Source organism: Ideonella benzenivorans (genome assembly GCF_020387415.1).
Lineage (GTDB): Bacteria > Pseudomonadota > Gammaproteobacteria > Burkholderiales > Burkholderiaceae_C > Ideonella > Ideonella benzenivorans.
In genome coordinates this window covers 554,786-661,747 of sequence record NZ_JAGWCB010000010.1, presented here as the reverse complement: position 1 = coordinate 661,747, position 106,962 = coordinate 554,786, and the positions used below count along the sequence as shown (strand labels likewise).

Sequence of the window (106,962 nt, the reverse complement as noted above, 5' to 3'; positions counted from 1 at the left end):
CATCTCGTAGGTGCGCTGGGCGGCGATCATGTCCACCATCTCTTCCACCACCTGCACGTTGGAGCCTTCCAGCGCGCCCTGCTTGAGCTTGCCCAGCGCGTCGCTGCCGGGGTTGCCGGTGGTGGGCGTGCCGCTGGCCACGGTCTCCTCGAACAGGTTCTCGCCGCGGGCCAGCAGGCCGGCCGGGTTGATGAAGCCGGCCAGCTGGATCTGGCCCAGCTCGCTGGGTGCGGTGCTGCCGGCCACGGTGGCAGTCACCAGGCCGCTCTCGGAGATGCTGATGGCCGTGGCATTGGCCGGGATGGTGATCTCGGGCTGGATGGCCAGGCCCTGGGCGTTGACCAGCTTGCCGTCGGAGTTGACCTGCAGCTGGCCGGCGCGGGTGTAGGCGGTATCGCCATTGGGCAGGGCCACCTGCAGGAAGCCGTTGCCGACGATGGCCACGTCCAGGCTCTGGCCGGTGGTCTGCAGGTTGCCGGTGGTGAAGACCTTCTGCGTGCCGACCACGCGGGTGCCGGTGCCCAGCTGCACGCCGGTGGGGGCCTGCGTGCCATCGGCCTGCTGCGCGCCCGGCGCCGATTCGACCTGGTAGAACAGGTCCTCGAACATCACGCGGTCGCGCTTGAAGCCGACGGTGTTGACGTTGGCCAGGTTGTTGGCGATGGTCTGCAGCTTGGCGTCCTGGGCCTGGACACCGGTCTTGCTGATCCAGAGGGCGGGATTCATGGGGACTCCGTTCGGAAAAGGGGTGGAGAGGGCTTACTCGCCGCGGATCAGGCGGTTGCCGGTCTGGGTCATCGAGTCGGCGGCCTGGTAGAGCTTCATCTGCATCTCGAAGTCGCGGTTGATCGTCATCGTGGCGACCATCTCCTCGACCGCGCCGACGTTGCTGCCTTCCAGGAAGCCGCTGCGCACGCGCACGCTGTCATCGGCGTCCAGCGGCTGGCCGTCGCGGGCGACGATCAGGCCGGCCGCGTTCTTGGTCAGGTCCTTGCCGTCGGCCTTGACCAGCTTGAGCTGGTCGACCGTCTGCATCTCGGTCTCGCCCGCGGGCTGCACCGAGATGCTGCCGTCGGTGCCGATCTCGACGCGGGTGTAGGGCGGCAGCACGATGGGGCCGCCCTGGCCCAGCACTGGCCGGCCATTGAGTGTGAGCGCGCCATCGGCATCGACCTGCAGCGTGCCGGCGCGGGTGTAGGCCTCGCCGGTGCCGTGCTCCACCGCCAGGTAGCCGGGCCCCTGCAGGGCCACGTCCAGGTCCCGGCCGGTGGATTTCACCGTGCCCTCGCGGGTGGAGACCGCATTGGCCTTGAGCTCGCTGAGGTGGCGCGTGTCGTAGCCATAGCCGTCCACGGCCTGGCTGGACGCCAGCTCCAGATCGGCCCGGAAGCCCGGCGTGTCCAGGTTGGCCAGGTTGTTGGCGTGCACCTGCTGCGCATGCAGCGCGCGTTCCGCGCCGCTCATCACGGTGTAGATCAGGGCGTCCATCGCGTCGGCCTCAGACCGCTTGGAACAGGGCCTGCATCATCTCGTTCTCCGACGAGATGACCTTGGTGTTGGCCTGGTAGTTGCGCTGGGCCGACATCAGGTTGACCAGCTCGCCGGTCATGTCCACGTTGGACTGTTCCAGCGCACCCACCGTCAGCGTGCCCGACACGCCGACGCCCGGGGCGTCGTACAGCGCGCTGCCCGACGCCTGCGAGGCCACCCAGCTGGTGTCGCTGGTGGGAGTCAGACCGTCCTCGCTCGGGAAGGTGGCCAGGGCCAGCTGGGCGATGGTCTGCTTCTGGCCGTTGCTGTACTGGGCGATCACCGAGCCGTCCTCGGCGATGGTGGTGCCGGTCAGCGTGCCCGAGGCATAGCCATCGGCGCTGTTGACGCTGTTGGTGGCCTCGCCTGCGTACAGCGTGGTGCCGGTGTAGTTCACCGCCACCGTCAGCGCGTTGGCGCCGGTGGGGGTGCCCAGGGCCAGGTTGACCGGCGCGGTCGGCGAGGTCAGCACACCTTGGGTGCTGAACTGCAGCGGGGTGGTGGTGCCCAGGTCGGTGCCGTCCATCGTGTAGTGCACGTCCACCTGGTTGGCGCCCGACTTCACGAAGTACTGGGTCAGCGTGTGCTGCTGGCCCAGCGAGTCGTGGACCACCGAGACCATCGAGCTGTTGAAGCTCTGGGCATTGGTCTTGTCGAAAGGCGTGACCGAGGGCGTGGTCCAGTCGGACGACATGTTGGCCACGTAGTTCAGCTGGGTCGAGGCCTTGGCCGCGATCTGGCCGCTGGGCACGGTGATGTCACCCAGCGCGCCGCGGGTGGGGTTGCCCGGGGTGATGGCATAGCCCTGCACCTTGCGGCCGGCGCTGTCCACCAGCATGCCGGTCTTGTCCACCACGAAGTTGCCCACGCGGCTGTAGCTCATGCCGCCGGCGTTGTCCTTCAGGGCGAAGAAGCCGCGGCCCTGGATGGCCGCATCCAGCGAACGGCCGGTGTTGAGCGTGCTGCCGCCCACCCCGATGAACTGGGTCAGCGAGCCCACCTCGGCGCCATTGGGGCCGCCGGCCACCATGGAACTGAAATTGGCGCGGCTGGACTTGAAGCCGTAGGTGCCGGTGTTGGCGATGTTGTTGCTGATGGTGTCGAGCTGGGTGTTGACGGCGTTGATGCCGGACAGGGCGATTTCGAAGCTCATGGATGGGACTCCTTCAGGACTTGCCGTTGAACTGGGTGATGTCGGCGGGCGAGACTTCGCCCAGGTGGCTGACGTTGAGCGTCATGCCGCTGGTGGACAGGCGGATGTTCTGGATCTGGCCGGTGACCGCGAAGGTCGGGGTGGCGCCGCTGGCGGTCTCCAGCTTGACGCTGTAGCTGCCCGCGGGCAGGCCCAGCGCGCTCGGGTCCAGGCTCAGCGGGTGCTCGCCCTTGGGCTGGCTGCCCAGCGTGATGCGGTGGTCCTTCTGGTCGCTGCCGGTCAGCACCAGCGTGACCGAGGTCTCGGCGCTGTCCAGGCTGTAGGACGCCGGCACCGTCGTGCCATCGAGCTGCACTTGCTTGGTGGCCACCGTCACGCTGTTGCCCACCTGGTTGCCCAGGGCCAGCGTCTGCAGGCTGTCGAGCAGCGTGTTGGTGGAGGCGGATTGGCTGGACAGCGTCTGCAGCGACTCCATCTGCGAGAGCTGGGTCAGCTGGTTGACGAAGTCGCTGGGGTCGTTGGGTTCCAGCGGGTTCTGGTTCTGGATCTGCGCGACCAGCAGCGTGGTGAACAGGTCGGTGCCGCTGCCGTTGGCGCTGACCAGCGCGTTCGACAGTGCGCTGGTGCCGGTGGTGGAGCCGGCACTGCTGCCGTTGAGGGTGGCGGTGCTCATGGTCAGGCGTCTCCCAGACGAAGCAGCGATTGCTGCATGGAACGGACCCGCCCCAGCACCTCGACATTGGTCTCGAAGGCGCGCGAGGCGGACATCATGTCGGTCATTTCGGCCACCGGGTTGACGTTCGGGTAGAACACCTTGCCGTCGGCGTTGGCCAGCGGGTTCTCGGGCTCGTAGGCCTCGCGCAGCGGCTCGGTGCTGGTGACCACGTCCAGCACCTGCACGCGGGCGCCGGCACCGTTGTCCTGGCCCATCACGGCGGCGAAGACCGGCTTGCGGGCGTGGTAGGCGCCGGCCTCGGTGCCGGCGGCCGACTGCGCGTTGGCCAGGTTGCTGGCGATGGTGTTGAGCCGGGTGGTCTGGGCCGTCATGGCCGAGCCGGCGATGGTCGCGATGTCGCGGAATGGCATGGCTTACTGTCCTGCAATGGCCTTGGCCAGGCCCTTGAGCTTCATGTTCAGGAAGGTCAGGCTGGTCTGGAAGTCGACCGCGTTCTGGGAGAATGCGGCCTGTTCGACCCCCAGCTCGACGGTGTTGCCGTCGGCCGAGGGTTGGTTGGGCACGCGGTAGTGCGCGTCGCCGTCGCTGTCGAGCACCAGGCCGGAGCCATCCTCCGCCGTGGCGCTGGCCAGCGCGGCGGCAAAGTCGATGTCGCGGGCCTGGTAGCCCGGCGTGTTCTCGTTGGCGATGTTGGCCGCCAGCAGCTGGGTGCGCTGGGCGCGCAGTTCCAGCGCCTGGGGATGGATCCCGAGCGCTTGGTGGAAGTCAATGCTCATGCGGTTCCTTTCGGTCCTTTCGTTCGGGGTGATGGGGTGGCTGCTCGGCAGCGGTGCGATGGCCGCGCCGACGCTGACCGCCCGGCTGGAGGCGGCCGGCCGGCAGGCCGTGACCGAAGAGGCCGCGCGCAGCGGCCTGCAGGGGGTGCAGGTCGAGGCCACGGTGGTGGCCTTGCCACGCACGCCGATGGCCTGTGCCGAGCCGCAGATCGAGACGGTCGACGCGCGCAACCCGGCGCGTCTGCGGTTGGCGCTGGTGTGTTCGGGCGCCAGCGGCGCGGCCGCCCGCCAGCTGGTGCAGCTGCGCGCCACGCTGTCGGCCGAGGTGGTGGTGATGGCCACCGATGCGCCGGCCAACCAGCCGCTGGGCGAGCAGGCCCTGGTGCTGGAGCGGCGCGACATCAGCACGGTGCCCGATGCCAGTTCCGACCTGTCGCAGCTGGCGGCGCTCAGCCCGCGCCGGCCGATGCGGGCCGGCCAGATCGTGCGCACGCGCATGCTGGCGGCCACGCAGCTGGTGCGGCGCGGCGACGGTGTGGCCATCGTCGTGCGCAGCGGGCCGGTGGAGGTGCGCAACGCCGGCGAGGCCTTGGAGGCCGGTCGCGACGGCGAGGTCGTGCGGGTGCGCAACAGCGCCACCGGGCGGGTGATCCGGGCACGGGTCATCGGCGAGGGCACGGTGGAGCCGGTGCAGGTGGACACGCCGTCGGTTCCTTAGTTGCCGCCGCGCGACTGGAGCTGGCGCGCCAGTCCGGTCAGCTTGGCCGCGTAGGCCGGGTCGGTGGCATAGCCGCCACGGCTCAGGGCCTGGGCATAGGCCTGGGCGTCGCTGCCGGTGTTGAGGGCGCCCTGGTAGCGCGGGCTGTTGCGCAGCAGCCGGGTCAGGTCCTGGAACGAGCCCGAGGCATCGGCGTAGGCGCGAAAGCGTGCGGTGGTGGCCACCGCCTGGCCGTTCTCGACCTCGGTCGTTGCGGCCTCGGCCACGGCGCCCTTCCAGTCGGTGCTGGCTTTGATGCCGAAGAGGTTGTGGCTGTTCTCGCCGGCCGCGTTGCGCAGCGGGCGCTGGCCCCAGCCGGACTCCAGCGCCGCCTGGGCGCTGAGGATGGCCGGGTCCACGCCCAGTTGGGCGCCGGCCTGGGCGGCCAACGGGGCGATCTGCTCCAGGAAGGCCTGGCGGGCGGGCGCGTCCACACCGCCGCTGCCGGTGGCGTCTTCGGTCGGGCCCCCCGCGGACAGGGCCCAGCGGGCCCGGGCCTCGGCGCTCAGCGCGGTGGCATTGCCGCCATCCGGGCTGCTGTCGCCGTGGGCGATGTAGTCCTGCACTTCCTGCGACAGGCTGCGGTAGAGGTTACCAAAGCCCGCACCCTCGCTGCGCGCGCTCAGGCCGGCCGTCGGGGCCGTGGCGGCGGTGGGTGTCAGGGCCGGGAACAGCGTGCTGTCAGGCAGGCGCATACAGCTCCCCTTGCGGTTGCAGCAGGCTTTGCATCAGCGCCTGCTGTTCGGCCAGCAGCGCGCAGTTGCGCTGGTTGGCGGCCTTGCAGTCGCGCACCAGCGTCTCCAGGCGCAGCCACCAGGTCTGGCCGGTGCGGCCCCAGCCCTGGCCCAGGCGCGGGAACACCGCGTCCATGCGGGCGTCCGGGCCGGCCAGCTGCTGGGCCAGGCTGACGCGGCGGCTGCGGCGCGCCTCCATCACATCGACGCAGGCGACGATCTGCTCCCCCAGCGTCTGCAGCGCCGCGGCGTCGTGGCGCAGCGCGGCCTGGTACTGTGCTTCCAGCAAGGTGCGCAACTCGCCGGCCTGGGCCAGGTCGGCGCGCAGGTCGCGCAGCAGTTGCTCGGCGGCTTCGCGTGGGGTCATCCCCGGCCTCCGTGGAAGCGCTCGATCAGGCCGGCCAGGCGCTTGGCGTCGAACTGGATCTCGCCGCGCGCCAGCGCATCGCGCACGGCGGCCACGCGGGCGTTGTCGATTTCGGGCATCGCCTCCAGCGCGGCCTGGGCCGGGCCCAGTGTGGCCGCTTGCAGGGGGGCGTTCTCGGCGGCGCCGGTGGCGACCGGCTCGGCGCTGTCGACGCTGGCCGTGCCAGCGCTGCCGCCGACCGGCGAAATGCTCACGGAACGGCTGGTGATCTTCATGCGGGATCCTCGGGTGGGACGGGTCTGCATCTCAAGGCTCCTGGGCCGGCGCCACGCTCTGGTTCACCTGGGTGCGCGCCCGCGCCAGCGTGGCGCTGTCGGAGCTGCTGCCGGTGGGGGCGGGCATGCCGAAGGCCGAGGCGAGACGGCGGGCCTGGGCGGTGGTGAGCACGACCAGTTCGATGCGGCGGTTGGGCGCGGCGCGCGGGTGTTCGGCGTCCAGCGGGGCCTTGTCGGCCATGCCGATGACCTGCAGCACGCTGTCGGCGTGCATGCCCCCGTTGAGCAGGGTCAGGCGGGCGGCCATGGCGCGCTGGTTGGACAGGTTCCAGTTCGAGAAGCCGCCCACGTCGACGTTGAAGTAGGGCGTGGCATCGGTGTGGCCCAGGATCAGCAGCTGGTTGCGGATGCGCGCGAAGATCGGGCCCATCTGGTTGAGCAGCACCGAGAAGCGCTTGTTGAGCACCGCGCTGCCGCGGGCGAACATGCCCTCGCCGTCGGTGTCGTGCAGCATCACGCGCAGGCCTTCGGCGGTCACCGTGGTTTCCAGGTGGCCGGCCAGGCCGGCGTCCTCGGCCATCTCGGAGAGCTTCTGGGCCAGGGCCTGCAGCTGTTCCGGGCTGTCGAGCTGCTGGCGCGCGACCTCCTGTCCCTGGCTGGTGGCCGGGCCGCCCTGACCGGGCACCGGCTCGCGCGAGATCAGGCTGCCGTTGGGCGAGCCGTTGAGGTCCGGGATGCGGCCCTGGCTGCCCTCGTCCATCGGGTTGCCCATCACGGCCTGCATGGCCTTCTCGATCTCTTCCTTCTCGCGGGCGTTGAGCAACCACAGCACCAGGAACAGGCACAGCAGGGCCAGGCAGAAATCGGCGAAGGCGACCTTCCAGGCGCCGCCGTGACCATCGTCGTGCCCCTTGCCGGAGACACGCTTGATGATGGTGGGTTCGTGGGCGTCTGCCTTAGCCACGCTCGGCTCCCGCCGGCGCGGCGTCCGGGTTCTGCAGCTTGTCGATCCAGCCTTCCAGGCGGGCGAAGCTGGGCTTGAGGTTGAGTTGCACCAGACGGCGGCCGGCATCGATGGCCAGCAGCGGCGGCTTGCCGGCCACGTGGGTCACCAGCACCACCTTGACGGTTTCCAGGGCCTGCATCTCTTCGCTGACCAGCTGCTTCATCATGTTGCTGATCGGGTCGAGCAGGCCGTAGCACATGAAGATGCCGATGAAAGTGCCGACCATCGCGGCCCCCACGCGCTCGGCGATCTCGCCGGTGCCCGCACCCTCGGCCACCACGCTCATCGTCATCACGATGCCCAGCACCGCGGCCAGGATGCCGAAACCCGGCATGGCCTCACCGATCTTGCCCAGGGACTTGGCTGGCTGATTCATCTCTTCGTGAATGGATTCGATTTCCTGGTCCAACACGCCTTCGAGCTCGTGGGCGTTGATCTTGCCCATGGCCATCAAGCGGAAGTTGTCAACGATGAAGTTGAGCAGCTTCTTCTCGGCCAGGATCAGTGGATAACGCTTGAACAATTCGCTTTCTTGTGGCGCTTCGACGTGGGCGTCCAGCGCCTTCAGGCCGCCGGCGGCGGTCTGCAGCAGCTCGTACATCAGCAGCAGCAGCTGGCGCTGGAACTGCTCGTCGGGCTTCTTGCGCAGCATCACCTTGCGCACCTGGTGCCACATCTCCGAGAGCACGTGCTTGGGGTTGCCCAGCACGATGGCGCCGACGCCGGCTCCGACGATGATCAGCAGCTCGGTGGGCTGCCAGATCACGTCCATCTTGCCGCCGTGGATCATGTAGCCACCGAACACGCAGCCGATGATGAGGAGGATGCCGAGGATGGATTGCATGGGGAACTCTCGTGGCGGGTGTCAGGCGGCGAGTCGCTGCTTCATCTTCTGCAGCGCTCCCTTGTTGATCTGGCAGATGCGGGCTTCGGTCAGCGCCAGCACCGCGGCGATTTCCTTCAGGCTCAGCTCGTATTCGTAGTACAGCTGGATCACCAGCTGTTCGCGTTCGTTGAGGCAGCTCAGGGCCTGCTCCAGGCTGCGACGCAGGATCAGGCGGTCTTCCGGGGAGCATTGCTCGGACGGACGTTGCGAGAGCTCGCTGACCATCTCGTCGAAGCTGTCCATCTGTTCGGCGTTCTCGGCCACCAGCAGTTCCTGGTAGGTCTGCGGCGTGAGCTTCAGGGTCTGGACCACCTCGGCCTCGGTCGGCACGCGGCCGAGCCGGCGGGTCAGTTCGCGCACGCCGTCGCGCAGACGGTGGCTGTCCTGGCGCACACCGCGCGGCCGCCAGTCCTGGCGGCGCAGTTCGTCAAGGATCGCACCGCGGATGCGCAGCGTCGCGAAGGCGGGAAAACGTTCGTCGGGCGTGCCGTAGCGGCGCAGCGCCTCCAGCAGGCCCATCAGGCCGATCTGCTCCATGTCTTCGCGGTCCAGCACGGCGCTGGCCTGGGCATGGAGCTGGCGCACCACGCGCTTGACCAGCGGGGCGTGTTCGAGCAGCCGCTGCTGCTCGCTGCGGCGGTCGATCTCGGCCGGAGCGGCCTCGGCCACCGCCACATAGGCCGCCATCTCGCCATAGCCCGCGTGCAGGTCCATGGTCATTCCACGATGAGCTTGCCGATCATCACCTCGGTGAACGGCTTGTCATGGTGTTCGTCCTGGTAGGCCTGGGTGTAGGCCTTGTTCAGGCGCTCGGACAGCTGGTCCACCGTCATCGCGGTGGCCTGGGCCCGGGTCTGGCTGGACAGGGAGCGCACGGCCACGCTACGCAGCAGCGGCAGGTGCTCCTTCGTCAGCTTCTCGCTCTTGGGCGGCGTCTTGAAGACCAGGTCCACGGCCAGGTAGTGGCTCCCGGTCTCTCCCTCTCCGTTGCGCAGCATGACGATGACCTTGTCCAAGGTGATGTACTTGTACTCAATGGGATCGGTGGGGGCCTCGGCTTTCTCCTCGGGAGCGCCATGTGCGGCCGGTCCCTTGAACTTCCACCAGGCTGCGGCACCAGCACCGCCCACCACCAGCAGCGCGAGTACGCCGCCAATCAAGAGTTTCTGAATCTTGGTCATGGAATGTGCGGAGAAAAGAAGGTGAAACGGGGGTCACGCAAACGTGAAGGGCGATTCGGCGTCCTGATCGGCCTCGGCCAGCGCGCGGCCCGGGCGCTGTTCCTCGGGGGAACGGCCTTGCTGCTGCCGGCCACCGCCTTCGCCCAGGCCGGCGTTGTCACGGCGCTCGGCCACCTGGACGCTGACCTCGCCGCCATGGCGCAGGCCCAGGTCCTGGCGCAGGCCGTCGCTGACCTGCTGCAGCTGGCGGGCCACCTCGCTGTGGCTGGCGGCCAGCTGGACCTGCAGGCCGCCGGCCTCGTGGCGGATCTGGATCTCGATGTGGCCCAGCCGCTCCGGGCTCAGGCGGATCGTGGCCTGCTCGCTGCGCTGGTCCACCTGCCAGGACAGGCGCTCGCCCAGGGTCTCGCGCAGGGCTTGCGGCGTGTGGGCCCGCACCGGGCTGGAGGCGTCGGTCGCGGGGCTGCCCGTCCCCGCCGAGGCGGCATCGAGATGCCCCCACGCGAGGGGGGTGCTGTTCGGGCTGGGCGACACGGCGCCCGATGCCGGGCTGTCGCTGTCGCCATCGGCGGTGGGCGAGGGGACGGCGACCGCGAGGCTGGCCCGCGCCTCGGCCGGGGCGGGGGCGGGGGCAGAGTTGGTCGCCGCAGCCGAGGTGGCCGGGGCGGCGTCGCTGTCCGGGGTGGGCTGGGACGGGCGCGGTGGCTGCGCCGTCGACCCGGGCAGCAGGGCGGGGTGCGGGGCCGCTGCGATGGCAGGGGCGGCGGCCGAGGTGTCGGCGCGGCCCGTGGTGCGGGGCGCGTTCTGTCCGACCAGGCTGGCTGTCATGGCCACGGGCAGGTTGGTCCAGTCCATCCGCAAGGCGGGGCTGTCCTGGGCCAAGGCCTGCGCCGTGCCGTCGTTGCCGTCCTGGGGGGCGTCGGCCGGTGCGGGATCGGTGGCCGTCGCGGTGGTGGTCGCGGCCGCAGACTGCCCACTCAGCCAGCGGGCCAGATCCAACGCCTCGAGGGTGGCGTCGGCCTCGGTCGATGGACTGGCGTCGTCCTGGGCCCCGGCCTGTTGCAGCGCTTGCTGGAAGCCGGCCGTGGGGGGCCTGTCCGAGGCGGCGGTGTCCTGTGTCGGTTGGGTGGTGTCCGGCGTGACGTTGTCGGCCGGCGCCCCCGCGGGGGCGGCCGCGGTGTCGTTGGGGGTGGCTCGGGGGCTGGAGGAGGTCGGGTTCAGGGCAAGGGTCATGGCTGTGCTTCTTCCAGCGGGTCCTGAAGGCTGGTCAGGGCATAGGCCAGCCAGCCTTCGCGTTGTTCACCCAGGGTCTGCAGGCGTTCCTGCAGGTCGACCATGGCTTCTTCACAGGCCGTGCGGGCCTCGGCATGGACCTCGCACAAGCGGGCCCAGTGCGGCCGCTCGGCCTGCGTCCAGTGGCCCGCGCGGGCCAGCACCGGCAGTTCGCGCGCCAGGGCGGCCTCGGCCTGCACCAGCGCCTGCCAACCCTGGCCTTCGCGTGCCAGGGCCAGCCCACGGACCAGGGACGCCCGCAGCTGCTGCAGGCGGGCCTGTCTAGCCATGCCGGACCTGCACTTCCTGCCAGCCCTGGCGCAGGGTGCCCAGCACCTGGACCACGTCGTCCACCATGGCAGGATCCAGCGCGATGCCGGCCCGGCACAGGCGGTCGGCGCAGAAGTCGTACAGCCGGCCCAGGTTGTCCACGACCTCTCCACCCTGGTCGGTGTCCAGCGCGCTGGACAGACCGTTGAGGATGGCGATGCACTTGTCCAGGCTCCTGGCCTTGAGCTCGTAGCGCTGGGCCTCGATGTGGGCCCGTGCGCGGGCCAGCTCTTCCAGCAGGCCGTCCATCAGGATCAGCACCAGCTGCACGGGCGAGGCCTGGGCGGTCTGGGCGCCCAGGTTGACCGTCTGATAGCTCTGGTAGGCGTCTTGGTACAAGGTCGTCTCTCGGGGTGAGGGGTCGCGGAAACGCTCAGCTCAGGCTGCTGAGCAGGCTGGTGTTGTCACTCATGCTCGACTGCAGGGTCTGCAGCTGGGTGAACTGGGCCAGGTAGCGCTGGTACAGCGTGTTGTATTGGTCCTCCAGCTTGGTCTGGCGCGTGCTGATGTTGGTCTGCTGGCGCTGGACGGCGTCCTGCCGGTTCTTGATCAGGCCGTTGGTGCTGTTGGTCCACTGCTTGAGCAGGGTCGAGAAGCTGCCCATCACGCCGCTGGGCGAGGTGGTGCTGGCGCTGCCCAGGATGGTGTCCAGGCCGCTGGGGTTGGCGCTCAGGGCCTTGGTCAGCTTGGTCTGGTCCAGCGACAGCTGACCGTCGCGGTTGGCGGTGATGCCGTAGTCCATCAGCCGCTGGGTGCCCACCTGCTGGCGCAGGATGGTGGTCAGGCGGTTGCGCAGGCTGCGCACGCTGGAATCGTTGGCGAAGGCGCCCGCCTTGGTGGTCGTGGAGCTGCCGCTGGTGCTGCTGCTGATCGCCGTCAGGCTGTCCAGGGCCGTGTCGAGCGTGTTGTAGGCGTCGATGAACTTCTGGATGTTGCTGACCGTGCCGCTCTGGTCGCTGGCCACGGACAGCATCATCGGCGAGCTGCCGGCAGCCTGGGCCTGCGTCAGCGTCAGGCTCACACCGGGAATGGCGGTGAAGGTGTTGGAGGCCTGCTGCACCTTCACGCCGGTGCCCTGGGCGCCCAGCCACAGGACGGCGTCCTGCGCGGCGGCGAGCTGCTTGCCGCCGGTGCTCAGCGCATCCTTGAGCGTGCTGGCCGGCAGGCCGCTGGCGTCCAGCGTGATGGCGCTGCCCGCGCCGGTTTCGCCGGCGCTCAGCACCAGGTTGGTCTGGGTGCCCGAGGTGACCACCATCGCGCTGACCATGCCGTTGTTGCCCGAGGCCTGGTTGATCGCGCGGGCGATCTCGGTCTGCGACAGGGTGCCGTCGCTGTTCGCGTCGGCGCTCGCCAGGTTGACGTTGAAGCTGCTGCCGTTGGCCAGCTGCACCACCAGCGGGCCGCCCAGCACCACCGGCACGGCTGGCAGGTCCTCAAAGGCGACCTGGTTGGCGCTGGCGACCTGCTCGACGAACACGCTGGTGTTGCCCGGCGTGGCGGTGGCCGAGGCGGTGGCCGTGGCATAGCCGGTGCTGCTCAGGCTGGCCGTGTAGCTGAGCACCGATTTCTGGGTGGTCAGGCTGCTCAGCGCGCTGCTGAAGGCACTCAGGGCCGACTGCAGTTTGCTCAGGGCCGTCGAGGTGGTCTGGGCCTGGCTCGACTGGGTGCTGAGCAGGGTCTGCGTGCCCGAGGTGTAAGCCGTGGCCAGCTGCTGGGCCATGCTGGCGGGATCGATGGTGCTGGTTCCCATGGTGTGAACTCCTGGTTCGGTTGACGGGGGTTGCTCCGTCAATAGGCGACCGTCGGGCCGCAGAACTGAAGCGTCATTGCGTGGCCCCTCATCCGGCCGCCGTCTGGCCGCGCCACCAGACCTGCATCGCCAGGTCGTCCTGCTGCTTCTGGGCCTTTTGCGCCTGGCCCTGGCTGACGCGCTGCTGCTGGCGGTCGCGCACCTGGTCCAGCGCGCGGTGGCGCAGCGTGGCGCCCACCAGGGCCTGCTGGGTCTGGGCCAGCTGGGCCGTGTGCTCGGCCAGGTCGGCGCGGTGGCGCTCGGCCAGGGCCAGCACGGTCTGCCGGTACTGGCCGGCGTTGAGCGACAGCGCGGGCGACACGGCGGTGGCGGCACCGGTGCCGGCGCTGCGGGCGAGCTGCTGCAGCCGGTCCAGGTTGCGTTGGTAACGTTGTTCGACGGCCCGCTGGTCGGCCAGCGTGGCCTCCAGCCGGGCGCATTCGCGCTCGCGCAGGTCCACCAGGGTGCCCAGTTGCTTCAGCTGTCGTTCGTCACGGGTCATGCCATCAACTCCAGCAGTTGGCGTTCGACGTCGGCCATCGGGGCGGCCTCGGCCGTGCCTTGTTTCAGGAAGGCTTCCATGCGCGGGGCCAGCTGCACCGCGCGGTCGGTGGCCGGGTCGGCGCCGGCCACATAGGCGCCCAGCGGCAGCAGCTCACGCACCTGGGCGTGGCGGGCGGCCAGCTCCTTGAAGGCGCGTGCGGCTTCCAGCTGCGGCTTGGGGCTGACCAGGCCGGCGCAGCGGCTGATCGATTGGGCGATGTCGATGGCCGGGTAGTGGCCGCGTTCGGCCAGCTCGCGCGAGAGCACGATGTGGCCGTCCAGGATGGCGCGGGCGGTGTCCACCACCGGATCCTGCTGGTCATCGCCCTCGGCCAGCACGGTGTAGATCGCGCTCATGCTGCCCTCGGGGTGCTCGCCGTTGCCGGCACTCTCCACCAGCTGCGGCAGCAGGCTGAAGACCGAAGGCGGGTAGCCGCGCGTGGCCGGCGGCTCGCCCAGGGCCAGCGCCACCTCGCGTCGGGCCATGGCGTAGCGGGTCAGTGAATCAACCAGCAGCAGCACATGCAGGCCCTGGTCGCGGTAGTGGGCGGCGATGGCGTGGCACAGCTCGGTGGCGCGCAGCCGCATCAGCGGGGATTCGTCGGCTGGCGCGCAGACCACGACCGAGCGGGCCAGGCCGGCGGCGCCCAGCGACAGGTCGATGAACTCGCGCACCTCGCGGCCGCGCTCGCCGATCAGGCCGACCACGACCACGTCGGCCACGGTCTGGCGGGTGATCAGGCCCAGCAGCACGCTCTTGCCCACGCCGGAGCCGGCCATCAGGCCCACGCGCTGGCCGCGGCCCAGCGTCAGCAGGCCGTTGATGGCGCGCACGCCCACGTCCAGGCGCTCGTGCACCGGGGTCTTCTTCAACGGGTTGACCTTGGGCGGGCGGGTCTCCAGCACCTGCTCGCCGTCGAGCCGGCCCAGGCCGTCGATCGGCTCGCCCAGGCCGTTGACGATGCGGCCCAGCCAGGCCGGGCCGATGCGCAGCGTGCCGCTGTCGCTGGCGGGCAGCACCCGCGCGCCGGTGGCCAGACCATCGGTCTGCTTGAGCGGCATCAGGTAGGAGACCTCGTTGCGAAAGCCCACCGCCTGCGCGTCGATCCAGCCGCCATCGGCCGCCTCGATGCGGCAGCGCTGCCCGGTGTGGAAGGGGCAGCCGGTGCTCTCCAGCAGCAGACCCGATGCGCCCACCAGGCGGCCGGTCAGCGTGGCGACGGGCACGGCATCGAGATCGACCCGGCGCAGGGCGGCTCCGATCATGCGGCGGCCTCCAGCGGCGGTGGCTCGTCGTCCTGGGCCAACTGGGCCTGGACCTGGTCCATGCAGGCGCTCAGGCGCTGGCGGCAGCCGGCGTCGGCTTCGCGGCCTGCGGCCTGCACCCGGCATTCGCCGGGTTCCAGCGCCGGGTCAGGGCGCAGCTGCCAGCGTCCGGCACGGGCCGGATCCAGTTCGCGGATGCGTTCAAGCTCTTCGGGGTTCAGGAAGACCTCGACCTCGTCGTCGCGGGTGGGGGGCAGGGCGGTCAGGGTCTCCTCGACCAGGCTGAGCAGCTGGGTCGGCTTGAGGGCCAGCTCGCAGCGGATGACCTGGCGGGCCACCTTGGCCACCAGCTCCACCACATCCTGGCGCAGGGCCGCCTGTTCCTCGGCGCGCTGCTGGCGCAGCGCCTGCATCAGCGCGTCGATCGGTGCGGCCAGCGCGTCCCAGCGGGCACGGGCCTCGGCGCGGGCCTGGTCCAGCGCCTGCTGGCGGCCCTTGGCCAGGCCTTCCTGCAGGCCCTGCGCCAGCCCGTCGGCGCGGCCGCCCGCCAGGCCTTCCTGGTAGCCCTTGTCCAGGCCTTCCTGGAAGCCCTGGGACAGGGTGGCCTGCACATCCCCCAGCAGCGGGTGCTCGCCCGACGGGGTTTGCGCGCGGACCTGGGCCAGCGGCGGGAAGCGGTAGGGACGGGCGTGCTTGAGCATCACTCGACCACCGCCTCCGCGAAGAGTTGCACATCGACCTCGCCGGCCTCGGCCAAGGCCTTGACCTGGGCCATGATCTCCTCGCGGGCCTGCTTGACGCGGCTCATCGGCACCGGGCCGCTGCGGCGCATCATGTCCTCGAAGCTCTGGGCCTGGCGTTTCGGCATGGTCTGCAGCACCGCGTCGCGGATGGCGGGCTCGGCGCCCTTGAGCGCGATGGCCCACTGCTCCAGCGGCACGGCCTCGATCAGGCGTTGCAGCGTGGCCTCGGTCTGGCGGCTGAGGATGAAGAAGTCGTACATGCTGACTTCGATCTCGGCCACCACCTTGGGGTCGTGGGCGCGCAGCAGCTCGACCATGCGGGCCCGGTCGCCGGGCAGGCGGTTGAGGATCTCGGCGGCTTGGCGGATGCCTTCGACGGTGGCGCTCTGGCTGCCCATGGCCTCCAGGCAGCGGTCCACCAGCTCCTCCAGCTCGTGCAGCAGCTCGTGGTCGATTTCGCTGAGGCGGGCCACGTTGATCAGCACCAGGTCGCGGCTCTCGTCGGGCAGGGCCTCGATCACCTGGCCGGCCAGCGCCGAGGGCAGGAAGCTCAGGAACACCGCCTGCATGCGCACATGCTCGCGGGCGATGCGCTCGGCCAGCCACTTGGGCGTGGACCACTGCAGCCGCGCCATCTTGGGCCGGATCGCATCGCCATAGATGCTGTTGAGCACGCTGTTGGCGATCTCCGAGCCCAGCGCCAGGTCCAGCGAGCGCTTCAGGTAGGAGCGCGAGGCGCCGTGCAGGCCGCTTTGCTGACGGTAGTCGTCGAAGAAGCGCTGCAGCGCGGTCTTGACCGTGTCCACCTTGATGCCGCTCATGCGCGACATCACCTGGGTCAATTCCAGCAGCTCCTCGCGGCTGAGGCAGCGCAGCACGGCGGCGGCGGGCTCCTCACCGATGCTGAGCATCACGATGGCGGCCTGCTCGACCGGCGTCATGGTGCCGCCCATCGTCAGGGGCGTGCCGCTGTCCTGGGATTCATTCGGGCTGGGCATGGTGTTGCATCCATTGCTTGACGACTTCGGCCACGCGTTCCGGCTCCTTGCCGGCCAGCGTCTTCAGGTGATCGACCAGCACATCCACCGGGGAGCCGGCGGGCGGCAGGTCGTAGTTCTCGAGCAGCGGCACCACCGGCATCTCGGCGGCAGAGGCCGTGCCGGGCAGCGCCGGGGCGCCTTCGGTCCCCTTGCCGGGCAGGGCGGCGGCTGGGGCCGTGGCGGGGCTGGCACTGCGTTCCAGTTCGGTCAGCGGGGTCACGTCCGGCGCCCGGGCCGGCAGCAGGCGCTGCTGGGCGGCGCGGGTCAGTGGGCGCAGCACCAGGAAGAACAGCAGCAGGCTGCCCAGTGCCCAGGTGGCCCAGTTCACACCGTCCAGGATGGTGTCGCGCTCCTGCCACCAGGGCACGGGGGCCGCGACGACCGGGAAGGCGAAGGCCGAGACCGTGAGCTTGTCGCCGCGCTGCGCGTCGATGCCCAGGCCGCTGCGCAGGGTCTTGTCGATGTTGGCCAGCTCGGCCGGGGTCCAGCCGGTCTTGAGGCCCCCGGGGGCGGCGCGGGTGTTCAGCACCACGGCCACGTTCATGCGGGCCAGGCGGCCGCGGCTGCGCTGGATCTGCGTGATGCTGCGGTCGTAGGCGTACTGGCGGCTGGTGGCTTCCTTGCGGGCGGTGGCGGCGTCCGACGCGGGGGCCGAGGCAGCCACGGCCACCGGCCGGTTGCTCAGCGAGCCGGGCACGCCCACGGCCAGGCTGTCGCGGTCGGTTTCCTGGCGCATCGCCTCGGTGGTGACCTTGGGGGCCTCGCCGTATTTCTCGTGGGTCTCGTTGACCTTGTCGTTGTCGACCTCGGCGGTGACACTCAGGCGGTAGTTGCCCGCGCCCAGCACCGGGGCCAGCAGATCCTGCACATTGCGGCGCACCTCGTCCTGGTAGCGGTTGGCGGCCTCGCTGCCCTGGCCGCTCTCGAAGCCCTCGCTCAGGTCCACCCGGGCCGACAGCAGGTCACCGTTCTGGTCGACCACGCTGACGCGCTGCGGGTCCAGGCTGGTCAGGCTGCCCGACACCAGGCTGATGATGGCGGCGATCTGTTCGTGGCCCAGCTGGCGGCCGGGCTTGAGGCTGAGCACCACCGAGGCCGAGCTCTTCTCGCCGTCGTTGACGACGAAGGACGAGGATTTGGCGATCGACAGGTGCACCCGGGCCGAGGCCACCGGGTCCAGCGTCATGATGCTTTGCGCCAGCTCGCCCTCCAGGCCGCGGCGAAAGCGCATGTCCTGCACGAACTGGCTGACACCCAGCGGGTCGTCCTTGTCCATCAGTTCCATGCCGGCGGGCAGCTTGGCGGTCACGCCCTTGGCGGCCAGCATCATGCGCACCTGGCCCAGCTTGTCCTGCGGCACCAGCACCTGGCCGGTCTCGGGGTGCAGTCGGTAGGGCACATGCTCGGCATCCAGCACCGCCACCATGTCGCCCACGGCGACGCGCTCGCGCTCGCCGAACACCGGCTTGTAATTGGATTCGTCGCGCCACAGCAGCATCAACACCACCGCGGTCACGCCGGCGGCCAGCAGCATCAGCGGCACGAAGTGGCGCAGCAGCGGGGCCAGGGCCGGCGTGCGGGTGGCCAGGCGGGTGCGCCACTGGCCCAGCATCGGGGTGAGGCTTTGCAGGGTGCTCATTGCGCGCTCGGCCTCACAGCGGGAGCTTCATCAGCTCGTCCAGGCCGCCCATCACCTTGTTGCGCACCTGCATGAGCATGGAGAACGACAGGCTGGCCTCCTGGCTGGAGAGCATCGCGCCCACCAGGTCGTCGGAGCGGCCGCTCTCCACCGCCTCGACCTTCTGGGCGGCGGTCTGTTCCTGGCCGTCGACCGAACGGACCACGTCCTGCATGGCGGCCAGGAAACCGGGGTTTCCGGTGCCCGCAGCGTCGGCCTGGGACGAGGGCGTGGCGATATCCATCGGATTATTCCGAATGGATGTCAGGTTTGACTGAATATCGGCCAACTCGCGTTGCAGTGCAACAGACATATCCATGGCGGTCAGAATTTCCTGAATGTTCGCTAAGGGATTTCGGATGGAAAACCGGAGCTGCCGACCATTTCTCCGCGAGACATTCCCGGCGAAGGGCAAAGGAATCCCTGACCCTTGCCCTGAGGCTCGGGTGTCCATGCATGGTGGGGATTCCCAGCGAACGGGCGGCGTTGCCCTGTGTTTTCGTTGAAACCTATCTTCGCTGTGGTAACGGCAAGTTCAAAGAAAAGTAAAGGCCGTCCTTGACCTGTTTCTCCGGGCTATCCCGCAGGTCTGCGACAGGAAGTGCCTGGGGGGTGGCAGGCCTGCCGTTGCCGTGGCGAAGGTGCCGTGGATGGCATGCGGTGCAGGGGGCTCTGGAGAGCATGCGGGCGTCCTTTCTGAAGCGGGTGGCGGCAGCGGCGCTCCCGAGGAGAGAAAGGGCGCAACGTCACCACGGCCGTGGTGACGGCGACGAACCGGCCCTGCCAGGGGTGCTGGACGGGCATCCAGGTCGGCAGCGCGGCGCAAGGCCGGCTGCCACCGGTTCGGCGGCCCCGCTATCGTGGTCCTGGACAGGACGACAGACCGGAAGCTTTGCGACCCCGACTTTCGTGCGGGTGTGCCAAGAATGGTGCCCATTCTGCTGGCTCTGTGAAGAAATGCAAGTTGGGTTTGATGCAATGCAACATCCGGCCCCGTGATCTGCTGCACGGAATCCGGTGAACCTTTTGTGAAGGGCGCCCCGGGATTCAAAGGGCCCGGCGCGGGATATCCGGTGTGGCGGTGCGCCCCCCCACGCCGCCGGCCTCACCCTGCGGACATGCTGCATTGCAATGTGAAATACGGCAGAAAAACAGGCGCTGTGCGAGGGATCGCCCGGCGCGTCGCTTCACTAGCATGTGCTGGGGTCGAAATTCATCGGCTTCATCCTGTACAGACAGCACATCCATGGCCAATACATCTTCGACGCCGCGCGTCGGTGCGCCGCAGGTGGTGGACCCCCGCTACCTCGGGCGTCCAGTCCACCGACTGGCCGAGGTGGCGCAACGCCTGCACGACGACCTGGAACGCAGTTGGGTCCAGCCCTTCAACCGCCATCACCGTGCGGCCTTGTCGCTGGACGGCCTGCGCTTCGGCGCGGTCCAGCCCCGGCCCGGGCGCTGGACGGCCTACGCCGCCGAGGACGGGCGCCTGCAGTTCATGCTCGACCGCAGCGCCGCCCTGTGCGTGCTGGGCTACCGCTACGGGCTGAGCCGCGAACAGCTGCCGCCGGCCTGCGATCCGACCCAGGTGGGTGAGACCAGCACCGAAGAACGGCTGGTGCGCCAGCTGGGCCGGCAGTGGCTGGCCGTGCTGCTGGCCCGCTGCCGGGACGGGCTGGAAGGCGCCGTGCCGGCCAGCGCGGCGCAGCCCGAGGGCCTGGGCGGCTGCCCGGCACCGGCGCAGGGCTGGCAACTGGACTTCGAGCTGCAGGACGCCGACTCCGGTGTGCGGGGCCGGGGGGCCTTCGTGCTCGACGCCTTCTGGATGGAGCGCCTGTTCAAGTGGCTGGAGCCGATGCGGCGCAGCCGGGGCCGCGAACAGCGGGACGCGGCCCGGCCCTTCCCGCACCGCCTGGGCCTGACCCTGACCGCCCGCCTGCTGCAGCAGGACATGCCGCTGGGCAGGCTGCTGGACCTGCGGCCCGGTGAGGTGCTGCCGGTGCGCCTGGGGGCCACCGATGTGCTGATCGACGATGCCCGGCTGTTCACCGCCACGGTGGCCGAACGCCAGGGCAAGCTGTGCCTGACTTCCTTCCAAGACGCGGAGTGACCGAACCCATGAACGCCAACGACAAGCTGGAGATGGACCCCCTGCTGGGCGACGGCCCTGACCTGATCGACCTGGACACGCCCGAGGTGGCTCCGACGGCCGCGCCGGCCAAGCCGCGCCGCGACCTGTCGCAGATGATGCGCCGCATCCCCATCACGCTGACGTTGGAAGTCGGCAGCGCCCGCGTCAGCCTGCAGGACCTGGCCGACCTGAACGAAGAGTCGGTGGTCGAGCTCGACGCGCTGGCCGGCGAGCCGCTGGTCATCAAGGCCAACGGCACGCCGGTGGGCCGGGCCGAGGTGGTGGTCTCCGGCGACAACTACGGCCTGAAGGTCGTCGAGCTCAGCGGCCTGGACCTGGACAGCCTGCAAGGATGAGTTCCATGCCGCGATGGCCGGTGCTGCGGGCCTGGGCCCGTCCGCTGCTGATGCTGGCCCTGCTGGCTGGCGCGGCCGCGGCGCAGGCCGACGAACTGAAGCTGCCCGACCTGGGGGCGGCCGGCCCCGCCGGCGGCCTGACCGTCAAGTCGCAGATCCTGGTCCTGATGACCCTGCTCGGGCTGCTGCCCGCGCTGGTGCTCATGATGACCAGCTTCACCCGCTTCGTGATCGTGCTGTCGCTGCTGCGCCAGGCCCTGGGCCTGCAGCAGGGCCTGCCCAACCGCATCGTCACCGGCGTGGCGCTGATCCTCACGCTGCTGGTGATGCGCCCGGTGGGCGACCAGATCTGGAGCCAGGCCTTCAAGCCCTACGACCAGAACCAGATCAGCATGGAGGTGGCGCTGGAGCGCGCTGCGCAGCCGCTGTCGCGCTTCATGCTGGCCCAGACCAGCAAGGCCGCGCTGCAGCAGGTGGCGGGCCTGGCCGGCGACACCAAGGTGGCCAAGCCCGAGGACCATGCCTTCACCGTCAAGCTGGCGGCCTTCGTGCTCAGCGAGCTCAAGACCGCCTTCCAGATCGGCTGCCTGCTGTTCATCCCCTTCCTGGTCATCGACCTGGTGGTGTCCTCGGTGCTGATGGCCATGGGGATGATGATGCTCTCGCCGCTGGTCATCTCGCTGCCGCTCAAGCTGCTGCTGTTCGTGCTGGTGGACGGCTGGACGCTGACCGTCCAGACCCTGGTCAGCAGCGTGCATCCCGTCTGAACCCGCGCGAGGAACGCCGCCCATGCTGACCCCCGAGATCGCCGCCGACCTGGTGGCCGAATGCCTGAAGCTGGTGATGCTGCTGGTCACGGTGCTGGTGTTGCCGGGCCTGGTGGTGGGCCTGGTGGTCAGCCTGTTCCAGGCCGCCACCCAGATCAACGAGCAGACCCTGAGCTTTCTGCCGCGCCTGCTGGTCACGCTGCTGGTGGTGGGCCTGGCCGGGCGCTGGATGGTGGTCATGCTGATGGACTACTGCGTCAGCATCTTCCACCGGGCCGCGGCCCTGGTCGGCTGAGGGCGGCCCGCCGATGGACGCCCTGCTGCTGAAACTGCCGGCGCTGCTCGCGGCCCTGTGGTGGCCGTTCTGCCGCAGCCTGGCCGTGCTCAGCATGGCGCCCGTGCTGGGCGAGGCCCTGGTGCCGGTGACGGTGCGCATCCTGCTGGCGCTGGTGCTGGGCGTGATCCTGATGCCGGTGGCCGCCCAGGGCGCGGTGCCGATCGACCCGCTGTCCCTGCAGGGCGTGGTCGCCACGCTGGAGCAGGCGGTGATCGGCCTGGCCATCGGGCTGGCCTTGCAACTGGCCATCGCGGTGTTCCAGGTGCTGGGCTACCTGGCCTCCTCGCAGATGGGGCTGGCGATGGCGGTGATGAACGACCCGCTCAACGGCAGCGCGTCGGACGCGGTGTCCAACCTGCTGTTCATCCTCTGCACCCTGGTGTTCTTCGCGGTGGACGGCCACCTGGTGATCACCGGCGTGCTGGGCGCCAGCTTCAAGGCCTGGCCGGTCGGCGCCGGCTGGGGGCAGCTGTCGCTGGACACGCTGGTGCTGCAGGTGGGCTGGGTCTTCTCGGCCGCGATGCTGCTGGCGCTGCCGCTGGTGTTCTCCACCCTGGTGGTGCAGATCGGCTTCGGTTTTCTGAACCGGGTGGCGCCGACGATGAACCTGTTCTCGCTCGGCTTCTCGGTGGTCACGCTGTTTGGCGTGCTGATGCTGTGGGCGCTGGCCCCGTCGCTGCCGGCGCATTACCTGCAGGCGACCCAGCACACGCTGGACCTGCTGCAGCAGGGGCTGATGCAGGCCAAGGAGGCCGCGCATGGCCGATGAAGCCAGCGACAAGACCGAACAGGCCTCGCAGCAGAAGCTGCGCAAGGTGCGCGAGCAGGGCCAGGTCGTCCGCTCGCGCGACGTCGCCACGGCCATCGGCCTGCTGCTGGGCATCAAGCTGGTGATGCTGCTGATGCCGTCCTGGCTGGCCGATTTCCGGGCCCTGTTCCAGCTGATCCTCTCGCCGCTGGACGGACCCGAGAGCCTGCTGAACCTGGGCTCGCTGGTCTTTCCGGCGGTCATGCTGCTGCTGGTCAAGATGGTGGCCCCGCTGGCGGTGATTCCGCTGGCCATCATCGCGGGCTCGCTGTGGCCGGGCGGCTGGATCTTCAGCACCAGCAACCTGCAGCCCAAGCTGGAACGCTTCAACCCGCTGAGCAACCTGGGCCGGCTCGTCTCGGGCAAACACTTCAGCGAGTTCGGCCTGTCGCTGTTCAAGGTGGGCGTGCTGCTGGCGGTGCTGTGGCATGTGGTGCGCTCGGCGCTGCCCGCGGAGCTGCACCTGCAGTCGCTCAGCCTGAGCCAGGCCATCGAGGTCGGGGCCGGGCTGATGATGGACGGCATCCTGTCGATGGCGATGGTCTTCGTGCTGTTCGCGCTGGCCGACCTGCCGCTGCAGCGCTTCCTGTTCATGCGCCAGCAGCGCATGAGCAAGCAGGAAGTCAAGGAAGAGCACAAGAACAACGAGGGCCGGCCCGAGGTGCGCCAGCGCATCCGCCAGCTGCAGCTGGCGCTGGCCCGCCGCGGTGCGCGCAAGACGGTGCCCACCGCGGACGTGGTGATCGTCAACCCCGAGCACTACGCCGTTGCGCTGAAGTACGACGAGAAGCGCGCCCAGGCCCCCTACGTGGTGGCCAAGGGCGTGGACGAGATGGCCCTCTACATCCGCCAGCTGGCGCGGGAACACCGGGTGGAGGTGCTGGAGATCCCGCCGCTGGCGCGCGCCATCTACCGCACCAGCCAGGTCCAGCAGCAGATCCCCGCCGCGCTCTACAAGGCCGTGGCACTGGTGCTGCACCACGTGCTGGCACTCCAGGCCTTCCAGCAGGGGCGCCGCCCCGCCGCGCCCGTGCTGCCCACCGACATCCCGGTGCCAGCCCACCTTTCCGAGATCACGCCATGAACGCGCTGAGCCGATTCCTTGCCGAAGTCCGTCGCCAGAAGGTGGCCACGCCGCTGTTCCTGATGGCCGTGCTGGCCATGATCATCCTGCCGCTGCCGCCGGCGCTGCTGGACGTGCTGTTCACGTTCAACATCGTGCTGGCGATGGTGGTGGTGCTGGTCAGCGTGAGCGCCAAGCGGCCGCTGGATTTCTCGGTCTTCCCGACCATCATCCTGGCCACCACGCTGATGCGGCTGACGCTCAACGTGGCCTCCACCCGGGTGGTGCTGTTGCACGGCCACGAGGGCACGCAGGCGGCCGGCCATGTGATCGAGGCCTTCGGCAACGTGGTGATCGGCGGCAACTTCGTCGTCGGCCTGGTGGTCTTCGTCATCCTGATGATCATCAACTTCGTGGTGGTCACCAAGGGCGCGGAGCGCATCTCGGAGGTCTCGGCCCGCTTCACGCTGGATGCGCTGCCCGGCAAGCAGATGGCGATCGACGCCGACCTGAACGCCGGCCTGATCAACCAGGAGAAGGCCCAGGCCCGCCGCCGCGAGGTGGGCATGGAGGCCGACTTCTACGGCGCGATGGACGGCGCCTCCAAGTTCGTGCGCGGCGACGCCGTCGCCGGCATCCTGATCCTGCTGATCAACATGCTGGGCGGCGTGGCCATCGGCGCGCTGATGCACGACCTCAGCTTCTCCGATGCCTTCCGCCAGTACGCGCTGCTGACCATCGGCGATGGCCTGGTGGCCCAGATTCCGGCGCTGCTGCTGTCCTCGGCCGCCGCCATCATCGTCACCCGCATCAGCGATTCGGGCGACTTCGAGACCCAGGTCGGCGAGCAGCTGCTGGCCAACCCGGCGGTGCTGTTCAGCGCCGCCGGCATGATGGCGCTGCTGGCCAGCATCCCCGGCATGCCGCGGATGACCTTCCTGGCCTTTGCCGCGCTGCTGGCCTTTGCCGGCTGGCGCATGCACCAGCGCGAGCCCAAGCCGGTGGCCGAGCCCGAACAGGCTCTGCAGGCGGCGTTGGTGGTGGAGCGCCCGCCCGAGCTGGACTGGCGCAGCCTGCCGGTGGTCGAGCCGCTGACCCTGACCGTGGGCTACCGCCTGGTGGGCCTGATCGACCAGGCGCACGGCGCGCCGCTGACGCAGCGGGTCAAGGGCTTGCGCCAGACGCTCAGCGAGCAGATGGGCCTGCTGCTGCCGGCCATCGGCGTGCGCGACGACCTGGGCCTCAAGCCCACCCAGTACAGCGTGCTGCTCAACGGCACGCCGCTGGCCGGTGGCGAGGTGCACCCCGACCGGCTGATGGCCATTCCTTCGCCGCAGACCTACGGCGAGCTGGACGGCCTGCCGGCGGTGGACCCGGCCTACCGCATGCCGGTGGTCTGGATCGCCCCGGAAGACAAGGCCCATGCGCTGGGCCTGGGCTACCAGGTGGTGGATGTGCCCAGCGTGATCGCCACCCACTTGTCGAAGCTGGTGCGCGAGCAGCTGCCCGAGCTGCTGCGCCACGACGACGTGGCCGCGCTGCTGGAGCGCCTGACCACGCTGGCGCCCAAGCTGGCGGCCGCGCTGGAGAAGGCGCTCAACCACAGCCAGTTGCTCAAGGTCTTCCGCGCGCTGCTGGCCGAAGGGGTGTCGCTCAAGGACATCGTGCCGGTGGCCACCACGCTGCTGGAGAACGCCGAGGCCACCAAGGACCCGCTGATGCTGGCCGCCGAGGTGCGCTGCACGCTGCGCCGCCAGATCGTCAACGGCCTGTGCGGGCCGGCGGCCGAACTCAAGGCCTTCAACCTCAGCGGCGAGCTGGAAAGCCTGCTGCTGGGGGCGCTGAACCAGGCCCGCCAGGGCAACCAGAAGGTGGCGCTGGACAACTTCCCGGTCGATCCGCAGCTGCTGTCGCAGCTGCAGCTGAACATGCCCACCGTGCGCGAGCAGATGAAGCAGCAGGCCACCGCGCCGGTGCTGCTGGTGATGCCGCAGATCCGGCCGCTGCTGGCCCGCTACGCGCGGCTGTTCGCGCCGGGCCTGAGTGTGCTGTCCTACAACGAGGTGCCCGAGCAGCGCGAGGTCAGCATCGTCGGCTCACTGGGCTGAGGCAGCCCGCCGCGACCGCGGGGCGGGGGGCACCAGCTCGTCCGCCCACAGTGCCAGGCAGAGCTCGGCCGCCACGCGAAACAGCAGTGGCGGCAGGCGGGCTGGCCGCACGCTGCCGGCCGGCGGCGTCCACAGGTCCATGCCCGGGCCCAGCCGGTCGAGCCGGCTGGCCTGCAGCGTCAGCCCCAGGCGGCTGATCAGGCCGGTCAGCTGCGGCAGCCGCGCCTGCAGCCGCGCCAAGGTGGCGGCCTCGGCCGCGGCCAGCCGCAGGCGCAGCCCGGGGCGCCCCAGTTCGATCTGCAGCACCACCGGCCCCCAGCCGGGCGGGTTCAGCATCACGCGCAGGGCCAGGGGGCGGACCTGTGGGGGCGCGTCGCGATCCAGGTCGGGGTCGGGCTCGACCAGCAGCAAGCCCAGGCGCAAAGGGCCCAGACCCAGTTCAAAGCGTGGTGACCGGGGCGGCGGCGCCGTGTCTTCGTCCGGCGCCTCCTCCTGCGACAGCCAGCTGGCCAGCAGCCCCCAGGGCAGGGCGCCATCCGCGGCGCGCTGGCGCCAGCGCTCGCGCGCATCGCTGCCGCGGCCGGTGCCGGTCAGCACCTGGCGGCGCCACTGGAAGGCCAGCCGCGTGGCCTCGGCGCTCAGGGGGTGGATCAACCGCAGGATCTCGGCATCGGGGCGCAGGTCGTTCAGCGCCGGGCCGGCGGCCGGGGTGGCGGTCGGGGGGGCCTCGGCGGTGGCCTGAGGGGGCGCCGTGCTGGGCGGGCCATCGTCGCCGGGCGTCGCGGTCGTGCTTTGCAGCTGCAAGGCCAGCTGGGGCCGGGTGCTGACCACGGTCCAACTGAGCGGCGTGCCCGGGGGCAGGTTGGCCAGGCGTGGGTCCGAGCCCGGCAGGCGCCAGACCCGGCCCTCGGCCCCTTGCAGCAAGGCCATGCCGTCCTGAAAACCCACCAGGCGCAGCAGCACCAGGTCGCCGGCTCGCCAGGCGGGGGGGGCCCAGCTGCCGGTGCCCAGCACCGGGCGCGGCATGCTGACGGGGGCGACGCGGTCCAGTGCCATCGGGGTGGCCTCTCAGAAAAGGGTGGGGGGCAGGACGGGGACCCCAGCCGGTCCCTTACCCATAAGGGGCGACGGGCGGCGGCAGGGCCTTAAGGCGGGAAAACACCATAAAAAAAGCCGGACTGTCGCCAGCCCGGCCGTGGTCCAGGAGCCGGCGGGGGGCCGGCCCGCGGTCCATCACTGCATCAGCGACAGGACCATTTGCGACATCGAGTTCGATTGCTTGAGCATCGAGGTACCGGCTTGCAGCAGCATTTGCTTGGAGGTCATGTTCGAGGTCTCGGTGGCGTAGTCCACGTCCATGATCCGACCCTTGGCCGCCGAGGTGTTGGTGCTCATGTTGGCCAGGTTGTTGTAGACGTGGTCCAGGCGGTTGGAGGCCGCGCCCAGCGTGGAGCGGAACGAGCCGACGGCGTCCAGGGCCGTGCTCAGCGTGGTGATGATGGCGTTTGAGCCGCCGGTCAGTTCGGTGCCGGCGGTGCCCGGGGTGGCGTAGTTCGAGCTGGCGCTGTCCAGGGCGGTGGCCACGGCGGTCAGCGAGGTCTGGGTGTCGACCTTCATCGTTTCGCCGGCCGAGGCGCCGATCTGGAAGGTCAGCGTGGCGGTGCTCAGCAGGCCGCCGGAACCGTCGGTCGTCGTGCCGTTACTGAACAGCTGCTTGCCGCCGAACGAGGTGTTCTTGACGATGTTGCCCAGTTCGGTGCCCAGGGCGTCGAACTCGGACTGCATGGCGGTCTGGTCGGTGGACGTGGTCGAGGCGGTGTAGGCCTCGGTCGCCAGATCCTTCATGCGCTGCAGGATGTCGGTCACTTCGCTGAAGGCGCCTTCAGCGGTTTGCATCATCGAGATGCCGTTCTGGGTGTTCTTCTGGGCCACGGCCATGCCGCGGGTCTGGGCGTTCAGGCGGGTGGCGATTTGCAGGCCGGCGGCGTCGTCCATCGCGGAATTGACGCGGTAGCCCGTGCCCAGGCGGGCCATGGACGTCGACAGGGCCTTTTGGCTGGCGGACAGCGAGTTTTGGGTGGACAGCGCGGCGAGGTTGGTGTTCAGGCTCAGCATGGGGATCACTCCTGGTTGGGTTTCAGGACCTCTGATTGACGTCCTCCCCCTCACTAGGCGGCGCGGGGGGCGGCGGCCTTAAATGCCGGACTCAAAAAAATTCGAAAAGGGCGCGCGGCGCCGGGTCGGGGGGGCTGTCCCGCCGTCTGATAATCCCCCCCATGCGTTTGCACTTCACCAAGATGCACGGTGCCGGCAACGACTTCGTCGTGCTGGACGCCACCCGTGCGCCGCTGGCGCTGCGCCGGGAACAGCTGCAGTTCCTGGGCGACCGCCGCTTTGGCGTGGGCGCCGACCAGATCCTGGTCGTCGAGGCCGCGCAGGCGCCGGGGGTCGACTTCCGCTACCGCATCTTCAACGGCGCCACCGGCGACGAGGTGGAGCAGTGCGGCAATGGCTCGCGCTGCTTCGTGCGCTATGTGCACGACCACGGGCTGAGCGACAAGACCACCATCCGCGTGGAAACCGTCAACAACCTGCTGACCCTGACCCTGCAGCCCGACGGTCGGGTCACGGTGGACATGAACCAGCCCCGCTTCGCGCCGGCCGACCTGCCTTTCGACCCCACCGGGCTGACGCCGCGCGAGGTGAACGGCATGCCGCTGTGGCCGCTGGACCTGGGCGGTGGCGTGCAGGCCGAGGTGGCGCTGGTGTCGATGGGCAACCCGCACGCCGTGCTGCGGGTGGACGACGTGGCCACCGCGCCGGTGGCCGACTGGGGTCCGAAGATCGAAGCCCACCCGCGCTTTCCGCGCAAGGTCAACGCCGGCTTTCTGCAGGTGCGCTCGCGCACCGAGGTGGCGTTGCGTGTCTATGAGCGTGATGCGGGCGAGACCCTGGCCTGTGGCACCGGCGCCTGCGCGGCGGTGGTGGCCGGCATTCGCCTGGGCTGGCTGGATGCCACGGTGGACGTGCACACCCGCGGCGGCGTGCTGACCATCACCTGGGCCGGCGAGGGCCACTCGGTGATGATGACCGGTCCGGCGGTGACCGTCTTTGAAGGAGAGATCGAGCTGTGACGAGCAACGAGAACGGGGTGCAGGGCATCACCGAACAGGACATCGCCAACTACCTGGCCAACAACCCGGGCTTCTTCGAGCGCCAGGCCGAGCTGCTGGCCAGCATCCAGCTCACCAGCCCGCATGGCCAGCGCGCCGTCTCGCTGCAGGAGCGGCAGATGGAGATGCTGCGCGAGCGCATCAAGGGCCTGGAGCGCAAGATCATGGAGATGATCCGCGCCGGGCAGGAGAACGTGCTGATCGCCGAGCGCATGCACCGCTGGACCTGCGCCGTGATGCTGGCGCGCGGCGCCACCATGCTGGGCGAGGTGCTGGTGGCCGAGCTCAAGCACGAGTTCCTGATCCCGCAGGCGGCGGTGCGCGTCTGGGGCGTGGCCCCGGCCTTTGCCCACCTGCCCTGGGCCCAGGGCGTCAGCGAGGACATCAAGACCTTCGCCGCCAGCCTGTCGCAACCCTACTGCGGCCTGAACGCCCAGTTCGAGGCCGCGCAATGGCTGGGCGACGCGACGCCGGCCCAGTCGCTGGCGCTGGTGCCGCTGCGCCTGGGGCCGTCGGCCGCCGAGTGCTTCGGCCTGCTGGTGCTGGGCTCGCCCGACGCGCTGCGCTACCAGAGCGACATGGGCACCGAGTTCCTGGAACAGGTGGGCGACATCGCCAGCGCGGCCCTGGGCCGGCTGATGGTGACGGGCGAGTGAGGCCATGAGCGACGGCGGCCCGGACGCGGGGCAGGCCCTGCCCGAGCCGCTGCCGCGCTACCTGGACCATCTGCGGGTGGAGCGCCGCGTCGCCGCGCGCACGCTGGCCCTCTACACCGACGCGCTGACCCGGCTGGCGCGGGGCGCGGCCGGCTTGAACGTGCCGCTGGAGCGCCTGCAGCCGCACCATGTGCGCCTGCTGCTGGCCCAGTTGCATGGCGCCGGCCAGGGGCCGGGCCTGTCACCGCGCAGCCTGGCGCTGCAGCTGTCGGCCTGGCGCGGGCTGTACCGCTGGTGGGGTCGGCGCGGTGGCGTGGCCCTGAACCCGGTGGACGGCATCCGCCCGCCCAGGGCTGGCAAGCCGCTGCCCAAGGCCTTGCCGGTGGACCAGGCGGTGGCGCTGGCCAGCCACAGCGCTCAGAACACCGACCCCGCGCTGGCGGCGCGCGACCACGCCATCGTCGAGCTGCTCTACGGCAGCGGTCTGCGGGTGGGGGAACTGGTCTCGCTGGATGCCCTGCCCAGTGCCGACGCCGCCGGCTGGGTGGATGCGGACGACGCCACCGTCCATGTGCTGGGCAAGGGCCACAAGCGGCGCAGTGTGCCGGTGGGCTCGCATGCGCTGCAGGCGCTGGCGGCCTGGGACCTGCAGCGCGTCAGCCTGGCCGCGCCGGGCGAGGCGGCGCTGTTCGTCAGCAGCCGCGGCACCCGGCTGTCGGACAGCCAGGTGCGCAGCCGGCTCAAGCGGCTGGCGCTGGAGGCGGGCCTGCCCACCTCGGTGCATCCCCACATGCTGCGCCACAGCTTCGCCACCCACCTGCTGCAGTCCAGTGGCGACCTGCGGGCGGTGCAGGAGCTGCTGGGCCATGCCAGCATCAGCACCACGCAGATCTACACCCAGCTGGATTTCCAGCACCTGGCCAAGGTGTACGACGCCGCGCACCCGCGCGCGCGGCGCAAGACCGGCGGGGGCTGAGCCCCGCTCAGATCAGGTGCATCGCCTTGGCCTGGGCCCGCAGCTCGTCGCGAAAGGCCGGATGGGCGATCCCGATCAGGGCCTCGACCCGCTCGTTCGAGGTGCGCCCGCGCAACTGGGCCACGCCGTACTCGGTGACGACGTAGTTCACATCGTTCTTGCTGGCGCTGACATGGGTGCCCGGCGTCAGCGTGGGCACGATGCGCGAGATGGTGTCGCCCTTGGCGGTGGAGGGCACGACGATGATCGAGCGCCCACCCTTGGAGCGGTTGGCCGCGCGGATGAAGTCGGTCTGGCCGCCGGTGGCCGAGTAGGGCTTGGGCCCCAGGCTTTCCGAGCCGCACTGGCCCAGCAGGTCGATCTGCAGCGTCGCGTTGAGCGACACCAGGTTGTCGTTCTGGCTGGCGATGTAGGGGTCGTTCGTGAAGTCCGACGGGTGCAGCTCGAAATCCGGGCAGGTGTCCAGGAAGCGGTAGAGCTTCTCCGAACCCAGCGCGAAGGTGGCCACCATCTTGCCGGGCATGAAGGTCTTGCGCCGGTTGGTGACGGCACCGCTCTCGATGAGGCTCAGCAGGCCGTCGCCGATCATCTCGCTGTGCACGCCCAGGTCGTGCTTGCCCTTGAGCAGCGCCACCACCGCGTCCGGGATGCCGCCGATGCCGATCTGCAGCGTGTCGCCGTCGTGGATCAGCGGTTCGACGAACTTCGCGATCGCCTGCTGCACCGGGCCGGTCTCGGACGGTGGCAGCGTGGTCAGCGGCCGATCATCCTCGATCCAGGCACTGACCTTGGAGATGTGCACCTTGGCCGGGCCGCCGGTGCGGGGCACGTGAGGATTCACTTCCAGCACCACGGTGCGGGCGCGCTCGATGGCGGCCAGCGTGTAGTCGGCCGAGACGCCGAGGTGGAAATAGCCGTCCGCATCCATCGGCGAGGCCAGCGCGAACACGATGTCCGAACGCACCTCGCCGCGGGCGAACATCACCGGAAAGTCCGAGAAATGGCCGTGGATCAGCGGCAGCCAGCCCGCCTGGGCGCCCGCGCGCGAGGGGCCCCCCAGGAACATCGACACCGGCCGGATGTGGTCCACCGTCTCTGGGTCGAAATAGCCGAAGGGGCGCAGCGGCAGCATCTGCACCACGGTGACACCGTGCAGCGAGCGGCGGCGCTCCGACAGCGCGGTCAGCAGGGCGGGGGGCTCACCGGCACCGACCGGCACGACCAGCCAATCGCCGTCGCGCACCAGGCCGACGGCATCGTCCACAGAGGCCCGGACGCGGGCCAGGTTTTCATTCCAAGTCATGCCCACATGGTACGGGAAACTACTTAAGTACTCTCTCAGTCAGCCCTTGGTGGGGGCCTTGCGCCCATGGGTCAGGCTGATGGAGCTGCCGCTGTCGGCGGCCTTGACCTCGACGATCACCGTGCTCTCGCTCTTCGGGTCGTTGATGGTCAGCGACATGCCCTGGTCTTCGCTCTGGTCCATCACCATCTTGCCCTCGGTGTGGGCCTTGAGCTGGCTGCGGTACCAGTCGGCCACCTTCTGGGGCGCATCGCTGCTGGTCAGCTCCACCTGCAGCATCTCCTGGTCGCCGTTGGCGAAGCGGTTGCTGTGGTTGGGCACCGGCTTGGCGCCGGGGTAGAAGGGAATGCCCAGGTCCTTTTCGCCGATCTGGGCCGCGCCCATCTCCATCTTGAAGGACTGGCCCTTCTCGTCGGTGCCTTCCACCTTCACACCGCCCTGGTGGATGTCGACCTTGGCATCGCCGCCGTTCTGGTTGATGGCCGCTTCGGCCATCTTCTCGGTGGCCTTCTCACTGGTGGCTTCCTGCACCTTGCCGCAACCGGCCAGCGTCAGCAGGGCCAGCAGCAGGGCGGGGGCGAGGCGGGGGGGCACGGGGTGGTTCATGGTTCCTCCTGAAAGTGTGTGGCCGCGATGCTGCCAGCCCGGCGGCGGTGCGGCCATCCCGCAGCCAGGTGACAGGTGGGGCTGTCGTTCGTCGGCCCGGGCGGTCGTTCGTCGCATCGGCCGGGTGGGTGGGCCGGCAAGCGCCTAGAGTGTGTTACCTCACCAACACACGGGAGCGCCCATGCACTGGGATGACCGTCAACCGATCTACCGCCAACTGGCCGAGCAACTGGCCGGCCGGCTGCTGGACGGCGAGCCGCGCGAGGGCGAGGCCATGCCTTCGGTGCGCGTGCTGGCCGGCCAGTACCTGCTCAATCCCCTGACCGTGGGACGGGCCTTGCAGGCCCTCAGCGAAGATGGGTTGCTGGAGAACCGCCGCGGTCTGGGCCTGTTCGTGCGCGAGGGGGCTCGTGAGCGTCTGCGCGCACTGGCCCGCCAGCGCTTTCTCGAACAGGAATGGCCGGCACTGCGGCGGCGCCTGCGGCGACTGGGGCTGGGCCCCGATGAACTTGACTGGGAAGGACACCTCGCATGACGGGCGAACCCCTGATCCAGGCCCGCGGCCTGGGCCTGCACTACGGCAAGAAGCGCGTGCTCGACGGGCTGGATTTCGAGATCCCGGCCGGCCGCATCGTCGGCCTGCTGGGCCACAACGGCGCCGGCAAGACCAGCCTGATGCGCACCCTGGTCGGGCTGAGCAGCCACGAGGGCGCGCTGCGCGTGCTGGGGCTGGACCCGCAGCGCCAGCGCACCACGCTGCTGCAGTCGCTCTGCTACATCCCGGACGTGGCCATCCTGCCGCGCTGGGCCCGGGCTTCGGAGCTGATCACGCTGATGGCCGGCCTGCACCCGCGCTTCTCGGCGGAGCGGGCGCGGCAGCTGCTGCAGCGCACCAGCGTCGGCCTGAACGACAAGGTCAAGACCCTCTCGCGTGGCATGGTGGTGCAGCTGCACCTGGCGCTGGTGGCCGCCATTGACGCGCGGCTGATGATCCTGGACGAACCCACGCTGGGGCTGGACGTGCTCTCGCGCAAGGCCTTCTACGAGATGCTGCTGGACGAGTGGTGCGACGGCGAGCGCAGCGTGCTCATCTCCACCCACCAGGTGGAAGAGGTGGAGTCGCTGCTGTCGGACGTGCTGATGCTCAGCGAAGGCCGGCTGGTGCTCAACATCCCGCTGACCGAGGTGGATGAGCGCTTCGTGGCCTTCAGCCACGACCCGGCCGTGGCCGACGCCGTGGCGGCCGCGCACCCGCTGCTGCGCTACCGCAGTCAGGGCCAGCCGGCGGCGCTGTTCCAGGGCGAGCCGCCGCCCGAGGTGGCGGCGCTGGGCCAGCGGCTGCGGCCCAGCCTGGTGGACCTGTTCGTCGCGCTGACCCGCGCGCCCGAACTCAACCGCGCGACCCCGCGCTGAACCGGAGACCTGCGCATGAAGACCTTTCAAACCCTGTTGCTGCGCGAGTGGCTGCAGCACGGCCGCCGTTGGTGGCTGATCGCGCTGGTGCCCCTGGCGTTCGGCCTGCTGGGCCTGTCGCTGGGCCACGTGCAGGTGGGCGGCGACGCCAGCCCGGTGGCCACGCTGCTGATCACTGCCACCGTCTACACGGCCCTGCTGTCGGGCGTGGGCTGGCTGGTGGCCTACATCCAGAGCGGCGGCCTGGCCCGGCGCGACTGGCAGGACCGCAGCATCGAATTCTGGCGCTCGCTGCCCGTGTCCGACACGGCGGCCGTGGGCGCCACCGTGCTGATGAACCTGGTGCTGCTGCCACTGCTGCTGATGGTGCTGGCCATTCCCAGCGGCTTGCTGGCGGCGGCCGTGCTGGTGGGCCGCGGACTGGGCTGGTCCGTTCTGGCCGGCCTGCCCTGGACGGACGCGGTGGGCCCGCTGCTGGCGGGGGCGCTGCGCATGGTGCTGGGTTCCCTGCTGGCCAGCTTCTGGATCGCCCCGGTGGCCCTGCTGAGCATGGCCGCGGCCGCCTGGCTCAAGCGCTGGGGCGTGCCCATGCTCTGGGTGGTCTGGGGCGTGGGCGGCACCATCCTGGCCAAGGGCTATGGCCTGCCCCAGCTGCTGCAGACGGCGCAGACCTTTGGCTTGCGCCTGGGCAGTGCGCTGCTGCCCTTGCGTGACCAGCCGGCGGCGCTGGCGGCGGCCCTGGACGGCCCGCAGCCGGATGTGACCTCGCTGCCCGGCCTGCTGGCACAGGACGCGCTGCTGCGCCTGCAGGAGCTGGCCAGTGGCTGGGCCCTGCTGGCGCTGGCGCTCTCTGTCCTGGGCTTTGCGCTGCTGGTCTGGCGCCGTCAACGGGGCTGAACCGCCGCGTTCGGCCCGGTCCCAGGCGAAAATGGCGGCCATGAAAGTGATCCGCCTGCGCGAAGGAAAAGAACGTTCGCTGCTGCGCCGCCATCCCTGGGTGTTTGCCGGCAGCGTGGAAAAGGGCAAGGCCGACCTGGGCGAGACAGTGCGGGTGGAAAGCCACGACGGTGGCTTCCTGGCCTGGGCGTCCTTCAGCCCCAGCTCGCAGATCCGGGTGCGGGCCTGGAGCTTCGACGAGGCCGAACGCATCGACGCGGGCTTCTTCCAGCACCGCATCGCCGCCGCGGTGGCCATGCGCCAGCGCCTGGCCATCCAGAGCAACGGCGTACGCCTGATCCACGGCGAGGCCGACGGCCTGCCCGGCCTGATCGTGGACCGCTACGAAGACATCCTCTCGGTGCAATTTCTCTCGGCCGGCACCGAGCGCTGGAAAGCGCAAATCGCCGACGCCCTGCTGGCCGAGACCGCCGCGCTGGGCTGCACCCGGCTGTACGAACGCAGCGATTCCGGCGTGCGGCAGATGGAAGGGCTGGCGCCCGCCAAGGGCTGGCTGCGCGGCGGCGGCGACACCACCATCACGCTGCGCGAGCACAGCATCCAGCTGACCGTGGATGTGGAAGAGGGCCACAAGACCGGCTACTACCTGGACCAGCGCGAGAACCGCGCGCTGTTCGCCAAGCTGGTGGCCCAGTTCGGCTGCCAAAGCGTGCTGAACTGCTACAGCTACACCGGCGGCTTCAGCGTCTCGGCCCTGGCCGGCGGCGCCACCGAGGTGGTGAGCGTCGATTCCTCCGGCCCGGCGCTGGCCCGCGCCACTGCGCACGTTGCTCTCAACGGCTTCGACCCGGCGCACCACACCGCGCTGGACGCCGACGTGAACGGCACCCTGCGCCAGATGCTCAAGGACGGCCGCCAGTTCGACGCCATCGTGCTGGACCCGCCCAAGTTCGCCCCCAGCGCGGCCCATGCCGACCGCGCCAGCCGCGCCTACAAGGACATCAACCGCCTGGGCCTGAAGCTGCTCAAGCCCGGTGGTCTGCTGCTGACCTTCAGCTGCTCCGGCGGCATCGGTGCCGAGCTGTTCCACAAGATCGTGGCCGGCGCCGGCTTGGATGCCCAGGTGGATGGTTACCTGCTGCAGCGCCTGGAAGCAGCGCCCGACCACCCGACCACGCTGTGCTTCCCGGAGGGCGAATACCTCAAGGGCCTGGCCATCCTCAAGCAGGGCTGAACGGCTGACATCGGTTCAGAAAACACTGACAGATCCCCCCAATTCATAGCCATGTTCTATGGAGGGGAGGGGCACTTTGCATTTGCACACAGGCCGGGATCGGTGCACATTGACCCGTGCTGTGATGCGGCAGCCATCCCGCATCGGTACCCCGATTGGACAGGGTTCGTGCATGAGCGAGGTTTTCACCGAGGCGGCGTCCGGTGGGCGCCAGAAGGGGCAGTCGTCGGCCCGCGAGGCCCTGGGCCAGTGGTTGGGCCTGGCCGATGTGCGGCTGGACGGGGACCGTCCCTGGGACATCCGTGTGCTGCGCCCCGAGATGCCCGAGCGGGTGCTGGCCGGCGGTTCGCTGGCGCTGGGCGAGTCCTACATGGACGGCGACTGGCACTGCGAGCGCCTGGATGAGCTGTTCACCCGCCTGATCCGGGCCCGCCTGGGCGAGCAGGTGCACAGCCTGTCGCTGGCCTGGCATGTGCTGCGGGCCAAGCTGTTCAACCTGCAGAACCCGCGCCGGGCCTGGCAGGTGGGGCGCGAGCACTACGACCTGGGCAACGATTTCTACGCCGCCATGCTGGATGCGCGCCTGACGTACACCTGCGCCTACTGGCAGGGCCGTGGTGACCAGGCTGGTGCCTGCACGCTGGATGAGGCCCAGGAGGCCAAGCTGGACCTGGTCTGCCGCAAGCTGGGCCTGCGGCCGGGCATGCGGGTGCTGGACATCGGCTGCGGCTGGGGCAGCTTCATGGGCTTTGCCGCCGAGCGTTATGGCGTGCAGTGCGTGGGCGTCACCATCTCCGAGCAGCAGGCCGGCTATGGCCGCCAGCGCTACGCCCATCTGCCGGTGGAGTTCCGCCTGCAGGACTACCGCGAGCTCGACGAGCGTTTCGACCGCGTCGTCAGCCTGGGCATGTTCGAGCATGTGGGCCACAAGAACTACGGCGACTACATGGCCGTGGCCCGGCGCTGTCTGGCCGACGACGGCCTGTTCCTGCTGCACACCATCGGCCGCAACGACACGGCCGACGGCACCGACCCCTGGATCGACCGCTATGTCTTCCCCAATGGCGAGCTGCCCAGCATCGCCCGCCTGGGCAAGGCGATGGAGCCGCACTTCGTGGTGGAAGACCTGCACAACTTCGGCGCCGATTACGACCACACGCTGATGGCCTGGCACCGCAACTTCGAGGCCGCCTGGCCGCGCTTCGCGGCCGAGCTGGGCGACCGCTTCTACCGCCGCTGGCGTTATTACCTGCTGTGCTGTGCCGGCGCCTTCCGCGCCCGCGACATCCAGCTCTGGCAGTGGGTGCTCTCGCCGCGTGGGGTGGCGGGCGGCTACCGCCGCGTGTCCTGATCGGCGCGGTCGGCCAGCGTTTCCACCGGCACCCGCGGGTCGAACTTGGCCCGCTTGAGGGCGAAGAAGCTCTTCACGTTGCGTACGTTCGCATCCTGCGTGAACAGGCGCTGGGTCAGGGCCTGGAAGGTGGGCATGTCCGGCGCCCAGACCACCAGCACGAAATCCGGCCCCGGCGACACCCGCCAGCACTGCTGCACCAGCGGCTCGTCCACCGCGCGGGCCTCGAAGTCGTCCAGCAGCTCGGCGCCTTGCCGGTCCAGCGTGACCTCGCACAGCGCCTGCAGCCCCTGACCGGCCAGCGGCGCCCCCAGCAGGGCGGTGAAGCGTTCGATCACGCCTTCCTCGCGCAGGCGGCGCACCCGGCGCAGCGCGGTGGCGGGCGACACATGGGCCGCCTGGGCCAGCGCGTGGTTGGTCAGGCTGGCGTCGGCCTGCAGCAGGTCCAGCAGCCGCCAGTCGGTGGCGTCCAGCGTAATGGAAAATTCCATTGAATACTTTCAAATGAAAGAAAGTTCTTTGATAGTGATTTGAAGAAATTTTCCGTCAAAACAGCTTTCAACATGAAAGCATCTTTGTGTGTGGCCGCTCTACGATGCCGTCCATCGACCTGCGGGTCAACTCTCAAAGCGAGCGATTCATGTGTGGCATCGTCGGCGCCGTCAGCACGGCCAATGTGGTTCCCGTCCTGGTCCAGGGCCTGCAGCGGCTGGAATACCGCGGCTATGACTCCTGCGGCGTGGCCGTCATCCAGGACGGCGCGCTGCGCCGCAGCCGCTCCACCGCCCGCGTGGCCGAGCTGCGCGAGCACATCGACCAGGACGGCGTGCAGGGCCTGATCGGCATCGCCCACACCCGCTGGGCCACCCACGGTGCCCCGGCCGTGGCCAATGCCCACCCGCACTTCTCGGGCGACAAGATCGCGCTGGTGCACAACGGCATCATCGAGAACTACGAAGAGCTGCGCGCCGAGCTGCAGGCCAAGGGCTATGTCTTCGAGAGCCAGACCGACACCGAGGTCATCGCCCACCTGGTGCACCACCTGTATGACGGTGACATCTTCGAAGCTGTGCAGCAGACCGTCAAGCGCCTGAAGGGCGCTTACGCGATTGCCGTCTTCTGCCGTGACGAGCCGCAGCGGGTGGTGGGCGCGCGCGAAGGCTCGCCGCTGATCCTGGGCGTGGGCGGCGCGGCCGCCGGTGGCGCCAACTACCTGGCCTCGGACGCGATGGCGCTGGCTGGCGTCACCGACCAGATCGTCTACCTGGAAGACGGCGACGTGGTGGACATGCAGCTGGGCAAGCACTGGATCGTCGCGCGTGACGCCGAAGGCCAGTTCCGCCCGGTGGAGCGCCCGGTGCGCACCGTGCACGCCCACAGTGGCGCGGCCGAGCTGGGCCCGTACCGCCACTACATGCAAAAGGAAATCTTCGAGCAGCCGCGCGCCATCGCCGACACGCTCGAAGGCGTGGAAAGCATCACCCCCGAGCTGTTCGGGGACGGGGCCTACCGCATCTTCAAGGCGGTGGACCGCGTGCTCATCCTGGCCTGCGGCACCAGCTACTACGCCGGCCTGACCGCCAAGTACTGGCTGGAAAGCATCGCCAAGATCCCGACCGATGTGGAGATCGCGAGCGAATACCGCTACCGCGACAGCGTGCCCGACCCCAAGACCCTGGTCGTCACCATCAGCCAGAGCGGCGAGACGGCCGACACGCTGGCGGCCCTCAAGCACGCCCGCAGCCTGGGCATGGTCCACACGCTGACCATCTGCAACGTGGGCACCAGCGCCATGGTGCGTGAGTGCGCGCTGTCCTACATCACCCGCGCCGGCGTGGAAGTGGGCGTGGCCAGCACCAAGGCCTTCACCACCCAGCTGGCCGCGCTGTTCCTGCTGACGCTGGCGCTGGCCCAGGTGCGCGGCCAGACCACCGACGCGCAGGAAGCCTGGCACCTCAAGGCCATGCGCCACCTGCCGGCCGCGCTGCAAGGCGTGCTGGCGCTGGAGCCCCAGGTCGTCGCCTGGGCCGAAGCCTTCGCCCGCAAGGAAAACGCGCTCTTCCTGGGCCGCGGCCTGCATTACCCCATCGCGCTGGAAGGCGCGCTCAAGCTCAAGGAAATCAGCTACATCCACGCCGAGGCCTACCCGGCCGGTGAACTCAAGCACGGCCCGCTGGCCCTGGTGACCGCCGAAATGCCGGTGGTGACGGTGGCCCCGCACGACGCCCTGCTGGAAAAGCTCAAGAGCAACATGCAGGAAGTGCGCGCCCGCGGCGGCCAGCTCTATGTGTTTGCCGACGCCGACAGCCGCATCGAAAGCAGCGAAGGCGTGCACGTCATCCGCATGCCCGAACACTATGGACCGCTCAGCCCCATCCTGCACGTGGTGCCGCTGCAGCTGCTGGCGTACCACACCGCCTGCGCGCGCGGGACGGATGTGGACAAGCCGCGGAATTTGGCGAAGAGCGTGACGGTGGAGTGAGGGCTTGCGGCCTGGTAGAAGAAGTGAAAGGGGCCATAGGCCCCTTTTCCATTTCTGGGCTGGGAATGATGGCTCGCTGTTTGGGGCGAGTTGAGTCGGGGCTCGGATTTGGCCAGGAGCGGGGGTTCGCGAATGGCACCGTTCGGCTACTGCCGTCCATCAGAGGCCCTGACGCCGGTTCACAGCATGGCACGCTGCCAGACCCGCGGAGCGGTGTTCTTACCCCCAAATGGGGGGATCTTGACGCATTTGACGCCGCTGCATGGAATGTTATCCTGCATCGAGCAGGAAAATATCAGATATGACAAGGACTTGGCAATCCATGCATTGAAAGGTTATCCGTTACGCCGGGATGTTATGCGTCACTTCTGACGTATATAACTAGTTAGGCTCTTCGTGCAAAACAAAGGCTCGCTAATGGCGTTCTACATCCGAGACCAGCACGTACAGAATCTGTCATTCGACGTGGAGGGGCTTGCACAAATTAACAGCGTCTTCGCGGAGCGTTTTACACAGCTTCAAGCAGAATTGTCCCCTGCAGGCAAAAACGCATTTTTCACGTACGTCATTCGATTCGATAACAAAGGCTATCGAGTCTTCGACCTCAACGAACTCCTCAGGTACTTCAACCAAGCAAATAAAGTAGAGCGAGTCATCTTCACTATCGAGTCAGCTGACGCTATAGCTAGCAATAGAAACACTGGCGCGTACCTTGAGCTGTGCATGGACGCACAAGATCCTGCCAGATGCGTCTTAGTGTCGTCGTCCGACACGAAAGACTGGGCCGAGGCATCCTTTGCTGCCGTCCATGAGGTAATCGTAAAACACAAGACTAGAAACGGCTTGGCACGAAGCCCTTGGACGAACCTATTGGTTCAGCTCGTTGGAGTCGCTTTAGGCTTCTTGGTCAGCCTTTGGCTCGCCTTCAAAGTCACCCCGAACGTCAAGGTCGAAAATGGTTTCACCATTTCCTTCTTATTCATTCTTCTCGTTTTCTCTAACATATGGGGCCACCTGAACCAGTTGCTATTATCCCAGTTCAGCAAACTCTTCCCCAACATTGAATTCATTCGGCCCCAAAAAGCAGCACTGCACTGGATTCTTCAAGCAATTGTGGGCTCTGCCGCTTTCGCTATCGTTGTCTACCTCATGGGCTTGGGCTTTTCGTTCCTCTCCGAGGTCTTGGCAGAATTTCTAAAGAAAAATTGATCCGACATCAGATGTTGGTGCCTACGCGCCCCAGCCTAACTTTAGGTTCAACGCGGACAAAAATGCTCCGCATTTTTGCCGGTTAACCAGGGCGTTGGGCCTATCAACCATGATCCGATTGTTCAAGCGACTACTGTTCGGTACTCCTTCCGTGTCACTTGAGCATCCGGTCTTCGGTCGGCTTACGCTACAAAGCGGCAAGCGTGGCCCATATTGGATGCATGACGCATATTCGGATGATGAGCTGTCGATTTCTATCGAAACCATAGGAGTTGAGCCGCCTTCAGAGGCGCAGGTTGCTTTTTTCCAGACGGTGACTGGTAACTGGGACTCAATGTTTTCCCGTGTATCGCAAGATGTCATAGACAAGTATCAAAGTTATGTCCGCAAGCCGTTCCCGGAGCATTGGGGAACTGCCCTGCAGCCCGGCGGCATAGGTGTGCCACTTGCTGGCGACGAGAGCAAGCCTTGGGATATTACATTCGTCTGCATAACTGACAACCTTGGGTATCTTTTCAATTGTTGGTTTGAGGAAGGTGAGTTCAAGGGGGTTTCCGTTGACACTTAAGGCCCAACCAATAATTCCAGCGGACCGTCAAAAATCTGCGCTTTTTACCGTCCGCTGAATTCGAACGTTAGAACTGCTATGACTACTCCCACGCTTTCCAGGCAGTTTGTAGTTATTCTGTTCTCTGCTGCCTTGCTCGTCGCGTGCCAGCGAAGCGATCCGCACCTTGGGACTCCCGCTCCTGGTGGTTCATCGGTCCATATTGCCTCGGTATCGCCCAGCGTTGCGGAAGTTCTGCAAGCCGGTGAAGAAGTGAAGATGAAGGTTGAGATCGAATACACGCTGGGTGCTGACTCTGGAACGCTGGCCCTCGTGGTCCAGGCTGCGGACAATTCGGCGGTAGCGCAAAATTTCGAGGTGGTAACGAAGGGGAGCGGCAGAGCAATTTTGGAGGCCGAATTCCTAGTTCCGAATACAAAGGCCATTCAAATATTTACGCCGTTGTCGGCTCAGGGGCAAAGCTCAACCTCCACCGTAGAAAGTCGGGCGTTTAAGGTGGTCACCAAGTGATTCGCAGTTCTAACCCTGCGGTCAACACGGTCCTCGCGCATAAAGCCGCGCAAGGCCGGTTACCTCCACTACAAGGGCTTCCCCGTCTGTCAAGCCAAACGAATCCCTAGACCCGCGCAGCGGGTCTGTCTTTTTGTGGGCTTCACGTACCAACCGGGTTTCGATCGGGCGATGGGAGCAACAAGGTGCGGACTGGGGGGAGCAGGTCAGCAGGGCCGAGACCAGCGCCAGCAGCTGGTCGAGCGGCACCGCCGGTCGTACCAGTTCAGGACATCCGGCTTCGTTGATGCCGTGCACGGCAAACACGTTCTTGGCGAGGTCGACTCCAACGCATACGATGGCCATGGGCTTCCCCTTCGGAGTGAATGGATGAGATTCGCAACCCCATCGTGGCACTCGTTGCCGTTTGCCGCTTCGCGGCTCGCTCGGGACGGGGAAGTCCCTTTCATTCGTTAGGCCTCAGAACCCCACTCGTGTCGAGTGCTGCAGTTAAGCAATACACCCATGACTCTCGCAATCGCTGTCGCTTCCGATCATGCCGGCTTCGAGCTCAAGCAGACGCTGAAGCAAGAACTGGAGAAGCGCGGTATCACCGCTCGGGACTTCGGCACAACGGGTATGGAATCCTGTGACTACCCAGACTTCGCTCACGCCGTGGGCCGTGCTGTAGCGGACGGAGCCGTCCAACTCGCGGTCCTCGTTTGTGGCACCGGAGTTGGCATGTCTATCGCTGCAAATCGAAACGCTTTCGTGCGCGCCGTAGTCTGCAGCGAGCCGCTGAGCGCTCGAATGGCACGGCAGCACAATGATGCAAACGTCTTGTGCCTTGGCGCGCGTGTCGTTGGCGTGGGCACCGCCATCGACATCGTGGACGCGTTCTTGACGGCACGCTTCGAAGGCGGCAGACACGCTGCTCGCGTAGCAAAGATCAATGCGAACTGAATCGCCTACTGAACCGTTGTCGGCAGTAAGGCCTAACCCAACGCTGCAGCCGACTCGCTACGGCGTGCCGCCACTCGCGGCCGAGCATGCCCTGGGGGCACTCTGGCCCGGCCGCTACTGGCGTCACACCTACGCGGGCGGCTGAGCTTCACGTTGGGCCTAACTACTATGCTGCGCATCCTCTATACCTCACTAATGCTTGCTCTTGCCTTTCTCGCTCCGACTTTCTCGAATGCGGATGAGGGCTTGCCCGCGAAGGATCGTTTGAAGTCCTGTGACGAACGCACAGCGCTAGCTGCTGCGAGGGAATTGCTGAATGACCCAAGATTGCTCAAAGAGCCACTTGAAATGTTCGCTCCCGCCTTCGTGTTATTTCAAAACGGTGAGAGGGACGATGGCGTCTTCTGGTTCTACGCGGCACAATTACGCGTTCAATATCAAATGGCCTTTGAACGCGGAGACAGAAGCCAACTGCTATCGGTAATGCGCATGACGATTGGCGCACCAATCAACAATTACGCATTCCAAAACGTTGCAAATCTCGACAGAATCCTGGATCGCGTGATGGTGTGGGATAAGGTAACTCCAAATCCATACCGAGAAAAACCCAAGACGGATGCCATCGAAAGGCGGGTGGAGTCAGTCTATTCAGGATTAAACGAACTTAGAGCAAAGTTTGCTTCTGAAAAGGTTGATATTGAAGCCAAGGCACGAGAGCAAGCGCCAATGATCGAGCAGATGTACTCTGTAAAAGGAAATCCTCATTGTCGCGCCGGACAGGTCGATCCAGCTAACGTACCGAAAGAAGTCGCCAAGGAAAAGGCATTGGTTAGTCAATACATAAAAAACAACCTGGACATCATTCGCGATGCCGGTGAAGTTAAGAATACGTGGGTGGAGCGTGGCTCAACTAGAATCTCAGAGACAATGCCGTATCGATACGAGGTTGGCGTGATATCAACTACTGGGAAGGAATCTCATGCGATTGTTGACGTCCTGCGAACGGATGGGGATGTGAAATTCTCGCTATTTTGCATTGCGCGCATGCGATGGGTGTCCCGTGACCTTCTTAAAGACCCATGTACCCAATAGTCATGAGGTGTCAATATTTTTGCGTTAGGCCATGCCATAATTTCACCGGATCGCGTGAAAATCGCGCAGATCCGGTGACTTAAAACGTTGGTAATCAGGTAGAAAATAAGTTTTGATCACGAAGTTTTTTCCTCGCGAGCGCTTATCGAATGCAGAGGCTGGCCCGTTGTATCTGGCTCTTTGTGACGGTGAAACTGACTTGTGTCCCTTTGACATTGTGTTCGCTCGCTCGCCAGGTCACCTCATCATGTGCCGCGTGTGGTCCAAAGCTGACTACGTCGGCGCTCTACTCAAGTCCCTGGTCGCGATGCACGACTTGTCTCCTTACGATCCACAGCCGGAATCCATTCACTACCCAAGCAGCTCCATGGAAGGAAGTCGGCCGTGGTGGAAGCTGTGGTGAGCCTTATGCCCAACCTTTCGCCGCACGCTGAGCTTGGACGTTGGGCCACATGAACGAGAGTCTTCTCGTCCTTGTCGAGAGTCCAGCCTCTGGCACCACGGCCGAGGAAATCCACAGGGTGTGGCTGCAGGCTTATGCAGAGGAGGCCGTTCTACTCGGGGCGGTCGACTTTCCACCGCTAAGAGTAACCGTCGCGGACCTGCGTGCTTCCACCGAGGCCTTCTTCGTTGCCCGCCTGGGGCGGCAGCTGGTCGGTGGCATCAGCGTCGAGCGCGCCGACGAAGGTCCGAACATCTCGGCTCTGGTGGTTGCACCTGCCTTCCAGCGTCGTGGAATCGCTGGTCGTCTTCTGGCAGAGGTCTTGCGCACCCATGGAGCGTCGCCACTGACCGTTCAAACTGGGGCGAAGAACACCCCGGCATTGGCGCTCTACGCCCGAATGGGGTTCCAGCCGGTTCGGCGCTGGGAGGTTGGCAAAGAGAAGCTGCAGCTGGTCAAACTTCTCCGCGTGCCTCTGAGCTAAGTGCGTTGCGGCACAGCGAATGCAGCCCAGCTCACCGCCCCCGCTTCGCCGCTGTCGCCGCCAACACCATCCCCCCGAAGATCAGCCCCAGCCCGATCGCGAACAGGCCGGACAGCCGGTTGCCCAGGATGGCCACCGAGGACAGGATGCCGATCAGCGGCACGCCCAGCGTCAGGTTGGACATGGCGAAGGTGCTGATGCGCCGGCCGTGCTCGGCCGAGATGACGAAGCAGGCGGAGGTGGCCACCGGGCCGATGTAGATCAGCAGCTCCAGCAGGTGACGGTCCACGCTCACGTGGGTGGGCGCGCCTTCCAGCGCGGCGGCAAAGCCGGCCAGCGGCAGCGTGGCCAGCAGCATTTGCCAGGGCGCCAGGGCCAGCGGGGAGGCGGCCCAGCGGTGGCGCTTGATGTGCAGGATCACCACCGCCCAGCAGACCGCGCCGATCAGCAGAAAGGCCGCGCCCATCAGCGCGCCGGGGGCCTGCCAGTCCATCTCCCAGGGGGAGCAGATCAGCCCGATGCCGGTCAGGCCCACCAGCAGGGCCAGCAGCTGCAGGCGGGTGGGCGCCTGGCCCAGCAGCAGCGCGCTGGCCAGCACGCCCCACAGCGGCGTGGTGTAGGCCAGCAGCACGGCGCGGCTGGTGTCCACATGGGTCATCGCGATCATGCCCAGGCCGGTGAAGGTCATCATCTGCAGCAGGCCCATGCTGGCGACGATGGGCCAGTCCGCCCGGGTGGGCCAGCGCAGCAGGCCTTTGGCCGCGGTGAAGGCGAACAGGCACAGGCCGGCGCTGCCAAAGCGCAGGGTGGCCAGCCACAGCGGCGGCACCACGTTCAGGGCCAGTTGGGTGGCCGGCCAGCTCAGGCCCCACAGCAGCACCATCAGGCCCAGCCAGGCCAGGGTGTCCAGTCCGGCCGTGGCGGGGCGGCGGGTGGCCGCAAGGGCCAGGGGGTTCTTGTGCGTGAGGTCCATGTCGTGACGCGGGCTGGCGGGGTAAAACGGCCAGGAAATGCTAGTCACGACGGGGTGGAAAGTGTCTTCTTGTTGGCCGGGGTTTGGGCTGAAATCGGAGAAGTTATCCTTCGTGGCTTACAAAGGAGAAAACTTTGACCTTCAAGCCGGTGACGCTGGACGAGGCCAGCCTGCGCATCCTGGATGCGCTGCAGCAGGACGCCACGCTGAGCAACGCGGAACTGGCCGAGCGGGTGGGGCTGTCGGCCTCGCCCTGCTGGCGGCGGGTGGCCGAGCTGAAACAAAGCGGGGTGCTGCGCGGGGCGGTGTCGCTGGTGGACCCGCTCAAGCTGGGGCTGGCGGTCAACGTGTTCGTGCACGTCACGCTCAAGCAGCAGGACAAGGCCTCGCTGGAGGTCTTCACCCAGGCCATCAGCCAGCGGCCGGAGGTGATGGAGTGCTACCTGATGAGCGGCGAGGCCGACTTCATGTTGCGCGTGGTGGTCGAGGACCTGATCCAGTACCAGACGCTGCTGGTGGACTGCCTGACGCAGATCCCGGGCGTGGCCAGCATCCGCTCCAGCTTCGCGCTCAGCCAGGTGAAGTACACCACCGCCTTGCCCACCGGGCATTTGCGGGGTTGAAGGCCGCGCTCAGGGCGCGTCGGCCTTGAAGGACGGGTAGCCCACGCCCTCGGTGGCGCGCATCAGCGCGGGCACATCCGCCTGGGCGTCGTCGTAGGTGACCTGGGCGGTGCGCCGGTTGTAGCTCACCACGGCCTTGCTGACGCCGGGCACCTTCATCAGCGCCACCTTGATGGTGACGGGGCAGGTGGCGCAGTCCATGGTGGGCACGTTGAGCGTGACCTGGCGCTGCGCGGCGGTGGCGGGCAGCGCGCTGCCCAGCAGCAGGGCGGCGCACAGGCCGGTCCACAGGGATGAGGGGGTCTTCATCGCAGGAGGTCTCAGTAGAACCAGGGCGCCAGCAGGGGCGCCAGCAGCGGCACCAGCGTCAGCAGCGCCACCAGCCAGAACCAGCGCCGCATCCAGCGGTTGGTGGTGCGGCAGGCGTCGTTGTCGATGCCGCACTGGGCGCTGCCGGCGCGGGCCGGGCGGTAGATCTGCCAGGCGGCCAGGCCCAGGGCGCCCAGCGCCCCGGCCAGCAGCCAGGGCGACCAGGGCTCCAGCACCCGCAGCTGGCCGATCCAGGCGCCGGAAACGCCCAGCAGGGCCAGGGCCAGCGGCATGACGCAGCAGCTCGACGCCAGCAGCGCCGCCAACCCGGCCGCCAGCAGCGCGCTCAGGCCGCGGGTGCCGGGGGTGGGGTCAGCGGTGCGGGCCAGCATCGGGCATCACCGCGCTCAGGCGGTCACTTCCTTGGCCGTGATCTGGTAGACGAAGGTGTCCGGCGCGTAGGGGTCGCGGGCGCCGTCGGCCGTCTCGGCCTGCGGGTACATGAAGAACGGCAGCTTGCCTTTCTTGGCGCCCGGCAGGGTGATGTCGGCGGCGCTGCTGTAGCCCATCCAGTTGCCTTCCCAGCTGCCGAACAGGGCGCGGCGCACCGGGGTGACGATGGGGTGGGCCGGGTCCTTGATCCACTCGGGGGTTTCCTGGCGCATCACCTTGGTGACGTCGGCCGGGTCCATGGCCACCCAGCCGTGGCCCTTCAGGTAGATCTCGGAGCGGCAGTGCTGCGCGCCCTTCAGGCTGGCGGGGTTGCCGCCCAGCTCGCGGTAGCCGAAGGCGCTGGGCACCAGGCGGATGCCGTACAGGTCCCGCGCGGGGATGCCCACGGCGCGGCACAGGCCGACGAACAGCGCGTTGATGTCGGCGCACTTGCCCGACAGGTTGCCGCTTTCCAGCATGGCGCGGATGTCGCCCACGCCGCAGCCGCGCACCTTGGGGTCGCGGTAGGAGCTGACGATCACCCAGTCGTAGATGCGCTGGGCCTTCTCACGGTCGGTGCGGGTGCCGGCCACGATCTGTTGCGCCACCTTGCGCACCACGCCGTCGACGGGGATCAGCTCGCTGGGCTGCACCCAGCGGCGCAGCTCTGCCGGGTCCACGGCTTCGGTGGCCTTGGCCTTCCAGTCCACGGCGCGGTTTTGCGTCTGCACCCGGGTGACCAGGGTGATGCTGGGCAGCGCCACCGAGGCGTCGTAGGTCGCGGTCAGGATCTTGGCGCCGGTGTCGCCGTCGGTGCTCATCTGCACCTTGCCGGCGTTGTCCGTCCAGTGCACGTCCAGCGTGCGCTGCCAGCCGTTGTCCAGCGAAGGCACGGGCAACCAGATGCTGGACGGGCCCTTGGCATCCTTCAGCGTCACGGTGGTCGTCACGTCGAAGGTGCGCCAGCCGGTGGGCTTGGGATCGAAATGGCGCTGGGCCTCCTCGGCGCGCAGGGCGGGCACGCCCGCCAGCAGCAGAGAAGCCGAGGCCGATTTCACGAGGCTACGCCTCGACAGCAAGGTGGTCATTGGGTTGGAATCCTGTGGAAGGACCAAAATTTTAACGATGACCGGTTTTTCTCTCCGTGAAGCCTGCCCCGATGCGGGCGGGGATGTTCCCGACCGGCGCCGGCGTCAGGCCCTGGCCGCCGTCTCGGCGTCGGCCGTGTTGATGGTGCTGGGGGCTGGTACGCCCCGCCGGGCGCAGGCCGCGCCCACGGTGCTGCGCAAGGCGTGGCCGAGAGGGCGCGCCACGCCGGCGGTGGACCTGCCGCGGCTGGACGGTGGCCGCTGGACCCTGGCCAGCGCGCGGGGCGAGGCCGTGCTGCTGCACTTCTGGGCCACCTGGTGCGAGCCCTGCCGCGAGGAGCTGCCCCGGCTGGCCGCGATGGCCGAGCGCGAACGCGCGCACGGCCTGCAGCTGATGGCGGTGGACTACCGCGAGCCGGCCAGCACCGTGCGGGGCTTTCTGAAGCCGCTGGGGCTGACCTTGCCGGTGGCGCTGGATGACGACGGCGCCGCCGCCAAGGCCTTCGAGGCCCGGGTCTTTCCGTGCACGGTAGGCATCGACCGCCAGGGCCGGGCCCGCTTCCAGCTGATGGGCGCTGTGGACTGGACCGGCGCCGAGGGCCGGGCGGTGGTGGACGAACTGCTGCGCGCCTGAGCCAGACTGCGCCGCTGGGCCAATGCGGTGGCCGGGCGGGCGCGGTGGCACGATGGGGCATGACCTTCGTGCGCACCAGCCACACCCACCCGCTGCAGATCGCCGAGCTGCGGGCCGGCGATGGCTGGGGCCGCATCGGCATCACCTTCTGCCCGGGCAAGCACGACCACGCGGCCGCCACCGGGGCCTGGGCGCGTGACCTGGGGTTGGACCTGGACGCGATCGTCGCCTGGGGCGCCACGCTGGTGCTGACGCTGGTGGAGCCGGCCGAGCTGCAGGCGCTGCGCGTGCCGCAGCTGGGGCAGGCGGTGCAGCGGCGCGGCCTGCACTGGGCGCATCTGCCCATCCCCGATTTCGGCGTGCCGGGCGAGCCCTTCGAGCGGGCCTGGCTCACCGAGGGGGCCGAGATCCGTCGCCGGCTGCGCGCGGGCGCCGACGTGCTGGTGCACTGCAAGGGCGGCCTGGGGCGCGCCGGCATGATCGCAGCGCGCCTGCTGGTGGAGCTGGGCTGGCCGGCCGAGCAGGCCATCCGCGCGGTGCGGCAGGTGCGGCGGGGCGCCATCGAGACCCCGGGCCAGCTGGCGCTGGTGCGCCGCACCCAGCCCTTGCCCTGAGGTGGGGCCGCCCATGCGGGAGGACGACAGCCCGATCGACACCACCACGCTGCAGCGGGTGGGCGGCGCGCTGGGCAGCCACCCGGCCGGGATCTATGAAGACGCGCGGGGCCGGCGCTGGTACGTCAAGACGGTGGAGTCCCCGGCCCATGCGCGCAACGAATGGCTGGCCGCGCAGCTCTACCGCCTGGCCGGCGCGCCCACGCTGCCCTACCGCCGCAGCCGCGTGCCCGACCAGGTCGTCACCGCCTGGGTGCCGCTGCGTTGCCACCGGGTGTCCCAGCTCAGCGAAGCCGAGCGGTGCCAGGCCCGCCACTGGCTGGGTGTGCATGCCTGGCTGGCCAACTGGGACGCGGCCGGCTTCGACGGCGACAACCAGGGCGTGGGCCCCGATGGCACGGTGCTGACGCTGGACGTGGGCGGGGCGCTGCTCTACCGGGCCCAGGGCGACCCCAAGGGCGCGGCCTTCGGCACCCGGGTGGACGAGTGGGACCGTCTGCGCTGCGACCCCGACAACCCGCACGCACGGCGCCTGTTCGCCGACATGGACGCGGCGGAACTGCGGGCGGCCGCGCAGGGGGTCACCGCGCTGCCAGCGGCGATGGTGCAGGCCTGCGTGCTGCGCCACGGCGGCACACCCGCGCTGGCGCAACAACTGCTGGCGCGCCAGGCCGATCTGCGACTCAGAGCTGGGCCAGGTAGTCCCGGCACAGCAGCACCAGGTCCGACTTGACCACGTAGCCGATCAGCCGGTCCTGCGTGTCCAGCACCGGCAGGCGCTCGCCCGGGTGGCGGCTGAACACCTCCAGCACCTCCCAGGCCGGGGCCTCCAGCCGCACGCGCGGGTAGTCGGCGCGCAGCAGCTGGGGCGGCCAAGACTGCTCGGCGGCCGTGCCGTCGGGCATCAGCTGCAGCCGGAAATCCTGCAGCGGGATGGCGCCCAGGAAGCGGCCCGCCGCGTCGGTCACATAGACATGCTGCCAGCGGCTCTGGCGGAAGCGCTCTTCCACCACCTGCATGGGCTGGCCCAGCGTGACGGTGGGCGGCTCGGTGTGCAGCAGGTCGGCAGCGATGGTCAGCGCCGCCGCGGGCTTGATCTGTTCCTGGGTGACGGCGTAGATGGAGCGCACCCGCAGCGCATGCGAGACGAGGTAACCCAGCACGCAGGTGGCCATCAGCGGCACCATCAGGTTGTAGTTCTGGGTCATCTCGAACAGCATCAGGATGGACATCAGCGGCGCGTGGGTGCAGGCCGCCAAGAAGGCCCCCATGCCGATGACCACCGCCACGGGCACCGGCACTAGGCCGGGCCACAGCTGCTGCAGCAGGTCGCCGAACAGCGCGCCCAGCACCGCGCCCACGAACAGCGTGGGCGTGAAGATGCCGCCCACCGCGCCCGAGCCGGTCGTGGCCGAGACGGCCAGCACCTTCCAGAACAGCACCGCCAGCAGCGCGGCCATGGACCAATGGTCCTGCAGGATGGCGTTGACCACGCTGTAGCCATTGCCCCAGACCTCGGGGCTGACCAGCGAGATCAGGCCCACCAGCAGGCCGCCGGTGCCCAGCTTGAGCCACAGCGGCGCGTGCCAGCGGCGGAACTGCACATGGGCCTGGTCCAGCACCGCCAGGTACAGCGGCGCGACCGCGCCCGCCAGCAGGCCCAGCGGCAGCAGCGCCATGATCTCCACATCGTGGTTGAGCGCGCTGAAGGGCATGTGGTAGGTCGGCGCATAGCCGGCCAGCTGGCGCACCACCAGGTTGGCGGTGAAGGCCGAGACGATCAGTGGCGCCAGGCTGGCCAGGGACAGTGAGTTCAGCACGATCTCGGCGATGAACAGCGCACCGGCGATGGGCGCGTTGTAGGCGGTGGCAACGCCGGCCGCCGCGCCGCAGGCCACGTAGAGCCGCCGCCGCGGCACCGGCAGCTGCCACCAGCGGCCGAACAGCGAGCCGGCCAGCGCGGCCAGCTGCACCATCGGGCCCTCGCGGCCGATGGCGCCGCCGCTGGCCACCGTCGCCAGTGAGGACAGCGCCTTGAGCAGCGAGCGGCGCACGTCCAGCTCGCCATTGCCCAGCGCGATGGCCTCCATGTAGTCGCCGCCGTGCTCCTCGCGCACCCAGCGCTGGGTCCAGCGCAGCAGCAGCCCGGCCACCACGCCGCCGATGACCGGTGGCAGCACCCGCTGCCAGCCCTGCAGGCCGCGGGCGATGCTCACCAGGCTGTCGCTGCGGCCGTAGGCCAGGGTCTCGACCCCGTGGATGGCTTCGCGAAAGCCGATGGTCAGCAGTGCGCCCAGGACGCCGATCAGCGCGGCGAAGACGACCGGGTGCTGCCAGATCAGCTGGCGCGTGCCCTGCAGGGGGTGGTCGGTGGATGGCACGGAGGACCGGGAGAGGGGCGGCGAAGGCCCGCAGTGTATGCGCCGTGCGGCCCCGGCTGGCGGCCCGATGCCGTGGCCGGCGTGGCCTTGTGCCGGCGGGGCACTCGGGCTTCCCGGCCGGTCCGGCGGCCGGGCCGATCGCTGCCTACCATCGACCCCATGCTGACCTTCTTCATGACGCCGGGCTCCTGCTCCACCGGCATCCACATCCTGCTGGAAGCGCTGGAGCTGCCCTTTCAGGTCACGGTGTTGAACCTGCCGGCGGGCGACCACCGCCAGCCCGCCTACCTGGCGCTCAACCCCAAGGGCAGCATCCCCGCGCTGCAGCTTGACGATGGCCGTGTGCTGACCGAGTTCGGCGCCATCGCCTACTGGCTGGCCCGGCGTTGCCCCAAGGCCCAGCTGTTGCCGGAGGACCCTGCGGCCGCGGCCGAGCTGCTGGCGCGGCTGGACTATGCCGTGGGCACGGTGCACGGCCAAGGCTGGACCCGCGTCTTCACCCCGGACAGCTACCTGCCGCCCGGGCTGGACGCGGCGGACACGGTGCGCTGGACCGAGGCCATCCAGGCCCGGGGCCGTGAGATCGTGCAGGCGGGTTTCGCGGTGCTGGAGGCGGCGCTGGCGACCGAGCGCCTGGAGCGCCGGCTGAACCTGGCCGACGCGGCGCTGTTCTATGTGTTCTTCTGGGCCGAGCACACCGGCCTGCCGCTGCCGCCGCACTGCGCGGCCCACCTGGCCTGGATGCGCCGCATGCCGGCCGTGCGGCAGGTGCTGGCCGAGGAGGGCTACCGGGCGTGAGCCCCCGCGGGGCGGTGGTCGCAGGGGGCGGAGACGCCCTTCAGCTCAGGCGCGGTGGCCGGCGCCGCCAACGATCAGGTTGAACACCTCGCGCACCAGGGCCAGCTCCAGCGGGGGATAGCCGCGCAGGGCCGAGATGGGCTTGAACACGCCGCCGACGGCCTCCAGCGCCGGGGTGGGGGCGTCGAAGGTGGTGAAGCGCAGCAGGTGCACGCGGATCTCGCCCTCCGGCGTCTGGACGCCCTGGTCGTACTCGGGCATCCACACCAGCTCGCCTTCGGGTACGCCCAGCAACTGCAGCACCGCCTGGTGCGCGGCCGTGCCGTCATTGGGCAGGCTGACCGGGCCCGGCGTGGCCCCTTCGGGCAGCGGCGCGGGCCAGAGCAGGCAGCGCTCGGGCCAGCAGGCAAAGTTCAGCGCGGCGCTGTAGCTGTCGAAGTGGCAGAGGATGGCCCGGTAGGGCGCGGGCGCGGTGGCGTCGGTGGGCATGGCCCCTCCTGTGGTGACGCCGGCATCCTAGGCGGGGTGCGTCGGCGCTGCGGGGGCGGGGGCGCTTGCCCGAGCGAATCGCACAGGTTCAGTGGGTCATCAGATGAGCCTGCACGCTTCTTGCGGTGGACAGGCGGAACACCGCAGGGGTGTCGCATTGCCGACATTCCGGCCGCGCCTTTGTCTTTGTCTCAGGCAGCGCATTTCGCGCAGGAGCCCGCCCCATGCAGCAGATCGGAACCCCCCGTCTGGTGGCCAAGAAAACCCAGGCCCGGCTGGGCGACGGACCGGATGCCGAGGCCTACCTGTGCCTGTTCGACCGCTGGGACGCGGCGGCCGGGCAGCCCCGCTGGCGGGATTTCGGCGATGTCTACCAGGCGGCCGAGGATGAGCGCTACCGGCTGCTGTTCGAGCAGGTCTGCCACCTGCTGGTCCAGCCCTCGGCCTTCAACCAGGCCATGCCGCCGGAGTTTCGCGCCACGGCGCGCCAGTGGCTGGCGGGCGATGCCGCCACGCTGGCGCACATGGGCGAGGTGCAGAACCGGCACTTCATGCTCAGCGACCTGCACGACTACGTGCACCTGAGCAAGGCCACTGGCGCCGGCTGGCGCTGAACGCCGCCGCCGCGCGCGGGTCAGCCTGGCCGGTGGCGGGCCACGAAGCGGGTCAGCCGGTCCACGCCGGTGCGCAGCGTCTGCAGGTCGCTCACCGCATGGCACCAGCGCAGCCAGCCATCGCCCTCGGGGCCGAAGGCCGCCCCCGGGGCCAGGCCCAGGCCCACCTCGCCGACCAGCCGCTTGGCCAGGTCCAGCGAATCGTCGCAGCCGGCCAGGCGGAAGAACACGTACATCGCGCCACCGGCCTCGGGCACCTCCACGCCCGGCAAGGCCTGCAGCGCCCCAGCCAGCAGCTGGCGCGAGGCCCGCAGTTCGGCCCGCAGCCGGGCCACGTCGGCCTCGCCCTGTTCCAGCGCCGCCACCCCGGCGCGCTGGATGGGCTCGAACACACAGGAGAAGTTGAACTCGATCAGCTTGGCCAGGTCGTCGGCCAAGGCTTCGGGCACCACCATCCAGCCGGCGCGCCAGCCGGTCATGCGCCAGGCCTTGGAGAAGCTGTTGACCGAGATGAAGCGGTCATCCGGCGCGGCGTGGCGCAGGAAGGAGGGCGCCGAGGCCTGGGCCGGGTCGTAGACCAGGCGCTCGTACACGTCGTCGCTCAGCACCCAGATGCCGTGCCGGCGGCAGTGCGCCAGGATGAGCGGGATGGCGGCCTCGTCGATCGTCCAGCCGGTGGGGTTGTTGGGCGAGTTGATGATCAGCAGCCGGGTCTGGGGCGTCAGGGCGGCCAGCAGCCGGTCCAGGTCCAGCGTCCAGCGGCCCTGGGCCACGCTCAGCGGCACCCGGGTCACCTCGGCGCCCAGCACGCGCGGCATCTCGCAGATGTTGGGCCACAGCGGGGTGATGGCGACCACCCGGTCGCCGGGCGAGAGCAGCAGCTGCATCGCCACCATCAGGCCTTCATCGCCCGAGGCGGTGACGCCGACCCGGGCCGGGTCCAGGGGCTGGCCGTGCAGTCGGCTCAGGTAGGCGGCGATGGCCTCGCGCAGGTAGGGCCGGCCTAGGTTCTGGCTGTAGAAGGTCTCCCCCGCCGCCAGCGAACGGGTGGCCGCGGCGCGGATGTAGTCGGCCGTGGGCTGGTCCGATTCACCGAACCAGAAAGGCAGCACGTCGGCGCGGCCCATCGCGCTGTTGGCCACCTCGCGGATCAGGGAGCCGGACAGTTGGTGGACGGCGGGCCGGGCTTGGACCGGGAAGCGGGAGGCGAGGGACATGGCGCGGGATGGGGAATGGGAACGGCCCATTCTTGCAGCAGTCGGCAGTCGCGCGCGGCGGGTGTCCAATGCGGGCCAGAACTTCGTTGGGAGAGAGATCGTGAGAGTGGTGGTGATCGGGGCCGGTCTGGCCGGCCTGTGCGCGGCCCATGAACTGCAGCAGCGGGGCGCCGAGGTAGAGGTGCTGGAGCGCCACGCCGGGCCGGGCCTGGAGACCTCGTTCGCCAACGGTTCGTTGTTGCACCCCAGCCTGGTCGAACCTTGGAACCGCCCCGGCGTGCTGCGCGAGCTCTGGCACGGCCTGGGCCAGCCGGATTCGCCGATGCGCCTGCACCTGCGGCAGCTGCCCCACCTGCTGGGCTGGGGCTGGCGCTTTCTGCGCGAATCGAACGAGGCGCGCTTTCGCGCCAACACGCTGGCCAACACCCGGCTGGCGCTGCGCAGCCTGACGCTGACCCAGGCCCTGGCCCAGGTGCCCGAGATGCGCTTTGACCACTACGAGCGCGGCTCGCTGGCCATCTGCCGCGATGCGGCCGGCCTGGCCGCGCTGAAGGCCTGGCGGGCCTGGCTGGCGCCGCATGGCGTGGACTACACCGCCCTGAGCCGCGACGAGGTGCTGGAGATCGAGCCGGCGCTGCGGCCGATCGGCGATCAGATCGTCGGTGGGGTCTTCCATCCGCGCGACATGGGCGGCGACCCGCAGGGCTTCTGCCGCGCGCTGCAGGCCTGGCTGCAGGCGCGGGGGGTGGTGTTCCGCTTTGGCGCGGAGGTGCATCAGCTGGTGCAGGCCGGCGGCGTGGTGCGTGGGGTGGCCACCTCGCAGGGCATGGTCGAGGGCGATGCGGTGCTGCTGTGCGCCGCGTCCTGGAGCCCGCGGCTGGCTGCCAGCGTGGGTCTGTCGCTGCCGATCAAGCCGGTCAAGGGCTATTCGCTCACGCTGCCCCGGGTGGACGGGCTGGCGCCGCGGGTGCCGGTGATCGACACCGACCTGCACATGGCCGTGGTGCCGGTGGGCGAGCAGGCGGTGCGGGTGGCCGGCACGGCCGAGTTCGCCGGCTTCGACCGCAGCCTGTCGCCCGAGCGGGTGGCCAACCTGTGGCGGCTGCTGCGCCGGCTCTACCCGGCCTATGCCGAGGCCCTGACGCCGCGCGAAGAGCAGGGCTGGTGCGGCCTGCGGCCGGTCTCGCCCGATGGTGTGCCGCTGATCGGCGCCACCGCGGTGCCGGGCCTGTTCCTGAACACCGGCCACGGCCACACCGGCTGGACGGTGGCCGCCGGCGCGGCCGAGCTGGCCGCGCAGTGCGTGATGGGCCAGGCCCCTACACTGGACGCCGGCCCCTACACCCCCGGGCGATTTGCCTGAAGGAGTTCCCGCGATGTCCACCCTCCAGCGCCTGCCCGCCCGCAAGACCCTCCTGGGCGTGGACACGCCCATCCTGCGGGCCCTGCCGCACCGCGAGCGCCGCATGGTGGGCGCCTGGTGCTTCCTCGATCACCTGGGACCGACGCAGTTCGCGCCGGGCGACGGCATGCACGTCGGGGCGCACCCGCACATCGGCCTGCAGACCTTCACCTGGATGATCGAGGGCGAGGTGATGCACCGTGATTCGCTGGGCCACGAGCAGGTGATCCGGCCAGGGCAGGTCAACCTGATGACGGCCGGCCACGGCATCGCCCACACCGAGGACTCGGCCGCCGATGGCGCCCGCATGCACGCGGCCCAGCTCTGGATCGCGCTGCCCGACGCCGAGCGCGACCGGCCGCCGGCCTTCCAGAACCACCCGGTGCTGCCGGTGCGCTCGCTGGAGGGTTGGCAGGTGACGGTGCTGGCCGGCAGCGCGCTGGGCGCGACCTCGCCGGTGCAGGTGTTCACCCCGCTGGTGGGGCTGGAGCTGAAGACCGAGGCCGCCGGGACGGTGACGCTGCCGCTGGACCCGGCCTTTGAACATGCCGCGATGGTGCTGGAAGGCGAGGCCTGGGTGGCCGGCGAGCGCCTGGACGCGGACGAGCTGCTGTACCTGCCGCCGGGCGCCGACAGCGTGGCCTTGCGCAGCGAGGGGCCGCTGCGGCTGCTGTGGCTGGGCGGCCAGCCCTGGGCCGATGCACCCATCCTGCTGTGGTGGAACTTCGTGGGCCGCAGCCAGGACGCGCTGCAGACGGCCTTGCAGGCCTGGGAGCAGGGCAGCGCACGCTTCGGCACGGTGCGGCCGGGCAGCCCGGCGCCGCGCCTGCAGGCGCCCTCGCTGCAGGGCGTGCACCTGAAGCCCTGAGCGGCCGGAAGGGTCCGGGCCGCGCTCAGCCGCCCAGCAGCGACTGGCCGCAGACGCGCAGCACCTGGCCTGTCAGCCCCAGGGCCTCGGGGCGGGCCAGGAAGGCCACTGCCTCGGCCACGTCGCGCGGCTGGCCGCCCTGGGCCAGCGCGTTCATGCGCCGCCCGGCTTCGCGGATCAGCCAGGGGATGCGGCGGGTCATCTCCGTCTCGATGAAGCCGGGCGCCACCGCATTGACCGTGATGCCCCGCCCGGCCAGCGCCGTCGCGCGGCGGGCCACATAGCCGATCAGCGCCGCCTTGCTGGCCGCGTAATTGGTCTGCCCGGCATTGCCGGCGATGCCGCTGATGGAGGACAGGCAGACCTCGCGCCCGCCCGCGCGCAGCAGGCCGGCGCTGTCCAGGGCCGCATCCAGCCGCAGCACGGCCTGCAGGTTGACTGCCATCACGGCGTCCCATTCGGCGGCGCTCATGCGGGCCAGCGTGCGGTCTCGCGTGATGCCGGCGTTGTGCACCAGCAGGTCCACGCCGCCCCAGGGGCGCAGGGCCGCCGTCAGTTGCTGTGGCGCATCCGGCGCAGTGATGTCCAGCGCCAGGGCGGTGCCGCCCAGGCGTTGGGCCAGCGCCGCCAGCGCCGTTTGCGCGGCCGGCACGTCCACGCACAGCAGCTGGGTGCCGTCTTCGGCCAGGCGTTCGGCGGTGGCCGCGCCCAGGCCGCGCGCGGCCCCGGTCACCACGGCGACGCGGGGGGCGGTGGGGGTGGCCGGCGGGGCGGCGACCGTGGCCGTCAGCCGCAGGGCCCGGCCCGACACGTAGGCGCTGCGGTGGCTGCAGAAAAAGCCCACCGGCCCGTCCAGCCGGTCGGGGCTGCCGGGCGTGAGCCACAGCAGGTTGGCGGTGGCGCCGCGCCGACCCACTTCCTTGGCCAGGCTGCGCACAAAGCCCTCGCAGGCCTGCGCGGCGGCGGCGGCCTCGGCGCTGTCCAGTGTGTCCGGGGCGGTGGCCAGCACCAGCAGGTGGGCGCAGGGCGCCAGCCGGGGCAGGCGCGGGCCGAAGAAGTCCCTGAGCGCCTGCAGGGCCGCCACTGTGTGGCAGCCGGTGGCGTCGAAGACGGCGATGTCCAGCGGCCCGTCGCCCGTGTCCAATGCGGCGCCGTGCGCCAGCAGGCTGCGCTGGACCACCGCCAGCGCCGCGCCTTGCGCCGTGCCAGCCAGGCTGGCGCGGCGGCCCTGCAGTTCGTCGGTCCGCCGGGGGCCCGCCTCGCGGCAGAGCCGGCGCGGTGCGGGCAGGCCCAGGCGGCGGATCAGCGGGCCGGTCCAGCGGCCTGCGGCCAGTTCAACCAGTTGGTCGGTGGGGACGGTCATGAGGGGGGCAGAGGAAGGGCAATGGCGACCGCCCATTGTGGGCCCGGCGTCAGCGGCAGGGGGCGGCGCGCGGGGCGGGCGCGCTGGCCCCGGGCAGGGCATGCAGCGTCAGCGCCATGGCCACCAGCGCGGTGCCCAGCAGCTCGCTGGCCCCGGGCGGCTGGCCCAGCAGGGCCCGCATCGCCATCACCGAGACCGGCACCACGTTCAGGAACAAGGTGCCCACCGCCGGTCCCAGCCGGCGCACGCCAAGGTTGAAGGCCAGCGCTGCCAGCACCGTCGGCACCAGGGCGACGTAGACCAGCGAGGGCGCCCAGGCTTGCAGCGTGATCGGGGCCGGGGCGCGGCACAGGCCCAGCGCGGTCAGCAGCAGGGCCGCGCCGAGCAGCCAGGGCAGTGAGGCCGTGGCCGTCAGTGCGGTGTATTCCAGCGCGTTCAGGTGGCTCAGCCGGGCGCCGCCGCGGGTGTAGACCACCCAGCCCAGGGTGGCGGCGAAGATGAGGGCGTCGCCCCACAGGGCATCGGGCCCGGCGGCCCGGGCGGCGGGGCCCAGCAGGCCGGCCACCGTGGCCACCCCGGCCAGGGCCAGCGCGGCGCCCCACAGGGCCCGGGCGCTGGGGCGCTGCCCATCCAGCCACCAGCGCAGGCCCAGGGTGGAGAAGGGCATGGTGGCCATCAGGACAGAGGCGTGCGAGGGCAGCGTCAGCCGCAGGCCGTAGAAGCACAGCGTGCTGAAGGCGCCATAGCCGAGCAGCCCCAACCAGGTCAGGGACCGGTGGTGGCGGCGCAGCTGGGTCCAGGGCGCGCGGCCCCAGACCTGCACCAGGGCCAACAGGGGCAGGGTGGCCAGCGCATAGCGCACGGTGGTGAACCAGACCGGGTCCAGCTGGGCAACCATCGGCTTGGCGACCAGGAACATGCTGCCCCAGGCGGTGGTGGCGGCCAGCAGGGCCAGCACGGCCCAGACGACGGGAACGGCTTGCATGGCGACTCCTTGAACGGAAAAGGGTCGCCAGTCTGGGCGGCGGGCCGGGGCCCGGTCCATTCGTTTCGGCCGAGCGGGGTCTTCGGAAAAACGAGACGCAGGCCGGGCAGGGGCCGCCGAGAATCGCGGCCATGGAGATCTACCAGCTCAAGACCTTTGTGGCCGTGGCCACCGAGGGCAACCTGACCCGGGCGGCCGAGCGGGTCTTCACCAGCGCGCCGGCGGTCAGTGCCCAGCTCAAGGCGCTGGAGGAGGAGCTGGGGGTGCGTCTGTTCGACCGCACCTCACGGGGCATGGCCCTCACGCCGGCCGGGCAGCGCCTGCTGGCCGAGGCCCAGCGCACGTTGGCGGCGGCCCAGGCCCTGCAGGCGACGGCGGCGCAGATCCGCGGCCAGGTGCGCGGCGTGGTGCGCATGGGCACCATCACCGATCCGGCGGCGCTGCGGCTGGGGGAGGTCTTCGTGCAACTGGCCGAGCAGCATCCGCAGGTGGCCCTGCAGCTGCGCCAGGGGGTGTCGATGCACGCGACCCAGGCCGTGCGGCGCGGCGAGCTGGACTGCGCCTGGGTGCTGTGCGAGCACCAGACGCTGGACGGGCTGGAGATCCTGCGTCTGCAAGCCTGCGAAGTCGTGGCGGCCGTGCCACGCCGGCTGTCGGCCGACGGTCTGCCGGACAGCCTGGGGGAGCTTGCGCGCCTGCCCTGGGTGGCCACACCGCCCGAGTGCGGGCTGCGCGGCCAGCTGGACCGTCTCTTCGCCCAGGTGGGCGTGCCGGTGCCGGCCACGGTGATGGCCGACACCGAAAGCGCGGTGCGCAGCATGGTGGCCAGCGGCCTGGGGGTGGGGCTGATGCGCCGCGACCAGGCCGAGGCCGCTGCGCGCGACGGGCAGGCGGACATCTTCCCGGGCTGGTCCGGGCAGACCTGGCTGTGTTGGATCAGCACCCCCGAGGCCCTGGCGATTCCCGCGGTGGCGGCGGTGCGAGAGACCGTGCAGGCCCTCTGGCCCTGACAAAGCATTTGTGCCAATCCATGCTTAGCGCATGCCGGCAAAACTTGGCAACCTATTCCGACTTGACAACCCAGTCAATGGAGTGAACCCGGTCAGCCAATACAATGGGTGCCAAATACCCGCATTGCGACAGATCAATCGCCACACCGTGGTGGCGTGCGCCAGATCAATCGATCTGGGGTCTGTGGCCAGGCCAGCCAGATGAATCGGATTCAGCCCATGCGCCGGAGTGCCCGGCGCCCCGTCGACGCTTGCGCGCCCTGCGCAGGCGGGCGCCTGGGCGCGCCGGTCGCCGGCCATCCGGTGGGCCTGTTGCCGGCCGCTGAGCCGCCTCCGCTGGCGGTCGCATCCGCTCCGCCGAGCTGATGCGAGCCCCCGGTGCCTGGGCACCGGTGACACGCCGGCGCCACGGCCGGTTCCGCTTCCCGCGCGCCGCAGGGCGCTCCCCATCCTCCTTAACCACGTAGTCGTATGACGAGAAAATCCAGACCCACTCGTTGGCTGGGGGCCGGTGCGGCCCTGCTGGCCACGCTGCTCTCGGGCTGCAAGGGCGGCATCCTCGACCCGAAGGGGCCGATCGGCGCCGACGAGAAGTCGTTGATCATCACGGCCACCCTGCTGATGCTGCTGGTGGTGATCCCGGTGATCGCGATGACGCTGGTGTTCGCCTGGAAGTACCGGGCCAGCAACACGGCCGCCGCCTACACGCCCAAGTGGGCGCACTCCGGCAAGATCGAGGCGGTGGTCTGGACCATCCCCGTGGTGATCGTGATCGGGCTGGCCATCCTGGCCTGGGAGACCACCCACAAGCTGGACCCGTACCGCCCGCTGGAATCGGACAAGGCGCCGATCAAGGTGGACGTGGTGGCCCTGAACTGGAAGTGGCTGTTCATCTACCCGGACCTGGGCATCGCCACCGTCAACCAGCTGGCCTTCCCGAAGGACACGCCGGTGAACTTCCGCGTGACCTCCGATGTGGCGATGAACTCCTTCTTCATTCCGCAGCTGGGTGGCCAGATCTACGCGATGGCCGGCATGCAGACCAAGCTGCACCTGCTGGCCTCCGAGGCCGGCAGCTATGACGGCATGTCGTCCAACTACAGCGGCGGTGGCTTCACCGGCATGAAGTTCAAGGCGATCGCCACCGAGACGCCCGAGGACTTCCAGGCCTGGGTGGCCAAGGTCAAGGCCCAGGCCACCCCGCTGGATGCCCAGGCCTACCTGGCCCTGGCCAAGCCGAGCGAGAACAACGCGCCGGCCTTCTACACCGCTGCCGAGCCGCGTCTGTTCGACGCCGTGATGCACAAGTACATGGCGGGCCGCCAATCGCTGGCCGCCACCGACGACGACCTGAAGCTGGCCGCGCTGAGCAAGGCGCTGTGCGAGCCCGTGGCCGCCACCAAGGAGTAATTCGCGATGTCGACGCTATTGGGCAAACTGAGCCTGGACGCGATCCCCTTCCATGAGCCCATCGTGATGGTGACGCTCAGCGGGGTGGCCGTCCTGGCCGTGCTGATCCTGTCCCTGATCACCAAGTACGGCAAGTGGGGCTACCTCTGGAACGAGTGGCTCACCTCGGTCGATCACAAGAAGATCGGCACGATGTACATCATCCTTGCGATGGTGATGCTGCTGCGCGGCTTTGCCGACGCGGTGATGATGCGCGGCCAGCTGGCCGTCGCCACCGGCGGCAACATGGGCTTCCTGCCGCCGGACCACTACGACCAGGTGTTCACCGCGCACGGCGTGATCATGATCATCTTCATGGCCATGCCGTTCATGACGGGCCTGATGAACATCATCGTGCCGCTGCAGATCGGTGCGCGTGATGTGGCCTTCCCGTTCCTGAACTCGCTGAGCTTCTGGCTGCTGGTGGCGTCCGCCGGGCTGGTGAACCTGTCGCTGGGCGTGGGCAACTTCGCCCGCACCGGCTGGGCCGCCTACCCGCCGCTGTCCGAGCTGGGCTTCAGCCCGGACGTCGGGGTGGACTACTACATCTGGGCCCTGCAGCTCTCGGGCATCGGGACCACACTGACGGCCATCAACTTCCTGGTGACCGTCTGGAAGATGCGCGCCCCCGGCATGAAGCTGATGGACATGCCGATCTTCACCTGGACCTGCACCTGGGCCAACGTGCTGATCGCCACCTCCTTCCCCATCCTGACCGGTGCGCTGGCCATGCTGACGCTGGACCGCTACCTGGGCTTCCACTTCTTCACCGCGGATGCCGGCGGCAACGCGATGATGTACCTGAACCTGTTCTGGGCCTGGGGTCACCCTGAGGTGTACATCGTGGTCCTGCCGGCGTTCGGCATCTACTCGGAGGTGATCTCCACCTTCACCGGCAAGCGCCTGTTCGGTCACCGCTCGATGATCTACGCCTCCGGCGCGATCGCGGTGCTGGGCTTCATGGTCTGGCTGCACCACTTCTTCACGATGGGCTCCGGCGCCGACGTGAACGCCTTCTTCGGCATCGCCACGATGGTGATCGCGGTGCCGACCGGTGTGAAGCTGTTCAACTGGGTGTTCACGATCTACCGTGGCCGCCTGCGCTTTGACCCGCCGGTGCTGTGGGCCCTGGGCGCCATGGTCACCTTCGCCATCGGCGGCATGACCGGCGTGCTGATGGCCGTGCCGGGCGCGGACTTCGTGCTGCACAACAGCCTGTTCCTGATCGCCCATTTCCACAACACCCTGATCGGTGGCGCGGTGTTCGGCTACCTGGCCGGCTTCGCCTACTGGTTCCCCAAGGTGTTCGGCTTCAAGCTGAACGCCAAGCTGGGCAAGGCCGCGTTCTGGTTCTGGCAGATCGGCTTCTTCGTGGCCTTCATGCCGCTGTACGTGCTGGGCTTCCTGGGCATGACCCGTCGCCTGAACCACACCGACAACCCGCTGTGGACCCCCTGGCTGCACCTGGCCGCGGTGGGCGCCGTGCTGATCGCGATCGGCATCGCCTTCCAGCTGCTGCAGCTGGCCGTCAGCATCTGGCAGCGCAAGAAGGCCGAAGACCTGAGCGGTGACCCGTGGAACGCCCACACCCTGGAATGGTCCACCTCGTCGCCGGCCCCGGCCTACAACTTCGCCGTCATCCCGACCGTGCACGACATCGACGCCTGGACGGACATGAAGGAAAAGGGCCTGGCCTACCAGCAACCTGCGCAGTACGCGCCGATCCACATGCCGCGCAACACCTCGATGGGCGTGTTCATGGGCGCCTTCTCGCTGGCCATGGGCTTCGCGCTGATCTGGCACATCTGGTGGCTGGCCATCGTCGGCCTGCTGGGCAACGTGGTCTGCATGCTGATCCGCGCCTACGACCCGGACAAGGACTTCTACATCCAGCCCGATGAGGTGCTGGCCACCGAAAACGCCCACCTGGCCAAGGTGCGCGCCGCCAAGGCGGCTGGCGCTCTGCCGGATGCGGTCGCTGGTCAACCCGTGGCCGGTGCCACCGGCGTGGCCGCCGCTTGAGAGGGAGTGAACCGAGATGAGTACCCACGTTGTTGACGGCGCGCACGGCGCGCACGACGAGCACGAGCACCATGACAGCGGTTCGCAGACCGTGCTGGGCTTCTGGCTCTACCTGATGACCGACTGCATCTTGTTCGCGACCGCGTTCGCGACCTATGCGGTGCTGTACCGGAACGTCGCCACCGGCCCGATGGGCCGTGAGATCTTCGACCTGCCCTATGTGATGGTGGAAACGGCGGCCCTGCTGCTGAGCTCGATCACCTACGGCTTCGCGATGATCGCTGGTCACAAGCAGAACAAGTCGGGCGTGCTCGGCTGGCTGGCCCTGACCTTCCTGTTCGGCGCGGTCTTCATCGGGATGGAAATCAACGAGTTCCATCACATGATCGAAGAGGGCCACGGCCCGCAGGTCAGCGGCTTCCTGTCGGCCTTCTTCGGCCTGGTGGGCCTGCACGGCCTGCACGTGACCGGCGGCCTGATCTGGATGGCGGTGCTGATGTTCGAGACGGTCAAGACCGGCCTGAGCAGCCGCCTGATGACCCGCCTGAACTGCCTGAGCCTGTTCTGGCACTTTCTGGACATCGTCTGGATCTGCGTCTTCACCATCGTCTACCTGAAGGGAGTGCTGTGATGAGCGCCGCTTCGCATGAACACGCCGAGGACCATGGCAGCGTCAAGAGCTACCTGGTCGGCTTCGCGCTGTCGGTGATCCTGACGGCCATCCCGTTCTGGATCGTGATGAGCGGCCACTTCACCGCCTCGGCGGCGACGGCCGGCATCCTGGTCTTCGCGGTGGTCCAGATCCTGGTGCACCTGAAGTACTTCCTGCACCTCGGCTTCAAGACCGAGAGCGGCAAGGTCAACAGCCTGTCCTTCCTGTTCACCGCGATGGTGATCGGCCTGCTGGTGGTGCTGTCGATCTGGATCATCACGAGCGCCGACGCGCTGATGCTGCGCTGAGCGAGGCGGACTTGAAGTTCAGCCGTTACTTCCAGGTCACCAAGCCCGGCATCACCGGCGGCAACCTGATCGCCACCTTCGGCGGCTTTCTGCTCGCCAGCCAGGGCCACCCCCTGGACTGGGGGCTGATGCTGGCCACGGCGATCGGTCTGTCGCTGGTGGTGGCCTCGGGCTGCGCGATCAACAACTGCATCGACCGCGACATCGACAGCCGCATGGCCCGCACCCAGAAACGGGTGCTGGTCACCGGCGCGATGAGCGTGCGGGCGGCCTTCGCGCATGGCCTGGTGCTGGGCGTGGCGGGTTTCGCCACCCTGGCGCTGTGGACCAATGCGCTGGCCACCGCCTGCGCGGCCTTCGGCTACTTCATCTACGTGGGCGTCTACAGCCTGTGGATGAAGCGCCGTTCGGTCTACGGCACGGTGGTGGGCAGCCTGTCGGGGGCGGTGCCGCCGGTGGCAGGCTACTGCGCCGCCAGCGGTCGCTTCGACACCGGCGCGCTGATCCTGCTGCTGATGTTCTGCCTGTGGCAGATGCCGCACTCCTACGCCATTGCGATCTTCCGCTTCAAGGACTATGAAGCCGCGAAGATCCCGGTGCTGCCGGTGGTGCGGGGCATCTCCGCGGCCAAGCGCCAGATCGTGCTCTACATCCTGGCCTTCACCGTGGCGACCGTGCTGCTGGTGGTGGGCGGCTATGCCGGCTACGGCTACCTGGCGGTGGCGGTGGCCACCAGCCTGTGGTGGCTGAAGATGGCGCTGGCCGGCTACCAGCCGGCGGTGGACGACCGCCGCTGGGCGCGCCAGGTGTTCCTGTTCTCGACCGTCACCATCTCCGCGCTGAGCGTGATGATGGCGGTGGACGGCCAGGTGCCGGCGACGATCGGCTGGGTGCTGTGATCCGAGCACCCCGGCGGTGACACGAAAGGGCGGCCTCAGCGGATCGCCACGCCCCAGGGCAGCTTGCCCACCGGAATGTCCTTGATCTTCTCGTTCTTCGCCAGGTCGATCACCGACACGGCGCCAGAGCGACCGCAGGCCACGTAGAGCTTCTGGCCGTCGGGCGTGAGCGCCATGTTCCAGGGGCGCTGGCCCACCGGGATGGTGGCCTGCACCGCCAGCGTCTGGGCATTGATCACCATGACGTTGTGGTCGCCGCCGTTGGAGACGAAGACCCGTTGGCCATCCGGGTGCACCACGATGCCGTTGCTGCGCAGGCCGGCCTTCACCTGGCCGACGATCTTCCAACGCGCGGTGTCGATCTTGTAGACCTCGCTGGCCGTCTCGGCCGCCACCCAGGCGAACTTCCCATCGGGCGAGAAGCCCATGCCCCGGGGCCGTGCGCCCACCGGGATCTGCGTCACCTCACTGCGGCTGGCCACGTCGATCACGTCCACCGCCTCGCCTTCCTCGGCGCTGACGATCACCGTCTTGCCGTCGGGCGAGAACACCGCATGCTCCGGGTTGCGGCCCTTGACCTTCACCTCGAACACCTTCTGCCGGGTGGCGGTGTCGATGAACATCACCTCGTTGCCTTCCTCCACCGCGGCGGCCACCCAGCGGCCATCGGGCGAGATGCCGGCGCCTTCGGGCGAGGTGCCCAGCGGGATGCTGCCCACCAGCTTGCCGGCCACCAAGTCGACCACGTTCAGCGCCCCCGCGGGCTGGTCGGTCACGAAGGCGGTGCGCGCATCGGGTGTGACCACCGTGCCGCGGGGCTTCTTGCCGGCCGGGATCTCGGCCACCACCGTGTCGGTCTGGGTGTCGATCACGCTCAAGGTGCCCGAACCTTCGTTGGGCACATAGGCGTGGGGGGCGGCCTGCACCGTCAGGGCGCAGGCGCTCAGCAGGGCGGCGAACAGAAAGGGCGGGGTCGGCATCCAGGTTCCTTGCAGGACAGACAACGCAGCCAGTGTAGAAACCGGTCCCCCGCCCGGCCAGCGTGCAGACCCGAAGGCCCGCCCGCCCCAAGGGCACTGCGGTCGCTCCAGAATGGAGCACTGTCCTTCCACCGCTGCCAAGGAGACCTCGCATGACCGCTGCCGCCGCCTATGTGCTGCACTACTGGCCCACGCCCAACGGCCACAAGATCACGCTGATGCTGGAGGAGCTGGGGGTGCCCTACACCCTGCAGCCGGTCAACATCAGCGCGGGCGACCAGTTCCAGCCGGCCTTTCTGGCGATTTCGCCGAACAACCGCATGCCGGCCCTGGTGGACCCTGCGCCGGCCGATGGCGGCGAGCCGATCAGCGTGTTCGAGTCCGGTGCGATCCTCGTCTACCTGGCCGAGAAGCACGGCGCCTTCCTGCCGAGCGACCTGCGCGGGCGCAAGACGGTGCTGGAATGGCTGTTCTGGCAGGTCGGCGGCCTGGGGCCGATGGCGGGGCAGAACCACCACTTCGGCCTCTACGCGCCAGAGAAGATCCCCTACGCCATCGAGCGCTATGTGAAGGAGACCAACCGCCTCTACGGCGTGCTGGACCGCCGGCTGGCGCAGCACCCCTGGGTGGGCGGGGCGGAGTACAGCATCGCCGACATGGCCATCTACCCCTGGATCGTGCCCTGGGAGCGCCAGCAGCAGCGGCTGGCCGACTTTGCGCACCTGTCGCGCTGGTTCGCCGCGGTGGCGGCCCGTCCGGCCACCGCGCGGGCCTATGCCCAGGCCCAGGGCCCGGCCTTCACGGCCCAGCCGACGGTGACGGAGGCGGGCAAGAAGCTGCTGTTCGGCCAGACCGCGGCCTCGGTGGCGCCGCGCTGAGCCCGGCGGCGTGCCGCAGGCCGTCTGGGTGTCACCGCGGCGTCACCCGCGCTGCGCAGACTGGGCCACACCATGCCTGAACCTTCCGACCTGATGACGCTGGCCGAGGCTGGCTGGGATGCCCCGACCACCGAGGCGCTGATCCACGACCTGTGGGCCCTGCGCCAGGCCATGCTGGACCACGCGGTGGCCCTGGCGCCGCAGATCGAGGCGGCCGATGCGGCCCACCGGCCCAGCGCCATCAACCTGGCCCACTACCTGGCGCTGCGGCAGGTGGACCTGCGCGACCTGCAGTCCCGTCTGGCCTGGATCGGGGTGTCCTCGCTGGGCCGTTCGGAAAGCCATGTGCTGGCCAACCTGGACAAGGTGCTGGGCCTGTTGCACCGGCTGCTGGGGCGGTCGTGGTCCCCGCTGAGTGACGATGAGCCGGTGGGCTTCCGGCGGGGCGCCGCCCTGCAGGCCCAGCATGCCGAGGCGCTGTTCGGCCCACCGCCCGCGGGTCGGGCCACCCGCATCATGGTCACGCTGCCCAGCGAGGCGGCGCACGACGAGGGCCTGGTCGAATCCCTGGTGGCCGCCGGCATGGACGTGGCGCGCATCAACTGCGCGCACGATGGCCCGGTGGCCTGGGAGGCCATGGCCGTGTCGGTGCGCCGGGCGGCCGCGGCGGCGGGGCGCCCGGTGCGGGTGTTGATGGACGTGGCCGGCCCCAAGCTGCGCACCGGCCCGGTGGCCGAGGGCCCGGCGGTGCTGCACCTCAAGCCCCGGCGGGATGCCTGGGGCCGCGTGACCACGCCGCTGCAACTGGGCCTGTGCCCGCGGACGGCGCTGGTGCCGCTGCCGGGCGCGCAGGCCAGCGTCGGTGTGGACCCGGCTTGGCTGAACGGGGCCCGGCCGGGCGACACCCTGGCGCTGACCGACACCCGGGGGGCGCACCGCGTGCTCACCGTCGAGGCGGTGCGGCCGGACGGCCTGCGGGTCAGCGGCGCGCACAGCCTGTACCTGGATGCCGAGGTGCGGCTGCACTGGCAGAAAGGCGCCGCCCGCGCCGGCGAGGCGACGATGCTGTCGGGCATTCCGGCCCAGCCGGGGGCCTTGCACCTGGCCCGCGGCGACCGCCTGCGCCTGCTGGCCGAGGGGCTGGGGCGGCCGGCGGAGCCCGGGGCGCCCGGCCGGCCGGCCGAGATCGCCTGCACCCTGCCGGAGGTGCTGGCCCAGGTGCAGGCCGGGCAGCGCATCTGGTTTGACGATGGCCACATCGGTGGCGTGGTGCGGGTGGCCAGCGCGCGGGCGCTGGAGGTCGAGATCACCGACGTGCCCGACAGCGGCGCCAAGCTGGCCGCCGACAAGGGCATCAACCTGCCCGACACCCTGCTGGACCTGCCAGCCCTGACCGCCCAGGATCTGGAGGACCTGGCCACGGTGGCCCGCTGTGCCGACCTGGTGGGCCTGTCGTTCGCCCAATCCGCGGCCGATGTGCGGACCCTGCGGGCACGGTTGGCCGCCCTGGGGGCGCCCGCGCTGGGCCTGGTGCTGAAGGTGGAGACCCGGCGTGGCTTTGCACAGTTGCCGGAGATGCTGTTGGCCGCCATGGCCGGGCCGGCCGCCGGGGTCATGATCGCGCGCGGTGACCTGGCGGTGGAATGCGGCTACGAACGCCTGGCCGAGGTGCAGGAGGAGATCCTCTGGGCCTGCGAGGCGGCGCACCTGCCGGTGGTCTGGGCCACCCAGGTGCTGGAGAACCTGGCCAAGACCGGCGCGCCCTCGCGGGCGGAGATCACCGATGCGGCGATGGGCGAGCGCGCCGAGTGCGTGATGCTCAACAAAGGACCGCACATCGTCGAGGCCATTCAGCTGCTCGACGACATCCTGCATCGCATGCAGGCCCACCAGGCCAAGAAGCGCCCTTTGCTGCGGGCGCTGCGGGCCTGGGGGGCGGCCGACGCCTGATCAGCGGCCCACGGTGCCCAGCACCGCGGTCAGCACCTTCTCCATCTCGTTGCCGATGGTCTGGAGCGTGCCCTTGACCTGGGTGGCGTCCTGCGTCTTGGGTTGCTGGCGCAGAGCCTCCAGGGCCTGGGCGGCCGCGTCGCGCAGGCTGCGCAGTTCCTCCAGCCGGCTTTGCAGGTCGCTGGCCAGACCGGAAGTCGCACCCACTTGCTGGGTGCGGTTCATCAGCTCGTCGATGTGGCGCAGGTGGGCTTCCGATTCCAGGATGTGCTGTTCGCTCAGGCGGTCGATTTCGCTCATGGGGGCCTCCAAAGAGTTGTGGTGCGCACGCCGCGTCGCTGCCGGGCGGGCCGGGCAGGCAGCGACAATGTCGCATGTCTGTCCTGTTTCCGTCCCCCTGGACCCCGGCAGGGGCGTTGGCGGTCATTGTGCTCTCCCTGTCTGTCCTGGCCACCCCGGCCCATGCGGGGAGCGACGGCGCCCCGTCCGGTACGGTGGCGCTGGAGGCCCTGTCCTCACCCGAACTGAAGGCCCGCCTGCAGGCCGGCACCGACACCGTGCTGGTGCCCATCGGCGGCACCGAGCAGAACGGCCCGCACATGGTGCTGGGCAAGCACAACGTGCGGGTGCAGGCGCTGGCCGCGCAGATTGCCCGCCAGTACGCCCATGCCGTGGTGGCGCCGGTGCTGGCCTATGTGCCCGAGGGCGGCGTCACCCCGCCGCAAGGGCACATGCGCTTTGTGGGCACCATCTCCATCCCGACCGCCGCCTTCGAGGGCCTGCTGGAGGGCACCGCCCGCAGCTTCCACCAGCATGGATTCCGCCATGTGGTGTTCCTGGGCGACCACGGGGGCTACCAGCGCAACCTGGAGGCCGTGGCCGCACGCCTGAACCGCGAATGGAGGACCGGCCCGGGCACCGCTGGCGGGCCGGCCGTGCTGGCGCTGACGGCCTACTACCGGGCGGCCGAGGACTTTGACGGTCAGCTCAAGGCCCAGGGCTACAGCGCCGCCGAGATCGGCACCCATGCGGGGCTGTCGGACACCGCGCTGGCGCTGGCGGTCGATCCGTCCCTGGTGCGTGTCGACCGAATGAAGTCGGCCGGCGTTGACCAGGGCAGCGATGGTGTGCGGGGCCAGCCGGCCCGGGCCACCGCAGCCTTGGGCCAAGCCGGCATCCGCCACATCGTGGACGCCTCGGTGACCGCCTTGCGCGCGCAGTTCGACCGCCACTGATCCACTTTTCTCTTGCCGCGAGTTCCTGTGACGTTTTCGACGATTTCGCCGCGCCGCCCGCTGGGCTGGCTGGGAGGCCTGGGGGCCGTGGCGGCCGCTGCGGTGGCCGTGTTCGGGCCCACCGCCGTGCCGGCGGCCACGCCGCCGCGGCCCGTGATCCACACGGTGCCGGGCATGCCGCCCGTGCCCAACCCCGCCAACCTCTACAGCGAGACGGCGGCTGGCCATCTCAGCCCGGCCCTGCGGGGTGACCTGGCGCGCGTCTATGTGCCCAACCTGCGCTCGCACGATGTCTCGGTGATCGACCCGGCGACGCTGAAGGTGGTGGACCGCTTCCAGGTGGGGCGCGGCCCGCAGCACATCGTGCCCGCGTGGGATCTGCGCACGCTGTGGGTGGCCAACAATGCCGAACGCCGCACCGACGGCAGCCTGACGCCGATCGACCCGCGCACCGGCAAGCCGGGCCCGTCGGTCGAGGTCGACGATCCGTACAACCTGTACTTCACGCCCGATGGCACATCAGCCATCGTGGTGGCCGAGGCCCGGCACCGGCTGGACTTCCGCGACCCGAAGACGATGGCGATGCAGTACAGCATCGACGTGCCGCAGTGCGGCGGCATCAACCACGCCGAGTTCTCGATCGACGGGCGCGAAGCCCTGTTCACCTGCGAGTTCCAGGGCAGCGTGGCCCGCGTGGACCTGGTGCACCGCCAGGTGCTGGGCTACCTGAAGCTGCGCCTGCCGGCCACCCGCTTCAAGGCGGCCGGGCCGGTGGACGGCGGGCCGCCGGGCAGCGAGGTCTGCTCGGCCAAGAAGGGCATGCCGCAGGACATCCGCCTCTCGCCCAATGGCAAGCGCTACTTCGTGGCCGACATGGAGGCCGATGGGGTGCACGTGATCGACGCCGCCACCTTCACCGAGGTGGGCTTCATCGCCACCGGCGTGGCGGCGCATGGCCTGTACCCCAGCCGCGACGGCAGCAAGCTCTACGTGGCCAACCGGGGCTCGCACAAGATCCACGGCAAGCCCAAGGGGGCGGGCAGCGTCTCGGTGATCGACTTTGCCAGTGAGAAGGTCGTCACCCAGTGGCCCATCCCGGGCGGGGGCAGCCCGGACATGGGCAATGTCAGCGCCGATGGCCAGTGGCTGTGGCTGGCGGGCCGCTTCGATGACGTGGTCTACCGCATCAACACCACCAGCGGCGCGGTGAACAAGATCAAGGTGGGCCAGGAGCCGCACGGCCTGACCGTCTGGCCGCTGCCGGGCCGCTATTCGCTGGGCCACACCGGCAACCTGCGCTGAGGAGCGACTCCCCGGTCTGACACGACCAAGCAAAAGGCCCGCAGCCTTTCAGCCGCGGGCCTTTGTCGTGGGCGGGACGCGTCAGGCGTGTTCCGCGTCGATCGCCGAGGTCTTCTTGGTGTCGCGCATCAGCAGGTTGACCAGCAGCGTGCAGCCGATGATCGCGGTGGCGTACCAGTAGAAGCCCGATTCGTGGCCACTCTGCTTGAACCACAGTGCGATGTACTCGGCCGTGCCGCCGAACACCGAGACCGCGAAGGCATAGGGCACGCCCACGCCGGTGGCGCGGATGGCGGCCGGGAACAGCTCGGCCTTCACCACCGCGTTGATCGAGGTGTAGCCCGAGACGATCAGCCAGGCGCAGGCGATCAGGCCGAAGGCCTCCCAGGGGCCCTGGGCATGCTGGATGGCGGTCAACAGCGGCACGGTCAGCAGCGTGCCCAGCAGGGCGAAGCCCACCAGCAGCGGCCGGCGGCCAATCTTGTCCGACAGGGCGCCATAGATCGGCTGCAGCAGCAGCGCGAACACCAGGCTGGCGGCCGACACCGCGGTGGTCTGGGTGTCGGTCAGGCCCACCGACAGCTTCAGGAACTTCTGCATGTAGGTGGTGTAGACGTAGAAGGCCAGCGTGCCGCCCATGGTCAGGCCGACCACGATGGCGCATTCGCGCGGGTACTGCATCAGCTGGCGCAGGCCGCCCATCCTCTGGCCGCCGGAGCGGGCCTTGGCCTTCTCGAAGGACGCCGTTTCCGGCAGGTCGCGCCGCATCCACAGCGCGGTCAGGGCCAGGCCGGCGCCGACGAAGAAGGGGATGCGCCAGCCCCAGGCCTTGAGTTCCTCGGGCGTGAGCAGCTGGTGCTGCAGCACCAGCAGCAGCACCAGGGCGGTCAGTTGGCCGCCGATCAGCGTGACGTACTGGAAGCTGGCGTAGAAGCCGCGGTGGTTCGAGCTGGCCATCTCCGACAGGTAGGTGGCGCTGGAGCCGTACTCGCCGCCCAGGCTCAGGCCCTGCAGCAGGCGCGCCAGCAGCAGCAGCGCCGGGGCCAGCGCGCCGACGGTGGCGTAGGTGGGCGCGCAGGCGATCAGCAGCGAGCCGCCGCACATCAGCAGCACCGAGGCCATCAGCGCGGTGCGTCGGCCCAGGTGGTCACCGATGTAGCCGAACAGCAGGCCGCCGATCGGGCGGATGAAGAAGCCCAGCGCGAAGATGCCCGCGGTGGACAGCATCTGGGCGGTCGGGTCCTCCTTGGGGAAGAAGGCCGAGGCGAAGTACAGCGCGAAGGCCGAATAGGCGTAGAAGTCGTACCACTCGACCAGGTTGCCGATGGAGCCGACGATGATGGCCTTCAGACGCTGGAGCGAAATGGCCTCGGGGGCGGTGGACACGGGGGCGGGCGTGGCAGCGCTGGCGCTGCCCGCGCCCAGCGTGGTGGCGGGGGGCATGGGTTTGTCTCCTCGGTGGGGGATTGGCGCTGCGACGGACTCAGCAGCGTCCTGGCGCCAGTGTGGCGAGCGCCGCGGCGAGGGGCATCCGCAAGGGCCGCGGGACGGCTCTGCGTAGATTTACGGAGATCGGTGCGGCCACGGGCGCTTCTGCCAAGATGCGCGCCGTGTCCACGCCCCGCTCGCTCGCTGCTCTGCTCGCCCGGTTGCGCCGGGATCCCCGCCGCTGGGGCGCCTGGCTGGCGCTGGCCGCGCTGGTGCTGGGCACCGGCTGGGTGGCCGGCGGGTGGGCGCAGCGGCATGAGACCGAGCAGCGCCTGGCGGCCCTGCGTTCCGCCCAGGAACTGCACGCGCTGGGCCTGCGCGGGGTGATCGGCAAGTACGGCTACCTGCCGGCCGTCGTTGCCCGCCAGCCGGCTGTGCGGGCCTTGCTGGCCCAGCCGGGCAACCCGGTGCTGCGCGACCGGGTCGACGAGGACCTGGCGGAAATCAGCCGCCGCGCCGATGCGCTGGCCGTCTATGTGATGGACCCGGCCGGCAATGCGCTGGCGGCCAGCAACGCCGGCACGCCGGAGAGCTTCGTCGGTCGCAACTACGCGCGCCGGCCGTATTTCACCCGGGCCCTGCAGGGCGGCACCGGCCTGTTCTACGGCGTCGGGCTGACGACGGGCCACCCCGGCCTGTTCGTGGCCGAGGCCATCCGCGACCAGGGACAGGTGCGGGGGGTGGTGATCGTCAAGCTGTCACTGGACAAGGTGGCGGCCACCTGGGCCCGCGCCACCGACCCCGTGCTGCTGCGTGACGAGCACGGGGTGGCCTTCCTGGCCACCTACCCGGACTGGCGCTACCACACCACCCGGCCGCTGACGCCGGGGGATGCCACCGCGCTGCGCGACTCCGAGGCCTACGGCCACGGCGCGGTGCTGGCGCCCATGCCCTGGGACGTGCGGCCGGCCACCCCGGCCGGCGCCTTCGTGCTGCACACCCGCATCGGCGGCCGTGCGCACAGCTTCCTGGCGCTGGACCAGACGCTGCCCGACTACGGCTGGACGCTGACGGTGATGACCGACCGCGACGAGATCCTGCAGGTGCGTGACCAGGCCTGGGCCATGGCCGCGCTGCTGATGGCGCTGCTGGTGATGGCCGGCCTGTACTGGCGGCTGCGCGAGCGCCGCTACGCCGAACAGCGCAGCGCCCGGCGCGAGTTGGAGCAGCGGGTGGCCGACCGCACCCGCGAGTTGCAGGACGCCCAGGCCTTCCGCCACGCGATGGAGGAGTCGCTGCTGGTGGGCATGCGGGCGCGCGACATGGACGGCCGCATCATCTACGTCAACCGCGCGCTCTGCCAGATGACCGGCTACGAGCCCGAGGAACTGCTGGGCAAACGCCCGCCCTACCCGTACTGGCACCCGGACGACATGGAGAAGCACTGGAGCGACAGCAATGCCTCGCTGGCCGGGCGGGCCGAGCGCAGCGGCTTCGAGTCGCGGGTGCGGCACAAGGCCGGGCACGACGTGATCACGCGGGTCTACACCGCGCCGCTGATCGACGCCGACGGCGTGCAACAGGGCTGGATGAGCTCGGTGGTGGACATCACCGAGCAGACCTGCGCCGAGGAGCGCCAGCGGGCCCAGGAGGCCCAGCTGCAGCGCGCCGCCCGCCTGGCCAGCCTGGGCGAGATGGCCTCCACGTTGGCGCACGAGCTCAACCAGCCGCTGATGGCGCTGTCCAACTTCGCCGCGGCGGCCCAGGCCCTGGCCGAGGGCGGGCCGCCCGGGCTGCTGGTGCAGAGCCTGCAGGACATCCGCGCCCAGGCCCAGCGGGCCTCCGAGATCGTGCGGCGCATCCGCGGCATGGTGCGCCAGGGCAGCGGCCTTGCCGAGCGCTTCGAGGTGGCCGAGTGGGTGGAAACCGTGCTGGCCTGGCTCAAGCCCGAGATCCAGGCCCGCCGGGTGCGCATCGTGCTGCAGCTGCCGCCGGGCCTGCCGGCCCTGCTGGCCGACCGGGTGCTGGCCGAGCAGCTGCTGCTCAACCTGGTGCTGAACGCCCTGCAGGCGCTGGATGGCCAGCCACCGGCGCGCCGGCGCATCGAGCTGTCGGCCCGGGTGGCCGGCGGGCGCCTGGTTTTCTCGGTGGCCGACCACGGCCCGGGCATCGCCCCGGAGCATGCACAGCGCCTGTTCGACCCCTTCTTCACCACCAAGGCTGACGGCCTGGGCCTGGGCCTGAAGATCTGCCGCTCCATCGCCGAGGCCCACGGCGGGGCGCTGAGCTGGCACCCGCGGCCCGGCGGTGGCGCCGTGTTCGAATTCAGCCTGCCGCTTGCCCCCTGAACCTGCCATGACCGCGCCGTCCAAAGTCCAGCTGCCCGTCTATGTCGTCGACGACGACGAGGCGGTGCGCCGCTCGCTGGTGATGTTGCTGTTCCCGCAGGGGCTGGCGGTGCAGGGCTTCGAGCGCGGGGAGGACTTCCTGGCCGCGGTCGATCTGCAGCAGCCCGGCTGCGTGATCCTGGACCTGCGGCTGGGCGGCCTGAGCGGGCTGCAGGTGTTCGAGGCCCTGCGGGCCGCACGCAGCCCGCAGGTGGTGCTGTTCCTTTCGGGGCATGGCGACATCCCGACCGCGCTGGCCGCCGTCAAGCAGGGCGCCTTCGACTGGGTCGTCAAGCCCGACACCGGCGAGCTGCTGGCCAAGCTGCCGCCGGCCCTGGCCGAAGCGGCCGAACGGGCCCAGGCCCGCACCCGCTGGGCCGGGCTGACCCCGCGCGAGCGCGAGGTGGCCCGCTGGGTGGCGCTGGGCTGGTCCAACAAGGCCATTGCCCGGGCCCTGGTGCCCGAGTGCAGCCCGCGCTCGGTCGAGACCCATCGCGCCAACCTGTTCGCCAAGCTGGACATGGCCAACGACAACGCGCTGGGGCGCTGGCTGGGGCGCTTCGAGGCCATCCTGCCCTGAGCGGCTGTCGCCAACGGGCCGACGGCGCTAAGCTTGCCGCTTGAAGTGGCGGCCGTCTGTCGCCATCTGGGGCGAGAGAGGATCGACCACTGTGGAATTCAAGGACTACTACCAGGTGTTGGGCGTGGCGCGTGATGCCACGCCCGAGGCCATCAAGAAGGCCTACCGGCAGTTGGCGCGCAAGTACCACCCGGACGTCAGCAAGGAGCCGGACGCGGCCAACCGCATGAGCGAGGTCAACGAGGCCTATGCCGTGCTGTCCGACCCGGAGCGCAAGGCTGCCTACGACGCCGTGGGCCAGGGCCACCAGGGCGGGGAACACTTCACGCCGCCGCCGGGCTGGGACAGCGGCTACGAGTTCTCCGGCCAGGGCTTCGACCCCATGGACGCGGGCGACTTCAGCGAGTTCTTCTCGCAGCTGTTCGGCCATGCCGGGGCGCAACGCCGGCAGACCCGGCGCGGCGCGGCCGCGGGCCGGGGCGAGGACCGCCATGCCCGCATTGAGCTGGCGCTGCAGGACGCCTTCACCGGCGGCGCGCGTCAGCTGACGCTGCAGCATCCGGTGCTGGACGCCCAGGGCCAGGTGCAGATGCAGCGCCGGGTGCTGGAGGTGAACATCCCGCGCGGCGTCAAGCCGGGCCAGTACATCCGCCTGGCCGGGCAGGGCGGGGCGGGCCAGCCGCCGGGTGACCTGCTGCTGGAAGTGCAGTTCCGCCCGGATCCGCGCTTCCACCTGGAAGGCAGCACGCTGGTAGGCACGCTGCCGGTGGCGCCCTGGGAGGCCGCGCTGGGCGCGGTGGTGCCGGTGACCCTGCCCGACGGCCACACCCTCAAGGTGCGGGTGCCGGAAGGGGCCCAGGCTGGGCGGCGGCTGACCGTGCGCGGGCGCGGCCTGCCATCGGCCACGCCGGGCGATCTGGAGCTGGTGGTGCAGGTCATCCTGCCCAGCGGCATGGACCCGCGGGCCAAGGCGCTCTACGAGCAGATGGCCCGTGAACTGACGGATTTCGACGCGCGCAAGGTGGCTGCGGCCGAAGCGGAGCGCGCAGAGGGGGCAGCATGAGCCGGCACATCACAACCCTGGACGCCTGGCTGAGCCTGGACGAACTGTGCAACCTGGGCGCCTTGCCGCCCGACTGGGTGCGGGCCCGGCTGCGCGCCGGGCTGCTGCAGAGCGTGGCGGGTGAAGCGGATGAGTGCTTCGACGCCGCCATGCTGCAGCGCGCCTGTCGCATGGCCTCGCTGGAGCGCGACTTCGACGCCGTGCCCGAGCTGGCGGCCCTGGTGGCCGACCTGGAGGACGAGATTTCCCGGTTGCGCGCTCGACTGCAGCGCCTCGGTTGGGAAGACGCCTCCGAGACCGACGCACAATGAGCCCCATCGGCGGGTCCTGTTGACCCGCCCCGCCTTGCCAAGGAGATGCCCATGAACCGCCTGGCCGACGCCAAGGACACGCCCAACCCCGCCGAGGAAAACACCCGGCCGGACGACCAGTTCACCAGCAAGTCGCGCACCGTGATGGTGTTCGGCGAGATCAACGACAAGCTGGCCCAGCTGACCTGCCGCCGCCTGCTGTCGCTGGCCGGCGAATCGGACAAGCCCATCACCGTGCTGGTGTGCTCGCCGGGCGGCCATGTGGAGTCTGGCGATGCCATCCACGACATGATCCGCTTCGTCAGCGCACCGGTGTATGTGCTGGGCACCGGCTGGGTGGGCAGCGCCGCGGCGCACATCTACCTGGCCGCACCCAAGGAGCGGCGCCTGTGCCTGCCCAACACCCGCTTCCTGATCCACCAGCCGGCGGGCGGCGCCGGCGGCCAGGCCACCGACATCGCGATCCAGGCCGAGCAGATCATCCGCACCCGCGCCCGCATCGCCAAGGTGATCGCCGAGCAGACCGGCCAGCCGCTGGACAAGGTGGCCCAGGACATCGAGCGCGATTTCTGGATGAACGCCGACGAAGCCGTGGCCTACGGCATCGTCTCGCGCGTCATCCAGACCCAGGCCGAGCTGACCCAGCTGCAAGGCTGAGTCGGCTGCCCAGTGACCCGCCGGCTCAAGCCGCGCGGGTCATGTAGCCCATCCAGGGCCAGTAGGTGAGCGCGAACACCACCAGCAGCGCCACCGCGGCCAGGGTCAGCACCAGGCCCGTGCGCACGAAGTCGCGCGCGCTGAAGGTGTCGGTGCTGAAGGCGATCATCGCCTGGGGTGAGTTGACCGGCAGGATGAAGCCGAAGCTCACCACGAACTGCAGCAGCATGGTCATGCCGACCACCTGGATGCCGGGCGTCTGCACCGCGCTCAGCACGCTGATGACGATGGGGATCATCGTCGAGGCCAGCGCGGTGGCGCTGGCAAAGCCCAGGTGGATCACGATCAGGAACAGCGACAGCAGCATCAGGATCGTGAAGGCACTGGCCTGGGCCAGCCCCAGGTGGGTGACGATCAACTGGGCCAGCCAGGCGGCGGCCTGGGTCTTCAGCAGGGCCGAGCCCACGCTGATGCCCACCGCGAACAGCACCACCGTGCCCCAGGGAAAGCCGCGCTGCGACTCCTTCCAGCTCATCACGCCGATGCGTGGCATCAGCATCAGCGCGATCGCGGCGATGGTGCTCGACGAGGTGTCCACATGGTGCAGCACGCCCTCGGTGGACCAGAAGCCCAGCAGCACCAGCACCATGGCCAGCAGCTTCCATTCCTTGGCGCTCATCGGACCCAGTTCGGCCAGCTGGGCGCGGATGGCGGTCTGACCGCCGGGGATTTCGGTCATCTCCGGCTTCATCATGCGGGTCAGGATGAAGTAGAGCGCCACCGTCAGCAGGGCCGAGAAGGGCGCGCCGGCGATGAACCAGTCGGTCCAGGTGATGCCGGTGCCGAATTGCTTTTCAATGAAGCCGACGGCCACCATGTTCTGGGCCGCCGAGGTCTTGATGCCGACGTTCCAGACGCTGGTGGTCTGGGCGGCGGTGATCATCAGCAGGCCGGCGAAGCGGCTGCGCTTGTCCACCCCGAAGGACTGCACGAAGCCCATCATGATGGGCATCAGGCAGGCCATGCGCGCGGTGGCGCTGGGCACGATGAAGGACAGCAGAAAGCCCACCACCATCGCCCCGATCACGATGTGGTTGACCTGCGCATCGACCTTGGAGAGCACCTTCAGCGCGATGCGCCGATCCAGCCCGGTGGCGGTCATCGCCGCGGCGATGAAACAGGCGGCTGCCACCAGCGCCACCGCGCTGTTGCCAAAGCCCGTCAGCGCCAGACCCAGCGCCTTGCTGGTGCCCATGGCCGCGGTGGCCGCGGCGGCGTCGGGCTTGGCCAGCTCCGGCGTCATGGCCAGCAGGAAGGTCATCAGCGCGCCGATCACGACCGCGCTGACGGCGTAGTCCAGCGCCTCGGTGATCCAGACAATGACCGCAAAGGCCAGGATGCCCAGCATCATCTGCCCGGACGGCGGCAGGCCCGGGGCGGCTGGCATCCAGGCCACCGCGGCCAGTGCGGCAAAGGCGGCCAGCAGACCCAGCCGGGCGCCCCAGCCCGGCGCAGGGGCCGGGGGGCGGGAAGGTGACACTGGCGCGGCCGTGGCAGCGCGATCGGGAACAGGCATGACAGAACTCCAGACGTCGTCGGGCTGACGGATTGGAGGGCAGTCTAGGAAGCCCGGCCCCGGGGGTGTCTTGATCCCGCTCAAGACACCCTGGGATGCCTTGTTCCTCCCTTTTGGCATTCTGTATGCCATCCGAGGGCGCCAGACCCTAGAATCCAACGCTTCAGCCCGCCGGCACCCCTGTGCGGCGGATCTCTTTTCTGTCCTTTCCAAGCCCCCCATGAATGCGCCGACCAAGGAACTCACGTTGGGCGCGAGCCATTCGCCACTCACTGCCCTGGTGGTGGAGGCGCTGCGCGAACAGATCCTCTCCGGAGCCATCCCGCCCGGGGAGCGTCTGGTTGAAGGGCGGCTGTCCGAGGAATTCGGTGTCTCGCGCATGCCCGTGCGGGAGGCCTTGCGCCATCTGGCTTCGGAAGGTCTGGTGACGATCGAGCCACGACGTGGCGCGTCGGTGACCAGTTTCAGCGCCGAACAGATGCGCGAACTGGTGGATGTGCGGGCGACCCTGGAGGGGCTCAACGCCAAGCTGGCGGCCAAGCGCCACGATGAACAGCAGATTGCCGAACTCTCACGCATTCTCGAAGAGGGTACGCGGCTGGCCGAGAGCGATGACGTGGCCACCACCACGCGTCTGAACCAGCGCTTTCACGATGCGCTGGGCAGCATTGCCGCCAATTCGGTGCTGCAGGACATCATGCGCTCGCTGCGCGACCGCACGGCCTTGTTGTTTGCGCCGATGAACCGCAGCCGCGGGCAGCAGAACTGGGACGAGCACGCCGCCATCCTGCGGGCGGTCATCAAGGGGGACGCCGAACTGGCGGCGTTGTTGGCCACCCGCCACGTCTACAACGCGGCCCAGATGGAGCCTTGAGGGGCGTGGGGCGGTGGCCTCAGCAGTCGGCCGAAGCCGCGCTCAGGCGTCGATAGGCCAGGCCGGCCAACGCAATGTCCTCCAGACCCACACCGACCGACTTGTAGATCGTGATCTCGTCGTCGTGTTGGCGACCGGGTGCCTGGCCGCTCACCAGCGCGCCCAGTTCCACCAGTTTCCCATCGGTCACCAGACCGGGGGCAGCCAGGATCAGGTCGCCGGCTTCGTGCAGGCTCTGGGGCTTCCATTCCACGGCGATGCGGCTGGCCCGCGCCAGGGCCCGGTCGTCCAGTTCGCGCGTGTGGGGCAGGCTGGAGCCGATGGCCGCGACAAAGCAGCCTGGTGGCAGCTTGTCGCCGTCGAACAGGGGTTCTGTCGCGCGTGATGCGGTCACCACCAGATCGGCGCCGTCCAGTGCCTCGTCGGCACAGTCGCACAGGCGCACCTGGGTGTGGCAGCGCAGGGCCAGGCGCTGAGCCGCTTCGGCGGTCGGATGGTGATCGCAGATGCGGATCTCGCGCAGGCCGTAGGCCGCGGCCATCTGTTCGGCATGGGCAGTTCCCTGCGTGCCGGCCCCGAACAGCGCCAGGGTCTGGCAGTCCGGCCGTGCCAGGTGCCGGGCAGCGATCACGCTGCAGGCGGCCGTGCGCAGCCGGGTGATGGCCAGGGCGTCCATCGAGGCCAGAGGGCGACCATCCGTGGTCGAGAAGATCAAGATGACGAAGGTGAACCGGCCTTGCAAGGTGGTGTAGACCTTGGCTCCGGCCACGCCTTGGCCCGGGATCACGGCGCCCAGGGTGGAGAGCTTGATGCCCCCGGCTTCGGTGCGCTCGCGGGCCTGCATGGCCGCCTGGCCCCGGCCGAACTGTTCGAACGCCTCGCGCAGGACCAGCTGGGCATCTTCGGGCCGCAGCACGGCATCGATCATGGAGTCGGTGATGTGTCGCATGGGAAAAGGGAAGGAGAGGGGAAGGGCTCAGGCCGTCAGCCACAGGCGCAGCAGCACACCCATGGCGCCCAGTGCGGCAAAGCCCAGCAGGAAGGGCCGGATGGAATGGCCGCCCAGGCGCCGGTTGAGCGGGCCTGAGAGGCCGAAGCCGGCCAACATCCAGGGCGCCAGCATGATGCTCAGGCCCAGTTGCGCCAACGACATGTGCCCCATGACTGCCAACGTCAGCAGGGACACGGCCGAGCCGACGAAGAACACCCAGCCCAGCGTGGCCCGCAGTACCGGGGGGGGCAGGTTCTGCATGGCGATCGCGAAGGGCGGCGCGCCGGCCGAGGTGAGCGTGCCCATCAGTCCGGACGCCAAGCCGGCCAGTGTGATGTTGGCCCGGCTGGGCGCGACGCGCCAACCGATCAGGCTCAAACCCACGCCGGAGAGGATCAGCAGCGCGAACAACAGCGACAGCGCGCGCACCGGCAGCCAGGCCACACAGGCCGCGGCCAGTGCCGTGCCCACCACCCGGCCGGTCAGGGCCATGCCGGCGGCAGGCCAATGGGTGGCGCGACGCTCGCGCAGGGCGGCCATCAAGGCCAGCGGGCAGCCCAGGGCCAGCAGCGGGCCGGGGACGAGCTGAGGAAACAGCAGCGCCGCCACCGGGGCGCTGAACATGGCAAACCCGATACCACCGATGCCTTGCAGGCAGGCGCCCACCAGCACCATCAGGCCCATGCCCAGATAGGTGAGGATGCCGGTGGCGGCCAGCGGGTTGTGGATCAGGCCTGCGTCCATGTCCGGGCCTACCAGGAGACGGCGATGTCGCCGTTGACGAAGGTCTGGCAGGCCATTCGGTAGCCCTCGGCCAGCTGCGCATCGCTCAGGTGGCGGCGCTCTTTGGGCTTGACCGCATCGGTGTGGGCCATCCCTTGTTCGATGCGGCACTTGCAGGTGCCGCACAGGCCTCCACCGCACTTGAAAGGGATGCCACCCTTTTCCTTGAGCGAGACCCGCAGCAGGTTGCTGTTGGGCGGTGCTTCCACCACCTTGCCGTCGCTGTTCAGAAAGGTGATGCGAATCATGCCGTCGCTCCCGGGGTGATGGCCTGCAGCGGGACAGGGCGCAGTGCCAGCTCCATCTGGCCGAAATGGCACAGGTCGGTCAGCTCGCCCCGAGCCTGATCCAGACTGGCATAGCGCGCGAGGAACTTCGAAGGCACCAGATTGACGGTCTCTCGGCCGGCCGTGTCGACCACACGCACCCGCGGGTCGCCTTCGATCTCGGCGATCACGAAGCGCGCGCGGGGATGGCCGCACAGCAGATAGTCATAGGCCTCGATGGGGGTCAGGCCCGGCCCGCTTTCGGTGCGGAACTGACCCGCTTTGCTGGTGAGGATCACGTACATGGGATGGGCTCCAGGGAGATGGGAAGACGAAGGGTCGATGCGGCCTCAGGCACCAGCCCCCGGTGTCACGGCAGAGGCCAGGGGTTCGGCGTCCTGCAGCAACTCGATGTCATGCTCAAGCCAGAGTTGGCAGGCCAGGCGGTAGCCGCCTGCCAGGTGTGCCCCCAGCTGCTTCTTTTCCTTCCAGTTGGCCGGCGGCAGTTGCTCGCCGCCTTGCAACACCTTGCAGGCGCACTTGGCGCACTTGCCCATGCCGCATCCGTAGCTCAGGTGCGGGAAGGGAAACTGCTTGATGCCGGCCTTGACCACGAGGTTGGTCCGCAGCGGCACATCAGCGCTGTAGGTCTGGCCGTTCTTGTGAAAGATGACGTGAGGCATGGCGGGCAACAAAGAGAGGAAGTGAGAACAAGCAACAAAGCTTCAGTATACAGTATACATACATTGATTCAAGTCATCCCTCACCGGACCGCGCACCCCGGCCAGATCTCCAGAGGCGAAACAGCGCGATCCGACATGGGACCGCTTGTCGTGCGGCTTTTATTTGGTATACAGTATCCATAACGCCTGAACATTGTCTTTCCGCAAGAGATGGATCGGGTGTTCTTCTGCAACTTTCCCTCTGTCTTCCTCATTCATGGCCTTGATGGCCGGGAGTCCTGCTGTGTCTCAACTGATGAACCGAGATGAATTTCGCACCGCGCTGGAAAACGCGATCAAGGGCAAGAGCGCCAACAAGGCGCCCTTCAGCATTGCCTGGGCCACGGGCCAGCTGAGCCGCGCCCATCTGGCGCGCTGGGCCGAGAACCATTACCACTATGTGGGGCCTTTCGCCGACTACCTGGGCTACATCTACGCCCGCACGCCTGATCACATGACCGAGGCCAAGGACTTCCTGCTGTCCAACATGTACGAGGAAGAGATCGGTGGCGATCGCCACACCGACCTGCTGATCCGCTTCGCCGAAGCCTGTGGCACCACCCGTGCCCGGGTGGTGGACCCGGAGAACATGTCGGCCACCACCCGGGGCCTGCAGAGCTGGTGCTATGCCGTGGCCATGCGTGAAGACCCGGTCGTGGCCGTGGCCGGCTTGGTCGTGGGGCTGGAATCGCAGGTGCCTTCCATCTACCGCAAACAGACCCCGACCCTGCGCGAGAAGTATGGCTTCACCGATGAGGAGGTCGAGTTCTTCGACCTGCACATCGTCTCCGACGAGATCCACGGCGAGCGCGGCTACCAGATCGTGCTGGAACATGCCAACACGGTTGAGCTGCAACAGCGTTGCCTGAAGATCTGCGAGATCGGTGCCCAGATGCGCCTGCTCTACACCACGGCGCTTTACCACGACTACGTGGCCCAGGACCTGCCCAACCTGGCGCTGGCCGCCTGACCCGAGAGCACCCGCCATGTCATCCCGTACCGAAGAGTTCCTCAATCACATCAATGGCGAATGGGTCCGCAGTCTTGGCGGCCGGACCTTCGACAACATCAACCCTGCCGATACGCGTGACATCGTGGGTCGTTTTCAGGCTTCAGGCGCTGCCGATGCCGAGGCCGCTGTGGCCGCGGCGGCCTCGGCCTTCGATGGCTGGCGCCACACGCCGCTGAGCAAGCGCTGCCAGGTGCTGCTGAAGGCCGCCACCTACCTGGAAGAGCATGCGGAGGCCTTTGGCCACGAGCTGACACGCGAAGAAGGCAAATCCGCAGCGCTGGGTCGCGACGAATTCCTGCGTGCGGCGCAGACCTTCCGCTTCTACGCCGTCGAAGCCCAGACCCTGGGCGGCGAGACCTATCCGCAAGATGACGCCGGACTGGAGGTCTACAGCCGGCGTGAACCGCTGGGCGTGGTGTCGGTCATCTCGCCCTGGAACTTTCCGGCCTCCATCCCGGCACGCAAGCTCGCACCCGCCCTGGTGACGGGCAACACCGTGGTGTTCAAGCCCTCATCGGACGCGCCGCTCAGCGGCTTGCGTCTGACCGAGGCGTTGGTCCAGGCGGGACTGCCCAAGGGGGTGCTGAACTTCGTCACCGGCGCAGCTGGCGACGTGGGGCCGATCATCACCACCTCGGAAGCCATCCGGGCCATCACCTTCACCGGTTCCACCCAGGCGGGTGAACACATCCACCGCAGCGTGCACCTCACCACCCGGCTGCAGATGGAGCTGGGTGGCAAGAACCCGTTGATCGTGATGGAGGATGCCGATCTGGACCAAGCGGTGGAGCTGACCATCAAGGGCGGCTTCTCGCTGACGGGCCAGGCTTGCACCGGCACCAGCCGCGTGCTGGTGATGAGCGCCGTGCGCCAGGCCTATACCGAGAAGTTGCTGGCCCGGGTGGCGGGGCTCAAGATCGGACCGGGCGACCAACCCGGCATGGACCTGGGCCCGCTCGCCACGGCCAAGCAGCTGCGCACGGTGATGGAGTACATCGCCATCGGCCGTGGCGAGGCCACCTGCCTGTGCGGTGGCGAGCGCCTGACCGACGGCATCTATGAACACGGCTACTACATCTCGCCGGCCATCTTCACCGATGTCAAGCCCACGGCGCGGATCGCCCGCGAGGAGATCTTCGGCCCGGTGATCGCGCTGATGGAGGTGGAGAGCTTCGCGCAGGCCATGGCCATCGCCAACGATTCGCGCTATGGCCTCTCGGCCGCGATTGCCACGCGCAACCCGCGCTACATGCATGACTTCACGCAGGAGATCCAGTCCGGCACCGTGAAGATCAACCGCACCACCACCGGCAACTTGATCAACGCGCCGTTCGGCGGCGTCAAGCATTCCAGCACGTCGACCTTCCGCGAATCGGGCAGGGCCGGGCTGGAGTTCTTCACCCAGACCAAGATGGTCTACCGCGGTCTCTGAGCGGCCATGCTCTAACGAATCCAAGGAACCTCGATGAAATCCTTTTCGAAACTTGAAGTCGGCGAAGCCCGCACGATGATTGCCGCCGCCGTGCAGCAGGCCCAGGCCCTGGGCGTGCTGGAAACAGTGTGCGTGGTGGATGAAGGCGGTTTTCCGCTGCTGCTCGAACGCATGGACGGTGCCCGTGTGACCGGCCCGCAGATCGCCTGGAACAAGGCCTTCACCGCGGCCGGTCACAAGCGTTCGACCCACCTGTTCAACCAGACCCCCAACGGCCCGGCCTTGCCCGGCAACGAAGCCTTCGGCATCCAGTGGAGCTTCGAGGGCCGCTTTGCCGTCTTCGTCGGCGGCTTCCCCATCGTCGTCGACGGTGAGGTGGTGGGTGGCGTGGGCCTGAGCGGCGGCAACGGTGAGCAGGACACGAAGTGCGGCCTGGCCGCACTGGCGGCCCTGCAGGCCTTGCTGCAGACACAGGGCCGCGAGGTGGTGGTGCAGGCGGACATCAAGCGATGAACGCCACGGTCCACTGGCTGGAGGCGGACCGGCGCTTCGAGGTGCAGCCCGGTGAGACCGTGCTGGCCGCCGCGTTGCGCCAGGAGGTGCCGCTGCCGCATGAGTGTCAGTTCGGTGGCTGTGGCAGCTGCCGGGTTCAGTTGCTGCAGGGGGAGGTGCGCTACGGGGAGTGGCCCTTCGCGCTCAGCGAGGAGGAGGCGGCGCAAGGCCAGGCGATTGCCTGCCAAGCGCTGCCACAAACGGCCGAGTTGGTGCTCAGCGTCCGCCCGCCGGTGGTCTATGCCGAACCGGCGGAGCGCAAGGTGAACGTGGTCGCGGTCGACTGGCTTCATCCTGACATTGCCCGCGTCCGCCTGGCGCTGCAGGACGGCCAGGCACTGAACTTCCGGCCCGGCCAGTATGTCGACCTGAAGCTGGCCGAAGGCCGCCACCGCAGCTTTTCGCTGGCCTCGCGCAGTGGTGAGGCCATGCTGGAGCTCCATGTCCGACGCATCCCTGGTGGCTTGTTCACCGATGGCCTGCTGGGCCATCTGCAGCCGGGCGATGAGTTGACGCTGAAGGTGCCGCTGGGCAGCTTTCAGTACCGGGCCGAGGATGACCGCCCCTTGGTGCTGGTGGCCACTGGCACGGGCATGGCGCCCTTGCGCAGCATTGTGCTGTCGCTGCTGGACGATCCGAACCGCCCGCCGGTGAGCCTCTACTGGGGCATGCGGCAGGCCAACGAGCTGTACCTGGACGAGGAAATCCGCCGCTGGGTCGAAGTGTTGGACGACTTCCGCTATGTGCCCGTGCTCTCGCGCGCCGACACCGCCTGGACGGGCATGCGGGGCCATGTGCAGGATGCCGTGCTGGCCGATCATCCCGATCTGTCTGAGCAGGCCATCTACCTGTGCGGCTCACCCGCGATGATCGCCGAGGCCCGCAGCCGTTTCGCCGCGGCCGGTGCCAGCCTGGCGCACCTCTACACCGACAGCTTCGTCTTTCAGGAGCACTGAGGGATGGAGTTGGGATTGCAGGGCCGGCGTGCGCTGGTCTTTGGCGGCAGCAAGGGCCTGGGTCTGGCCTGCGGACGCCGGCTGGCCGAGGCCGGTGTGGAGGTGTGGCTGGCCGCACGGACCGACAGCACGCTGCAGGCTGCCGCGAACGCGTTGCGTGTGCAGACCGCTGGCAAGGTGCATGCCGTGGTGGCCGACATCAGGCTGGAGACGGGACGGGCCGCTGCGCTGGCGGCCTGTCCTGCGCCGGACATCCTGGTGACCAATGCAGATGGTGCGTCTCCGGGCGACTTTCGAGAATGGGATCGCCAGGACTGGCTGAACGCGCTGGACGCCATGATGCTGGGCCCCATCGAGCTGATCCGCCAGTGTCTGGACCCGATGGCTGCGCGTGGCTTTGGCCGCATCATCAACATCGTTTCGCGCAGCGTGAAGGCACCGCAAGCCGAACTGGGCCTGTCCAACGGCGCTCGCGCCGGCCTGGTGGGCTTTGTCGCCGGGCTGTCACGCCAGGCCATTCGCCACAACATCACCATCAACAACATCCTGCCTGGAATGTTCGCCACCGACGCCCAGCGCCGCCATGTGCAGGCCTTGGCAGAGCGGGAGGGGCTGGACGCGCCGGCACTGTGGGCGCAGCGGGCGGCAGAGGTTCCGGCCGGCCGCTTTGGCGACCCCGACGAGGTGGGCGCTCTGTGTGCCTTTCTGGCTTCACTGCAGGCCAGCTACCTGACGGGCCAGAGCATCCTGATGGACGGGGGAGCCTACCCGGGAACCTACTGACACCGGTGTGGCCTGCGGGCCGCCGGCATCCAGAAGGGGCGCCTTGCGGGCGCCCCTTCTTGTCTTGGGCAAACCGCAGGGGTCAGAAGCGATGCACGATGCCCAGGTCGAAGGCATTGGTGGCCGACTGGCCCGTGACACGGGTGTTGCTGCCGGTCAGGTACAGGTTGGTGCGCTTGCTCAGGTCGTACAGATAGCCCAGGCCGACGTTGCGCGTTGTGGCGGTTTCGCGCTTGTCGTGGTTGAACTTGACCCGGAACGAACCCTGGCCGATCGGTACGATGGCGCCGATGTCCAGCGTGGTGCGGATGCCGTCGCTCAGGCCGGCATAGCCCTTGCCGTCGTTGCGGCCGGCCACGAACAGCAGCGTGGCCACGCTGGTGTCGTAGCTGGCCCCACCGCCCCAGGCGGTGTCGCCGTTGAAGCGCTTGGCCACGGCGGCCGAGAGCATCAGCGGGCCTTGCTGGTATTTGAGCGCTGCCGCCTTGGCATGGTCCAGCACCTGACCGTTGGAGGCCACGACCCGGTCGGCTGTGCCCCCCAGGTAGAGTTGCACGCCGTTCCACGCGGGACTGATGTAGAGCGCGCCGTTGTTGAATTTGTCGTCGGCGCCGGCCTTGCGCTCCCCGCGGCCGCCCACGTAGTCGCCGTAGAAGGCGTCCGGTGAGAGACCGTAGTAGATGGGGCCATCCTGACGGCCCAGTTGCAGCGTGCCATAACGGCCTTGCAGGCCGACGACCGCGATCTCGCTCCAGAAGGAGGAGCTGTCGACCACGGCACCAGTGTCGGCATTGAACCGATGCTCAATGCGGAAGAAGGCGCTGTTGCCGCTTCCCAGATCCTCGGTGCCCATCAGGCCCAGGCCGTTGTTGGTGGCGGTGGCCACTTGTGTGCCGATCTTGCTGCCGCTTGCATCGCGGGCCGTGTCGTGCCGCAGACCCAGGTCGACCCGGCCGTAGACCTGGACGCCGGGCGTGACCTGGGCCATGGCGGACAGTGAGGCCAGCGACACGGTGGCGAGAAGGGAGAGGTGATGATGGAGTCTCATTGAACTGCTTTGACAGAGTGGGGGTTGGAAGGCGGGTGGCTGCGACAGCCAGGAGAGGAGAGGACCGGCCGGCCCGGCGCGTGGTCCGCCAGGTCGGCCGGTGGGTCAGAACAGGAAGGTGACGGCCAGCAGGGTCGACGTGGCCAGCCCGGTGAGGACTGGGATGGTCAACACGCGCACGGCCTCCAGCACGGGGACCCGGGCGAAGCCCGCCACCGCGATCAGCGAGGACCAGGCGATCAGGGTGCCGCCGCCGGTCCAGACGGCCCCCATCTGGCCGATGGCGGCCAATGTGGCGGCATCCACCCCCGAGGCGGGTGCCAGGGCGCCGGAGAGCGCACCCGTCAACGGCAGACCGGAGAAGCCGGAGCCATCGATGCCCGTGACCATGCCGACGATCAGCACGCCCAGGCCCACCAGCACGCGGCTGTGGGGAATCCAGTCCTGCCCGGCGCGCACCAGGTCGAACAGAAAACTGGGGGTGTGGTCGGCTGGCGTGCCCATGATGGCGGCTGCGGTTTCGCTGGCGCCCAGGAAGAAGAAGCCGGCGATTGGCAGCACCGAGCCCATGGCCTTGAATGCGAACACGAAGCCTTCGGTGATGTGGTCCGCGGCCGACTCCAGCATCTTGCGGGGGCCGTGGTAGGCCTGGGTGGCCAGGATCATCAGGAGGGCTGCGGTGCCTCCCACCAGGGAGGCGGCGGCTCCGCCCTTCAGGTCGGGCAGCTGCAGGCCCATGCGCGAACCAGCCATCAGCCCGATGATGGTCAGGAAAGCCAGCGGGGCCAGCCAGGCGAAGGCGCGGGCCCAGGGCAGCGTGGCCGCGGGCACCGTGTGAAGCTCCTTCGAGAAGTCTGAATCGCTGACCAGCGGGGCATCGCGCCGCGTGGCTTCGGCAATCTCGGCCTTGTGAGCGCTGCCCTCATGGAGCTCGGGCGTGGACTCGACCGGGGTGTCGCTGCTGGAAAGCCAGCGGGTGAGCAGGGCCGCCTGAGGCTGCTGGATGTCGTGCCGATGGCGCAGATAGACCAGCGTGAGCGCGATCAGGCCGGTGACCACGGACAGCACCAGCGCGCGATCGGCCACCAGATGCGTGGCCACGCCGGCGGCCTTGGCGCTGATGCCGGGGGCCACACTGATCACATAGTCCGACGAAAGCGCCATGCCCTGCCCGGCAATCGCAATGGCCGCTGCGCCCATCAAGGGCGGCAGACCGGCGGCAATGGCGGCTGGCAGCAGCACCGCGCAGACCAGCGGCACGGCCGGCGTGGGCCAGAAGAACAAGGAGATCAGATAGGTGACAAGGGCAAGCACCAGATACGCCAGGTGTCCGTTCTTCATCACCGCCCGGAAGGGCTCGACCATCAGGATGTCTGAGCGCAGGTCCTTCAGCGCATTGAGCAAGGCGGTCATCAGGGCGATGACCAGGAAGATGTTGAACAACTCTTTGGCGGCCACGAAGCTGGCGCCGAAGATGCTGCCCAGGGCATCCAGCGGGCTGCCGGTCCAGGCGCCCACCACCAGCACGGTGGCGATGATGGAGGGGACGAGCACATTGGCCCGGAAGATCATCGTCACGATGATCACCAGCACGCCCAACAGGTACATCCAGTGGGCGAGCGAAATGGAGACGGGAAGATCCATGATGGCTCCTCGTTGGCGGCTGTCAGAGGGAGGGATCCGTGCGGCGGGGCCAGGTGGCCGAACCAGAAACGGGGAGTGGATTGGATCTGTTGGATACTGTATACATTTCTGAAAGTGCTTTCACCACCGTGGAATGGGTGCTTGCGGCGTATGCGGCCCGTTGAGTGGGTGTCCTCGGGCGCAACCGAAAGCGGCGTCGGGTTGAGCAACAGCAAGATGGCGCTGTTGTGAATACAGTATGCAAACGATATGCCAAAGCGGGAAGATGTCACCGCTCAGCGTTTGTATTTACGTATACAGTATTCTTTTTGACGTACATGCCGGTGTGCTGATCGAGGTGAACACCCGGAGGGCTCACCTCGGCCTTGGCATCGGACGCATCAACTTGACGTACCTCAGAGACATGAGTCCCTTGATCAGGCATGCACCTGAACCATGCGCTGAACCCAAATCAAGTGCAGGCGGGAGGCGACAGGTGCCCCATCCCGGGGTGTGGATGAGGCACGTGAATTGCGTGGCAGGCGGATACCGTATACGACGATTCGGCGCATCACCGCATGTCAGAGCTGCCTCCACTTCATGCCGCCCATTGGGCCTACCTGACGGGCGTGCTGATCATCCTGCTGGCGATGGCTTGGCGTGCCAACGTGGTGGGGCCAGCCATGCTGGCCACTTTTGCCGTGGCCTGGGCGTGGACCGGGCAACCCCTGCGTGCGGTGTCCGCGGTGTTCGGGGCCAGTTGGGCGGCCGCCCAGTCCTTGTTCAACATCTTTTTGATCATCGCCCTGATGACGGCCTTGCTCAGCGCCATGCGTGCCGTCGGAGCCGACGTGAGCATGGTGACGCCGCTGCGGCGGGTGATGCGCAGCGGGCGCGTGGCCTTTGTGTTGCTGGCAGGGGTCACCTATGTGATTTCGTTGTTCTTCTGGCCGACGCCAGCCATTTCCCTGGTGGGGGCGGTGTTGCTGCCCGCGGCCATCGAGGCAGGCTTGCCACCGCTGGCGGCTGCCATGGTGCTGGCCGTGGCAGGGCAGGGCATGGCCCTGTCGGCCGATGTGGTCATTGGTGTGGCGCCCGGTCTGAGCGCCAGGGCCGCCGGCGTGGACCCGCAGGCCGTGGCCCTGCGCGCCTGGGGGCTGTCGAGCCTCACCGGGGGTGTGGCACTGGCCTGGATCTACCTGCGCACGCGGCGGCATCTGCGCCGGCCCAGCGCACAATGGTTGCACCTCTGGCAAGGGCGGGTGGACGAGATCGTCGAGGGGCAGATCGAGGAAGAGATCGACGAGAGCCCCCACCCGGCCGGCAACAGGGCACCCTGGCTGGTGGCCTGCAGTGTGTGGGTGGTTTTTGCAGCACTGATCGTGCTGATGGCGCTGCCCCATCTGTTGGGGCAGCAACCGGTGCTGCAGGGGGCGGGCGCAGGACGACTGCTGGGCGGCAGCGCCGGGCTGTTGTTGATGCTGGTCACGGCCGCCGATGGCAGGCGGCAGGGCATGAGGCCCTACCTCGACCGCATCGGCGACCACCTCACCGAGGGTTTCGTGTTCGCCTTCCGCACCATGGGGTGCGTGCTGCCGGTGGCAGGCTTTTTCTTCATTGGTTCGGCCGACACCGCGGGCAGCATCCTCGATGTGCCACCGGCTGCGCCGACGCCGGGCTTGCTCTTCGACCTGGTGCGGCATGCGCAGCAGTACCTTCCCGACAGCCCCTGGGCAGTGGCGCTGGGCATGCTGGGCGTAGGCATCCTGACAGGCATCGATGGCTCCGGCTTCTCGGGTCTGCCCCTGACCGGCGCCCTGGCCGGAGCGGTCGCCCCCGGGACGGGACTGGACCCGGCAGCCTTGGCCGCCCTGGCGCAGATGGGCGCCGTCTGGACCGGCGGAGGCACTTTGATCGCCTGGTCCTCGCTGATGGTGGTCGCCGGCGTCGCACGAGTGCCGGTGCTGGCCATCGTGCGCGGCCTGGTGGGCCCAGTGCTGTTGGGCCTGCTGCTCGCTACCGTCGTCACCGTGGGGTGGCGCTGACGGGCACGGCGCGGCTCCTCCCGGCCTCTTCTCTTGAATTCCAACGGAAGGCGCCCGTCCCGGGCGTTTGAACACCCATGTCCATGCCCCAAGCTTCTTCAGACTCCCCGCAGGGAGAAATCAGCACCCGCGCCATGGTGGCCACGGGTCATCCGCTGGCTGCCCGGGCGGCCGCAAGCTGTCTGCGTGCAGGCGGCTCGGCGGTGGATGCCGCCATTGCCGCCGATGCCGTGATGGGCGTGGTGGAACCCATGGCCACCGGTCTGGGCGGCGATCTGCTGGCCATGGTGGTGCCACCTGACGGCCCCCCCTTGAGCTACAACGGCACAGGCAAATCGCCTGCAGCGCTCATGGTCGATCGGGTGGCTGCACTGCCAGGCGGGCGCATTCCGGAGCGGCATCCGCTGTCGGTGACGACACCTGGCCTGGTGCAGGGCTGGTGGGATCTGCACCAGCGTTGGGGGCGTCTGCCCTGGGCCGGCCTGTTCGACGTGGCTCGCCAGTGCGCGCAGGACGGCTTTGCGGTGGCGCCGGTGGCGGCGCGGGAATGGGCCTTGTTTCGTCCCGTGCTGCAGGTGGATCCGAACTGTGCCGCGCTGTACGGTGCCGACGCCGTCCCCCGGGCGGGCGAGACCTTCCGCAACCCGGCACTGGCGGCGGTGTTGGCTGCCGTTGCGGCCGAAGGGCCGCCCGCCTTCTACCAGGGCCTGCCCGCACAGGCGGCCGAACAGGCGGTGCAGGCCTTGGGCGGCGTCCTGTCGGCGGAGGACTTTCGCATGCATCACGGCCTGTTCCGCGAACCTGCGTGTGCCGAGTTCCGTGGTCTGACGGTGCTGGAGTGTCCGCCCAACACCCATGGCGTGGCGGTGCTTCAGGCCTTGGAGGAGCTGGAACCCCAGGCGCTGGATCCACAGGACCCGGCCACCGTGGTGGCCATGGTGGGGGCCGTGCAGCGGGCCATGCGCCAGGCCAAACGCACGGTGGCCGATCCGGCTGGCAACACGGTCTGCACCGTGGTGGTGGACGAGCAAGGTCTGGCCATCACGCTGATGAGCAGCATCTTCAAGCGTTTCGGCTCGGGCATCGCCGTGCCAGGGTGCGGTTTCGTGCTTCAGAACCGCGGCTTCGGTTTCAGCCAGCCTGGCCACATCAATGGTCCGGGGCCGTCCAAACGGCCGTACCACACCGTGGTGCCCGGTGCGACGCTGCGTGAGGGGCGTTTCCACGCCGGTTTCGGCGTGGTGGGCGGAGCCATGCAGCCCCAGGGGCATGTGCAGTTGCTGGTGCGTCTGGCGGCCTGGGGGCAACCGCTGCAGGCGGCCATCGACGCACCCCGCTGGCGGCTGGAAAACGATCAGGTGCTGGCGCTGGAAGCCGGCACCCCTGAGCCCTGGATCCAGGCCTTGCGTCAGGCTGGCTACACCGAGCCGACAGGCCAGGGCGAGCTGGGGGGACGCAGTGACTTCGGCGGCGCCCAGGTGGTGCTGAGGGCGGCCGATGGCCGCCTGATCGGCGGCTCCGACCGCCGCAAGGACGGCTGCGCGCTGGGCCTCTGACACCGCACGCTCTTCACGTCTTCTTCCATTCTTTTGAACCAACATGAGTCTCAAGATCTATGGCATTGCCGCCTCACGCGCCATCCGTCCCCTCTGGGCCGCTGAAGAGCTGGGGCTGCCTTACGAGCAGATCCCCATCCACTACGCTTCGCCTGAGGTGAAGCAGCCCGGGTACCTGCGCCTCAACCCGAACGGCACGGTGCCGGTGATCGAGGACAACGGGCTGGTGGTGTTTGAGTCGCTGGCCATCACCACCTACCTGGCCCGCCGCTATGGCGCAGGGACCCTGGGCCCGGACGGTTGGGCCGAGGAGGCTGCGGTGCTGCAATGGACCCTGTGGGCCGCGACCGAAGCGGAGCCGCTGGCGCGCCAGTGGTTTCACCACACCCGTTTTCTGCCCGAAGATCGGCGCGAGCCGGGGCTGGCCCGGGCGGCGTTGCAGGCACTGGCGCCCCGCCTGGCCGTGCTGGCGAACGCGGTCTCCGCCACGGGCTATCTGGTGGCGGGGCGATTCACCGTGGCCGACTTGAACATGGCGGCCGTCCTGCAGCGTCTGGCCGAGCTGGGCGGCCACGACCATGCCGGGCTGATGGACTGGCACCGGCGCTGCCTGGAGCGGCCAGCGGCCCGCCGCGCATTTGCCTTGCGGCAGCCCGGTTGAATCGGTCGCTCTGCTCAGAGCTGCCGTTGCAGCAACGCCAGCAGTCGCCGGGCGCTGGGCAGGGGCTCCGGGCCACGCCAGCGGGCCACCAGGGCGATGGCCGGCAGGGCGGGCAGGCCTGGTGACACGGGGACCAGGCCCGGCCGAGCCAGGCTGGTGGGCAGGGGCGTGACGGCCAACCCAGAGGCTACCGCGTGCCGGATGCCGGTCACACTGTGGCCGGTGAAGCACAGCCGCGCTGCAATGCCGGCTTGGGCCAGGGCGGCCAGGCCGGCCATGCGGAAGACGCAGCCTTCCTGGAACACAGCCAGCGGCAGGGGGCGCTGCTGGTCGGCCTCGCTGCCCTCGCCGCGGTACCAGGCCAGGGCCTCCTGACGCAGCAGCAGTTCGCCCTGGCCTGGGGGCGGCGTCACATCGCCTCCCATGCGCTTGACCACGGCCAGGTCCAGCTCGCCGGCTTCGAGGGCCTGGTTCAGTCGCATGGAGAGCTCGCTGCGCAAGCTCAGGGCCACGTGGGGGCAGGCCTGCGCGAAGCTGGGCAGCACCGCGGGAAACAGGTCTTCCATCAGTTCCTCGGGCAGGCCGACCCGCAGCTGGCCGGAGGGCGTGGGGGCGGCGAACACGCTGCAGGCCTCGTCGTGCAGCCGCAGCAGGCGCCGGGCATAGTCCAGCAGCACCCGCCCTTCTTCCGTGGGGCCGCTGAGCCGGCCCTGGGCTCGGTCCAGCAGCGCGTGGCCCACCTGGTCCTCCAGCCGTTTGACCTGCAGACTGACGGCCGATTGGGTGCGACCGAGCCGTTCGGCGGCGGCCGAGAAACTGCCGCTGTCGACGATGTTCACCAGGGTGCGCAGCAGGTCCAGGTCGAGTTGGCGGGGGGGCATCATTGGAATGATCAATGATGAAGCGATAAATATCAAATTTGAAAATGAGCGGCGGCCCGGTATGGTGCGCCCCATGCCCACCCTCCTGTCCTCCTCCGCACCGAGCGCCGCCGCACCCGCCTCACCCTGGGCGTTGGCCGGGGCCGGCGCGTTGTTCAGCTTTCTGTGGGCCTCGGCCTTCATCGCTGGCAAGATCGGCTTGGCGGTCTGTGGGCCACTGACGCTGCTGTCGCTGCGCTTTCTGGCCGTGGGCGGTGGGCTGGCGCTGGGCCTGTGGTGCACGGGGCGGGGTGGCCGAGTGTCCGGACAGGCGGTGCTGGCCGGGCTGCTCTGCAACGCGGTCTACCTGGGGCTGGCCTACACCGGCATGACCCAGGTGCCGGCGGCGCTGACGGCCATCATCGTCTGCACCACGCCCCTGCTGGTGGTGGCGCTCGGTGTGCTGCAGGGCCGCGAGCGGCTGGGGCGCCGGGCCGGGTTCGGCCTGGCGCTGGCCTTCGGCGCGGTGCTGATGATCATGGGCCAGCGCCTGCATCTGCAGAGCTTGGCGCCCTGGGCGCTGGGGCTGATCGTCGCGGGGACGCTGGCGCTGGCCGTGGGCACACGGCTGAACCAGGGTGTGGCCGCTCGGGAGGACCCCTGGCAGGTGGCTTGTGCCCAGTTGCTGGCCAGTGGCCTGGTGCTGCTGCCGTTGGCGTGGGCCACCGAGGGGCTGCAGGTGCACTGGGGCGGGGCCTTCTGGGGCAGTCTGCTCTACCAGGCCGGGCCGGTGTCGTTGGGCACCACGCTGATCCTGCTCTGGCTGGTGCGCCAGGGCGGGGCCAGCCGTGCCAGCAGCTTCCATCTGCTCAGCCCGTTCTTCAGCATCGCGCTGGCGGTGGGGCTGCTGGGGGAACGTCTGTACCCCTTGGACCTGCTGGGACTGCTGCCCCTGGTGCTGGGCATGGCGCTGGTGCTGCGCCGGCCCGCTCAGGCGGTGCGCTGAAGCAGGCGCACGTGCATGGGCCGCAGGAAATCGGCCCCGTCCGGCCCCTGGTGCGGCAGGAAGGCGGCGCGCACCGCCGCGATCCGTTCGTCGTCCAGGTAGTGGTGGGCGAAGGTCGGCCGCATCATGCGGGTCTCGAAGGCCTCGAAGCTCTCGAAATGAACGGGTATGTCGAAGCGGCGCTCCGCGACCTGGACCCAGGTGCCGGTGGTCAGGGCCTCGTCCACGGCGTGCTGTGCGGCGGTCCGCACCGGCCCCTCGTCGTTGTAGAGCCGCACGATGCGGTTGAGCGGCCCCGCATAGACCGGCTCGGAGACATAGAGGTGGCCGCCGGGTTTGAGCACCCGGGCGATCTCGGCCAGCGCCGTGCCCATCTCGGGCACCGGCACGTGGTGCAGGGACTTCAACATCAGCGCCAGATCGAAGCATTCGTCCGGCAAGGGGATGGCCTGGGCGCCGGCGGCCAGGAACTGCAGGCCCGGCAGCGGTGCGGCGGCCAGGTTCTTCTCATGCTGGATGGCATCGACCTCCAGCCCGGTGACATGGCTGCTGGGATGGCGGGCCAGCAGGTCGCGGGCGAGGCGAGCGGCCCCGCAGCCCAGCTCGATGATGTGCTGGCTGGCCAGCGGCAGCAGGCTCGCCAGCAGTTCCAGCTCATTGGGGATGAGCCGGTCGGAGCGTTCCTGGGCAGCGAAGGAGGTGGGTGTGGGCATGGGGGCTCAGCCGCGTGTGCGGTCTTCCTGGGCAAGGGTGTGAAGGCGGTCGAGCAGCTTGCGCTGCAGTTGGGTCAGCTGGGCCAGTTCCCGGGGGCTGAAGCCGTCGGTCATGGCCCGCAGATCGGCGCTGACGAGTGGCAGAGCCTGGGCCAGCAGGGCGTCCCCCGCAGGGGTCAGGGCCAGATCCATCTTGCGGCGGTCGCTGGTGCACACCCGGCGCTGCAGCCAGCCACGCGCGACCAGCTGATCGGCCAGCCGGGTCAGGTTGGCGGCCTTCTCGCCCACGGCTGTTTTCAATTCGGTCGGGCTGAGATGACCATCGGGTGCCCCGGAGAGCGCCAGCAGGATCTGGTACTCCGGGTGGTTCAGGCCCAGAGCGGCCAGCTGGCCATTGCTGTGGTCCTGGAGGGTCTTGGCGAGCAGCCGCGCGCCGCGCACCGCGTCGGCCGCTTCACTGGGGTAGCCGGGGTGGCGGCTGCGCACCCGGTCCAGCGAGGGGTCGGCGTGGGGCATTCGGTCGGTGGGGCCTGGGGGCATGGCGGATGGCGGGGACGACAGGGACACCGAGGGCAATCAGCCGCGATGGTACGTGGTTCCGCGCAGGCCCCCACCAGCGCGGTGCGGTTTTGCCGGTGTCCCGCCGTGGCGCGTGCCTTCAGGGATTTTGAATGCCCGCTTCAACACAGGCCAGCCTTGTGGCGGCTGGGGCCTTCTAGACTAGGCAAATACCCTCATCGTTTCATCTGCGGCGGTGCACCCTGGATGCCGCGGCTTTCCTCTGACTGGAGCTTCTCATGAGCAAGATCGTCATCGTCTATCACAGCGGCTACGGCCACACCAAGAAGGTGGCGGAAGCCATCGCCGCCGGCAGCGCCGCCGAACTGCTGGCCATTGATGCCGAGGGCAATCTGCCCGAAGGCGGCTGGGACACGCTGGCCGCGGCCGATGCCATCGTCTTCGGCGCACCAACCTACATGGGCAGCCCGAGCTGGCAGTTCAAGAAGTTTGCCGATGCCACCTCCAAGGCCTGGTTCACCCAAGCCTGGAAGGACAAGGTCTTCGGTGGCTTCACCAACAGCGCCAGTTTCAACGGCGACAAGCAGGTGTCGCTGATCGCGCTGCAGACCCTGGCCTCGCAGCATGGTGGCATCTGGGTCAGCCTGGGTCTGCTGCCGGCCAACTCCAAGGCGGCCACCCGTGCCGACGTGAACAACCTGGGCGGCTCGGTGGGCCTGCTGGTGCAGTCGCCGTCCGATGCCAGCGTCGATGAGATCCCGTCGGGCGACCTGGCCACGGCCAAGCTCTATGGCGAGCGCATCGCCGCCGTCACCGCCAAGCTGCGCGGCTGATCTCTCCAGCCCAACTCCGGCGGTGGTCCTCAGTGGGCCGGGCTGGAGGACAGCGACCCGCTGGCCGGGAGGCCGGCGGGTGTCGCCACCGTTGCACCTGGTGTCGTGCCACCTGTGGTGTCCACGCTGAAGCCGACCACGAAGTAACGGGTGTCGCCAAAGCAGGAACCGGGCAAGCCCACCTTCTCCTCGTACTGCAGGTCGATGCGCTGGCCCATGGCCTTGCGCAACCCCTCGGCCACCTGCGCGTCGTGCACCGTGAAGTAGAACTTCTCGGACATCGTGCCGGGCATGGACACCATGGCCAGTTCGCCTTCCCAGGTCTTGCAGACCCAGCCTTTGCGGGAGAACTTCTGCAGCCAGCCGGACCGGTCGCCGGTCGAATAGCTCCAGTGCCAGAAGAACGTGAGGGACAGGGTGGCCAGGGCCATCAGGGCCAGCACCGCGATTGCGAGGGTTTTCTTCATGGAGGGCCCCAGCCGAAAGGCAAGAGGAAAAGAGTCGGCCGGATTGTCGATGGTTTGGCGTGCAGTTCCTTGACGGCCCGGTGACAGGCCCTGAAGAAAAACGCCCCAGGCGTTCCGTGCGTTGCACGAAGGCCCGGGGGCGGCTCTGGGTCTCATCCCCGGCCCCACGGCCGGGGGGGGGGCAACTCAGTTGGCGCGCAGCGTGAAGGCCCGTTCCAGGATGAGCTCCTGGGCCAGGGGGCGGGTCTTGGTGACCGGGTCCAGGTAGGTCCGGGCGGTGATCTTCATGTTGGTGCCGAACGGCACGCCCACCGGGTTGTCGGCCGTGGGCTGTGGAATCGTCAGGCAGACGGGCTCGCCCGTGCAGTCGTAGCTGATGGTCATGGCATAGAGCTGGCTGTAGAGGGCGTAGCGCGGGTCGCTCGGATCCGTGATGCCGGCCATCTTCAGGGCGGAGCCTGACAGCGTGGTGTTGTTGATCGCGACGACGCCGGTGTTGTTGGCCAGGTTCACCACCGAGTCACTGGTGTAGGTGGCCTTGCCGCTCTTCACATGGTCCACCCCGACGACCAGGATCTTGTCCTTCAGTTTGGCAGGGGTGTACTGGTAGGCGTCTTGCAGGTAGATGGCGTCGGGGTTGTCGCCATTGCAGACCACGCCCTGGTCCGCGCAGTAGAAGTTGTTGGTCTGCTGCAGCGTGCCTGGCACGTTGTTCTCAGTGATCGTGTATGCGGCGGCGTACTTGGCCTTGAGCTCGTTGACCAGCTGGTTGCGGGCCTGCTTCAGGTAGTCGGGCTCGGCCACGCCTTCACCCGGCACCTTGTAGGCGGGGGTGGGCAGGGGGGTCGACTTGCGCGACGCCAGCGGGGAGAGCTTCAGCGTGTTGATCGGGGTCGAGGCCAGGTAGTTCGAGAAGGCCGTCTTGTCCTTGGGGTAGGCGGCCCGCATGAACAGCGAATAGGTGTCGGCGCCCGAACCGGTGCCCATGTTCAGCGGCACGGCGGTGATCGGCAGGGCCAGCAGGTTGATGCCGGTGGTCGGGTAGCCCAGCGCGGTCAACTGGTTCACCACGTCCGAATAGGTGCGGCTGTCGGCCGTCATCACGAACACGGCCAACTGGCTGAACGGTGCACCGCCAGGCGTGGACGAGCCCGCCGTCATGATGTCCAGTTGGTTGACGGAGTCGTTCAGCGACTCGAACAGCACCACGGTGCCGGACTTGGTCGGATCCGAGGGCAAGGGAGAGTAGTAGCGGGTGTTCAGGTAGCTGGTGATGCCGAAGTACCCCAGTTCCGGCGGGGTCTGCATGATGAGCACCAGGGCATCGGTCTTCTTGAGCTTCGTGGAATTGATGTTGCCCTTGAAGACGGCCGTTCCATAAGGGGAATCGGGGTTGGCGCCATAGCAGTTCGTCATGCCGGCCGCGAAGCAGGATTCCGGGGTGACAAAGGTCCAGGGGAACTGCTTGACGCTGAACTTCGCCGAGATGCCGGCCGTGAACTGGCTGGTCAGGGTCTGGTAGTCACTGGCGGACCACAGGCGGGCGGTTGTGGCAGCCTGCGCGGTCATGACGGCAGGCGAGGCGTGGGCAGATGCCATGCCGAGGATGCAAGACAGGGTGGCAAGTGCGAGCTGGGGCTTCATGGAGGCTCCTGGACAGGGGCGATCAGGGGGTAAACCGGCACCAATCTCAAGGCGTCAAGGCTGGTGGCGCACGAACAAAAGCACCCAGGAAGGGCGCAGGTGCAGGCCCCTAGTGGGCAGTAGAATCCCTGGGCTTACCATCCCGCAACCTAGGGAACATTTAGGAACATCTGGGTTGGAACGCCCCCGCAAGCTGGCGCATCGGCCACGTTCCAGGAACACACCGTCATGAACATGAAATACCTGCACACGATGGTGCGCGTCACCGAGGTCGAGCCCTCTCTGCATTTCTGGCGCGATGCGCTGGGGCTGGAAGTGGTCCGGCACGACGACTATCCACAAGGGCGGTTTTCGCTGATCTACCTGGCCGCGCCGGGGGATCATGCGGCCCAGATCGAGCTGACGCACAACTGGGATCCCGAGGTGCTGAGCGGGGGCCGCAATTTCGGCCATGTGGCCTACGAGGTCGCCGACATCTACGCCGCCTGCCAGCGCCTGCAGGCGCATGGGGTGACGATCCTGCGCCCGCCCCGCGATGGGCGGATGGCCTTCGTGCGTTCGCCGGACCAGATTTCGGTTGAGTTGCTGCAGGCCGGCAGCCCCCTGCCGCCCGCTGAACCCTGGGCCTCGATGCCCAACACCGGCAGCTGGTGACCCGCTTCAGGGATTGAGCGGCTGGGGTGTCGCAGCACGCCAGCTCGGCGGCAACTGGCGCACCGCCGCGCTGGCATCCACCTGCCGCAGCGGCACGCGGGGGTCTGCCGGAATGGCCTGGTGGGCCAGCAGGGCTTCGTAGCGCAGCGCGCTGACCCGCAGGAACGAGGCAAAGTTGCCAGCCTCGCCGCGGGCCTGCATCAGCTCGTCGTAGAGCTTCTCGATCAGCTGCACCACGCCCAGGCCGTCGCGCCGGGCAATTTCCTCCAGCACCGACCAGAACAGGTTTTCCAGCCGGATGCTGGTGATCACCCCATGCAGCCGGACCGAGCGGGTGCGGCTGTCATAGCTGTGCGGGTCGGCACCGATGAAGATCTCGCACATGGCAGGCCTCGCGAAGGGGACGGTCCGTGCACTCTAGGGCAGCCCGCGAGGCTTGACCATCGGGCGGCACCTCAGGCGTCGATGCGCGTGCCCAGCACGGCCAGGAATTGGGCGATCCAGGCGGGATGGGCCGGCCAGGCTGGCGCCGTCACCAGCTGGCCGTCGGTGATGGCCGCATCGACCGCAATGCCGCAGTACTCCGCCCCGGCCAGTTCCACCTCGACCTGGCAGGCTGGGTAGGCCGAGACGCGGCGGCCTTTCAGCAGGCCGGTGGCGGCCAGCAGCTGGGCGCCGTGGCAGACGGCGGCGACCGGCTTGTCGGCGGCCAGGAAATGGCGGGTGATCTCGACCACGCGGGCGTTCATCCGCAGGTATTCCGGTGCCCGGCCGCCGGGAATCACCAGTGCATCGTAGGTTTCCGGCTTGACGTCGGCGAAGCTGGCGTTCAGCGTGAAGTGGTGGCCCGGCTTCTCGCTGTAGGTCTGGGCACCGTCGAAATCGTGCACCGCGGTATGCACCCAGTCGCCGGCCTTCTTGTCCGGAGCCACCGCGTGAACCGTGTGGCCCACGGCCTGCAGGGCCTGGAAGGGCACCATGGTTTCGTAATCCTCGGCGTAGTCGCCGCACAGCATGAGGATCTTCTTGGGCATGCCTGTCTCCTGTGATGTAAGGGCGGGCGCCACGTGCACCCGTGGGCGCATTCTTGGCATGGCCCGGCAAAGCGGGTAACAGCCGGCTGTGCGGGGCCACGTCCGCTGCACTGTCCACGGTCCCCAGTCGCCCGGAGCGGGGCGGCTCCTGCGACAATTGCCCCATGCTCGCCAAACGCATCATTCCCTGTCTGGACGTCACCGGCGGCCGGGTCGTCAAGGGCGTCAACTTCGTCGAACTGCGCGATGCCGGGGATCCGGTCGAGATCGCGGCCCGCTACAACGAGCAGGGGGCCGACGAACTGACCTTTCTGGACATCACCGCCACCAGCGATGGCCGGGATCTGATCCTGCACATCATCGAGGCGGTGGCTTCGCAGGTGTTCATCCCCCTGACCGTGGGCGGTGGGGTGCGCACGGTCGAGGATGTGCGCCGTCTGCTCAATGCCGGGGCCGACAAGGTCAGCTTCAACTCGGCGGCCGTGGCCAATCCGCAGGTCATCCGCGACGCTTCGGACAAGTACGGCGCCCAGGCCATCGTGGTGGCCATTGACGCCAAGCAGCGCCACGGCGAGGACCTGGCTGCGCGCGGGCCGGGCTGGGACGTCTACACCCACGGCGGGCGCAAGAACGTCGGTCTGGACGCGGTGGCCTGGGCGCGCCAGATGGCCGAGTACGGCGCGGGCGAGATCCTGCTGACCAGCATGGACCGGGACGGCACCAAGATCGGCTTCGACCTGGAACTGACCCGGGCCGTGAGCGATGCCGTGCCGGTGCCGGTGATCGCCTCCGGCGGGGTGGGGGCGCTGGAGCACCTGGTCGAAGGCATCCAGGTGGGGGGCGCTGACGCCGTGCTGGCGGCCAGCATCTTCCACTACGGCACCTTCACGGTGGCCCAGGCCAAGGCCAGGTTGGCGGCGGCTGGCGTGCCGGTGCGCCTGTGACGCCGGCACGCCAGCCGCATCGCCCGGCCGCGGGGGCGCGCCATGCCGTGCGCATCATTGGCGGCCAATGGCGGCGCAGCCTGCTGCCGGTGGCGGACCGTCCGGGGCTGCGGCCCACGCCGGACCGGGTGCGCGAGACCTTGTTCAACTGGCTGGGGCAGGACTTGACCGGCTGGCGGGTGGTCGACGCCTTTGCCGGTTCGGGGGCGCTGGGCTTCGAGGCTGCTTCGCGCGGTGCGGCCGAGGTGCTGCTGCTGGAGCAAGACCCGGCCCTGGTGAGCTCGCTGAAGGCTTCGCGCGAGCGCTTGAAGGCGCAGACGCTGCAGGTGCAGCGGGCCGACGCCCTGGCCTGGCTGCGCGCAGCCCCGGCGGCCTCGCGGGAGCTGGTGCTGTTGGACCCGCCGTTCGCGGCCGGCCTGGCGGCGCCGGCGCTGGCCGCCGCCGCCCGGGTGGTGGTGCCGGGCGGTTTTGTCTATCTGGAAGCGGGGGAGCCCTTGCCCCAGCCCTGGCCGGCCGGGCTGACGCTGTACCGTCAAGGCCAGGCCGGCGCGGTGCATTTCGCCCTGCTGCAGGCGGCTGCCGCCGATGCCCTCCACGAACCCAAGGAAGCGCCATGAGCGAACGCACCACCGTGACCGCCGTCTACCCTGGCACCTTCGACCCGATGACGCTGGGCCACCAGGATCTGGTGCGGCGCGCCGCCCACCTGTTCGATCATCTGATCGTCGCGGTGGCGGCGGGGCACCACAAGCGCACCATGTTCACGCTGGACGAGCGCCTGGCCATTGCCCGCGAGCTGTGCCAGTCCTACGCCAACGTGGAGGTGGTGGACTTCCGTGGCCTGCTGCGCGACTTCGTGCTGCAGCGGGGTGGCAAGGTGGTGGTGCGCGGCCTGCGGGCGGTGAGCGACTTCGAGTACGAGTTCCAGATGGCCGGTATGAACCGCCAGCTGATGCCCGATGTCGAGACCCTGTTCCTGACCCCCAGCGACCAGTACCAGTTCGTCAGCGGCACCTTCGTGCGCGAGATTGCCAGTTTGGGCGGTGATGTCTCTAAGTTCGTGGCACCTTCGGTGCTGCAGCGCTTGAAGGACCGCGTGACCCAGCCGAAGGACGTTTGAGATGGCCCTGATGATCACGGACGAGTGCATCAACTGCGACGTCTGCGAACCCGAATGCCCCAACCAGGCCATCTCGATGGGCGAGACGGTCTATGTGATCGACCCGATGCGCTGCACCGAATGCGTCGGCCACTTTGACGAGCCACAGTGCGTGCAGGTCTGCCCGGTGGAGTGCATCCCGGTCAACCCGGCGTTCGTCGAGACCCGTGCGCAACTGCAGCGCAAGTACGAGGCGCTGCAGGCGCAGACCCAGGCGGCGGGGCAGCCGTCGGCAGTGCCGCCCACGGCGGGCTGAGTCCGTTCAGGGCGTTGTCCCTGCCGGGGCGCTGGCCGGCCGCGGCTGCTGGGCCGGATCGGGTTTCTTCTTGACGGGGGCGCTGGCGGCCAGCGCGGCGTAGGTGGGCAGCAAGGTGCCACAGCGGGCCGCGGCCCGGCGCTGACGGCGGGCTTCGGCCACGGTCACGGTGCCAGCCGTCCGCACGGATACGGCCGGGCAGCTCACGGTGGGCTGAGAGGCGGCGGTCGCGGCCGAAGGCTGTGTGGTGGTCGCGCCCTTGCGCGCGTGCCGTGCCTGGCGCACGGTGCTGGCTTGTCCGGCCTGCCGCTCTGAGGCCATGCCATCCACCCACTGTTGCTCAGCTGCGGCGCGTTGCTGGGCGGCCTGCACTTCGGCCGCGGAAGGGCCGGGCGGCAGGTCCACCACCTGCCCCCCGGGGCAGGGCGTCTGCTGGTAGGTCTGGCCGCAGCGGTACACCGCCGCGGGGCTGGGGCTGGCCCACAGCCCACACAGCGCACCAAGCAGCAGCGCAGCGCGAGAACAAGAGCGTGGGGTGGACGGGCGGAAGCTCACGAAGCGGTGCTGGAGGGGTCGTCGGTCCCGCTCCGAGGCAGCACCAACCCGGCAGGGCGGGGCGGCTTGGGACGCGGGGGCTTGGCGTGGATCTTCATCATCGCCTTGTCCATCGCGCCGTCAAGCATCCAGTCCAGACACTGCAGCGATTCATCCACCGTGTGGTCGATGGACAGCCGTTCGGCGGCCGGCGGTTTGCGCAGAACATAGCCCGCCACCTCGGTCTTCACCCCGGGATGGCCAATGCCCAGACGCAGGCGCCAGAAGTTGGGCGAACCCAGCTGGGCCTGGATGTCCTTCAGCCCGTTGTGGCCGCCGTTGCCGCCGCCCTGCTTGAGCTTCATCTGACCGGGGGGCAGGTCCAGTTCGTCATGCACGACCAGGATCTCCTCCGGCGCGATCTTGAAGAAGCGCGCCAGCGGGGCGACTGCCTTGCCCGAGAGGTTCATGTAGGTCATCGGCTGCAGCAGCCAGATCGGCCCCGTCGGCCGGTTCACCCGCGCCACCAGGCCGTGGTAGGCCTTGTCGGGCTGCAGGCTGCCGCCCAGCTGGTGTGCCGCCCGGTCCACCCACCAGAACCCGGCGTTGTGCCGGGTGTCCTCGTATTCCGGCCCGGGATTGCCCAGG

119 protein-coding genes, 1 pseudogene and 1 riboswitch (2 of these 121 only partly in view) are annotated in these 106,962 nt (G+C 68.9%); of the genes and pseudogenes, 62 read left to right on the top strand and 58 right to left on the bottom strand.

The window, feature by feature from the left end; genetic code table 11:
- The 6 genes in view from flgG to flgB are tightly spaced (at most 33 nt apart) and all read right to left on the bottom strand, a layout consistent with a single transcriptional unit that may run on beyond the window.
- On the bottom strand, positions 1–726 hold the 5' portion of the coding sequence (gene flgG / locus KGA65_RS11890) for a flagellar basal-body rod protein FlgG (protein WP_225863318.1). 63 nt of this gene lie to the left of the window's left edge; only the first 726 of its 789 coding nucleotides appear in the window; the start codon lies at positions 724–726; its stop codon lies off the left edge, out of view.
- A 33-nt stretch (positions 727–759) separates the two neighbouring features.
- Complete coding sequence (flgF, locus tag KGA65_RS11885) at positions 760–1,488, bottom strand: flagellar basal-body rod protein FlgF (protein WP_225863317.1); 729 nt, start codon at positions 1,486–1,488, stop codon at positions 760–762.
- Between the two features lie 10 nt (positions 1,489–1,498).
- Positions 1,499–2,683 carry a flagellar hook protein FlgE gene (locus KGA65_RS11880; RefSeq protein WP_225863316.1) on the bottom strand — a complete coding sequence of 395 codons (1,185 nt, stop codon included), beginning with the start codon at positions 2,681–2,683 and terminating at the stop codon, positions 1,499–1,501.
- Between the two features lie 13 nt (positions 2,684–2,696).
- Positions 2,697–3,356 (bottom strand): flagellar hook capping FlgD N-terminal domain-containing protein, encoded by a 660-nt coding sequence (locus KGA65_RS11875; RefSeq protein ID WP_225863315.1) that lies wholly within the window; start codon positions 3,354–3,356, stop codon positions 2,697–2,699.
- 2 nt (positions 3,357–3,358) lie between these two features.
- Positions 3,359–3,769: a flagellar basal body rod protein FlgC gene (gene flgC, locus KGA65_RS11870; protein ID WP_225863314.1), complete on the bottom strand. Its 411-nt coding sequence runs from the start codon at positions 3,767–3,769 to the stop codon at positions 3,359–3,361.
- Between the two features lie 3 nt (positions 3,770–3,772).
- A complete protein-coding gene (flgB, locus tag KGA65_RS11865; RefSeq protein WP_225863313.1) occupies positions 3,773–4,135 on the bottom strand; it encodes a flagellar basal body rod protein FlgB in 363 nt (120 codons plus the stop codon).
- A gap of 31 nt (positions 4,136–4,166) precedes the next feature.
- On the opposite strand from flgB, the gene flgA reads away from it, so the two are divergent.
- Positions 4,167–4,853: a flagellar basal body P-ring formation chaperone FlgA gene (gene flgA, locus KGA65_RS11860; RefSeq protein WP_225863312.1), complete on the top strand. Its 687-nt coding sequence runs from the start codon at positions 4,167–4,169 to the stop codon at positions 4,851–4,853.
- On the opposite strand, the gene KGA65_RS11855 is transcribed toward flgA, so the two are convergent.
- From KGA65_RS11855 to fliE, 17 genes are all read right to left on the bottom strand, one after another.
- Positions 4,850–5,587: a glucosaminidase domain-containing protein gene (locus KGA65_RS11855; protein ID WP_225863311.1), complete on the bottom strand. Its 738-nt coding sequence runs from the start codon at positions 5,585–5,587 to the stop codon at positions 4,850–4,852. The genes flgA and KGA65_RS11855 overlap by 4 nt on opposite strands.
- Positions 5,574–5,993, bottom strand: coding sequence for a flagellar export chaperone FlgN (gene flgN, locus KGA65_RS11850; RefSeq protein ID WP_225863310.1), 420 nt, complete (start codon positions 5,991–5,993; stop codon positions 5,574–5,576). Before flgN ends, KGA65_RS11855 begins: the two co-directional genes overlap by 14 nt.
- Complete coding sequence (gene flgM / locus KGA65_RS11845; RefSeq protein WP_225863309.1) at positions 5,990–6,268, bottom strand: flagellar biosynthesis anti-sigma factor FlgM; 279 nt, start codon at positions 6,266–6,268, stop codon at positions 5,990–5,992. The genes flgN and flgM overlap by 4 nt, the downstream gene beginning before the upstream one ends.
- Positions 6,269–6,299: 31 nt before the next feature.
- Positions 6,300–7,232: a flagellar motor protein MotB gene (locus KGA65_RS11840; RefSeq protein WP_225863308.1), complete on the bottom strand. Its 933-nt coding sequence runs from the start codon at positions 7,230–7,232 to the stop codon at positions 6,300–6,302.
- Positions 7,225–8,118 (bottom strand): flagellar motor stator protein MotA, encoded by an 894-nt coding sequence (gene motA / locus KGA65_RS11835; RefSeq protein WP_225863307.1) that lies wholly within the window; start codon positions 8,116–8,118, stop codon positions 7,225–7,227. The genes KGA65_RS11840 and motA overlap by 8 nt, the downstream gene beginning before the upstream one ends.
- Before the next feature lie 21 nt (positions 8,119–8,139).
- A complete protein-coding gene (locus KGA65_RS11830) occupies positions 8,140–8,874 on the bottom strand; it encodes a FliA/WhiG family RNA polymerase sigma factor (RefSeq protein ID WP_375142632.1) in 735 nt (244 codons plus the stop codon).
- 2 nt (positions 8,875–8,876) lie between these two features.
- On the bottom strand, positions 8,877–9,341 hold the full coding sequence (locus tag KGA65_RS11825) for a flagellar basal body-associated FliL family protein (RefSeq protein WP_225863306.1): 465 nt from the start codon (positions 9,339–9,341) through the stop codon (positions 8,877–8,879).
- A 33-nt stretch (positions 9,342–9,374) separates the two neighbouring features.
- Positions 9,375–10,574, bottom strand: coding sequence for a flagellar hook-length control protein FliK (locus KGA65_RS11820; RefSeq protein WP_225863305.1), 1,200 nt, complete (start codon positions 10,572–10,574; stop codon positions 9,375–9,377).
- Complete coding sequence (locus KGA65_RS11815) at positions 10,571–10,903, bottom strand: hypothetical protein (RefSeq protein ID WP_225863304.1); 333 nt, start codon at positions 10,901–10,903, stop codon at positions 10,571–10,573. Before KGA65_RS11815 ends, KGA65_RS11820 begins: the two co-directional genes overlap by 4 nt.
- Positions 10,896–11,282: a flagellar export chaperone FliS gene (gene fliS / locus KGA65_RS11810; RefSeq protein WP_225863303.1), complete on the bottom strand. Its 387-nt coding sequence runs from the start codon at positions 11,280–11,282 to the stop codon at positions 10,896–10,898. Before fliS ends, KGA65_RS11815 begins: the two co-directional genes overlap by 8 nt.
- A 34-nt stretch (positions 11,283–11,316) precedes the next feature.
- A complete protein-coding gene (fliD, locus tag KGA65_RS11805; RefSeq protein WP_225863302.1) occupies positions 11,317–12,693 on the bottom strand; it encodes a flagellar filament capping protein FliD in 1,377 nt (458 codons plus the stop codon).
- 88 nt (positions 12,694–12,781) lie between these two features.
- Entirely contained in the window at positions 12,782–13,234 is a 453-nt protein-coding gene (locus KGA65_RS11800; protein WP_225863301.1) for a flagellar FliJ family protein, read from the bottom strand.
- On the bottom strand, positions 13,231–14,541 hold the full coding sequence (fliI, locus tag KGA65_RS11795) for a flagellar protein export ATPase FliI (protein WP_225863300.1): 1,311 nt from the start codon (positions 14,539–14,541) through the stop codon (positions 13,231–13,233). Before fliI ends, KGA65_RS11800 begins: the two co-directional genes overlap by 4 nt.
- Positions 14,538–15,242, bottom strand: coding sequence for a flagellar assembly protein FliH (gene fliH / locus KGA65_RS11790; RefSeq protein WP_225863299.1), 705 nt, complete (start codon positions 15,240–15,242; stop codon positions 14,538–14,540). The genes fliI and fliH overlap by 4 nt, the downstream gene beginning before the upstream one ends.
- Positions 15,242–16,282: a flagellar motor switch protein FliG gene (locus KGA65_RS11785; protein ID WP_375142631.1), complete on the bottom strand. Its 1,041-nt coding sequence runs from the start codon at positions 16,280–16,282 to the stop codon at positions 15,242–15,244. The genes fliH and KGA65_RS11785 overlap by 1 nt, the downstream gene beginning before the upstream one ends.
- Positions 16,266–17,936 carry a flagellar basal-body MS-ring/collar protein FliF gene (gene fliF, locus KGA65_RS11780; protein WP_225863471.1) on the bottom strand — a complete coding sequence of 557 codons (1,671 nt, stop codon included), beginning with the start codon at positions 17,934–17,936 and terminating at the stop codon, positions 16,266–16,268. Before fliF ends, KGA65_RS11785 begins: the two co-directional genes overlap by 17 nt.
- A 40-nt stretch (positions 17,937–17,976) precedes the next feature.
- Positions 17,977–18,246, bottom strand: coding sequence for a flagellar hook-basal body complex protein FliE (gene fliE, locus KGA65_RS11775; protein ID WP_225863298.1), 270 nt, complete (start codon positions 18,244–18,246; stop codon positions 17,977–17,979).
- A gap of 598 nt (positions 18,247–18,844) precedes the next feature.
- Positions 18,845–18,934, bottom strand: a riboswitch (cyclic di-GMP riboswitch).
- A 314-nt stretch (positions 18,935–19,248) separates the two neighbouring features.
- Here fliE and KGA65_RS11770 point away from each other — a divergent pair.
- Genes KGA65_RS11770 through KGA65_RS11740 form a run of 7 tightly spaced genes read left to right on the top strand, consistent with a single transcriptional unit; the run spans position 19,249 to position 25,572 of the window.
- Complete coding sequence (locus KGA65_RS11770; protein ID WP_225863297.1) at positions 19,249–20,112, top strand: FliM/FliN family flagellar motor C-terminal domain-containing protein; 864 nt, start codon at positions 19,249–19,251, stop codon at positions 20,110–20,112.
- 8 nt (positions 20,113–20,120) lie between these two features.
- On the top strand, positions 20,121–20,489 hold the full coding sequence (locus KGA65_RS11765; protein ID WP_225863296.1) for a FliM/FliN family flagellar motor switch protein: 369 nt from the start codon (positions 20,121–20,123) through the stop codon (positions 20,487–20,489).
- A gap of 5 nt (positions 20,490–20,494) precedes the next feature.
- The gene (fliP, locus tag KGA65_RS11760) at positions 20,495–21,256 is read left to right on the top strand and encodes a flagellar type III secretion system pore protein FliP (protein ID WP_225863295.1); all 762 of its coding nucleotides are present in this window, start codon (positions 20,495–20,497) and stop codon (positions 21,254–21,256) included.
- A 22-nt stretch (positions 21,257–21,278) separates the two neighbouring features.
- Positions 21,279–21,551: a flagellar biosynthesis protein FliQ gene (gene fliQ / locus KGA65_RS11755; RefSeq protein WP_310740959.1), complete on the top strand. Its 273-nt coding sequence runs from the start codon at positions 21,279–21,281 to the stop codon at positions 21,549–21,551.
- Positions 21,552–21,564: 13 nt separating this feature from the next.
- On the top strand, positions 21,565–22,362 hold the full coding sequence (gene fliR, locus KGA65_RS11750; protein WP_225863294.1) for a flagellar biosynthetic protein FliR: 798 nt from the start codon (positions 21,565–21,567) through the stop codon (positions 22,360–22,362).
- Entirely contained in the window at positions 22,352–23,485 is a 1,134-nt protein-coding gene (gene flhB / locus KGA65_RS11745; protein WP_225863293.1) for a flagellar type III secretion system protein FlhB, read from the top strand. The genes fliR and flhB overlap by 11 nt, the downstream gene beginning before the upstream one ends.
- Entirely contained in the window at positions 23,482–25,572 is a 2,091-nt protein-coding gene (locus KGA65_RS11740; RefSeq protein ID WP_225863292.1) for a flagellar biosynthesis protein FlhA, read from the top strand. The genes flhB and KGA65_RS11740 overlap by 4 nt, the downstream gene beginning before the upstream one ends.
- Here KGA65_RS11740 and KGA65_RS11735 read toward each other — a convergent pair.
- Together KGA65_RS11735 and KGA65_RS11730 are read right to left on the bottom strand one after the other, a co-directional pair.
- Positions 25,561–26,628 (bottom strand): hypothetical protein, encoded by a 1,068-nt coding sequence (locus KGA65_RS11735; RefSeq protein WP_225863291.1) that lies wholly within the window; start codon positions 26,626–26,628, stop codon positions 25,561–25,563. The two genes, KGA65_RS11740 and KGA65_RS11735, sit on opposite strands and share 12 nt — an antisense overlap.
- 177 nt (positions 26,629–26,805) lie before the next feature.
- Positions 26,806–27,687, bottom strand: a complete 882-nt coding sequence (locus KGA65_RS11730; protein ID WP_225863290.1) for a flagellin N-terminal helical domain-containing protein — start codon at positions 27,685–27,687, stop codon at positions 26,806–26,808.
- A gap of 161 nt (positions 27,688–27,848) precedes the next feature.
- Between KGA65_RS11730 and dapF the strand changes: the two genes are divergently transcribed.
- Genes dapF through KGA65_RS11715 form a run of 3 tightly spaced genes read left to right on the top strand, consistent with a single transcriptional unit; the run spans position 27,849 to position 30,377 of the window.
- The gene (gene dapF / locus KGA65_RS11725) at positions 27,849–28,706 is read left to right on the top strand and encodes a diaminopimelate epimerase (protein WP_225863289.1); all 858 of its coding nucleotides are present in this window, start codon (positions 27,849–27,851) and stop codon (positions 28,704–28,706) included.
- Entirely contained in the window at positions 28,703–29,401 is a 699-nt protein-coding gene (locus KGA65_RS11720) for a DUF484 family protein (RefSeq protein ID WP_225863288.1), read from the top strand. Before dapF ends, KGA65_RS11720 begins: the two co-directional genes overlap by 4 nt.
- 4 nt (positions 29,402–29,405) lie before the next feature.
- Positions 29,406–30,377 (top strand): tyrosine recombinase XerC, encoded by a 972-nt coding sequence (locus KGA65_RS11715; RefSeq protein WP_225863287.1) that lies wholly within the window; start codon positions 29,406–29,408, stop codon positions 30,375–30,377.
- 7 nt (positions 30,378–30,384) lie between these two features.
- Here KGA65_RS11715 and KGA65_RS11710 read toward each other — a convergent pair whose 3' ends face one another.
- Both KGA65_RS11710 and KGA65_RS11705 read right to left on the bottom strand, forming a co-directional pair.
- Complete coding sequence (locus KGA65_RS11710) at positions 30,385–31,680, bottom strand: acetyl-CoA hydrolase/transferase family protein (RefSeq protein ID WP_225863286.1); 1,296 nt, start codon at positions 31,678–31,680, stop codon at positions 30,385–30,387.
- A gap of 39 nt (positions 31,681–31,719) precedes the next feature.
- Positions 31,720–32,286: a hypothetical protein gene (locus KGA65_RS11705; protein ID WP_225863285.1), complete on the bottom strand. Its 567-nt coding sequence runs from the start codon at positions 32,284–32,286 to the stop codon at positions 31,720–31,722.
- 181 nt (positions 32,287–32,467) lie between these two features.
- Here KGA65_RS11705 and KGA65_RS11700 point away from each other — a divergent pair, with 181 nt between their 5' ends.
- From KGA65_RS11700 to cfa, 5 genes are all read left to right on the top strand, one after another.
- Entirely contained in the window at positions 32,468–32,821 is a 354-nt protein-coding gene (locus KGA65_RS11700) for a GntR family transcriptional regulator (RefSeq protein ID WP_225863284.1), read from the top strand.
- Positions 32,818–33,699: an ABC transporter ATP-binding protein gene (locus KGA65_RS11695; protein WP_225863283.1), complete on the top strand. Its 882-nt coding sequence runs from the start codon at positions 32,818–32,820 to the stop codon at positions 33,697–33,699. The genes KGA65_RS11700 and KGA65_RS11695 overlap by 4 nt, the downstream gene beginning before the upstream one ends.
- 15 nt (positions 33,700–33,714) lie before the next feature.
- Entirely contained in the window at positions 33,715–34,596 is an 882-nt protein-coding gene (locus tag KGA65_RS11690) for a hypothetical protein (RefSeq protein ID WP_225863282.1), read from the top strand.
- Between the two features lie 40 nt (positions 34,597–34,636).
- Positions 34,637–35,830: a class I SAM-dependent rRNA methyltransferase gene (locus tag KGA65_RS11685; protein WP_225863281.1), complete on the top strand. Its 1,194-nt coding sequence runs from the start codon at positions 34,637–34,639 to the stop codon at positions 35,828–35,830.
- Positions 35,831–36,002: 172 nt separating this feature from the next.
- On the top strand, positions 36,003–37,181 hold the full coding sequence (gene cfa / locus KGA65_RS11680) for a cyclopropane fatty acyl phospholipid synthase (protein ID WP_225863280.1): 1,179 nt from the start codon (positions 36,003–36,005) through the stop codon (positions 37,179–37,181).
- Here cfa and KGA65_RS11675 read toward each other — a convergent pair.
- Complete coding sequence (locus KGA65_RS11675) at positions 37,163–37,672, bottom strand: Lrp/AsnC family transcriptional regulator (protein WP_225863279.1); 510 nt, start codon at positions 37,670–37,672, stop codon at positions 37,163–37,165. The genes cfa and KGA65_RS11675 overlap by 19 nt on opposite strands.
- Positions 37,673–37,821: 149 nt before the next feature.
- On the opposite strand from KGA65_RS11675, the gene glmS reads away from it, so the two are divergent.
- The 4 genes from glmS to KGA65_RS11655 all read left to right on the top strand — a co-directional run bounded on the left by glmS (position 37,822) and on the right by KGA65_RS11655 (position 41,950).
- Positions 37,822–39,663 (top strand): glutamine--fructose-6-phosphate transaminase (isomerizing), encoded by a 1,842-nt coding sequence (glmS, locus tag KGA65_RS11670; RefSeq protein ID WP_225863469.1) that lies wholly within the window; start codon positions 37,822–37,824, stop codon positions 39,661–39,663.
- A gap of 417 nt (positions 39,664–40,080) precedes the next feature.
- The gene (locus KGA65_RS11665; RefSeq protein WP_225863278.1) at positions 40,081–40,872 is read left to right on the top strand and encodes a hypothetical protein; all 792 of its coding nucleotides are present in this window, start codon (positions 40,081–40,083) and stop codon (positions 40,870–40,872) included.
- 109 nt (positions 40,873–40,981) lie between these two features.
- A complete protein-coding gene (locus KGA65_RS11660; protein WP_225863277.1) occupies positions 40,982–41,440 on the top strand; it encodes a hypothetical protein in 459 nt (152 codons plus the stop codon).
- 78 nt (positions 41,441–41,518) lie between these two features.
- Positions 41,519–41,950: a hypothetical protein gene (locus KGA65_RS11655; RefSeq protein WP_225863276.1), complete on the top strand. Its 432-nt coding sequence runs from the start codon at positions 41,519–41,521 to the stop codon at positions 41,948–41,950.
- A gap of 201 nt (positions 41,951–42,151) precedes the next feature.
- Here KGA65_RS11655 and KGA65_RS11650 read toward each other — a convergent pair.
- Positions 42,152–42,295, bottom strand: a pseudogene (locus tag KGA65_RS11650) (IS110 family transposase); the annotation flags it as partial.
- 159 nt (positions 42,296–42,454) lie between these two features.
- Between KGA65_RS11650 and rpiB the strand changes: the two are divergent.
- The 3 genes from rpiB (at position 42,455) to KGA65_RS11635 (ending at position 44,910) form a co-directional block, all read left to right on the top strand.
- A complete protein-coding gene (gene rpiB / locus KGA65_RS11645) occupies positions 42,455–42,892 on the top strand; it encodes a ribose 5-phosphate isomerase B (RefSeq protein WP_225863275.1) in 438 nt (145 codons plus the stop codon).
- A 168-nt stretch (positions 42,893–43,060) separates the two neighbouring features.
- Complete coding sequence (locus KGA65_RS11640) at positions 43,061–43,984, top strand: hypothetical protein (protein ID WP_225863274.1); 924 nt, start codon at positions 43,061–43,063, stop codon at positions 43,982–43,984.
- 452 nt (positions 43,985–44,436) lie between these two features.
- Entirely contained in the window at positions 44,437–44,910 is a 474-nt protein-coding gene (locus KGA65_RS11635; protein WP_225863273.1) for a GNAT family N-acetyltransferase, read from the top strand.
- A gap of 31 nt (positions 44,911–44,941) precedes the next feature.
- Here the strand turns inward: KGA65_RS11635 and KGA65_RS11630 are convergent, their stop codons facing one another.
- On the bottom strand, positions 44,942–45,883 hold the full coding sequence (locus KGA65_RS11630; protein ID WP_225863272.1) for a DMT family transporter: 942 nt from the start codon (positions 45,881–45,883) through the stop codon (positions 44,942–44,944).
- A gap of 134 nt (positions 45,884–46,017) precedes the next feature.
- Between KGA65_RS11630 and KGA65_RS11625 the strand changes: the two genes are divergently transcribed.
- A complete protein-coding gene (locus tag KGA65_RS11625; protein WP_225863271.1) occupies positions 46,018–46,506 on the top strand; it encodes an Lrp/AsnC family transcriptional regulator in 489 nt (162 codons plus the stop codon).
- A gap of 9 nt (positions 46,507–46,515) precedes the next feature.
- On the opposite strand, the gene merP is transcribed toward KGA65_RS11625, so the two are convergent.
- The 3 genes from merP to KGA65_RS11610 are packed head-to-tail and all read right to left on the bottom strand — an operon-like array spanning position 46,516 to position 48,335.
- Positions 46,516–46,815 carry a mercury resistance system periplasmic binding protein MerP gene (gene merP / locus KGA65_RS11620; RefSeq protein ID WP_225863270.1) on the bottom strand — a complete coding sequence of 100 codons (300 nt, stop codon included), beginning with the start codon at positions 46,813–46,815 and terminating at the stop codon, positions 46,516–46,518.
- Between the two features lie 11 nt (positions 46,816–46,826).
- Positions 46,827–47,207 carry a mercuric transporter MerT family protein gene (locus KGA65_RS11615; protein WP_225863269.1) on the bottom strand — a complete coding sequence of 127 codons (381 nt, stop codon included), beginning with the start codon at positions 47,205–47,207 and terminating at the stop codon, positions 46,827–46,829.
- Between the two features lie 15 nt (positions 47,208–47,222).
- The gene (locus tag KGA65_RS11610; RefSeq protein WP_225863268.1) at positions 47,223–48,335 is read right to left on the bottom strand and encodes a transglutaminase-like domain-containing protein; all 1,113 of its coding nucleotides are present in this window, start codon (positions 48,333–48,335) and stop codon (positions 47,223–47,225) included.
- A gap of 37 nt (positions 48,336–48,372) precedes the next feature.
- Here KGA65_RS11610 and KGA65_RS11605 point away from each other — a divergent pair, with 37 nt between their 5' ends.
- From KGA65_RS11605 to KGA65_RS11595, 3 genes are read left to right on the top strand one after another with little or no spacing between them, the layout of a single operon-like run.
- A complete protein-coding gene (locus KGA65_RS11605) occupies positions 48,373–48,969 on the top strand; it encodes a TlpA family protein disulfide reductase (protein ID WP_225863267.1) in 597 nt (198 codons plus the stop codon).
- 59 nt (positions 48,970–49,028) lie between these two features.
- The gene (locus tag KGA65_RS11600; RefSeq protein WP_225863266.1) at positions 49,029–49,583 is read left to right on the top strand and encodes a cyclin-dependent kinase inhibitor 3 family protein; all 555 of its coding nucleotides are present in this window, start codon (positions 49,029–49,031) and stop codon (positions 49,581–49,583) included.
- 13 nt (positions 49,584–49,596) lie between these two features.
- Complete coding sequence (locus tag KGA65_RS11595; protein WP_225863265.1) at positions 49,597–50,316, top strand: hypothetical protein; 720 nt, start codon at positions 49,597–49,599, stop codon at positions 50,314–50,316.
- On the opposite strand, the gene KGA65_RS11590 is transcribed toward KGA65_RS11595, so the two are convergent.
- Positions 50,267–51,964, bottom strand: a complete 1,698-nt coding sequence (locus tag KGA65_RS11590; protein ID WP_225863264.1) for a ClcB-like voltage-gated chloride channel protein — start codon at positions 51,962–51,964, stop codon at positions 50,267–50,269. The genes KGA65_RS11595 and KGA65_RS11590 overlap by 50 nt on opposite strands.
- A 159-nt stretch (positions 51,965–52,123) precedes the next feature.
- Between KGA65_RS11590 and KGA65_RS11585 the strand changes: the two genes are divergently transcribed.
- Complete coding sequence (locus KGA65_RS11585; RefSeq protein ID WP_225863263.1) at positions 52,124–52,762, top strand: glutathione S-transferase family protein; 639 nt, start codon at positions 52,124–52,126, stop codon at positions 52,760–52,762.
- A gap of 45 nt (positions 52,763–52,807) precedes the next feature.
- Here KGA65_RS11585 and KGA65_RS11580 read toward each other — a convergent pair whose 3' ends face one another.
- Complete coding sequence (locus KGA65_RS11580) at positions 52,808–53,251, bottom strand: hypothetical protein (RefSeq protein ID WP_225863262.1); 444 nt, start codon at positions 53,249–53,251, stop codon at positions 52,808–52,810.
- 224 nt (positions 53,252–53,475) lie between these two features.
- Between KGA65_RS11580 and KGA65_RS11575 the strand changes: the two genes are divergently transcribed.
- On the top strand, positions 53,476–53,865 hold the full coding sequence (locus tag KGA65_RS11575) for a hypothetical protein (RefSeq protein ID WP_225863261.1): 390 nt from the start codon (positions 53,476–53,478) through the stop codon (positions 53,863–53,865).
- Positions 53,866–53,885: 20 nt separating this feature from the next.
- On the opposite strand, the gene KGA65_RS11570 is transcribed toward KGA65_RS11575, so the two are convergent.
- Entirely contained in the window at positions 53,886–55,082 is a 1,197-nt protein-coding gene (locus KGA65_RS11570; protein WP_225863260.1) for a pyridoxal phosphate-dependent aminotransferase, read from the bottom strand.
- A gap of 100 nt (positions 55,083–55,182) precedes the next feature.
- On the opposite strand from KGA65_RS11570, the gene KGA65_RS11565 reads away from it, so the two are divergent.
- Positions 55,183–56,445, top strand: a complete 1,263-nt coding sequence (locus KGA65_RS11565) for an FAD-dependent oxidoreductase (protein WP_225863259.1) — start codon at positions 55,183–55,185, stop codon at positions 56,443–56,445.
- Between the two features lie 13 nt (positions 56,446–56,458).
- Entirely contained in the window at positions 56,459–57,352 is an 894-nt protein-coding gene (locus KGA65_RS11560; RefSeq protein WP_225863258.1) for a pirin family protein, read from the top strand.
- Positions 57,353–57,377: 25 nt separating this feature from the next.
- Here the strand turns inward: KGA65_RS11560 and KGA65_RS11555 are convergent, their stop codons facing one another.
- Both KGA65_RS11555 and KGA65_RS11550 read right to left on the bottom strand, forming a co-directional pair.
- Complete coding sequence (locus KGA65_RS11555; protein ID WP_225863257.1) at positions 57,378–58,715, bottom strand: 3-oxoacyl-ACP reductase; 1,338 nt, start codon at positions 58,713–58,715, stop codon at positions 57,378–57,380.
- A 49-nt stretch (positions 58,716–58,764) separates the two neighbouring features.
- Positions 58,765–59,700 carry a DMT family transporter gene (locus KGA65_RS11550; protein WP_225863256.1) on the bottom strand — a complete coding sequence of 312 codons (936 nt, stop codon included), beginning with the start codon at positions 59,698–59,700 and terminating at the stop codon, positions 58,765–58,767.
- A gap of 131 nt (positions 59,701–59,831) precedes the next feature.
- On the opposite strand from KGA65_RS11550, the gene KGA65_RS11545 reads away from it, so the two are divergent.
- The 6 genes from KGA65_RS11545 (at position 59,832) to cyoE (ending at position 66,040) form a co-directional block, all read left to right on the top strand.
- Positions 59,832–60,710 (top strand): LysR family transcriptional regulator, encoded by an 879-nt coding sequence (locus tag KGA65_RS11545; RefSeq protein WP_225863255.1) that lies wholly within the window; start codon positions 59,832–59,834, stop codon positions 60,708–60,710.
- Between the two features lie 471 nt (positions 60,711–61,181).
- On the top strand, positions 61,182–62,120 hold the full coding sequence (gene cyoA, locus KGA65_RS11540; protein WP_225863254.1) for a ubiquinol oxidase subunit II: 939 nt from the start codon (positions 61,182–61,184) through the stop codon (positions 62,118–62,120).
- 6 nt (positions 62,121–62,126) lie between these two features.
- Positions 62,127–64,181: a cytochrome o ubiquinol oxidase subunit I gene (gene cyoB / locus KGA65_RS11535; RefSeq protein ID WP_225863253.1), complete on the top strand. Its 2,055-nt coding sequence runs from the start codon at positions 62,127–62,129 to the stop codon at positions 64,179–64,181.
- A gap of 16 nt (positions 64,182–64,197) precedes the next feature.
- Positions 64,198–64,812, top strand: a complete 615-nt coding sequence (cyoC, locus tag KGA65_RS11530; protein WP_225863252.1) for a cytochrome o ubiquinol oxidase subunit III — start codon at positions 64,198–64,200, stop codon at positions 64,810–64,812.
- Complete coding sequence (gene cyoD / locus KGA65_RS11525) at positions 64,812–65,141, top strand: cytochrome o ubiquinol oxidase subunit IV (protein ID WP_225863251.1); 330 nt, start codon at positions 64,812–64,814, stop codon at positions 65,139–65,141. Before cyoC ends, cyoD begins: the two co-directional genes overlap by 1 nt.
- Positions 65,142–65,152: 11 nt before the next feature.
- Positions 65,153–66,040 (top strand): heme o synthase, encoded by an 888-nt coding sequence (gene cyoE, locus KGA65_RS11520; RefSeq protein WP_225863250.1) that lies wholly within the window; start codon positions 65,153–65,155, stop codon positions 66,038–66,040.
- 35 nt (positions 66,041–66,075) lie between these two features.
- Here cyoE and KGA65_RS11515 read toward each other — a convergent pair whose 3' ends face one another.
- The gene (locus tag KGA65_RS11515) at positions 66,076–67,020 is read right to left on the bottom strand and encodes a YVTN family beta-propeller repeat protein (RefSeq protein WP_225863249.1); all 945 of its coding nucleotides are present in this window, start codon (positions 67,018–67,020) and stop codon (positions 66,076–66,078) included.
- A 152-nt stretch (positions 67,021–67,172) separates the two neighbouring features.
- Here KGA65_RS11515 and KGA65_RS11510 point away from each other — a divergent pair, with 152 nt between their 5' ends.
- Together KGA65_RS11510 and KGA65_RS11505 are read left to right on the top strand one after the other, a co-directional pair.
- Positions 67,173–67,898 (top strand): glutathione S-transferase N-terminal domain-containing protein, encoded by a 726-nt coding sequence (locus tag KGA65_RS11510; RefSeq protein WP_225863248.1) that lies wholly within the window; start codon positions 67,173–67,175, stop codon positions 67,896–67,898.
- 72 nt (positions 67,899–67,970) lie between these two features.
- Positions 67,971–69,848, top strand: a complete 1,878-nt coding sequence (locus KGA65_RS11505) for a pyruvate kinase (protein ID WP_225863247.1) — start codon at positions 67,971–67,973, stop codon at positions 69,846–69,848.
- On the opposite strand, the gene KGA65_RS11500 is transcribed toward KGA65_RS11505, so the two are convergent.
- Positions 69,849–70,148, bottom strand: a complete 300-nt coding sequence (locus KGA65_RS11500) for a hypothetical protein (protein ID WP_225863246.1) — start codon at positions 70,146–70,148, stop codon at positions 69,849–69,851. It lies immediately after the preceding gene.
- Between the two features lie 74 nt (positions 70,149–70,222).
- On the opposite strand from KGA65_RS11500, the gene KGA65_RS11495 reads away from it, so the two are divergent.
- Together KGA65_RS11495 and KGA65_RS11490 are read left to right on the top strand one after the other, a co-directional pair.
- Complete coding sequence (locus tag KGA65_RS11495) at positions 70,223–71,083, top strand: creatininase family protein (RefSeq protein WP_225863245.1); 861 nt, start codon at positions 70,223–70,225, stop codon at positions 71,081–71,083.
- A gap of 27 nt (positions 71,084–71,110) precedes the next feature.
- The gene (locus tag KGA65_RS11490; RefSeq protein WP_375142629.1) at positions 71,111–72,385 is read left to right on the top strand and encodes a YncE family protein; all 1,275 of its coding nucleotides are present in this window, start codon (positions 71,111–71,113) and stop codon (positions 72,383–72,385) included.
- Between the two features lie 81 nt (positions 72,386–72,466).
- Here KGA65_RS11490 and KGA65_RS11485 read toward each other — a convergent pair whose 3' ends face one another.
- The gene (locus KGA65_RS11485) at positions 72,467–73,828 is read right to left on the bottom strand and encodes an MFS transporter (protein WP_225863244.1); all 1,362 of its coding nucleotides are present in this window, start codon (positions 73,826–73,828) and stop codon (positions 72,467–72,469) included.
- A 158-nt stretch (positions 73,829–73,986) separates the two neighbouring features.
- On the opposite strand from KGA65_RS11485, the gene KGA65_RS21060 reads away from it, so the two are divergent.
- The 5 genes from KGA65_RS21060 (at position 73,987) to KGA65_RS11460 (ending at position 78,811) form a co-directional block, all read left to right on the top strand.
- Positions 73,987–76,161, top strand: coding sequence for an ATP-binding protein (locus KGA65_RS21060; RefSeq protein ID WP_310740958.1), 2,175 nt, complete (start codon positions 73,987–73,989; stop codon positions 76,159–76,161).
- 7 nt (positions 76,162–76,168) lie between these two features.
- Positions 76,169–76,780 (top strand): response regulator transcription factor, encoded by a 612-nt coding sequence (locus KGA65_RS11475; RefSeq protein ID WP_225863243.1) that lies wholly within the window; start codon positions 76,169–76,171, stop codon positions 76,778–76,780.
- A gap of 91 nt (positions 76,781–76,871) precedes the next feature.
- On the top strand, positions 76,872–77,843 hold the full coding sequence (locus KGA65_RS11470) for a DnaJ C-terminal domain-containing protein (protein WP_225863242.1): 972 nt from the start codon (positions 76,872–76,874) through the stop codon (positions 77,841–77,843).
- On the top strand, positions 77,840–78,154 hold the full coding sequence (locus KGA65_RS11465) for a chaperone modulator CbpM (protein WP_225863241.1): 315 nt from the start codon (positions 77,840–77,842) through the stop codon (positions 78,152–78,154). The genes KGA65_RS11470 and KGA65_RS11465 overlap by 4 nt, the downstream gene beginning before the upstream one ends.
- A gap of 51 nt (positions 78,155–78,205) precedes the next feature.
- On the top strand, positions 78,206–78,811 hold the full coding sequence (locus KGA65_RS11460) for an ATP-dependent Clp protease proteolytic subunit (RefSeq protein ID WP_225863240.1): 606 nt from the start codon (positions 78,206–78,208) through the stop codon (positions 78,809–78,811).
- 25 nt (positions 78,812–78,836) lie between these two features.
- Here KGA65_RS11460 and KGA65_RS11455 read toward each other — a convergent pair whose 3' ends face one another.
- Positions 78,837–80,387, bottom strand: coding sequence for a DASS family sodium-coupled anion symporter (locus KGA65_RS11455; RefSeq protein WP_225863239.1), 1,551 nt, complete (start codon positions 80,385–80,387; stop codon positions 78,837–78,839).
- Positions 80,388–80,607: 220 nt separating this feature from the next.
- Here KGA65_RS11455 and KGA65_RS11450 point away from each other — a divergent pair, with 220 nt between their 5' ends.
- Positions 80,608–81,261 carry a GntR family transcriptional regulator gene (locus KGA65_RS11450; RefSeq protein WP_225863238.1) on the top strand — a complete coding sequence of 218 codons (654 nt, stop codon included), beginning with the start codon at positions 80,608–80,610 and terminating at the stop codon, positions 81,259–81,261.
- Between the two features lie 19 nt (positions 81,262–81,280).
- On the opposite strand, the gene KGA65_RS11445 is transcribed toward KGA65_RS11450, so the two are convergent.
- Genes KGA65_RS11445 through KGA65_RS11425 form a run of 5 tightly spaced genes read right to left on the bottom strand, consistent with a single transcriptional unit; the run spans position 81,281 to position 83,984 of the window.
- On the bottom strand, positions 81,281–82,210 hold the full coding sequence (locus KGA65_RS11445) for an ornithine cyclodeaminase family protein (protein ID WP_225863237.1): 930 nt from the start codon (positions 82,208–82,210) through the stop codon (positions 81,281–81,283).
- Between the two features lie 27 nt (positions 82,211–82,237).
- The gene (locus KGA65_RS11440; RefSeq protein WP_225863236.1) at positions 82,238–82,996 is read right to left on the bottom strand and encodes a sulfite exporter TauE/SafE family protein; all 759 of its coding nucleotides are present in this window, start codon (positions 82,994–82,996) and stop codon (positions 82,238–82,240) included.
- Positions 82,997–83,004: 8 nt separating this feature from the next.
- The gene (locus tag KGA65_RS11435) at positions 83,005–83,283 is read right to left on the bottom strand and encodes a 2Fe-2S iron-sulfur cluster-binding protein (protein WP_225863235.1); all 279 of its coding nucleotides are present in this window, start codon (positions 83,281–83,283) and stop codon (positions 83,005–83,007) included.
- Positions 83,280–83,606, bottom strand: a complete 327-nt coding sequence (locus tag KGA65_RS11430) for a ferredoxin (RefSeq protein ID WP_225863234.1) — start codon at positions 83,604–83,606, stop codon at positions 83,280–83,282. Before KGA65_RS11430 ends, KGA65_RS11435 begins: the two co-directional genes overlap by 4 nt.
- Before the next feature lie 45 nt (positions 83,607–83,651).
- A complete protein-coding gene (locus KGA65_RS11425; RefSeq protein WP_225863233.1) occupies positions 83,652–83,984 on the bottom strand; it encodes a 2Fe-2S iron-sulfur cluster-binding protein in 333 nt (110 codons plus the stop codon).
- 283 nt (positions 83,985–84,267) lie between these two features.
- Between KGA65_RS11425 and KGA65_RS11420 the strand changes: the two genes are divergently transcribed.
- Genes KGA65_RS11420 through KGA65_RS11400 form a run of 5 tightly spaced genes read left to right on the top strand, consistent with a single transcriptional unit; the run spans position 84,268 to position 88,758 of the window.
- Positions 84,268–84,993: an iron-containing redox enzyme family protein gene (locus tag KGA65_RS11420; protein WP_225863232.1), complete on the top strand. Its 726-nt coding sequence runs from the start codon at positions 84,268–84,270 to the stop codon at positions 84,991–84,993.
- A 16-nt stretch (positions 84,994–85,009) separates the two neighbouring features.
- Positions 85,010–86,467 (top strand): aldehyde dehydrogenase family protein, encoded by a 1,458-nt coding sequence (locus KGA65_RS11415; RefSeq protein WP_225863231.1) that lies wholly within the window; start codon positions 85,010–85,012, stop codon positions 86,465–86,467.
- Between the two features lie 33 nt (positions 86,468–86,500).
- Positions 86,501–86,980, top strand: a complete 480-nt coding sequence (locus tag KGA65_RS11410; protein WP_225863230.1) for a GlcG/HbpS family heme-binding protein — start codon at positions 86,501–86,503, stop codon at positions 86,978–86,980.
- Entirely contained in the window at positions 86,977–87,975 is a 999-nt protein-coding gene (locus KGA65_RS11405; RefSeq protein WP_225863229.1) for a 2Fe-2S iron-sulfur cluster-binding protein, read from the top strand. Before KGA65_RS11410 ends, KGA65_RS11405 begins: the two co-directional genes overlap by 4 nt.
- A gap of 3 nt (positions 87,976–87,978) precedes the next feature.
- The gene (locus tag KGA65_RS11400) at positions 87,979–88,758 is read left to right on the top strand and encodes an SDR family oxidoreductase (protein ID WP_225863228.1); all 780 of its coding nucleotides are present in this window, start codon (positions 87,979–87,981) and stop codon (positions 88,756–88,758) included.
- Positions 88,759–88,840: 82 nt separating this feature from the next.
- Here KGA65_RS11400 and KGA65_RS11395 read toward each other — a convergent pair whose 3' ends face one another.
- Together KGA65_RS11395 and KGA65_RS11390 are read right to left on the bottom strand one after the other, a co-directional pair.
- Positions 88,841–89,806, bottom strand: a complete 966-nt coding sequence (locus tag KGA65_RS11395; RefSeq protein ID WP_225863227.1) for a porin — start codon at positions 89,804–89,806, stop codon at positions 88,841–88,843.
- A gap of 105 nt (positions 89,807–89,911) precedes the next feature.
- Entirely contained in the window at positions 89,912–91,450 is a 1,539-nt protein-coding gene (locus tag KGA65_RS11390) for a hypothetical protein (protein ID WP_225863226.1), read from the bottom strand.
- A gap of 557 nt (positions 91,451–92,007) precedes the next feature.
- Here KGA65_RS11390 and KGA65_RS11385 point away from each other — a divergent pair.
- The 3 genes from KGA65_RS11385 to KGA65_RS11375 all read left to right on the top strand — a co-directional run bounded on the left by KGA65_RS11385 (position 92,008) and on the right by KGA65_RS11375 (position 95,691).
- Positions 92,008–93,474 (top strand): hypothetical protein, encoded by a 1,467-nt coding sequence (locus KGA65_RS11385; protein WP_225863225.1) that lies wholly within the window; start codon positions 92,008–92,010, stop codon positions 93,472–93,474.
- Positions 93,475–93,557: 83 nt separating this feature from the next.
- Positions 93,558–95,030, top strand: a complete 1,473-nt coding sequence (locus KGA65_RS11380; protein ID WP_225863224.1) for a gamma-glutamyltransferase family protein — start codon at positions 93,558–93,560, stop codon at positions 95,028–95,030.
- Between the two features lie 43 nt (positions 95,031–95,073).
- A complete protein-coding gene (locus tag KGA65_RS11375) occupies positions 95,074–95,691 on the top strand; it encodes a glutathione S-transferase family protein (RefSeq protein WP_225863223.1) in 618 nt (205 codons plus the stop codon).
- Between the two features lie 14 nt (positions 95,692–95,705).
- Here KGA65_RS11375 and KGA65_RS11370 read toward each other — a convergent pair whose 3' ends face one another.
- The gene (locus tag KGA65_RS11370; RefSeq protein ID WP_225863222.1) at positions 95,706–96,575 is read right to left on the bottom strand and encodes a LysR substrate-binding domain-containing protein; all 870 of its coding nucleotides are present in this window, start codon (positions 96,573–96,575) and stop codon (positions 95,706–95,708) included.
- Between the two features lie 70 nt (positions 96,576–96,645).
- Between KGA65_RS11370 and KGA65_RS11365 the strand changes: the two genes are divergently transcribed.
- Positions 96,646–97,557 carry a DMT family transporter gene (locus KGA65_RS11365; RefSeq protein ID WP_225863221.1) on the top strand — a complete coding sequence of 304 codons (912 nt, stop codon included), beginning with the start codon at positions 96,646–96,648 and terminating at the stop codon, positions 97,555–97,557.
- Here the strand turns inward: KGA65_RS11365 and KGA65_RS11360 are convergent.
- Positions 97,542–98,270, bottom strand: a complete 729-nt coding sequence (locus KGA65_RS11360; protein WP_225863220.1) for a class I SAM-dependent methyltransferase — start codon at positions 98,268–98,270, stop codon at positions 97,542–97,544. The genes KGA65_RS11365 and KGA65_RS11360 overlap by 16 nt on opposite strands.
- 6 nt (positions 98,271–98,276) lie before the next feature.
- Positions 98,277–98,810 (bottom strand): MarR family winged helix-turn-helix transcriptional regulator, encoded by a 534-nt coding sequence (locus tag KGA65_RS11355; protein ID WP_225863219.1) that lies wholly within the window; start codon positions 98,808–98,810, stop codon positions 98,277–98,279.
- Positions 98,811–99,067: 257 nt separating this feature from the next.
- Here KGA65_RS11355 and KGA65_RS11350 point away from each other — a divergent pair, with 257 nt between their 5' ends.
- Positions 99,068–99,622, top strand: a complete 555-nt coding sequence (locus KGA65_RS11350; RefSeq protein WP_225863218.1) for a flavodoxin family protein — start codon at positions 99,068–99,070, stop codon at positions 99,620–99,622.
- A 29-nt stretch (positions 99,623–99,651) separates the two neighbouring features.
- On the opposite strand, the gene KGA65_RS11345 is transcribed toward KGA65_RS11350, so the two are convergent.
- Entirely contained in the window at positions 99,652–100,089 is a 438-nt protein-coding gene (locus KGA65_RS11345; protein ID WP_225863217.1) for a hypothetical protein, read from the bottom strand.
- A 186-nt stretch (positions 100,090–100,275) separates the two neighbouring features.
- Positions 100,276–101,688, bottom strand: a complete 1,413-nt coding sequence (locus KGA65_RS11340) for a hypothetical protein (RefSeq protein WP_225863216.1) — start codon at positions 101,686–101,688, stop codon at positions 100,276–100,278.
- A gap of 273 nt (positions 101,689–101,961) precedes the next feature.
- Here KGA65_RS11340 and KGA65_RS11335 point away from each other — a divergent pair, with 273 nt between their 5' ends.
- The gene (locus KGA65_RS11335) at positions 101,962–102,387 is read left to right on the top strand and encodes a VOC family protein (RefSeq protein WP_225863215.1); all 426 of its coding nucleotides are present in this window, start codon (positions 101,962–101,964) and stop codon (positions 102,385–102,387) included.
- Positions 102,388–102,393: 6 nt separating this feature from the next.
- On the opposite strand, the gene KGA65_RS11330 is transcribed toward KGA65_RS11335, so the two are convergent.
- Together KGA65_RS11330 and KGA65_RS11325 are read right to left on the bottom strand one after the other, a co-directional pair.
- A complete protein-coding gene (locus tag KGA65_RS11330; RefSeq protein WP_225863214.1) occupies positions 102,394–102,771 on the bottom strand; it encodes a ribbon-helix-helix domain-containing protein in 378 nt (125 codons plus the stop codon).
- Between the two features lie 71 nt (positions 102,772–102,842).
- A complete protein-coding gene (locus tag KGA65_RS11325; RefSeq protein WP_225863213.1) occupies positions 102,843–103,421 on the bottom strand; it encodes a DJ-1/PfpI family protein in 579 nt (192 codons plus the stop codon).
- 164 nt (positions 103,422–103,585) lie between these two features.
- On the opposite strand from KGA65_RS11325, the gene hisF reads away from it, so the two are divergent.
- Genes hisF through KGA65_RS11305 form a run of 4 tightly spaced genes read left to right on the top strand, consistent with a single transcriptional unit; the run spans position 103,586 to position 105,780 of the window.
- The gene (hisF, locus tag KGA65_RS11320; RefSeq protein WP_225863212.1) at positions 103,586–104,365 is read left to right on the top strand and encodes an imidazole glycerol phosphate synthase subunit HisF; all 780 of its coding nucleotides are present in this window, start codon (positions 103,586–103,588) and stop codon (positions 104,363–104,365) included.
- Positions 104,362–104,982, top strand: coding sequence for a 16S rRNA (guanine(966)-N(2))-methyltransferase RsmD (gene rsmD / locus KGA65_RS11315; protein ID WP_225863211.1), 621 nt, complete (start codon positions 104,362–104,364; stop codon positions 104,980–104,982). The genes hisF and rsmD overlap by 4 nt, the downstream gene beginning before the upstream one ends.
- Positions 104,979–105,485 carry a pantetheine-phosphate adenylyltransferase gene (coaD, locus tag KGA65_RS11310; protein WP_225863210.1) on the top strand — a complete coding sequence of 169 codons (507 nt, stop codon included), beginning with the start codon at positions 104,979–104,981 and terminating at the stop codon, positions 105,483–105,485. The genes rsmD and coaD overlap by 4 nt, the downstream gene beginning before the upstream one ends.
- Before the next feature lies 1 nt (position 105,486).
- On the top strand, positions 105,487–105,780 hold the full coding sequence (locus KGA65_RS11305) for a YfhL family 4Fe-4S dicluster ferredoxin (protein WP_225863209.1): 294 nt from the start codon (positions 105,487–105,489) through the stop codon (positions 105,778–105,780).
- A 6-nt stretch (positions 105,781–105,786) separates the two neighbouring features.
- On the opposite strand, the gene KGA65_RS11300 is transcribed toward KGA65_RS11305, so the two are convergent.
- On the bottom strand, positions 105,787–106,335 hold the full coding sequence (locus KGA65_RS11300; RefSeq protein ID WP_225863208.1) for a hypothetical protein: 549 nt from the start codon (positions 106,333–106,335) through the stop codon (positions 105,787–105,789).
- A protein-coding gene (gene pth / locus KGA65_RS11295; RefSeq protein WP_225863207.1) for an aminoacyl-tRNA hydrolase crosses the window boundary here: on the bottom strand, positions 106,332–106,962 show its 3' portion. Its footprint extends 20 nt past the window's final position; the window shows 631 of its 651 coding nt (coding positions 21–651); the start codon falls outside the window, past its right edge — the gene reads right to left on this strand; the stop codon is at positions 106,332–106,334. Before pth ends, KGA65_RS11300 begins: the two co-directional genes overlap by 4 nt.

Coding starts and splice junctions, on each gene's coding strand:
- flgF (WP_225863317.1), bottom strand. CDS start 1,488: ATGGACGCCCTGATCTACACCGTGATGAGCGGCGCGGAACGCGCGCTG.
- KGA65_RS11880 (WP_225863316.1), bottom strand. CDS start 2,683: ATGAGCTTCGAAATCGCCCTGTCCGGCATCAACGCCGTCAACACCCAG.
- KGA65_RS11875 (WP_225863315.1), bottom strand. CDS start 3,356: ATGAGCACCGCCACCCTCAACGGCAGCAGTGCCGGCTCCACCACCGGC.
- flgC (WP_225863314.1), bottom strand. CDS start 3,769: ATGCCATTCCGCGACATCGCGACCATCGCCGGCTCGGCCATGACGGCC.
- flgB (WP_225863313.1), bottom strand. CDS start 4,135: ATGAGCATTGACTTCCACCAAGCGCTCGGGATCCATCCCCAGGCGCTG.
- flgA (WP_225863312.1), top strand. CDS start 4,167: ATGGGGTGGCTGCTCGGCAGCGGTGCGATGGCCGCGCCGACGCTGACC.
- KGA65_RS11855 (WP_225863311.1), bottom strand. CDS start 5,587: ATGCGCCTGCCTGACAGCACGCTGTTCCCGGCCCTGACACCCACCGCC.
- flgN (WP_225863310.1), bottom strand. CDS start 5,993: ATGACCCCACGCGAAGCCGCCGAGCAACTGCTGCGCGACCTGCGCGCC.
- flgM (WP_225863309.1), bottom strand. CDS start 6,268: ATGAAGATCACCAGCCGTTCCGTGAGCATTTCGCCGGTCGGCGGCAGC.
- motA (WP_225863307.1), bottom strand. CDS start 8,118: ATGCAATCCATCCTCGGCATCCTCCTCATCATCGGCTGCGTGTTCGGT.
- KGA65_RS11830 (WP_375142632.1), bottom strand. CDS start 8,874: ATGGACCTGCACGCGGGCTATGGCGAGATGGCGGCCTATGTGGCGGTG.
- KGA65_RS11825 (WP_225863306.1), bottom strand. CDS start 9,341: ATGACCAAGATTCAGAAACTCTTGATTGGCGGCGTACTCGCGCTGCTG.
- KGA65_RS11820 (WP_225863305.1), bottom strand. CDS start 10,574: ATGACCCTTGCCCTGAACCCGACCTCCTCCAGCCCCCGAGCCACCCCC.
- KGA65_RS11815 (WP_225863304.1), bottom strand. CDS start 10,903: ATGGCTAGACAGGCCCGCCTGCAGCAGCTGCGGGCGTCCCTGGTCCGT.
- fliD (WP_225863302.1), bottom strand. CDS start 12,693: ATGGGAACCAGCACCATCGATCCCGCCAGCATGGCCCAGCAGCTGGCC.
- KGA65_RS11800 (WP_225863301.1), bottom strand. CDS start 13,234: ATGACCCGTGACGAACGACAGCTGAAGCAACTGGGCACCCTGGTGGAC.
- fliI (WP_225863300.1), bottom strand. CDS start 14,541: ATGATCGGAGCCGCCCTGCGCCGGGTCGATCTCGATGCCGTGCCCGTC.
- fliH (WP_225863299.1), bottom strand. CDS start 15,242: ATGCTCAAGCACGCCCGTCCCTACCGCTTCCCGCCGCTGGCCCAGGTC.
- KGA65_RS11785 (WP_375142631.1), bottom strand. CDS start 16,282: ATGCCCAGCCCGAATGAATCCCAGGACAGCGGCACGCCCCTGACGATG.
- fliF (WP_225863471.1), bottom strand. CDS start 17,936: ATGCTGGGCCAGTGGCGCACCCGCCTGGCCACCCGCACGCCGGCCCTG.
- fliE (WP_225863298.1), bottom strand. CDS start 18,246: ATGGATATCGCCACGCCCTCGTCCCAGGCCGACGCTGCGGGCACCGGA.
- KGA65_RS11770 (WP_225863297.1), top strand. CDS start 19,249: ATGGCCAATACATCTTCGACGCCGCGCGTCGGTGCGCCGCAGGTGGTG.
- KGA65_RS11765 (WP_225863296.1), top strand. CDS start 20,121: ATGAACGCCAACGACAAGCTGGAGATGGACCCCCTGCTGGGCGACGGC.
- fliP (WP_225863295.1), top strand. CDS start 20,495: ATGCCGCGATGGCCGGTGCTGCGGGCCTGGGCCCGTCCGCTGCTGATG.
- fliQ (WP_310740959.1), top strand. CDS start 21,279: ATGCTGACCCCCGAGATCGCCGCCGACCTGGTGGCCGAATGCCTGAAG.
- fliR (WP_225863294.1), top strand. CDS start 21,565: ATGGACGCCCTGCTGCTGAAACTGCCGGCGCTGCTCGCGGCCCTGTGG.
- flhB (WP_225863293.1), top strand. CDS start 22,352: ATGGCCGATGAAGCCAGCGACAAGACCGAACAGGCCTCGCAGCAGAAG.
- KGA65_RS11740 (WP_225863292.1), top strand. CDS start 23,482: ATGAACGCGCTGAGCCGATTCCTTGCCGAAGTCCGTCGCCAGAAGGTG.
- KGA65_RS11735 (WP_225863291.1), bottom strand. CDS start 26,628: ATGGCACTGGACCGCGTCGCCCCCGTCAGCATGCCGCGCCCGGTGCTG.
- KGA65_RS11730 (WP_225863290.1), bottom strand. CDS start 27,687: ATGCTGAGCCTGAACACCAACCTCGCCGCGCTGTCCACCCAAAACTCG.
- dapF (WP_225863289.1), top strand. CDS start 27,849: ATGCGTTTGCACTTCACCAAGATGCACGGTGCCGGCAACGACTTCGTC.
- KGA65_RS11715 (WP_225863287.1), top strand. CDS start 29,406: ATGAGCGACGGCGGCCCGGACGCGGGGCAGGCCCTGCCCGAGCCGCTG.
- KGA65_RS11710 (WP_225863286.1), bottom strand. CDS start 31,680: ATGACTTGGAATGAAAACCTGGCCCGCGTCCGGGCCTCTGTGGACGAT.
- KGA65_RS11705 (WP_225863285.1), bottom strand. CDS start 32,286: ATGAACCACCCCGTGCCCCCCCGCCTCGCCCCCGCCCTGCTGCTGGCC.
- KGA65_RS11700 (WP_225863284.1), top strand. CDS start 32,468: ATGCACTGGGATGACCGTCAACCGATCTACCGCCAACTGGCCGAGCAA.
- KGA65_RS11695 (WP_225863283.1), top strand. CDS start 32,818: ATGACGGGCGAACCCCTGATCCAGGCCCGCGGCCTGGGCCTGCACTAC.
- KGA65_RS11690 (WP_225863282.1), top strand. CDS start 33,715: ATGAAGACCTTTCAAACCCTGTTGCTGCGCGAGTGGCTGCAGCACGGC.
- KGA65_RS11685 (WP_225863281.1), top strand. CDS start 34,637: ATGAAAGTGATCCGCCTGCGCGAAGGAAAAGAACGTTCGCTGCTGCGC.
- cfa (WP_225863280.1), top strand. CDS start 36,003: ATGAGCGAGGTTTTCACCGAGGCGGCGTCCGGTGGGCGCCAGAAGGGG.
- KGA65_RS11675 (WP_225863279.1), bottom strand. CDS start 37,672: ATGGAATTTTCCATTACGCTGGACGCCACCGACTGGCGGCTGCTGGAC.
- glmS (WP_225863469.1), top strand. CDS start 37,822: ATGTGTGGCATCGTCGGCGCCGTCAGCACGGCCAATGTGGTTCCCGTC.
- KGA65_RS11665 (WP_225863278.1), top strand. CDS start 40,081: ATGGCGTTCTACATCCGAGACCAGCACGTACAGAATCTGTCATTCGAC.
- KGA65_RS11660 (WP_225863277.1), top strand. CDS start 40,982: ATGATCCGATTGTTCAAGCGACTACTGTTCGGTACTCCTTCCGTGTCA.
- KGA65_RS11655 (WP_225863276.1), top strand. CDS start 41,519: ATGACTACTCCCACGCTTTCCAGGCAGTTTGTAGTTATTCTGTTCTCT.
- rpiB (WP_225863275.1), top strand. CDS start 42,455: ATGACTCTCGCAATCGCTGTCGCTTCCGATCATGCCGGCTTCGAGCTC.
- KGA65_RS11640 (WP_225863274.1), top strand. CDS start 43,061: ATGCTGCGCATCCTCTATACCTCACTAATGCTTGCTCTTGCCTTTCTC.
- KGA65_RS11635 (WP_225863273.1), top strand. CDS start 44,437: ATGAACGAGAGTCTTCTCGTCCTTGTCGAGAGTCCAGCCTCTGGCACC.
- KGA65_RS11630 (WP_225863272.1), bottom strand. CDS start 45,883: ATGGACCTCACGCACAAGAACCCCCTGGCCCTTGCGGCCACCCGCCGC.
- merP (WP_225863270.1), bottom strand. CDS start 46,815: ATGAAGACCCCCTCATCCCTGTGGACCGGCCTGTGCGCCGCCCTGCTG.
- KGA65_RS11615 (WP_225863269.1), bottom strand. CDS start 47,207: ATGCTGGCCCGCACCGCTGACCCCACCCCCGGCACCCGCGGCCTGAGC.
- KGA65_RS11610 (WP_225863268.1), bottom strand. CDS start 48,335: ATGACCACCTTGCTGTCGAGGCGTAGCCTCGTGAAATCGGCCTCGGCT.
- KGA65_RS11605 (WP_225863267.1), top strand. CDS start 48,373: ATGACCGGTTTTTCTCTCCGTGAAGCCTGCCCCGATGCGGGCGGGGAT.
- KGA65_RS11600 (WP_225863266.1), top strand. CDS start 49,029: ATGACCTTCGTGCGCACCAGCCACACCCACCCGCTGCAGATCGCCGAG.
- KGA65_RS11595 (WP_225863265.1), top strand. CDS start 49,597: ATGCGGGAGGACGACAGCCCGATCGACACCACCACGCTGCAGCGGGTG.
- KGA65_RS11585 (WP_225863263.1), top strand. CDS start 52,124: ATGCTGACCTTCTTCATGACGCCGGGCTCCTGCTCCACCGGCATCCAC.
- KGA65_RS11580 (WP_225863262.1), bottom strand. CDS start 53,251: ATGCCCACCGACGCCACCGCGCCCGCGCCCTACCGGGCCATCCTCTGC.
- KGA65_RS11575 (WP_225863261.1), top strand. CDS start 53,476: ATGCAGCAGATCGGAACCCCCCGTCTGGTGGCCAAGAAAACCCAGGCC.
- KGA65_RS11570 (WP_225863260.1), bottom strand. CDS start 55,082: ATGTCCCTCGCCTCCCGCTTCCCGGTCCAAGCCCGGCCCGCCGTCCAC.
- KGA65_RS11560 (WP_225863258.1), top strand. CDS start 56,459: ATGTCCACCCTCCAGCGCCTGCCCGCCCGCAAGACCCTCCTGGGCGTG.
- KGA65_RS11555 (WP_225863257.1), bottom strand. CDS start 58,715: ATGACCGTCCCCACCGACCAACTGGTTGAACTGGCCGCAGGCCGCTGG.
- KGA65_RS11550 (WP_225863256.1), bottom strand. CDS start 59,700: ATGCAAGCCGTTCCCGTCGTCTGGGCCGTGCTGGCCCTGCTGGCCGCC.
- KGA65_RS11545 (WP_225863255.1), top strand. CDS start 59,832: ATGGAGATCTACCAGCTCAAGACCTTTGTGGCCGTGGCCACCGAGGGC.
- cyoA (WP_225863254.1), top strand. CDS start 61,182: ATGACGAGAAAATCCAGACCCACTCGTTGGCTGGGGGCCGGTGCGGCC.
- cyoB (WP_225863253.1), top strand. CDS start 62,127: ATGTCGACGCTATTGGGCAAACTGAGCCTGGACGCGATCCCCTTCCAT.
- cyoC (WP_225863252.1), top strand. CDS start 64,198: ATGAGTACCCACGTTGTTGACGGCGCGCACGGCGCGCACGACGAGCAC.
- cyoD (WP_225863251.1), top strand. CDS start 64,812: ATGAGCGCCGCTTCGCATGAACACGCCGAGGACCATGGCAGCGTCAAG.
- KGA65_RS11515 (WP_225863249.1), bottom strand. CDS start 67,020: ATGCCGACCCCGCCCTTTCTGTTCGCCGCCCTGCTGAGCGCCTGCGCC.
- KGA65_RS11510 (WP_225863248.1), top strand. CDS start 67,173: ATGACCGCTGCCGCCGCCTATGTGCTGCACTACTGGCCCACGCCCAAC.
- KGA65_RS11505 (WP_225863247.1), top strand. CDS start 67,971: ATGCCTGAACCTTCCGACCTGATGACGCTGGCCGAGGCTGGCTGGGAT.
- KGA65_RS11500 (WP_225863246.1), bottom strand. CDS start 70,148: ATGAGCGAAATCGACCGCCTGAGCGAACAGCACATCCTGGAATCGGAA.
- KGA65_RS11495 (WP_225863245.1), top strand. CDS start 70,223: ATGTCTGTCCTGTTTCCGTCCCCCTGGACCCCGGCAGGGGCGTTGGCG.
- KGA65_RS11485 (WP_225863244.1), bottom strand. CDS start 73,828: ATGCCCCCCGCCACCACGCTGGGCGCGGGCAGCGCCAGCGCTGCCACG.
- KGA65_RS21060 (WP_310740958.1), top strand. CDS start 73,987: ATGCGCGCCGTGTCCACGCCCCGCTCGCTCGCTGCTCTGCTCGCCCGG.
- KGA65_RS11475 (WP_225863243.1), top strand. CDS start 76,169: ATGACCGCGCCGTCCAAAGTCCAGCTGCCCGTCTATGTCGTCGACGAC.
- KGA65_RS11465 (WP_225863241.1), top strand. CDS start 77,840: ATGAGCCGGCACATCACAACCCTGGACGCCTGGCTGAGCCTGGACGAA.
- KGA65_RS11460 (WP_225863240.1), top strand. CDS start 78,206: ATGAACCGCCTGGCCGACGCCAAGGACACGCCCAACCCCGCCGAGGAA.
- KGA65_RS11455 (WP_225863239.1), bottom strand. CDS start 80,387: ATGCCTGTTCCCGATCGCGCTGCCACGGCCGCGCCAGTGTCACCTTCC.
- KGA65_RS11450 (WP_225863238.1), top strand. CDS start 80,608: ATGAATGCGCCGACCAAGGAACTCACGTTGGGCGCGAGCCATTCGCCA.
- KGA65_RS11445 (WP_225863237.1), bottom strand. CDS start 82,210: ATGCGACACATCACCGACTCCATGATCGATGCCGTGCTGCGGCCCGAA.
- KGA65_RS11440 (WP_225863236.1), bottom strand. CDS start 82,996: ATGGACGCAGGCCTGATCCACAACCCGCTGGCCGCCACCGGCATCCTC.
- KGA65_RS11435 (WP_225863235.1), bottom strand. CDS start 83,283: ATGATTCGCATCACCTTTCTGAACAGCGACGGCAAGGTGGTGGAAGCA.
- KGA65_RS11430 (WP_225863234.1), bottom strand. CDS start 83,606: ATGTACGTGATCCTCACCAGCAAAGCGGGTCAGTTCCGCACCGAAAGC.
- KGA65_RS11425 (WP_225863233.1), bottom strand. CDS start 83,984: ATGCCTCACGTCATCTTTCACAAGAACGGCCAGACCTACAGCGCTGAT.
- KGA65_RS11415 (WP_225863231.1), top strand. CDS start 85,010: ATGTCATCCCGTACCGAAGAGTTCCTCAATCACATCAATGGCGAATGG.
- KGA65_RS11410 (WP_225863230.1), top strand. CDS start 86,501: ATGAAATCCTTTTCGAAACTTGAAGTCGGCGAAGCCCGCACGATGATT.
- KGA65_RS11405 (WP_225863229.1), top strand. CDS start 86,977: ATGAACGCCACGGTCCACTGGCTGGAGGCGGACCGGCGCTTCGAGGTG.
- KGA65_RS11400 (WP_225863228.1), top strand. CDS start 87,979: ATGGAGTTGGGATTGCAGGGCCGGCGTGCGCTGGTCTTTGGCGGCAGC.
- KGA65_RS11395 (WP_225863227.1), bottom strand. CDS start 89,806: ATGAGACTCCATCATCACCTCTCCCTTCTCGCCACCGTGTCGCTGGCC.
- KGA65_RS11390 (WP_225863226.1), bottom strand. CDS start 91,450: ATGGATCTTCCCGTCTCCATTTCGCTCGCCCACTGGATGTACCTGTTG.
- KGA65_RS11385 (WP_225863225.1), top strand. CDS start 92,008: ATGTCAGAGCTGCCTCCACTTCATGCCGCCCATTGGGCCTACCTGACG.
- KGA65_RS11380 (WP_225863224.1), top strand. CDS start 93,558: ATGCCCCAAGCTTCTTCAGACTCCCCGCAGGGAGAAATCAGCACCCGC.
- KGA65_RS11375 (WP_225863223.1), top strand. CDS start 95,074: ATGAGTCTCAAGATCTATGGCATTGCCGCCTCACGCGCCATCCGTCCC.
- KGA65_RS11370 (WP_225863222.1), bottom strand. CDS start 96,575: ATGATGCCCCCCCGCCAACTCGACCTGGACCTGCTGCGCACCCTGGTG.
- KGA65_RS11365 (WP_225863221.1), top strand. CDS start 96,646: ATGCCCACCCTCCTGTCCTCCTCCGCACCGAGCGCCGCCGCACCCGCC.
- KGA65_RS11360 (WP_225863220.1), bottom strand. CDS start 98,270: ATGCCCACACCCACCTCCTTCGCTGCCCAGGAACGCTCCGACCGGCTC.
- KGA65_RS11355 (WP_225863219.1), bottom strand. CDS start 98,810: ATGCCCCCAGGCCCCACCGACCGAATGCCCCACGCCGACCCCTCGCTG.
- KGA65_RS11350 (WP_225863218.1), top strand. CDS start 99,068: ATGAGCAAGATCGTCATCGTCTATCACAGCGGCTACGGCCACACCAAG.
- KGA65_RS11345 (WP_225863217.1), bottom strand. CDS start 100,089: ATGAAGAAAACCCTCGCAATCGCGGTGCTGGCCCTGATGGCCCTGGCC.
- KGA65_RS11340 (WP_225863216.1), bottom strand. CDS start 101,688: ATGGCATCTGCCCACGCCTCGCCTGCCGTCATGACCGCGCAGGCTGCC.
- KGA65_RS11335 (WP_225863215.1), top strand. CDS start 101,962: ATGAACATGAAATACCTGCACACGATGGTGCGCGTCACCGAGGTCGAG.
- KGA65_RS11330 (WP_225863214.1), bottom strand. CDS start 102,771: ATGTGCGAGATCTTCATCGGTGCCGACCCGCACAGCTATGACAGCCGC.
- KGA65_RS11325 (WP_225863213.1), bottom strand. CDS start 103,421: ATGCCCAAGAAGATCCTCATGCTGTGCGGCGACTACGCCGAGGATTAC.
- hisF (WP_225863212.1), top strand. CDS start 103,586: ATGCTCGCCAAACGCATCATTCCCTGTCTGGACGTCACCGGCGGCCGG.
- coaD (WP_225863210.1), top strand. CDS start 104,979: ATGAGCGAACGCACCACCGTGACCGCCGTCTACCCTGGCACCTTCGAC.
- KGA65_RS11305 (WP_225863209.1), top strand. CDS start 105,487: ATGGCCCTGATGATCACGGACGAGTGCATCAACTGCGACGTCTGCGAA.